Consider the following 113,084-nt stretch of genomic DNA (forward strand, 5'->3'; position numbering starts at 1 on the left):
GAGGTGGACGCCGCGGGGCGGCTGAACGGGCTGATCGGCGGGCTCGTGGCGTGGACGCTGATGGCGGTCCTCGCCGGGCGGCGCGGGCATGTGCGCCGCCGGCGGGGGAAGACCGACTCCCTGTTGCTGTCCCTGTAGGGCCGGAGAGCCGGTCTTCGCGCGGGGCGGTGTCAGCGGGCGTCGTCGCGGCGCTTGCGGGCCGCGATCATCACGCCGCCGCCCAGGAGGACGACGGCCGCACCGCCGGCCGCGATGTACGGGGTGGCGTTGCTGCCGCCGGTCTCGGCGAGGTCGGTGCCACCGCCCTGTTCCTTGCCGTCGGAGCCGGTGTTCTCCGCGTTCCCGGTGCCGGTGTCGTCGCCCGTGTCGCTCTCGGTCTCCTCGTGGGGCTTGAAGTCCGCCGGCGGCTTGTCGCAGCCGATGCCGTCGCCGTCGCGGTCCAGGTGCTCGCCGTAGTGGTCGCTGGCCGCGGGGATGTTGGCGTGTCCGTTCGCGTACGCCTCGGAACAGTTCTCGAACGGGGTGTTGCCGCCGTGTGCCTCGGCGGTGGCCGGTACGGCGGCCAGGGCGAGCGCGGCGAGGACCGCGGCGGCGGAGGTGCGGAACGGGTGCATGGTGAAGAGTCCCCCAGATCGGACGATTGCGTGTGCTTGGTACGAGAGTGACGAAGCTACTGGGGGGCGCTTGCCGTATGAGGGATATGAGAAGCCTGTGATACGAACGTGACGTGACCGGAAGGTAGCTCTCCGCAACGTGCCCGCGTGGTCGGCCGGCACCGGCCTTCGTGATCTCAGATCTTGATGACGCGGACGCCGGGCTCGCACAGCATGACGAGGTCCTCGGGGTCCGAGGTCAGCAGGGTGACGGGTGCGGGAGAGGCCAGGGCGGTGGCGGCCACGATGGCGTCGAGGGCGTACTTGTGGCCGTGGAGTCCGGCCGCGGCGAGGAGTCTGCCGGCGTGGCGTGCGATGGCCTCGGTCGGCGGGACGATGTTCACCCGGGAGACGGCGTGGTCGAAGCGGGCCTGGTTCGTCCTGGGGTCGCGGGTTTCGACCGGATTCCTCGCACGTGGAGGTCGGTTCCCGGGGCGGGGGCCGTGGTCGCGGGGGACGCCGACGTGCGGGGCTTCCCCGAGGGACGGGTGGGGCCCGGAGCGCGGGCGGAATCGGTGTGACCGGCCGAGTCACCTCCCGTCCGGCGCGCCAGGGCCCCCACCGGCGCCCTACCGGATCACGCCGCCTTCACCTCGTACGCCGTCACCCGTACCGTCTCGTCGTCCAGGCACTGGCCCGACTCCAGGTCGAAGCGCTGCTTCAGGAGCGGGGAGGCGACGAAGGGGCGGCCCTGGTGGGTGCCGGTCAGGCCGCGGGAGAGGACGGCCGCGCCGGTGAAGGGGTCGCGGTTGTCGAGGGCGTAGAGGCGGCCGGTGCGGTCGGCGAAGACGGCGACCTGGTGACCGTCGGGGAGCAGGGCGGCCACTCCGCGGCCGGGGAGCAGCGCGCTCAGGTCGCAGACCGTGAACCAGTCGTCGGTGAGGCGGAGCTGGATCTTCAGATCGGTGGTCTCGAGTGCCAGGGTCATCGCGTGGCGCTTCCTTCCAGGATCTCGTCGGCGGGTCGCAGGCCGATGTTCAGCAGCGGGAGGTCGGGCTTCATCTGGTCGCGCTCGGGAACGAAGGCGACCACCGGGTCGGGGGTGTCGGGGGCGTTCACGAAGGACACGAACCGGGCCAGCTTCTCCGGGTCGTTGATGGTCTCGGCCCACTCGTCGCGGTAGTGCGAGACATGGGCGGCCATCAGGCCCTCCAGTTCGTCGCAGATGCCGAGCGAGTCGTGGACGACGACGTCCCGTACGTGGTCCAGGCCGCCGGGGACGCGGTCCAGCCAGACGCTGGTGCGCTCCAGGCGGTCGGCGGTGCGGATGTAGAACATCAGGAACCGGTCGATCAGGCGGATCAGTTCGGCGTCCGAGAGGTCCTGCGCGAGCAGGTCGGCGTGGCGCGGGGTGGCGCCGCCGTTGCCGCCGACGTAGAGGTTCCAGCCGCCCGCGGTGGCGATGACGCCGAAGTCCTTGGACTGGGCCTCCGCGCACTCGCGCTGGCAGCCGGAGACCGCGGACTTGAGCTTGTGGGGGGAGCGCAGCCCCCGGTAGCGCAGCTCCAGGTCGATCGCCATGCGTACGGAGTCCTGGACGCCGTAGCGGCACCAGGTCTGTCCGACGCAGGACTTCACCGTGCGCAGCGACTTGCCGTAGGCGTGGCCGGACTCGAAGCCGGCGTCGACCAGGCGGGCCCAGATGACGGGCAGTTGCTCCACCCGCGCGCCGAACATGTCGATCCGCTGGCCACCGGTGATCTTCGTGTAGAGGCCGAAGTCGCGGGCGATCTCACCGATCACGATCAGCTTCTCCGGGGCGATCTCACCGCCGGGGATGCGGGGCACGACCGAGTACGAGCCGTTCTTCTGCAGGTTGGCCAGGAAGTGGTCGTTGGTGTCCTGCAGCGCCGCCTGCTCGCCGTCGAGGACGTAGTTGCTGGCGCCGATCGTCGGGGCGAGGGAGGCGATGATCGAGCCGACCGTCGGCTTGCAGACCTCGCAGCCGTCGCCGCCCCGGGCGTCCTGGCGGCCGTGCCGGTCGAGCAGCTCCCGGTAGGAGGTGATGCGCAGGGCGAGGACGATCTCGTACAGCTCCTCGCGGGTCTGGGAGAAGCAGGCGCACAGGCCCTTGTCGACCTCGACGCCGCTCGCCTCCAGCTCGGCGTTGATCAGCTGGCCGAGGACCTTGACGCAACTGCCGCACGTCGTACCGGCCTTGGTGCACTTCTTCACCTCGGGCACGGTGGTGCAGTTGTGCTCGGTGACCGCCTCGCGGATCGTGCCCTTGCGGACGTTGTTGCAGGAGCAGATGATCGCGTCGTCCGGCAGCGCGGACGGGCCGAGCTGGACGGGCGCCCCGGCGCCGGCCGGCAGCACCAGCGACTCGGGCGAGACCGGCGGGACGGAGCCGGTGAAGGCCTTCAGCGTGCCGTACGCGTCCGCGTCGCCGATCAGGATGCCGCCGAGCAGCGTGCCGTCCCGGCCGATGACCAGCTTCTTGTACAGGCCGGCGCGGGAGTCGGAGTAGACGACGTCCAGGCAGTCGTCGGCGGTGCCGTGCGCGTCGCCGAAGGACGCCACGTCCACGCCGAGCAGCTTGAGCTTGGTGGACAGGTCGGCGCCGGTGAACTCCGCCTCGTCCTCGGCGATCGTCGCCGCGACCGTCTCGGCCTGCTCGTAACCCGGTGCCACCAGGCCGTACACCCGGCCGTCGGCGGCCAGCGCGCACTCGCCGATCGCGAACACGTGCGGGTCGGTGACCGTACGGCACTGCTCGTCGACCGCGATGCCGCCGCGCTCGCCGACGGTGAGGCCCGCGTCGCGGGCCAGCTGGTCGCGGGGGCGGACGCCGGCCGAGAACACCACCAGGTCGGTGGCGAGTTCGGATCCGTCCGACAGCTTCATGCCGGTGACCGCGCCGTCCTCGCCGACCACGATCTCCTGCGTGCCGACGCCGGTGTGGACGGACAGGCCCATGTCCTCGATGGTGCGCAGCAGCGCCGCGCCGCCGCCCTCGTCGACCTGGACGGGCATCAGCCGGGGCGCGAACTCCACGATGTGGGAGGTGAGTCCGAGGCCCTTGAGCGCGCCCGCCGCCTCCAGGCCGAGCAGACCGCCGCCGACCACGGCACCGGTCGTCGACTTCTTCGCGTACTCCTCGATCGCGAGCAGGTCCTCGATCGTGCGGTAGACGAAACAGCCCTCGGCGTCCTTGTTCGGCACCGGCGGCACGAACGGGTAGGAGCCGGTGGCCAGGACCAGGACGTCGTAGTCGACGACCAGCCCGGAGCGGGCCGTCACCGTGCGCGCCGCACGGTCGACCGTCTCCGCCGGGTCACCGGTGTGCAGCTCGATGCCGTGCTCCTCGAGGAACGCCGGGTCCGTCATGGACAGGTCCTCGGGCGTCTTCCCGGAGAAGTACGAGGTGAGCTGGACCCGGTCGTACGCCGGGCGCGGCTCCTCGCACAGCACGACCACGCGGTGCGTGGCGGTCAGGCCGCGCCCGGCGAGCGCCTCGAGGAAGCGCTGGCCGACCATGCCGTGGCCGACGAGCACGATGGTCGGTGTGTCCGTGGACATCAGGAGCCTCCGTCATTGGTGAGCAGGTGGAGCAGGGGCCCGCCGGCGGAGGGGAGCGGCTCTGCTCCCTCCCAGGCGCGCGCCAGGGCGCCGACGGTGCCGAGTTCGCCGACGAGGACCCCGCCGACCAGGCGGTCGTCGCGGACGACGACCTTGCGGTAGGTGCCCCGGGTGGCATCGGTGAGCTGGACGACGTCGTCGCCCGGCAGCGCCTCGGTCTCGCCGAAGGCGGCCAGGTCGAAGGGGCTGTCCTGCCCGGTGAGGGTGAGCCGGGTCAGGGAGCGGGTGCCGGTGTAGCGGGAGCCGGTGTCCCCGGCGAGCAGCGCGGCGAGCGCGTCGGCCTGTTCCAGCGCCGGGGCGGCGAGCCCGTACACCGTGCCGGCGTGCTGGACGCAGTCGCCGACGGCGTGGACGTACGGGTCGGAGGTGCGCAGCTCGTCGTCGACGACGACGCCCTTGCGGACCTCGAGACCCGCCGCCTGCGCGAGCCCGACCCGCGGGTGCACCCCGCAGGCCAGGACCACGAGGTCGGCGTCGAGGGCGTAGCCGTCGGCCATCTCCACCGAGCGGACCGCGCCGCCGACGCAGCGCACGTCCCGCACCCGGCACTCGGTGTGCACCTCCACGCCGAGGTCGGTCAGATGCCGCTCGACGAGCTTCGAGGCGGCCGGGTCCAGCTGGCGTTCCATGAGCCGCTCGGACTGCTGGGCGAGGACGACCTGAGCGCCGCGCACGGCGAGCGCGCGGGCCGCGGACACCCCGAGCAGCCCGCCGCCGATCACCACCGCCCGCACCCCTGGCCGTACCGCCTTGGCCAGGCCCAGGCAGTCGTCCAGGGTGCGGAACGCGTGCACGCCCTCGGGCAGCTCGTGGTCCGCGGTGCCCGAGGTGAACAGGCCGCGCAGCGGCGGCAGTACGGGGTTGGAGCCGGTGGCAAGGACGAGCCTGTCGTAGGCGATCACCGAGCCGTCCGCGCAGGCGACGGTCCGCCCGGCGCGGTCGATGCCGGTGACCCGGGCGCGGGTCAGCTCCGCGGGCGCCGGCAGGGCGATCACCTCGGGGCTGTAGCGTCCGGCCAGCACCTCGGCGAGCAGCACCCTGTTGTACGGGCGGTGCTCCTCCTCGCCGATCAGCGTCACGGGCGTGCCGAGCTCGCCGAGCCGCCGGGCGAGTCGTACGCCCGCGAGGCCGGAGCCGATCACCACCACACGATCGTTCGAGGTCATGTCCTTGAGCGTGCGGTGCGGGTGTTACCCGGTGGCATCACCTCTGTTTCCCGCGCGGAACGCTGCCCTCAGCAAGGGAGCGGCGCGGGTGTGAGGTGGCCGGCCCCGGCGGCAACCTCAACAAACGCTCATCTTGATGGACGCACCATCTATCTCCTCCTTAGGCTCACGGCCATGCCCGACATCTCCCTGACCACGGTCGTCCTGCTCTGTCTGGCCGCCCTCGCCGCCGGCTGGATCGACGCCGTGGTGGGCGGCGGCGGGCTGCTGCTCCTGCCCGCCCTGCTGCTCGGCCTGCCCTCCGGCACCCCCGCCGCGCACGCGCTCGGCACCAACAAGGCGGTCGCGATCGTGGGCACCACGGGCGCGGCGATCACCTACGCCCGCAAAGCACCGGTCGACGTGGGGACCGCCGTACGCATCGGCCTCGCGGCCCTCGCCGGATCGTCGGCCGGGGCCTTCTTCGCGGCCGGGATGAGCACCGAGGTCCTCAAGCCGGTGATCATGGTGGTGCTGCTCGCCGTGGCCGCCTTCGTGATCCTGCGTCCCGCCTTCGGCACGGCCCCCGCCACCGGCCCGGCCACCCGCCGCCAGATCCTCGCCGCGATCGGCCTGGCCGGCCTCGGCATCGGCTTCTACGACGGTCTCATCGGCCCCGGCACCGGCACGTTCCTCGTCCTGGCGCTCACCGCCCTGCTCCACCTCGACCTGGTCACCGCCTCCGCCACCGCGAAGATCGTCAACTGCTGCACCAACGCCGGCGCGCTCGCGATGTTCGCCTGGCAGGGCGCGGTGCTGTGGCAACTGGCGGCGCTGATGGCGGTGTTCAACCTGGCGGGCGGGACGCTCGGCGCGCACACCGCCCTGAAGAAGGGCAGCGGCTTCGTCCGCGTCGTCCTGCTGACGGTCGTCTTCGCCCTGGTGGCGAACCTGGCGTACGAGCAGTGGCTGGCCTGAGCGACACGCCGGGTGATCAAGGCGACCGACGCACATCCGTACGGGTTAGGCTCCAGCGCCGCTCCATGACGCGGGCGGCCGGTGCTGGGGAGCGCCGCAGAACAGAACAAGGGTGGGGAAGAAGATGGTCGAGGACGGCAGACCGTCCGGGACGCGGCCGCTGGGGAAGGCCGCGCTGGTGGTCGGAGCGGGCGCGCTGATCGGGCTCGCGGTGGAGTTCCACTGGCTGGGCTGGTCGTCCATTCCCGGCAACAGTTGTGGCGGCGGGCACCGGCCCTGCCCCGAGGGCACGACGCCGACCCTCATCCTGGCGTTCCTGTTCACCTTCGCGGGCGCCGTCGGGCTCATCGCCGCCCTCGCCGCGTTCACACAGGCCCGCCCGGGGAAGGCCGTACCCGGCGCGCTCGCCGCGGCGGGCGTGCTGATCGCGCTGTGGCCCGGCTGGCAGGCCTACCTCTGGATGCGCGGGCCGGTGCTCGACCACGTCTGGCAGGCCGGCCCGGACCGGCCCGCCAGCGTGCGCGGCGTCGGGGCCTGGACGGTGGGCGAGGACGGCGGCACCGTCGTACGCGCCCGGACCGACGCGCTGGTCGCGTACGACTCCGGCAGCGGGGACCGCGGATGGGTGCTGCGGGCGCCCGTGCGGGAGTCGGTGTGCGCGATGAGCGAGCGGATCGTCGACGGCGTGGGCCTGGTCGCCTTCGCACGGGACGAGAAGCCCTGCGACACCGTGTGGGGCGTCGACGTACGCAGCGGACGCAAGGTGTGGGAGCGGAACATCAGCGGCAGGACCGTGCTGTACGGCCGGGGCGGCGGCGGGCTGCTCACCGCCGACGCGGGCGTGGCCGTGGCGTCGGCCGAGCACTCGGTCCACGGGTACGGGCTCGCCGACGGCGCGGTGCGCTGGACCGCGAAACTCGTTCCCGCCGCCGGGACCGGGAGCGAGGACCACGTCGAGTGCGAGCCGGTGACGGCGTCCGCGGCCGGCGCCACCACCACGGTCGCCGTGACCTGCGGCAGTTACAAAGGCTTCCACTCGGCGTATCTCCTCACCCTCGACACCGCCACGGGCAAGGAACTGAGCCGGCGGGAACTCCCGGTCGAGAGCTACCTGAGTTCGGCCGCGGTGCTCTCCGCCGAGCCGTTCACCCTGCTGGTGCGGGAGGAGGACGAGCGCGGACTCGCCGCCGTGCTGTCCTACGGCGACCCGGGCGACCCGAAGCGGGAGCCGGTGACGATCCCGCTCACCGCCGACGAGGAGGACCTGGCCGTCACCGCGTCCGACCCCGTCTTCGCCGCCCGGCCGGTGTTCCGGGCCATGGTCGCCGACGGCACCCTGATCGTGGCAGCCGCGAAGCCGGAGGGCGACTACCCCGAGCAGGTCTCGGCCTACTCGCTGGACGACGGCCGGCGCCGCTGGCACACGGACCTGGGCACCACGGTCGTCGCCCTCGCCCCGGCGGGCCGGGACAGGGTGGCCGTACTCGGCGAGTCCCAGCGCCTGTGGACGCTCACCACCGATGACGGCACCCGGGTGGGCGAGGAGGACGGCACCACGGTGCGCGACATCTCGTTCAAGCTCGACAGCGGCCCGCAGCTGGTCCGGGCGGGCGACGGCTGGGTGATCGTCAACGCCGACGGCGACAACCGTCCCCCGGTGCTCGCGGTCGGTCCCTAGGGGGGTGTCGTTCGGATCAGGCCGGCTTCGGGCGACGGCGCCTCACAGCCGAGCCGGGCGGGGTCCGGTGCGTGCGGCCGCAAGGCGCAGGAGGGAGTCGACGCGGAGCGTCGAGGACCGACGGCAACGCCGCGATGTGCGTGCCGGACCCCGCGACCCCGGCAAGATCCAAACGACATCTCCTAGCCCCGCGGGCCGGGTCGGCGGCTGTCCGTCAGATGGGCGTACACCACGACGTTCCCCCGGTACCCGGTCGTCCGTGAGTAGCCGCCGCCGCAGGTGATGACCCGTAGCTCGGGGCGGGGCGCCGGGCCGTAGACCTTCCCGTCGGGGAAGTCCCGCGCGTCGTACACCTCGACGGCGTCCACCGTGAACACGGCGACGGTGCCGTCGCGGCGGTCCACCTCGACGGTGCCGCCCTTGCGCAGGGCGCCGAGGGAGTAGAAGACGGCGGGGCCGTCGGTGTTGTCGACATGGCCCGCGACGATCGCGGTGCCCCTCTCGCCGGGGGTGGTGCCGGCCTCGTACCAGCCGGCCAGGTTCTTCCGGTCGGCCGGGGGGACGTCGAGGCTGCCGGTGCTCGTCAGGCCGAGGCCGGTCAGGGGCGCGTCCACGTCGATCGCGGGGATGCGGATGCGGTCGGGAGGGGAGGGCGGCAGGGCAGGGGCCGAGGTCCGGCCCGCGCTGCGGTCGTCGTCCCTCGTGTGCGCCTGGGCGGCGGACGGCTGTGGCGGCGCCTGCGTCCCGGTCCCGTCGTGCAGCAGCCACATCCCCGAACAGAGGGCGGACACCGTGACGGCGGCTATCGCTGCGTTGCCCGGACCCCCGGTCCGGCGGAACCTGCGGCGCATGACGGACTGACCTCATCTCGAGTCGGCCCCCGTGCCCCCTCCGGGCCGCGAGGGGCGTCGGACCCGGAGGGGGAGGGGACATGCGGTACCGGCGGGACGGGCAGCGGAGGGTGCCCGTCAGATCCCGTCGCCTCTCGCCCGGCGATGCAGGAGCCAGGTACCGCCCGCGGCGGCGACGGCGAGAGCCGTCACACCGGCCGCGGTCTGCACGGGGTCGGGGCCCAGCGCGCCCCCGACCCCCGTCTTCACACTTCCCCGGGGAACCACCTGCTGAGCGTCGGGCGTCAGCGTGACCACCAGGTCACCGGCCGCCCGCCGGCCGCTCCCGTCACACGTCGCGACGATCTCGTACGTCCCCGGCTGCGCGCTCGGCGGCACCCTGAACTGTCCGATCACGTCCCGTTCGTGCGCGCTCGGCGCCAGCGTGAACCGGCCGGCGCCCACGGCGGTGGCGTCGCCCGCCGCCGTCCCGCCGTCGCCGCACGCCGCCGTGTTCACCGTGACGTGCGATCCCGGCGCGACCGAGGACGGGTACACCTCCAGGCTCCCCGTCGACGTGCCGGCGGCCTCCCCGGCGTACGCGGGCGCGCCGAGCAGCCCCGCGGTGGCCACGGCGAGCGCGGTACCGGTCACGCCGGTCAGCAGCCGGGCGGTACGTCGCATCGATGCTCCCTCGAGTGGGCCGCGGCCCGCGGCACCCCCATGTGCCGCCGTCGGACGCGTCCCTGCCCCTCCGAGGTAAGTGCCACCGGGGCCGTACCGCTTCCTGAGGAAGCGTCAGGACGCGGGCCGAACGGGTGTCGGACCGCACCCGGACGGCCGTTCCCTGCGTCGCGTTTCAGCAGGTCACCGCCGCCGCGCCGATCCGGTCGCGGTGAAGCACCCGAAGGTGCGGCGCACGGGGGTGAACGGGTGACCGGCGCGTTCGCGGGCATCGCCCGCAGGGGGCCGCGTCCAGGACACGCCCCCGCCGCTCCCCGCCCTCGACCGGCTTCCCCCGCGCCCGCAGCCGTGCGGCGACGGCGGGTGCGGCGACGTACACCCACGTCCGGACCGCCGTGCCGTCGCCGGCCCGGACGACGTCCCGCGCCACCCGCTCGTGGAGATGGCGCGGATCGCCCGGCACGTACTCCTCCAGCCGGTCCAGCTCGGCGAGCAGCCCCGTGTACGCCTCCGGCGGCGCGGTCACCGGCTCCCCGCTCACCGCGCCGCCCGACTCCTCGACGGCGTACGGATGTCCGGGCCCCTCGTACAGCACCGCGCCCCGGAGCCGGCCGGGTTCCTCGCGCAGGGTGCGGCCGCGCGGGAAGAGGTCGTGGTCGCGCTCGCCGGGGCGGAGGGCGCCGTGGACGAAGAAGGGGAGGATCACTCGTTCACCTGCGCGGACGGTCGGCGGAGCCCCTCTGCACGGAAGTGCCACCGGAGCCCTGCGGGAACGGTTCCCACCCCTCACACACCCTCACATTCGCGCTATGGACATGACAGACCTGGCGCCACTTGAATCGCGGTCGACACCAGCGCCGCCCCACCCCCCCCACCTGTGCCGGGGCGCCCGTTCCAGGAGACCGCTTGAGCCCGATACGGCAAGCCCGAGGTTCCCGACTCGTCACCGCCTGCGTGACCGTCACCAGCGCCGCACTGCTGGCCGCCGCACTCTCCCCCACCACCGCCGGTGCGGCCGGCCGCCCGGCCCGCACCACCGCCGCCGACCATGCCGCGGCCGTCCTCGCGGACCACGCCGCCGCCCTGGGGATCACCGCGGCCCAGCAGACGAAGGTCAAGGACGTCGTCGTCGACGAGGACGGCACCCGGCACGTCCGCTACGACCGCACCTACCACCGACTCCCGGTGCTGGGCGGCGACTTCGTACTGCACCTCGCCCCTGACGGCAGCTACCGCGGCGCCACCCGCGCCACCCGTGCCGCCGTCGACCTCCCCACCGTCACCCCGAAGCTCGCCGCACCCGGGGCCGCCGACCTCGCGGCGAACGCCCTGCGCGCCGCCCACCTCGGCGAGACCCTCAAGAGCCTCACCGCGAAACCCGAGTTGGTGGTCGACGCCCTGCACGGCACCCCCAGGCTGGCCTGGCGCACCGACGCGGTCGCCCAGGACTCCCTCGGCAACCCGGTCGCCCGCACCGTGCTGACCGACGCGCACACCGGCACCCGCATCGACGCCTGGGACAGCCTCGAGAACGCCTCCGGCGACGGCGAGTCCCTGTACGGCGGCACGGTCCCGCTGAAGACGACACCCACGGCGTCCGGATACGAGCTGAAGGACCCCACCCGCGGCGGAACCCACACCGGTGACGCGGGCAACAGGACCGACCTGTGCGTCCTCGTCGTCTGCCTCGACCGCGCCGCCGCCCCCGTCCTCACCGACGCCGACAACCACTGGGGCACGGGCGCCGCGTCCGACCGCGCCACGGTCGCGGTGGACGCGCAGTACGGCACCGATGTCACCTGGGACTACTACGAGGACGTCCACGGCCGCCGGGGCATCGCGGGCGACGGCAAGGGCTCGTACAACCGGGTGCACTACGGCAACGGCTACAACAACGCCTTCTGGGACGACCGTTGCTTCTGCATGACGTACGGCGACGGTGACGGCACGCAGATGGGCCCGCTGGTGTCGCTGGACGTGGCCGGGCACGAGATGACCCACGGGGTGACCTCGAAGACGGCCGGCCTGACCTACTCGGGCGAGTCCGGCGGCCTGAACGAGGCGACCTCCGACATCTTCGGCACGCTGGTGGAGTTCCACGCGGCGAACGCCGAGGACGCCGGTGACTGGCTGATCGGTGAGGAGATCGTCCGGGACGGCTTCGGCCGGGACGCCCTGCGGTACATGGACGAGCCGTCGAAGGACGGCCGGTCGGCGGACTGCTGGGACACCTCCGTCAAGGACCTCGACGTCCACTACTCGTCCGGAGTCGCCAACCACTTCGCCTATCTGCTCGCCGAGGGCAGCGGCACGAAGACCGTGGGCGGTGTCGCCCACAACTCGCCCACCTGCGACGGCTCCACGGTCACCGGCATCGGCCGCGCCAAGCTCGGCGAGATCTGGTATCGCGCCCTGACCGTCCACATGACCTCGTCGACCGACTACGCGGCCGCCCGCACGGCGACCCTGAACGCGGCCGAGGACCTCTACGGCGAGGGCGGCGCGGAGTACGCGGCGGTCGCGGCGGCGTGGAGCGCGGTCGGCGTGGGCTGACCGGCGCTCACGGCCTCCAGCCGTACCGCGCAGACCTTGAACTCCGGCATCCGGGAGGTCGGGTCGAGGGCCGGGTTGGTGAGGGTGTTGGCGCGGCCCTCACCGGCCCAGTGGAACGGCATGAAGACCGTGTCCGGGCGGATCGCGGTCGTGATCCTGGCCGGCGCCACCGCCCGTCCCCGCCGGGACACCACCGCCACCGGATCGCCCTCGGCCGCGCCGAGCCGCTCCGCCAGCCGGGGGTGCAGCTCCACGAACGGGCCGGGCGCGGCGGCGTTCAGCTCGTCCACGCGCCGGGTCTGGGCACCGGACTGGTACTGCGCCACGACCCGCCCGGTGGTCAGCAGCACGGGGTACTCGTCGTCGGGCTCCTCGGCGCTCGCCCGGTGCGACACCGGCGCGAACCGCGCCCGCCCGTCCTCGGTGGCGAACCGGTCGAGGAAGAGGCGGGGGGTGCCGGGGTGGACACCGGCCGCCGAGCCCTCGTCCGCCGGGCACGGCCAGAACACGCCGCTCTCGTCCGCCAGCCTGCGATAGGTGATCCCGGAGTAGTCCGCGGGCCCGCCCGCGCTGGCCCGGCGCAGCTCCTCGAAGACCTCCTCGGGGTCGGTCGGGAACCGCTTCTCCGGGTTCCCCTCCCCGCCCAGCCGCGCGGCCAGCTCGTGCATGACCTCCAGGTCGCTGCGGACGCCCTCCGGCGGCGTGATCGCACGCCGCCGCAGCAGCACCCTGCCCTCCAGGTTCGTCGTCGTCCCCGTCTCCTCCGCCCACTGCGTCACCGGCAGGACGACATCGGCGAGCGCGGCCGTCTCCGACAGCACGACGTCGCACACCGCCAGGAAGTCCAGCGAGCGGATCCGCCCCTCGATGTGCGCGGCGCGCGGCGCCGACACCACCGGGTTGGACCCCATCAGCAGCAGTGAGCGGATGTCCGTACCGAGCGCGTCGAGCAGTTCGTACGCGCTGCGCCCCGGCCCCGGCAGCGAGTCGGGGTCCACGCCCCACACCTCCGCCACATGGGCCCGCGCCGCCGGGTCGGTCAGCTTGCGGTAGCCGGGCAACTGGTCGGCCTTCTGGCCGTGTTCGCGCCCGCCCTGCCCGTTGCCCTGCCCGGTCAGACACCCGTACCCGGACAGCGGGCGGCCCGCCCGCCCCGTCGCCAGGCACAGGTCGATCCACGCGCCCACCGTGTCCGTGCCCTTGGACTGCTGCTCGGGCCCGCGCGCGGTGAGCACCATCGCGGCCTCGGGCCCGCAGAACAGCCGCACCGCCTCCCGCAGCCGGGGAACGGGCACACCGGTGATGCGCTCCACGTACTCCGGCCAGTGCGCCATCGCGGCGGCCCGGGTCTCCTCCCAGCCGCCGGTGCGCTCCTGGATGTACGCCTCGTCGGTGCGCCCCTCGGCGACGATCAGGTGCAGCAGACCCAGCGCCAGCGCGAGATCGGTGCCGGGACGCGGCGCCAGGTGCAGATCGGCCTGCTCGGCGGTCTTCGTGCGGCGCGGATCGACGACGATCAGCGTGCCGCCGTTCTCCCTCAGCTCGGTGAAGTACCGCATCGACGGCGGCATGGTCTCCGCCGGGTTCGACCCGACGAGAATCACGCACCCGGTCCGCGGAATGTCCTCCAGCGGGAACGGCAGCCCACGGTCGAGCCCGAACGCCTTGCCGCCCGCGGCCGCCGCCGACGACATGCAGAACCGCCCGTTGTAGTCGATCTGGGAGGTCCCCAGCACCACCCGCGCGAACTTCCCGAGCGAGTAGGCCTTCTCATTGGTCAGCCCGCCCCCGCCGAACACCCCGACCGCGTCCGCCCCGTACTCCGCACGCGTCCGCCCGAGCCCCTCGGCGACCCGCTCCAGCGCCTCCTCCCAGGAGGCCGGCACCAGCGCGCCCCCCTCGGACCGCACCAGCGGCGAGGTCAGCCGCACGCTCGACGACAGCACGGCGGGCGCCGTACGCCCCTTCCCGCACAGCGCCCCCCGGTTCACCGGGAAGTCCGCACGCTCACTCACCTCGACGGTCGTCCCGTCCGGGGTCGGCGTCAGGTTCATCCCGCACTGCAGGGCGCAGTAGGGGCAGTGCGTGGGCGTCACGGTGTCTCGCATACGGCCCAGGTTGCGCCGCCGGTGTTACGCACCGCGCCGGCCGCTGTTACACCCCGGGTACGGCGACCTCCCCGGCGTCCCCGGCCCGCCGTGAGGCGTCGGCGGGCTCCCCGCTCAGACGCCGACGAGCCGGATACGGTCACCGCACAGCCGGGACATGCCATCGATGTCGGACGTCAGTATGACCACCGGGCCGGGCTGGCGCAGTGCCATCTCGGCCACCGTCGCGTCGATCGCGTACTTGTGCCCGTGCAGGCCGGCGGCCTTGAGCAGCTCCGCCGCCGCTTTCGCCGCCTGCTCGGTCACCGGCTCGACCTTGACGCGGGACAGTGCCCACCGCAGCCGGGCCGTGTTCACCCGCGCGTGACTCACTTCCACGATGGTGTTGGCTCCGACAACGAAATCGGCACCCATCGCGTGGAACACCTGGAACATCGCGGCGATCTTGTGATCCTGGGCGATCCAGGCGGAGAGGCCCTCGGAGTCCAGGACGACGGTCTCGACATGCCCGCTCATGCCGCGCTCGCCGCCCCATCGGCATCGGTGTTCCCGAAGATCCGGGAGCGGGCCTCCGCCAGTTCCTCCTCGGTGAACGCTCCGTACTCCTCCCGATGGTGCAACAGGTCGGCCCCGAGCAGTTGGTGCCGCAGCTGACGCGCCACCGCTTCGGCGACGTAGCCGGAGACGTTGTCGGTGAGCTTCTTCAGTTCGGCGACCTGCTCCGTCGGGAGCGTCACCGTGATCCGCGTCGTGTCCGCCACGGACGTGAGCATACTGGAGTATGCGCGGTTCGTCAGTCCGACGTCCCCGGACGGTGGACGTCAGCCAGCGCCCGCTCCACCCCCGGCTCCCTCGGCCCGAGGAAGCGCGGGTCCGGGCGGAAGACGGCGTCCAGTGCCGCCTTCCCCGCCGCGAAGATCTCCCTGACGCCCCCGTAGTACCAAGTCACGTCGTGACGGTCGTCGACGCCGATGCCGTGCGAGGTGACTCCGGCCGCCTCGCACAGGGCCACCGCGCGGCGGATGTGGAAGCCCTGGCTGATCAGCACCGCACGGTCCACGCCGAAGATCCTCTTCGCGCGGACGCAGGAGTCCCAGGTGTCGAAGCCCGCATGGTCGCTGACGATCCGCGTGTCGGGGACACCGTGCTGGGTGAGGTAGGCACGCATCGCGTCCGGCTCGTCGTACTCCTCGCGGCTGTTGTCGCCGGTGACCAGGACCACCTCGATCCGCCCCGCGCGGTACAGCTCCGCCGCCGCGTCCAGCCGGTGCGCGAGATACGGCGACGGCTCCCCGTCCCACAGACCCGCGCCGAAGACCACGGCGACGTCGGTGCGCGGCACGTCGGTGGTGGTGCGCAGCCGGTCGTCCGTCGTCACGCGCAGCCAGGTCGCCGGCAGCAGCGCCAGCACGCACACCGCCACCGCCGCCCGCACCAGTCGCCGCTGCCCCGTACGGGTACGCGGCAGGCGCGGACGGTGAACACTGAAACGGAGCATCGGACGGGCCCTCCCCGGTCGGTCCTCGACCGTGAGAGACGCCCCGCCGAGCCCTCCGGTTCGCATCACGCACTGTGAGCAGCTTCACGGATCGGGGTGAAACGGCAGGTCACGCCGGCTCACATCCGCCGCTGTCCACATGGTGAACCGCTGGAAAACACTCGTCACGCCTGCGCAACGGGAAGGCAACGTCCCGCATCCACGATCGGTGCATGACGGCGTACCCCATGAACGACCGCGACACCCGGCCCGCCCTCGTCGTCGTGGCCCACGGCAGCCGCGACCCGCGCGCGCTGAGCACCGTACGGCAGCTCCTGGACCGCGTCCGCGCACTACGGCCGGGCCTGCCCGTGCACCTCGGCCACATCGAGCTGAACGCGCCCCTGCTCCCCGACACCCTCGCCGGGCTGGACGCGCGCGGCACCGGGGCCGCCGTCCTCGTACCGCTGCTGCTGAGCCGGGGCTACCACGTCAAGCGGGACATCCCCGAGATGGCCGCCGAGGCACGGCTGCACACGCGCGTGGCCGCCCCGCTCGGCCCGCACCCCCTGCTCGTGGACGCCCTGCACGCCCGCCTCACCGAGGCCGGCTGGCGCACCCCGGCGGACGCGGCGACCCGCCGCGCGAGCGGAGTCGTACTCGCCGCCGCGGGCTCCCGCGACCCCGGGGCGAGGATGGACACGGACCGCACCGCGCGGCTGCTCGCCGAACGGCTCGGCGTTCCCGTCGTCCCCGCCTACGCCTCCGCGGCGGCCCCCACCGTCCCCGACGCCGTACGGGCCCTGGCCGCCCGGGGCCGCCACCGCGTGGCCGTGGCCTCCTACTTCACGGCCCCCGGCCGCTTCGCCACGGAATGCGCGGCAGCGGCACCGTGGATCGCCTCCGCCCCCCTGGGCACCCACCCGGCGATGGCCCACCTGGTTCTCCACCGCTACGACCGGACCGTGAGGACTCCGTCCGCCACACCGTTGGAACTGGCGTCAGCCGTCTGAAGGGGCGCGGGATCGTGCCGGCATGCGGCTCCGCCGCGTGGGCGCGAAAAGAAGGGGGGCTGGGGGCGCAGCCCCGGGAACGGGAAGGGAAGGGGCGGCGGGGGCGAGGAAAACCGGATGCGTAAGGCCCCCGCTGTCACACCTCCCCCTTACTGTTCAGAACATGGAAGGCACCACACCCCCCACCGCATACGACCCGACGTCAGTCGCCCGCTGGGCCCTCGAACCCGACAAACGCCCCGGCCGCACCGCCTTCCAGCGCGACCGCGCCCGCGTCCTGCACTCCGCCTCCCTCCGCCGCCTCGCAGGAAAAACGCAGGTCGTCACCCCGGGAGAGCAGAGCCAGGTCTGGGACGCCAGTCCCCGCACCCGCCTCACCCACTCCCTCGAATGCGCCCAGGTCGGCCGCGAACTCGGCGCCGCCCTCGGCTGCGACCCCGACCTCGTGGAGGCCGCCTGCCTCTCCCACGACCTGGGGCACCCGCCTTTCGGCCACAACGGCGAACAGGCGCTGAACGAGTTCGCCGAGGACTGCGGCGGCTTCGAGGGCAACGCCCAGTCCCTCCGCCTCCTCACCCGCATCGAACCCAAACGCTTCACCCCCGAGGGCTCCGTCGGCCTCAACCTCACCCGCGCCGCCCTCGACGCCGCCACCAAGTACCCCTGGCCCCGCGGTGCCTACCCCACCGACCCGGCCTCCCCGAAATTCGGGGTCTACGACGACGACCGCCCCGTCTTCGACTGGCTCCGCGAGGGCGCCCCCGGCACCCGTACCTGCTTCGAGGCCCAGGTCATGGACTGGTCCGACGACGTGGCCTACTCGGTGCACGACGTGGAGGACGGCCTGCACGCCGGTCACATCGACCCGAACTGCCTGCACGCCGAGCCCGAACGCCGGGCGGTCCTCGCCGTCGCCGTCGGACGGTACGTCCCCGCCGACACCGACCCGGAAGAACTGGCGGAGGCCCTCGACCGCCTCCTCGACCAGGAGTGGTGGCCGCACGGCTACGACGGCACCGCCGTCGCCCAGGCCCGCCTCAAGGACGCCACCAGCCAGCTCATCGGCCGCTTCTGCCTCGCCGCCGAGGGCGCCACCCGCCAGGCCCACGGGGACGGGCGCCTCACCCGGTACGACGCCGAGCTGGTCGTACCGAGAAGCACCCGCATGGAGTGCGCGGTCCTCAAGGCGGTCGCAGACCGGTACGTCATGCAGCGTGCCGAACAGGAGCTGCTCCGCGCCGACCAGCGGATCGTCGTCCTCGAACTGGCCGAGGCGCTCACCTGCCGCGCCCCCGACGGCCTGGACCCCCAGTTCCGCGCCCTGTTCGACCGGGCCCCGGACGACCGCGCCCGCAAGCGCGTGATCGTCGACCAGATCGCGTCGCTCACCGACGCCTCGGCCCGCTCGCTTCACGCCCGTCTCCTGGGGCAGGCATGAGCTGTATGGCCTGATCGGGTCACTCCCCTTTCCGGCAACACCCTGCGTGCGGGACGCTCGCAGGTGGCGACACCCTTACGAGGAGGCATCGACGTGGTCGACGCGGATCAGACATTCGTCATCGTCGGAGGCGGACTGGCCGGCGCGAAAGCGGCCGAGACGCTGAGAGCGGAGGGCTTCACCGGCCGCGTGATACTGATCTGCGACGAACGCGACCACCCCTACGAGCGTCCGCCCCTGTCCAAGGGCTACCTCCTCGGCAAGGACGAACGCGACAGCGTCTTCGTCCACGAGCCCGCCTGGTACGCGCGCCACGACATCGAACTGCACCTCGGCCAGACCGTCGACGCCGTCGACCGCGGCGCGAAGACCGTCCGCTTCGGCGAGGACGGCACCGTCGTCCGCTACGACAAACTGCTGCTCGCCACCGGCGCCGAACCCCGCCGCCTCGACATCCCGGGCACGGACCTCGTGGGCGTCCACCACCTGCGCCGCCTCGCCCACGCCGAACGCCTCAAGGGCGTCCTGACCTCCCTCGGCCGGGACAACGGCCACCTGGTGATCGCCGGCGCCGGCTGGATCGGCCTGGAGATCGCGGCGGCGGCCCGCCGGTACGGCGCGGAGGTCACCGTCGTCCACCGGGGGCAGACCCCGCTGCACTCGGTCCTCGGCCCCGAGCTCGGCCAGCTCTTCGCCGACCTGCACCGCGAGCACGGGGTGCGCTTCCACTTCGGTGCCACGCTCACCGAGATCACCGGCCAGGACGGCATGGTCCTCGCCGCCCGCACCGACGACGGCGAGGAACACCCCGCGCACGCCGTCCTCGCGGCGATCGGCGCGGCCCCGCGGGTCTCCCTCGCGGAGGCGGCGGGTCTGGAGCTCGCCGACCGCGCGGCCGGCGGGGGCGTCCTCGTCGACGAACGGCTGCGTACCTCCGACCCGGACATCTACGCGGCCGGCGACGTCGCCTCCTTCCCGCACGCCCTCTTCGACACGCGGCTGCGGGTGGAGCACTGGGCCAACGCGCTGAACGGCGGCCCGGCGGCGGCCCGCTCCATGCTGGGCCGGGAGGAGATCTACGATCGCGTTCCCTACTTCTTCACCGACCAGTACGACCTGGGGATGGAGTACTCCGGGTGGGCGCCGCCGGGATCGTACGACCAGGTGGTCATCCGGGGCGATGCGGGGAAGCGGGAGTTCATCGCGTTCTGGGTGCGGGAGGGGCGCGTGCTCGCGGGGATGAATGTGAATGTGTGGGATGTCACGGAGCCGATCCAGGGGTTGATCCGGTCCCAGGACCCGGTGGACACGGAGGCTCTGGCGGACCCGCGCGTGCCGTTGGAGGGTCTTGTCGCCTAGGGGGTGTCGTTTGGATCAGGCCGGCTTCAGGCGACGGCGCCTCACAGCCGAGCCGGACCCCGCGACCCCGGCAAGATCCAAACGGCATCTCCTGGACGCCTGCCGGGTTCCGTCCTGTCGCGGGTGCGGGCGGTCCGTGGCCGGCCGCGCCCACGCGGCGGAGCCGCGTATGTCACAGCCCCGCGCCCCTTGCGGGGCGCCGCACGTCCCGGAGATGTCACAGCGTCCCCGTAGAATTCACGCGTGGCTGGGCGGATCAATGATGAGGACGTGAAGGCGGTTCGGGACGCGGTTCCGATCGACGCCGTGGTGTCCGAGTACCTCCAGTTGCGGAACGCGGGCGGCGGGAACCTCAAGGGGCTCTGCCCCTTCCACGACGAGAAGTCGCCGTCCTTCCAGGTCAGCCCGAGCAAGGGACTCTTCCACTGCTTCGGCTGCCAGGAGGGCGGCGACACCATCACGTTCGTGATGAAGATCGACCACCTCTCCTTCTCGGAGGTGGTCGAGCGCCTCGCCGGACAGGCCGGCATCACCCTGCGCTACGAGGAGGGCGGGTACAACCCCAGCCACCAGCGCGGCGAGCGCATCCGCCTGGTCGAGGCCCACAAGATCGCCGCCGAGTGGTACGCGGAACAGCTCGCGAGCTCCGCCGAGGCGGAGACCGGCCGGGCCTTCCTCGCCGACCGCGGCTTCGACCAGGCCGCCGCCCTGCACTTCGGCGTCGGCTACAGCCCGCAGGGCTGGGACCACCTCACCCGCTTCCTGCGCGGCAAGGGCTTCAGCGACAAGGAGCTGATCCTCTCCGGCCTCTCCCAGGAGGGCCGCCGCGGCCCCATCGACCGCTTCCGCGGCCGGCTGATGTGGCCCATCCGCGACATCGGCGGGGAGGTCGTCGGCTTCGGCGCCCGCAAGCTCCACGAGGCGGACACCGGCCCCAAGTACCTCAACACCCCCGAGACCGCGATCTACAAGAAGTCCCAGGTCCTCTACGGCATCGACCTGGCGAAGAAGGACATCGCGAAGGCCTCCCGCGCGGTCGTCGTCGAGGGCTACACCGATGTCATGGCCTGCCACCTCGCCGGGGTGACGACCGCCATCGCCACCTGCGGCACCGCCTTCGGCGGCGACCACATCAAGATCCTGCGCCGGCTGCTCATGGACAACGGCAGCGCGCGCGTGATCTTCACCTTCGACGGTGACGCGGCCGGCCAGAAGGCGGCCCTGCGCGCCTTCGAGGACGACCAGAAGTTCGCCGCCGAGACCTACATCGCCATCGCCCCCGACGGCATGGACCCCTGCGACCTGCGCCTGGCCAAGGGCGACGAGGCCGTCGCCGACCTGACCGAACCCCGCACCCCGCTCTTCGAGTTCGCCCTCCGCCAGATCGTCAGCCGCTACGACCTCGACACCCCGGCCGGCCGTGCCGCCGCCCTCGACGAGGCCGCCCCGATCGTCGCCCGTATCAAGAACAGCGGTGCCCAGCACGAGGTCGCGGTGCAGCTCGCCGGCATGCTCGGCATCCTCGACACCCAGTTCGTCGTCAAGCGGGTCGCCCAGCTCGCCCGCTGGGCCCGCGACCGCGGCGGCAAGGGCCCGGCGCCGGACCGCCGGCAGCGCGGCGGCGACCCCCAGCAGTACGCCCCCGACCGGGCCGCCCCGCGCGGCCCCGCCCTCAACCTCCGCAACCCGGTCTTCGCCACCGAACGCGAACTGCTCAAGCTCGCCCTCCAACGCCCGGAGCTGGTCTCCCCGGCCTTCGACGCGTACGGCGTCGACGAGTTCACCGCCCCGCCCTACGCGGCCGTACGCCAGGCCGTCCTCGACGCGGGCGGCGCGGAGTACGGCACCCAGGACCCGCAGGAGTACCTCATCCGGGTCCGCGAGGCCGCCCCCGACGACGCCGTCCGCGCCATGGTCACCGAACTCGCCGTCGAGGCGATCATGCTGCACCGGGGTGTCAAGGGGGTCGACGAGACCTACGCGGGCGCCCAGCTGGTCACCGTCCGGCGTCGCGCGGTCGAGCGCCGCATCCGTGACGTCGCCAGCCGCCTCACCCGCCTCAGCGCCCACGGCGACCCGAGCGAACTGGCCGCCGTGCAGAACGAGTTGTGGGTGCTCCAGCAGTACGACCAGGCCCTGCGGGAGCACGGCGCGGCCGCGCTGTGAGGGCGGCCGGGGGTGGGCCCGGGTAATCGTCCGGTCACCGACCGGACGCAAAAAGTCATCGCACGCCCCTCGTGGGGACGATGTGTCGTACCCCACACTGGACCCGGTGCCTGAGTCCTCGGAGCGCGGCCGATCCGTCACCGACGGGTCCCGGACATCCGCGGCTGCGCTCATCGCGTACGGGACGGACAGCGGCGAGGCCGCCGACTCCGTCCCCGAAGTACCGCTGCCCCACCCCCCGGCAGCGATCATCCTGGAGGTCGCCCCCGTGCAGACCCGGACCCAGATCCAGACCCTCACCCAGCCCGACGCCGACGTTCTCGTCGCCGTGCCCGCGCAGAGCCGCGTCGCGCACCACCCCGAGACACCGCCCGAGCCGGCCGAACCCGTCGAGCCGGCCGCGCCCGTCCGCGCCGAGACCGGGGGTCCCTCCTCGGATCTGTTCCGGCAGTACCTGCGCGAGATCGGGCGCATCCCGTTGCTGACCGCCGCCGAGGAGGTCGAACTCGCCCGCCGTGTCGAGGCGGGGCTGTTCGCCGAGGAGAGACTGCGGCTGGCTCCCGACCTGGACAGCCGGCTCGCCGTCGATCTGGACCGGCTCGTGGTCATGGGCCGGCTGGCCAAGCGGCGGCTGATCGAGGCGAATCTGCGGCTCGTCGTGTCCGTCGCCAAGCGGTACGTGGGCCGGGGGCTGACCATGCTGGACCTGGTCCAGGAGGGGAACCTCGGGCTGATCCGGGCGGTGGAGAAGTTCGACTACGCGCGGGGGTACAAGTTCTCCACGTACGCCACGTGGTGGATCCGCCAGGCCATGTCGCGTGCGCTGGCCGACCAGGCCCGTACCATTCGCGTGCCCGTGCACGTGGTGGAGCTCATCAACCGGGTGGTGCGGGTGCAGCGGCGGATGCTGCAGGAGCGTGGGTACGAGCCGACGCCGGACGAGGTCGCCGCGCACCTCGACCTGCCGGCCGAACGGGTGGGGGAGGTGTTGCGGCTCGCGCAGGAGCCGGTCTCCCTCCACGCGCCGGTGGGCGAGGAGGAGGACGTGGCGCTCGGTGACCTCATCGAGGACGGCGACGCGGCGAGTCCGGTGGAGTCGGCGGCGTTCCTGCTGTTGCGGGAGCATCTGGAGGCGGTGCTGTCGACGCTGGGGGAGCGGGAGCGGAAGGTCGTCCAGCTCCGCTATGGGCTGGCCGACGGCCGCCCTCGCACCCTGGAGGAGATAGGCCGTATCTTCGGCGTCACCCGCGAACGGATACGCCAGATCGAGTCCAAGACGCTGAACAAGCTTCGCGACCACGCTTTCGCCGACCAGCTGCGCGGCTACCTGGACTGATACCCGGACTGACGGCACCCCGCGCCGCGCGGCCGCCGCGACGGAACGGCTCAGCTCTTCAACGGACCGCATGCGTAGGGGTTCTACGTATTTTCACTGACGTCGCACCCGTTGTGTTCTGCCACTGTCTTTCCAGATGTGGCCTCGGTACCGATGTGCCGGGCACAGGTGTCTGAGGAGTGAGCATGCGAGTGGACGGACTGCGGCGGGTTCCGGCGGCCGTGGCGATGCTGGCGGCAGCGGCCCTGCTGGCCGGCTGCGGAGGCGGCGACGAAGGGTCCGCGGACGGCGGCAGTGGTGCCGCGGCCGAGGGCTCGTCGAAGGAGACACCGGCCGGGCAGGCGGGCGGCGGTCCGCTGGACGCGGCCGGTCTGGAGAGCGCGGCGGTCACCGAGGCGGACCTGCCCGACTACACCTTCACCGTCTTCAAGCAGGGCACCGTCATCGGCGCCAAGGGTAAACCGGCCGACCCGGCGGCCTGCCAGCCCATCGAGGACATCCGCCTGCGCTCCCCCGAACCGGCACCGGCCGCGGCGGCGGCCCGCTCCGTCCACCCGAACACGGACATCCAGGCCACCGAGATCACGCTGTACTCGTACGACAAGGCGGCCGACGCCGAGGAACTCCTCACCCGCGTCCGCGAGGCGGCGAAGAACTGCCCCGCCGGCTACGAGGACGACACCGGCCTGAACCCGACCGTCACCGCCCTCGCCGACCCCGACCCCGGCCCGGGCGACGAGGCGCTCGCCTACCAGCGCGAGCTGTCCGGCACGGCGCACTGGTACCGGGTGGTGCGCAGCGGCCCCCACGTCGCCGTCTTCGGCTGGAAGAGCCCGGTCGCGAACAAGAAGGCGGGCGAGGCCCCGGACGAGGTGATCACCGCCCAGCTGAAGAAGCTGACGGAGACGGCGGGCACGGGCTGATCCGGGGACGCGCGCGTCCCCGGACCGGCCCGGGACGCGCGCGTCAGTCGACCTCCGCCACCGCCTGGGCGAACTGCGCCTTGTACAGGCGGGCGTACGCCCCGTCCGCCGCCAGCAGCTTCTCGTGCGCGCCCTGTTCGACGATCGAGCCGTTCTCCATGACCAGGATCGTGTCCGCGTCCCGGATCGTCGACAACCGGTGCGCGATCACGAACGACGTCCGCCCGTGAGCCAGTCGCGCCATCGCCTTCTGGATCAACACCTCCGTGCGCGTGTCCACGGAACTCGTGGCCTCGTCCAGCACCAGGATCACCGGGTCCGACAAGAACGCCCGAGCGATCGTGATCAGCTGCTTCTCACCCGCGCTGACCCCCGACCCCTCGTCGTCGATCACCGTGTCGTACCCGTCGGGCAGCGTCCGGACGAACCGATCGGCGTGCGCCGCCCGCGCGGCCTCCTCGATCTCCTCCCGGGTGACCTCACGGGACGTCCCGTACGCGATGTTCTCCGCGATCGTGCCGCCGAACAGCCAGGTGTCCTGCAGCACCATGCCGATGCCGGACCGCAGCTCGTCCCGGGACATCCGGGCGATGTCCACCCCGTCGAGCGTGATCCGCCCGCCGGACACCTCGTAGAACCGCATCAGCAGGTTCACCAGAGTCGTCTTGCCGGCGCCCGTCGGGCCGACGATGGCCACGGTGTGGCCCGGCTCGACCTTCAGCGACAGGTCCTCGATCAGCGGCCTCTCGGGGTCGTACCGGAACGACACGTGCTCCAGCGCCACCCGCCCGCGCAGCCGCTCCGGCCTCTCGGCCGGTGAGACGTCGGCCTTCTGCTCCTCGGCGTCGAGGAGTTCGAAGACCCGCTCCGCCGAGGCGACACCCGACTGCACCAGGTTCGCCATCGAGGCGACCTGCGTCAGCGGCATCGAGAACTGCCGCGAGTACTGGATGAACGCCTGCACGTCACCGATGGACAGCGTGCCCGACGCGACCCGCAGACCGCCGACGACCGCCACCAGCACATAGTTGATGTTCGACACGAAGAACATCAGCGGCTGCATGATGCCGCTGTTGAACTGCGCCTTGAACCCGGCCTCGTACAGCGCCTCGTTCTCCTCGGCGAACTGCTTCGCCGACTCCTCCTGCCGCCCGAACACCTTCACCAGGGTGTGCCCGGTGTACATCTCCTCGATGTGCGCGTTGAGGGTGCCGGTGCTGCGCCACTGCTGCACGAAGTGCGGCTGCGACCGCTTGCCGACGCGCGTGGCGACGACGAACGACAGCGGCACCGTCACCAGCGCGACCAGCGCGAGGATCCAGGAGACGTAGAACATCATCGCGAGCACACCGATGATGGTGAGCAGCGAGTTGATCAGCTGGCCCATCGACTGCTGGAGCGTCTGTCCGATGTTGTCGATGTCGTTGGTGGCGCGGCTCAGCACCTCACCGCGCTGCCGCTTGTCGAAGTACGACAGCGGCAGCCGCGACAGCTTCGTCTGCACGTCCTCGCGCATCCGGAACATGGTGTGGTTGACCGCCCGGTTCACCAGCCGGGTCGCGACCGCCATCAGCAGACCGGCGACCAGGAACACCACCAGCGCGAACAGCAGGATGTTCCCCACCGCCGTGAAGTCGATGCCCTCGCCGGGGGTGAAGTCGGTGCTGCGGAGCATGTCGGCGACATCGCCCTCGCCCCGCTCCCGCATCGAGTCGAGCACCTGTTCCTTGGTGGCGCCCTCCGGCATCTCGCGTCCGACGATGCCCGCGAAGACCAGGTCGGTCGCCTCGCCGAGGATCTTCGGTCCGATCACGCTGAGGCCCACGCTGAGCACGACACAGGCCAGCAGCCCGTAGATCGTCAGGCGCTCCGGCCTGAACCGGGTGATCAGCCGTTTGCTCGACCCCTTGAAGTCGATCGTCCGCTGGTCGGGGCCGCCCCCGGCCATCATCCGTCCTCCGGGCCCCGCCATCAGGCAGCCTCCGCTTCCGTCAGCTGGGAGAGCACGATCTCCCGGTAGGTCTCGTTGTCCGCCATCAGTTCGTGGTGCCGGCCGGTGCCGACGACCCGGCCCTCGTCCAGGACCACGATCCGGTCGGCGTCACGGATGGTCGCCACCCGCTGGGCGACGATCACCACGGTCGCCTCGGCCGTCTCCCGTCCGAGCGCCGCCCGCAGGGCCGCGTCGGTGGCGTAGTCGAGCGCGGAGAAGGAGTCGTCGAAGAGGTAGATCTCCGGGCGCTGCACCAGCGTCCGGGCGATCGCGAGCCGCTGGCGCTGACCGCCGGAGACGTTCGTCCCGCCCTGCGCGATCGGCGCGTCGAGGCCGCCCTCGAGCCGCTTCACGAAGTCCTTGCCCTGTGCCACCTCCAGCGCGTGCCACAGCTCCTCGTCCGTGGCGTCCGGATTGCCGTAGCGCAGGTTCGTCGCCACCGTGCCCGCGAAGAGATACGGCTTCTGCGGTACGAGTCCGACCGTCCTCGCCAGCAGCGCCGGCTCGACGTCCGCCACGGGCACGCCGTCCACCAGCACCTCCCCGTCGGTCGCGTCGAACAGCCGGGGGACGAGACCGAGCAGCGTGGACTTGCCGCTGCCGGTGGAACCGATCACGGCGGTGACCTCACCGGGCCGCGCCACCAGGTCGACGGCCTTCAGCACCGGCTCCTCGGCGCCCGGGTAGCGGAAGCCCGCGCCCCGGACCTCCAGATGCCCGTGCCGGCGCAGCTCGGTGACGGGCACGACGGGCGGCACCACGCTCGAGGAGGTGTCCAGCACCTCCTGGATGCGCTCGGCGCACACCTCGGCGCGCGGCACCATCATGAACATGAAGGTGGCCATCATCACGGACATGACGATCTGCATCAGATAGGCGAGGAACGCGGTCAGGTCACCGATCTGCATCCCGCCGCTGTCGATGCGGTGCGCGCCGAACCACACCACCGCGATCGACGACAGGTTCACCACCGTCATGACCACCGGGAACATCAGCGCGAGCAGATTGCCCGTGCGCAGCGACATGTCGGTCAGTTCGGTGTTGGACTTCCTGAACCGCCCCTGCTCGTACTCGTCCCGCACGAAGGCGCGGATCACCCGGTTGCCGGTGATCTGCTCGCGCAGCACCCGGTTCACCGTGTCGAGCCGCTCCTGCATGGTCCGGAACAGCGGACGCAGCCGCCGTACGATCAGCGTCACGCAGATGCCCAGCACCGGCACCACGGCGACCAGCACCCCGGACAGCGGAACGTCCAGGCCGAGCGCCATCACGATGCCGCCCACGCACATGATGGGCGCCGACACCATGAGGGTGAACGTCATCAGGGCCAGCATCTGTACCTGCTGGACGTCGTTCGTCGTACGGGTGATCAGCGAGGGCGCGCCGAAGTGGCCCACCTCACGCGCCGAGAACGACTGCACCCGGTCGAACACGGCGGCGCGTACGTCCCGTCCCAGTGCCGACGCGGTCCGGGCGCCGTAGTACACGGCACCGATGTTGCACACGACCTGAGCCAGCGAGATGCCGATCATCAGGACGCCGTAGCCCAGGATGTGACCGCTGTCGCCCTCGACGACACCCTGGTCGATGATGTCCGCGTTGAGCGTGGGCAGGTAGAGCGAGGCGCAGGTCTGCAGGAACTGCAGCAGCACCAGCAGGGCGATGGGTCTCTTGTAGGGCTCGAGGTGGGTCCGCAGGAGTCGTATGAGCACGCTGAGTCTCTCGGAGTGGTCGGCGAGGGCGTTGGTTGCCCCTGGCCCCTATCGTCGAACACTCCACCTGTGTTACCTCAACCGAATTAATCCACCGGCTCGTGCTACAGGTGGAACGCCCCCGGATGCGTCTGCTCGCGCACCGACACGTACTGCTGACGCACCGCCTGCCCCACCGCCAGGTCCTCCCCGGGATCCAGCACCTGCGCCACCGCGCCCTGCCAGACCGGCGGAGTGCGCGGATCGAGTGCGCCCTGTGACACGCCGAGCGCCCAGGCCGCCTGCCGGGCCGCGCCGATCGCCGCGTAGTCCGCGGGCTGTGGCACCACCACCTGCGCCCCGAACAGCGCGGGTGCCGCCGACTGCACGGCCGGCAGTTCCGCGGCGGGACCCAGCAGGAAGACCCGCCGCACCTCCACGCCCCGTCCGCGCAGCACGTCCAGCGCGTCGGCGAGCCCGCACAGCATCCCCTCGAACGCGGCCCGCGCCAGATGCTCCGGCTTCATCGACTCGCGACGCAGCCCGGCCAGCGTCCCGGCGGTGTGCGGCAGGTTCGGGGTGCGCTCGCCCTCCAGGTACGGCAGCAGCACCAGCCCGTGCGACCCCGGCGTCGACTTCATCGCCAGGTCGGACAGGCTCTCCAGATCGGGCAGCCCGAGCAGCTCGGCGGTCCCGCGCAGGGCGCGTACGGCGTTCAGGGTGGTGACGACGGGCAGGTGCATGCCGGTCGCGTCCGCCAGAGAGGTGATCATCCCGTGCTGGTCGACGAGCGCCTCGGGGTGCACGGCCATCACGGAACCGGACGCGCCCAGCGACACCACCGCGTCGCCCAGTCCGATGCCGAGCCCGAACGCCGCCGCCATCGTCTCGCCCGTACCGGCGGAGATCAGCAGCCCCTCCGGCGTCGTGCCGGCCGCGTCCGACGGGCCGATCACCTCGGGCAGCATCGCCTGGTGCCCCAGCGCCAGCTCGACCAGATCGGGCCGGTAGCCGCCGGTGGCCGCCGCCCAGTACCCGGTGCCGGAAGCCCCGCCCCGGTCGGTGGTGCGCCGCACCGGCCGGCCGAGGAGCTGCCACACCAGCCAGTCGTGCGCCTGCAGCAGCACGGCGGTGCGCGCCGCGTTCTCCGGCTCGCTGCGGGCCATCCAGCGCAGTTTGGTCACCGGCTGCGCGGCCCCCGGCACACAGCCCACGGCCTGCGCCCAGGCCTCGCGCCCGCCGAACGCGTCGAGCAGATCGGCCGCCGCGACCTGCGCCCGTTTGTCACCGCCGGTCATCGCCGGCCGCACGGTGTTGCCCTGCGCGTCCAACGGCACCAGCGCGTTCTGCTGCGCGGAGACGCCGATGGCCTGCACGCCCTCCAGCAGGCCGCCGCCCGCGGCCTCGCCCAAGGACAGCAGCCAGGCCTGCGGGTCGACGTCGGAGGCGCGAGGGCCACCGTCGGTGCTCTGTACCGGATGCTGGGCATACCCCTGCCTGAGCACGGCTCCGGTGTCCGTGTCACAGACGACGATGCGAGTGAAATCCGGCGCGCTGTCCAGTCCGGCGACTATCCCCATACGGCGATTTTGCCGCATGGGGAGGGGTGAGTGGGGCGGGGGTGAGTGCGGGAGGCGTTCTTACGTGTTGCTGGTGCCCCAGCCGTCCTCCGACGGGCCGTGGGCCGTGCGCTCGCGGAGGGCGTGAACCCGCTGGGCGACCGAGTCGGGCATGCGGTCGCCGACCTTGTCGCTGACCGCGTGGTACGCCTTGTCCGCGAACTCGCGGCCCTGCTGCGCGGCACTCTCCGCGGTGTTGCGGACGGCGGGGTTCTTCGTGAACTGCTGCGCGGACCTCTTCATCTGCTCGTAGCGCTCGCGTCCGGCTTTCGTGCCCAGCACGTAACCCAGGACGACTCCGGCGACGAACGTGAGCCGGTAACGCATGGCGGCCACCCTTCCCGTTGTTCCAGTCTGCGTAGGTATCCGGTGCGGCGACAGCGCCGAGGAGTACCGATTGGCGGAGCACCCCCCTGCTTGCGCTAATGTATGTGTCGCAGCGAGCGCGCGCCCTCTGGCGGATACCCAGGTGGATGCGTTCGATGCAACGAGACATTCCTCGGTAGCTCAATTGGCAGAGCAGCCGGCTGTTAACCGGCAGGTTACTGGTTCGAGTCCAGTCCGAGGAGCTCGGTCCCCTGTAGCTCAATTGGCAGAGCAGCCGGCTGTTAACCGGCAGGTTACTGGTTCGAGTCCAGTCGGGGGAGCATGTTGAACGAGGACCCCGTAGGGGTCCTTTTTCATGTCCGGGGGAACCGTGCGAGGCTCGGCGCAGTCTCCATGGTCACCAAGACCGTACGCAGCCGACCAGCCGAAGCAGGAGATCGTATGAGCGGCTATGCTGCGGCAGACGGCGCGCACACATGTACGCGACACGCCGTTATGGGGCGGTAGCTCAGCCGGTTAGAGCAGCGGACTCATAATCCGTCGGCCGTGGGTTCGAGTCCCACCCGCCCCACCCCGCGCCCCTCGCGGCACCCCCCGGACGACACGGCGAAGCCGCTGTCCGGCGGTCCCGTCGCCGGAGACGGGGGCGTCCGAAGGGTCGCGTTCGCCCTCCGCCCGGGACGGGGTCGAGTGCGGTATCTCGGGGTGCTCCACTCGTCGTCGTCCCGGTGGAAGTGCGCTTCAGGCGGGTCTGCCCTGGCCTCTTGTGGCGATCCACCCGAGAGGGCGTCGTGGAAGGCTCCCACGACCGCTGAGGCAGCGGTCCTGCCTCACCGCATCGAGGCGCCGGGTCGACACCGCGCAGTACAAGCTCACCCAGCGAGGGCGGCACCGTGCCGCCGGAGCCATCGACCTCCTGGTGTGCGCGACGGCGGTCCATCACGGTCACACGGTGCTTCACGGGGACACCGACTTCGCCACGGTGGGGGCGGTCCTGAAGGAAGTGCAGCAACGGGACGTACGACCGCACTGACCGAGGCGGACCGTTGTGCTGCTCGTCCGGGGCCCGGCGCAGATGGGATGAACGGCTGCCTCGCGAGAGGTTCACCTGTGGTCCCTGTCCCACCGGAACGCCCCGGCTCGATCACCTACGGAGGACGATCGGTCAGCCGAGGAAGTCCAGCACGCGGCGCCAGGTCAGCTCGGCAGCAGCCGGGTCATGGCCGGGATGCCCAAGGTCGGTGTAGAAGTGACTGGCGCCCGCATAACGGAAGATCTCCAGATGGATGCGCTTCTCCGTTGCCGCTCGACGGAGTGCGGCAACGTCCTCGGGCGGTGCGAAATCGTCCGGTTCAGCCGCATGCAACTGCATCCTGAGACCTGGGCGCACGGATGCGGGCAGGGCGGTAGTGGCGTGCAGGAGCAGGACGCCGAGGGTGTCCGGGCGCTCGGGCCACAGCTCGGCAACGACGCCTGCGCCCATTGACACGCCGGCGAGGACGGCCCCGCCCGGCATGTCCCCGAGGGCTTGTCGGGCGCGGTCGACCACTGTTCGCCAGCCGATCCGTTCGACCAGCTGGTATCCCTCGTCGATAGTGGCCGCGGTCTCGTGGCCGAAAAGGTCGGGGGCGGAAACCTCATGCCCGGCGCGTCGCAGTCGCTCGGCTGCGAGGAGCTCGACCGGGCGCAGACCGAGGACCGAGTGGAACAACGCGATGTGCATGATGGCTTCCCGCGGGGGCATCGAGACGGAGGGCGACCCTAGGCAGTACGCGTGGTGAGATCCTCGTCCGTGACGGGGCGGACCACACGGCAGGGCGTCCCGAGCGCGACGCTCATCGGGGGAATGCTGCGGCTGACGACGCTGCCGGCGCCGATGACCGACCCGTAGCCGATCCGGACGCCGGGCAGGACCACGACGTTGCTGCCGATCCACACCTTGTCCTCGATCACGATCGGCTCGGAGAACCGCCCGAAGTCGGCTCGGCGCGCGGGATGCACCGGGTGTCCCGTCGTGGTCAGCGTCACACTGGGCGCGATCATGACTCCGTCGCCTATACGAATGTCCACGTCATCGACGAACGTCAGGTTCACGTTCCCGAAGAAGTCGTCGCCGATGTGGACGTTGCTGCCGAACCCGGCGTGGAACGGTGGCAGCAGCACCGTGCGTTCGCCGACGGAGCCGAAGATCGCAACGAGCAGCGACCGACGCCTCCCACATTCGCTCGGGGGCGTTCGGTTGTACTCGAAAATCTGGTCCGCGCGACGGCGGGGCGCCTGGAAGGCCGCTTCGGACTCCGTGTAGACGAGCCCCTTGGCGATCCGGTCGAGGACTTCTTCGTGGTGAGTATCGGCCACAGCGGGACGCTCCCTTCATCTGATTCTCCGGATCGGCCCGGAAGGTGCCGGCCACCGATTGCGGCTGCTGGTGTCGCTACGCTGTCTCGCGAGACCCGAGTGTCTCCGTCAGGTCCCGCGCTGTCACTCCCTTCCTGGTTGACGAACCCGCTCGCGTGTCTGTCTCCACCCCTGGTCCCAACTCGGCCAGACGCTTGGCGAATTCCTGGACGATCGTGTCGTTCGGGGCGGCGCTCTTCGCCGCCCGGTACGCCTCCGCTGCCTCGCGGATCCGACCGAGGCGGCCCAGCGCGTCCGCGCGGACGGCGGGCAGGGCGTGGTGGCCGGTCAGTTCCTTGGGCGTTCCCAGGGCATCGACGGCGTCCAACTGCGCCTGTGGACCGTCGCGCATCCCGAGGGCGACCGCGCGGTTGAGAGCCACGACCGGGTTCACGCGCAGGGTGAGGAGACGGTCGTACAACGCCACGACGGCCGCCCAGTCGGTCGCGGCGGCGACCGGGGCGAGGGCGTGTTGCGCGGCGATCGCCGCCTGGAGCGCGTAGGGGCCACCCGACGCGACCGTCTCGCGGGCGAGGCGCACGCCCTCGGATATGAGCGAGCGGTCCCAGCACCTGCGGTTCTGGTGCTCCAGCGTGATCAGGCTGCCGTCCACGTCGAGCCGGGCGGCGCGCCTCGAGTGCTGGAGCAGCAGCAGCGCGAGCAACCCCCGTGCCTCCGGCTCGTGCGGTGCCTCGGCGGCGACGAGCCGGGCGAGCCGGATGGCCTCCTCAGCGAGCGGGTCGCGGACGGTGCTCCCGTCGCTGGGCGCGTATCCCTCGGTGAACACGAGGTATATGACGGCGAGAACTCCGTCCAGCCGCTCGGCGCGTGCCCCGGGCAGCGGCACCCGGTAGGGGATTCCGGCGGCCGCGATCTTGCGCTTGGCGCGCAGGATCCGCTGCGACACGGTGTCCTCACTGACCAGGAAGGCACGGGCGATCTCGCGCGTGGTGAGGCCGCCGACCGCCCGGAGGGTCAGCGCCACCCGGGATTCGAGGGGGAGCGCCGGGTGGCAGCAGGTGAACACCAGTCGCAGCCTCTCGTCTCCGGGCGGCGGCGGTTCGCGGACCGCCTCGATCGCGGCGACCTCGACAAGCTTGCCGCGCTCGGTCGTCCGGCGGCGCAGCACGTCCAGGGCACGGTGCCGGGCGGCGGTCACCAGCCACGCTCCGGGTCTGCGCGGCACCCCGTCACGCTTCCAGGCCGGCAGGGCGCGGGCGAACGCCTCCTGCGCACAGTCCTCGGCCAACTCCCAGTCGCCGGTGAGGCGCACGATCGTGCCGAAGACAACGCCCCACTCGCCGCGGTACGCCTCGGCGAGCGCCGCCCGCACCTCCGCCGGCCCGGTTCTCACGAGAAGTCCGTCCAGAACTCACGCAGCTCGGCGATCCCGGACCGCGCCATGGGACAGCGGGAGAGGTAGTCGATCGCTTCCTCCCACTCACCGTCGATGAACACGATTCCGGTCACCCACTCCGCCATGTCCGTGTACGCGCCGTCGGTGATCAGCAGTTCCCCTCCGCGGCGGCGCACGAGAGTGGCGTCCTGGACAGGACGCAGGTGCTCGCCGCCGAGGTAACGGCCGGAGGCGAGACCCTCACGGACCCACTCGGCCACCGAGGCGGGATCAGGTTCGAAGGCCGGCGCGCTCGGGTCCGTCCTGAGGATCCCGAGGAAGCGGGAGGCGGGCGCGTCGCCCTCGTGCGGGACGTTCCCGGTACCCGGACCGAGATCGAGCGGTTCGACCGGCCGGATCTCGATGCGTCCGCCGGTCGCCATCGGGTGCGAGGCGGCGACCTCGATCGCCTCGTCGAGGTCGGCGGCCTCGACGAGGTCGTACCCGGCGATCCACTCGGTCGTCTCGGCGAACGGGCCGTCGGTGACCAGCACCCGGTCTTCGCGGACGCGGACCGTCCTGGTCTCGGCGACCGGCTTGAGCGGCATCCCCTCCACACGGACGCCGCGCTCACTCCACTTCTCGACCCATGCCTCCGGGTTCTCGTCGGCCGACTCTCCGGCGGGGTCGGTGGCGACGAACAACACGTACTTCATGACCGTTCTCCTTCCGAACGTTTCACGAGGACGACGAAGGGCCTTTGCCCAATCCGACAGAACGGCGAGGATTCCGTCGACGACAACTGCCTCTCGGCTCCGGCCGAGGAGTTGAGCTGCCTGGGGCGTGCCGCGCCCGCGCCCGTGCTCGCCGCTGGGCGACCGTGCCGGAAAGCATATGTCCGGTGCGTGAAGCGGATTTCGCGAGCTGGACGGCGCTGTTCGAGGAGCCGGAAGCCGTGGAACCCGACGGGCGCGAGGCCGGTGACCCGCCTGCCGGACGGCCGGGCCGGCAGAGTGGACCAGGAGTGGAAAACCGTTCGACAGGCCGGGACCCGGCCGTCATGATGCGCACGGTGACGACTCCTGAGCGGTTCCTGACGATGGCCGCCGCCCGCAACAACGCCGAGTGGTGTGCAGCGATGAGCCGATCGCACGGCCTGGAGTCCGAGTTCGGATCGCAGGCCTGGGCCGCTCCGGTGCGGACCCCTCTCTTCTACCCCGACGCGGTGACCCTGGCGCCCGGCGCGGACGGGACCGCACTGGTGGCCCGGATCGACACCGCGGCAGCCGGCGCCTCGGTCAAGGACAGTTTTGCCGACCTCGACCTGACCGGGGCCGGCTTCGAGGTGCTCTTCGAGGCGCGGTGGATCCACCGCCCGGCAGGGACGCCCGCCCCCGCCCCCGCCCCCGAGCTCCGCTGGGACGTGGTGGGGGACCGGGAAAGGCTCAGGGCCTGGGCACTCGCCTGGGACGACGGGGACGGCAACGCGCATCTCTTCCGTCCCGGACTGCTCGACGACCCCGAGACGTTCGTGCTCGCCGGACGGTCCGCCGACGGCCGCGTGGTCGCCGGCGCGGTGGCGAGCCGCAGCGAGCAGGTGGTCGGCCTCTCCAACGTCTTCGCACGGGAGGGGGGCGGCCCCGACAGCGCATGGCCGGTCGTGCTGCAGGCGGTGAGCCGGCTGTTCCCCGACCTTCCCGTGGTCGGGTACGAACAGGGCGATGAACTCGCGGCGGCCGTCCGGGCCGGGTTCAAATCGGTCGGCCCGCTGCGGATCTGGATCCACCACGGTGAGTGACCGGACCTCACCCGTGGCAGTCGCTCCCCGGAGTCGGACCCGCCTGCCACGACGCCCGGGGATGTCCGGGAAGCCCCGTCTCCGGGGCGCTGCCCTTCCGGTGTGATGCAGCAGAAGCATGATCGTGGTCGGATGGATCGCGTTTCCCGGCTCGTGGCGAGGTACTTCCGGTCCTGGACCGCAGGTGGCGGCCCAGTCGGGCGAAGCCCCCTCACCTGGCGACGCGGGAGCCCCGCGGACATGGGGACATCGCGTGGCGGCGCGTCAACGTCGGTCTTGGCCCAGGAGCTGCGGTTGCCGCCGTCCTTGTATGGAAACGGGTGGCTGTGCCCGTTGTTCCGGCATCGTCGCAGGTGAGAGGCGTCACTCTTATGGGTTCGTGTCCCACCCGCCCCACCCCGCGCCCCTCGCGGCACCCCCGGACGACACGGCGAAGCCGCTATCCGGCGGTCCCGTCGCCGGAGGCGGGGGCGTCCGAAGGGTCGCGTTCGCCCTCCGCCTGGGACGGGGTCGAGTGCGGTATCTCGGGGGTGGTCCACTCGTCGTCGTCCCGGTCGCCCTCGGCCTGGGACGGAGTGTGTTCGCTCAGCTCGCTCATGGTGCTGCCTCCCGATCGCGGGGCCGGTGGTCGTCCGTCGCCGGGTACCCCGCGTGGGCCGGTGTCACCGTGCCGAGCGGCGGGCCAGGGCCCGCGACAGGGCGGTACGGACCTCCTCGGGCGGAGGAGCGCCCTCCGCCTCCGCGCCTGCGGTGAGCGCCTCCGCGACCGCGCGGAGCTTGGTGTTGGACAGCTGGGACGCCTCCCGCAGAATGTGCCAGGCCTCGTCCGAGGTGCATCCGTACGTGGCCATCAGGATGCCGCGGGCCTGGTCGATCACCGGGCGGGAGGCGATCGCCTGCCGCAGCTGCTCGACCTCCTCCTGGAGCAGGTGCAGCCGCTCCTCCCGCTCCAGCGCCACCGCCGACACGCTCCGCGGCGGCACACCCTCCGGCACCGGGGAGCGCAGCGGGTCCGTGGTGTCGAGGCCGGCGAGTTCCAGGATGCGGCGCGGCTGGCCGTTCCAGCGGGTGGCCGTGACCGGCATCGACCGCCGCCGGCCGTGGTCGCGCAGCACCTCCAGGAACTCCAGTCCCGCCGTGTCCATGAAGTACACGCCGCTCATGTCCACGTCGACCCGGGCCGTGCCGGCGGGCAGCCGCGCCAGCTTCTCGGCCAGGGCCCGGGCGCACCCGCGGACCAGTTCGCCGCGCGGGGTGAGCAGCGCCCGGTCCGCGTCCATGCGACCGCCGATGACCAAGGTGTTCAGCCCCCCCGGGGGAGGGGGTGATGCCGCAGAGGTCATGTCACCGCCTTGTCGGTGCTCGTGGGTGGTCGGGGCGTTCGGGGCGGGTTCGGCCGCCGCCGGCACCGGAGCGGTAGGCTGCGCACGGTCCCGGCTGCGCTGTGGGTGCGCCTGCCCGTCCTGCGGCGTGCTACACACCGGGCCGGGGAATGGCCGGGAACCGACAGGGCACGTAGAGACCCGGGAGTGTGGGGAGACGGGTGTTGGGCAATCGTCACCGGACGCCGTACGGGCCCGGGACTCCGGCGCCGTGTCTGACGGTGCGCCCGCTGGAGGGCGGCCGCGGTGTCCGCGCGGCCGGGGAGATCGCCCTGGCCACGCGTACGATCTGGGAGCGCGCGCTGGAGCAGGCGGTGCGTGAGGGTGAGGCCGTGTACTACCTGGAACTGTCCGAGGTGACGTTCGTCGACGTCGCGGGTGCCGGAGCGCTCGCGGCGGCGGCCGGGCGTCTCGGGGACGGCCGCCGGTTCGTGGTGCACCGCCCGCCGCCCGCCCTGCGCCGGGTGCTGGACGTGTTCTGGCCCGACCTGTCGACGATCGAGGTGTCGGTGTCATGAGTGCCGCGGCCGAACCCCTGGAAGCCCCCTCCGGTCCCTTCGTCCACCCCGCCCTCTTCTACCGGGACGACGAGGAGTACCTGGAGGGCACCGTCTCCTTCGTGCGCGAGGGACTCGCGGCCGGCGAGCCCGTGGCGGTCGCCGTGCCCGGTGACCGGCTGCGGCTGATCCGGGACGCGCTCGGCGACGACGCGGACACCGTCCGCCTCCTCGACATGCGCGAGGCCGGACGCAACCCCGGCCGGATCATCCCCGGCGTGCTGCGCGCCTTCGCCGACAGCCGGCCGGACGGGAAGCGGGTGCGGATCATCGGCGAGCCCATCTGGGCCGGCCGCTCCGCGAGCGAGTACCCCGCCTGCGTCCAGCACGAGGCCCTGATCAACGCCGCCTTCCGGGGCCGCGCGGCGACGATCCTGTGCCCCTACGACGCCGTACGCCTGCCCGCGCACGTCCTCGCCGACGCCCACGCCACCCACCCCACCGTCATTCCGGCCGGCGCCCGCCCGGTGCGGGACAGCGAGGCGTACGCCCCCGACGCGGTCGTCGCCCGCTACAACGAGCCGCTGCCGCTCGCGACGGACGCGATGACCTTCCCGTTCGCCGCCGAGTCGCTGAACTCGGCCCGGCACGCCGCGTCCGACGAGGGACGGCGGCTCGGCCTCACCGGCGTCACCCTGGGCGACCTGGCCATCGCCACGGCCGAGCTGACCACCAACAGCGTGGTGCACGGCGGCGGTTCGGGGGAGCTGCGGATCTGGGCCGAGAACGGCCACGTGCTGTGCGAGGTGCGCGACAAGGGCCGGATGACCGACCCCCTCGCGGGGCGCCGCCCCGCCTCCCGCGATCAGCGCGGCGGGCGCGGCCTGCTGATGGTCAATCTGATCGCCGACCTGGTGCGCGTGCACACCGGGGACGAGGGCACGACGATCAGATGCTGGTTCCCCCGCTGACGGCTCTCTCGGCCGTCCGTGCCCGCGGGGGTGTACGGGGTGGGGGTATGCCGACCGGCCTGCCGGCGGCCCTCCTGATCGCCCGTGCCCGCGGGTGCGCGCCGGGACGGGGGTGTGCCGGTTCGTCCGCCGGCGCCCGCCCGGTTCAGGCCCGCAGCGGGTCCAGCACGATCGGTGCGATCCTGCCCTCCAGCATCTCGCCCAGCCCCTGTACGGCGCAGAGCTCCGGCCGCTCGGCGATGTGCACCGGCATGCCCGTCGCCTGACGCAGCATCTGGTCCAGGCCCGGCAGCAGGGCGCTCCCGCCGACCATCATGATCCCCCGGTCGACCAGGTCGGCGACCAGGTCCGGCGGGCACTCCCGCAGCACCTTGCCGATGCCGTCGAGGACGGCGGTGAGCGGCGTCTGGATGGCCCGCCGCACGGCGGCCGTGTCGACCCGCACGGAACGCGCCAGACCGGTGGCCACGTCCCGCCCGTGGATCTCCGTCGACTCCGGGCCCTGCGGGGTGAGTCCGTTGCCGTGCAGGGCGAGCTGCAGGGGCCGTACGGACTGGCTCGGCAGCATCAGCTCGTGCTGGTGGCGCAGGTGCTGCACGATCGCGTTGTCCACGGCCTCACCGCCGACGGGTACGCGCTCCGCCGTCACGATCGCCCCGAGGGAGAGCACGGCCACCTGCGTGGCCGCCGCACCGCACACCATGATCATGGTGGCCTCGGGCCGTTCCACCGGCAGACCGCAGCCGACGGCGGCGGCGATGAGCGTGTCGACCAGCTCCACCCGGCGGGCGCCGAGACCGACCAGGGTCTCGATCGTGGCGCGCTGGGCGAGCGGATCGGCGTCGTGCGGGACACAGGCCGCGGCCCGCAGCCGGGGCCTGCGGCGCAGCGTGCGGCGCGTCTTGTCGCCGATCAGCTGCCGCAGCATGCGCTGGGCCATCTCGATGTCGACGACCGTGCCGCCGGAGACGGGACGTACGACGCGGATGTAGTCCGGCGTACGGCCCGTCATCTTCTCCGCGAACTCACCGACCGCCATCAGCGCTCCGGTACGGGTGTTCACGGCGGCGGTGGACGGCTGGTCGACGACGAGCCCGGCGCCCTTGACGTACACCCGGGTGCGGGCCGCCCCCAGATCGACGGCGAAGTGGCAGCGGCGCAACTGCTCCAGACTGGCGGTCACGGCGGATCCTCCCGAGTGCGCACCCAGCGGCCCGCCGGGTGGCGGACCTCTCAGGCATCGTGCGCGGCGGGCGGGGGCGGGCGCCTTTCCTGGGGGGCCGGGTGGGGGGCCGCCGAACGGGGGGTGGGGTCAGGAGTCACCGAGCGACGGCAGGGAGCGGACCGCTTCGAGCAGCGGGCGCAGGCCCGGCACGGTGAGACTCGCCGGACCGGACCGGCGGGGGACGCCGTCGGTGTGCCGGCAGCCGATGAAGGGCACACCCGCGGCTCCGGCGGCGGCGCTCTCGACGGCGGTCGACCCGATCATCACGCAGCGGGCCGGTGCGGTGCCGAGCCGGTCGAGGGCGCGGTGCAGGACGTCCGGGTGCGGCATCAGCCGGGCGAGGTCGGCGGACCGGCCGTGCACTCCGCCCGCCAGGTGCGGCGTGAGGCCCGACCGGTCCGCGAAGGTCTCGGCCGCACCGGCCGCGTGATCGGTGACCACGGCCAGGCGCAGCCCCCGGGAGGACAACGCGCGGACCAGCTCCATGGACAGCGGTGCGGGCCGGGCGGTGCGGGCGGCTCGTGTCTCGTGGCGGTTCAGTTCCACGCGCAGCTCCTCCACCGAAGGGTTGGCCGCGAGCGCGCGCAGCAGTTCGAGGGGGGTGACGTCGTTCCCCGCGAGTGCCACCGGGCGGCCCTGCGGTACCAGTGGCCGCCCGCCGGACAGGGCGTCCTTCGGATCCCGCCCCTCGACGGCGATGCGGGCGAGGTCCCGTACGATCTCGGCCGCCCGTTCGTCGTCGAACAGCCTGGTGAGCGTGGTGTCGAAACCGAGGATCACGGCGTCGGCGGAGAGGAGCACCTCGGTGGGGCCGATCGCCGTGTGCCGGGCGGGGGGCGACGCGGGGCCGGCGCCGACCAGGAGATCCCAGCGCACGGTGCAGCCGGGTACGTCGTGCGGTCCGAGCCGGTCCAGGAGCGCCTGCTGCAGCCGCCGCGGACCGGCGAAGGGAAGGCGGTCGAACGCCGCACGCAGGAGCGTCACGACGTGACGACGGATGCGGCCTTCCACGTCGTGCGGGCCTTCCGCCACCAGAGCGACCGGGTCGGACACCTGCCACGTCGCCTCGCCCCCGACCACGGCGACGGACCCGTTCGGCAGCTCCGGGCCCCTCTCCTCCAGCGCCGTGCGGTGCTTGGTCAGGTCGACTTCGTAGTAGTGGTCGGCACCGGGGACGCGGCTGGTGCTCAGCCGGCCGCCGGGCAAGGTGTAGACGACCGTCCTCGTCAGGCCCTGCGACGGCGGGAGGTGTGCGGCGGGCAGGGGATAGGGACCCAGCACGGGGCGCGGAGGGCCGGTGTCGCGGGGGACGGGACGGTGCCAGCCCTCCGTCGGGTCGCCGCCCAGGGGCTGGAGCGGCCCGGTGACGTCGGGGTCCGCCGTCAGTTCGTCCCGCAGGGAGGACGCGAGGGCGACAACGCCGTGCGCCTCGGACGATTCCAGCGCTTCTCGGACTGCCGCCTCGTCGGGCGCCTCGGCTCGTCCTTCGTCCCCCATGCGCCGGACGGTCACGATCAGCCGGGGTCGGCCCACCCCCCTGAGCAGATCCGGGAACCCCTCCATGAGGGCGAGCAGCAGTGGCCCCGGCCCCACGCCGGCCGGGGCGAGGAGCGTGTAGCCCTGGGCGAGTGCGGACAACCGGCACTCCTGGGCCGGCACCCCGCTGTCCATCAGCAGCCGGGTGACCGCCCGTCCCAGGGCCGCCACGGTGTCGGGGTGCTCGGGGCCGTCCGCCCAGGTGAAGAAGAAGCCGGTGCGGGCCTCGGACGGGTCCGCGGGACCTGGGCCGGTGGGTGCCTCGGCGCCCTCCTCCTCCGAGGCGGACGGGCGCGCTTCGGGCGGGATTGCGATCGGCCGGGAGGCGTACGCGGGCGGGTCGCTCAGCGGGTCCGGGGACGCAGCCGATGTCGGGTCCCAGGCGGGGTACGTGCCCTCCGGCAGCTCGTCCGGTGCGGCGAGCGGGTCGTACCCCGGGTCGTCGGACGGGGTTTCGGACGCCGGGTCCGGCGCGTCGTCGCCGAGCTCCGCGCGCAGTTCGTGTCCCAGGGCCAGCAGCTCCGGGTGACGGCCGCCGGCCAGTTCGTACTCCTCGTACGCCGCCAGGGCTTCCTCGGCCCGGCCCTGGCGTTGCAGGGCGATGAGGTGGAGGCGGCGGAAGTCCTCACGGGAGGGGTGGGCGCGGACCAGGGCCTCGAGGTCCGTCGACGCGCGCGCCGGCTCCCCCAGGTCCAGGGCGAGTTCTGCGCGTTGGCGGTGGAGGTTCAGGCGGAGCTGGGCCAGGCGGGTGCGGGCGGTCCGGGCGGCGGGGCCGGGGACGTCCGCGAGGGGATCGCCGCTGTGCCAGAGCCCCAGCGCCTCGGTGATCAGCGCGTGCGCCTCGGCGAGGGCGTTCCGCCGGCGTGCTTCGTCGGCCCGGCGGACCAGATCCTCGCAGTGCACCAGGTCCACGTAGTCGGCACTGGTGTGCAGCGCGAAGCCGTGGGAGAGCGTCGCCAGCACGCCCCGTCCCAGGGCACCGCGCAGCCGGGACGCCGTCGCGCCCAGCACCGCCATGGCGTCGTCCGGTTCGTCGCGCGTGCTCCACAGCCCCCGCCTGAGCTCGTCGTGCGTCACGGTACGGCCGTGCTTGAGCAGCAGCATGGCCAGCACGGCACGCTCGTGCGGTCCCAGATCGGCGGAGTGGCCGGCGAGTTCGACGCCGAACGGGCCGAGGGCGTGGTAGTAACGCCGTTCGTACGTCGCTTCGGCCCGGCGCGGCAGTTCCGGATCGAGGAGCAGGTCTCTGCCCTGGGCCTGCACCCCGAGGGAAGGAGACATCAGTAGTTCGAACGTGTGCGCGTACTTCTCCCTCAGGTCCTGCGGGAGATGGCCGAGGTTGCGCGGGTCGATGGGAACCGTCAGCCGTGAGGTGCCCCACGCCAGCATCAGCAGCACCTCGCACAGCGCCCGCAGATCCTCCGACCGCCCTTTGCGGCTCGAGGCCCGGCCGGGTTCGAAGAGGCTGAGTTTCACCGTTCCGTCGGGCATGAGCACCACCCGGGACAGACCGAGCCCGCCGTGGGCCAGGCCCGCCGAGTGCACCGCGGTGAGCGCCCGCGCGAGCTGGGCTCCGACCGACACCAGCAGGGGCGTGGGCAGATGGTAACCGTTCGGTGCGGTAAGGGAGTTCAGGGCCACGCCGTTCAGATGCTCCATGACGACATACGGAACGTCGCCGTTGATACCGACGTCGTGGATCCGGACCACGTTCGGGTGATCGAGCTCTCCGAGCAGCCGCGCGTCGCGCAGGAACGCCGCGTGCCGGGCCGGGTCGGCGAGCGTCTCGTGCAGCCGGAGGACGACCGTACGGTTCGCCTCCGTGTCCTCGGCCTGCCACGTCGTCCCGCTCGGTCCGAGCCGTCGCACCAGCCGGTAACGGCCGCCCACCGTACGCGGGACCGGGGGCCGGTCGAGGCCGGGCGGTGTCACGTCCGCACCGGTGAGCCGCCGTGCGCTCTCGATGCTGACCGCCGCGATCGCCTCGCCGTCCACGGCGGTCGCGGTGCCGGACCGGGCGGGCACCGACGCCCGGAAGTCTCCCGGTGCCCGGCCCGCCCGGTCGTCGATCAGGGCGCCGACACGATGCAGCAGGGCGGTGGTGTCGTGCCGGGCCGAGCGGGGCAGGCCGCGCAGCAGCAAGTCCCGTACACCGGGACGGAAGGCGTAGGAACCAGGTGGCCCGGGAGCGGCGGTGAGCATGCCGCTGAGGATCACCTCGGCGAGGTGCTGGGGGCGCGGGTCCGGGTCGATGGCGGCCTGCACCAGACGCATGACCGGCAGATCGGGACGGCCCAGGGCCAGACGGCCGGCCAGGCGGAAGGCCTCCGGGGAAGCGGTGCCGCGGAAGCGGAGGACCAGGTCTTCGGGGGCGAGACGGCCGAGGTCCGTATGACCGTCGACGTCCGCCGGGAAGGGCCGGCGCAGGTCGGCCACCGCAGCAGGGAACCCCGTGCCGCCCGGGGACGCGATCAGCTGCGCCCAGTTCGCCAGCCAGTCCGGAGCCGGTTCCAGCACGGGAAGCGGCAGAATCCCGTCCGATGCGTGCCGCACCGTCGTGCCGGGGGTGTCGTAGGGCGTGAACGTGAGCGCGGTGGCGGGCGCGGCGGGGCGCGGGGCCGAGAGCCGGCCCGGGGTGCTGGGCAGGGCCGTGTCCCGCCACAGGTGTTCCGGGAGCGGCTGGACCACGGCCAGGGGCATGCGGTGGGCCCAGCGGCGGAGGATGCCGTACCACAGGACGCCGGCGCGTCCCCGGCGCCACTGCGGACCCATGCAGTCGCTGATCACCAGAGTGACACCGCGGCCGTCGGCCGGGGCGTGCGCGCCGGGACCGCGCACCGCACCGTCGGGGCCGACGGACAGCAGGGTCACCGTGCGGAAGACGCCGGACTGGGCGAGTGCCGTGTGCAGTTCGCGGATCAGGGGGCGCCACACGGGCATCGTGGGGCCGGTGTCGTGCACCAGGTTCAGCCGCAGCCAGCGTTCCCGGGCGGGCCGCATGACGGGCAGCCACCCGTCGGGAGCGGCGTCGAGACGGGCGATGCGGTCGGCGGTCGCCCGCTCGTCCAGTTCCCTGCCCACGGGAGCGTCAACCCGGCGTTTGAGCGGGCGCAGGGACCGCTGCAGTGCCAGAGACCGGCGCAGCATCGGGGGCGCCGGGGCCAGGAGGGCGGCGTGGGGTTCGCCCGGCAGGCCGTGGGAGGAGCCCGGGGAGGGCAGATGGAGGGGAGCGCGCGCGGGATCGGAGGGAGGGGCGTGCGGAGCGGGTGGGGGCGGGTGCGGTGCGGACGGTGGAGTCCCGGTGGGCTGCTCGGGGGTGGTGGGCCCGGGCGGCGGCGGGTGAGGCGGGTGCGGGCCGGTGCCGGGTTCCTGGTCCATGGTCCGCGCCAGCCAGAGCAGTTCGGCCAGTTCGAGTGGAGCCGGGCGCACGCCCCCGGCCGTCTCGGCCAGTACGTCGGCCAGGCGGGCCAGGGCCTCCGGAGAGCCGGCAGCCTCCAAAGGCCGCTCAGAAGGCATCGGTCTGCGGGGTCTGCCCCAGGTACGGCATCAGCTGCTCCGCCAGGTCGTCGAGGGACTCCGCGTCGAGTCCGGAGGCGTCGGCCAGATAGATCGCGTTGAGGAGCTGGTCGGTGGCCAGGTCCCCGGCGCCCGCTCGGGTCAGGAAGCGCTCGATCAGGCCCTGCGCGTACGCGTCGGGTTCTCCGAGGTGTGCGCGGACGATGCCGGCGAGTTGCCGGTCGTCCGGCTGCCGCAGGCGCAGCGTGACACAGCGGCGCAGGAAGGCGGGCGGGAACTCGCGTTCGCCGTTGCTGGTGAGGACGACGAAGGGGAAGGAACGGCAACGGACGCGGCCGTGCTCGACCGGCACTCGTTCTCCGGTGCCGTCGACCATGACCTCGGCCCTTCCCCGGGGGCGGTGCCGGGCTGTGCGCAGCAGTTCGGGAATCTCGTACTGGCCCTCCTCCAGCACGTTCAGCAGGTCGTTGGGCAGGTCGAGGTCGCTCTTGTCGATCTCGTCGATGAGCAGGGCGCGGGGGCGGGTGTAGGGGAGGAGCGCGGTGCCGAGAGGACCGAGGCGCAGGTGGTCCTCGACGCCCGATCCGTCAGCGGACGGGTCACCGGTGACGCCGGCGGACGAGTCGCCCGGTGGCTTGCCGTACCGCTCGACGGGGAGTCCGGCCGTCCGTCGTGCCGCGTACAGACGGGAGAGCGGGTCGTAGTGATAGAGGCCGTCGTTCAGCGTGCTGCGGCTGGTGATGTTCCACCGCAGCACCGGGCCGAGGCGCAGCTCGCGGGCGACCGCGTAGGCGAGCGAGGACTTGCCGGTGCCGGGCGGGCCGGTGACCAGCAGTGGGCGGCGCAGGTACAGGGCCGCGTTGACGAGCTGGACCGTTCGCGGTGTCGCCCGGTAGGTCGTGGCGCGGTGGCTGCGGTCGGGGGAGACGGCGGAGGCGTCGGCACCCGCGTCGGGCGGGTCGAGTGCGGGGCCGCCGTCGAAGGCCCGCCAGGGCGGGGGCGGCGGCAACTGCGCGATGCCGTCGTGCGGCTCCTCGGTGCCGGTGTAGACGGGCCACAGGGGCATGGGCTCTTCTCCGTGAGGGCTCGGCGGGCGGTTCAGGCGACGGGGGAGTGGAGGGGCGCGGCGGACTCGGGGAAGCAGCGCGGGTCGTCCCACAGCAGCTGCACGTCCCTCGCCCAGTGCCGGTCCGCCTCGTCGGCGGCGTCCGCGGTCAGGCGCAACGACAGGACGTGGCGCGGAAGGTCGGCGGGCGGGACACCGGTGACGGACTCGGTGAGCTCGTCGAGGAAGGCACCGCCTGAGCAGGGACCCTCGTGGCCGGCCTCCGGGCAGCCCGTGCGGGACCACAGCAGCACGGGAACGGGGACGGTCAGGCCGACCTCGAAGTGCTGCCGCGCGGCCGCGGGGGACGAGGCGAAGCCGATCAGGTCCGCGCCGTCGTCCCACAGCCGCTTGCGGAGACTTTGCGGCCGCTCCGGCGTGCCGCACTCGATGCGGTGCACGGCCGCCGCCGGCCCTCCGTCCAGCTTCTGCCACTTCTTGTGGAGCTGGTGGCGCAGCCGGCCACTGCGATGGCGGGTGCGGTCCGCCACCACCAGCGGATAGGCGCAGCCGAGCGGAGTGGAGTCGTCCGCGCCGCATTCCCAGCGCGCCACCGGTTCGTTCAGCCGGCCGCGCGGCAGCACGAAGGCGAGCAGCTCGTCGGCCCCCGGGGCCAGCTGGGTGACGGCCTCGTCGATGTGCTCCTGCACGTAGGCTCGTACCCCGGACCACGGCAGCCTGCGGGCGCCCACCGAGCGGCGCTGTCCGTCGCGGTACGCGGACACCTCGACGGTGACCTGGTCGGGCCCGGCCCCGCTGTGATCGATGTCCACGACGATGGGCGACCAGGTGGCGGCCGGTCCGGGCGATCCGTTCGGGACCGCGTCCCCCGGCTCTCCCCGGCCGTCCAGCAGCTCACGCACCCGGGCGGCGAACCGGGACACCGCTTCCGGCGCGGACACCTCCCACTGCACGTACGCCGCCGCCGACGCCAGGGAGCCGAATCCGCCCTTCGGCAGGGCGGGGCCGAAGGCACCCACGGCGTCGACGTACAGACGGTCGTGATCGAACGTTCGCCCGTCCCGCTCGGCCCGCCGCACGAGGGCGTACAGCTCTCTCAGCTCGTCCGGGGTGTGGCCCGGAGTCGGCACCAGTTCGCCCAGACCGCTCCAGTAGCGGGCCATGACCTCGGTGGGCAGCATGCGGCCCGCGCGCACGTCCCGGCCACCCGCGACGGCCGTGACCATGCCGACCACCGAACCGTCGGCCAGCGTCACCGCTGCCCCGCTGAATCCGTCGGCCAGCGGCTGTCCGTGTCCGGAGGCGGCCTCCAACTGCACCCACTCGCCGGCGATCAGGGGACCGGGCACCGCCCGGTACAGCGCGAGGGCACCCTCGTCGTAGCCCCGGGGGAAGCCGTACGCGATCAGGTCGGGCGAGGGGATGTCGCGTTCCGCGCCGGGTGACGCGAAGACGGCCGGGTCGAGCGGAACCTCTTGCTCCAGCTCCAGTACGGCCACGTCGCCGGGGTCGGTGTCACCGCCGCGCCAGCCGCCGTCGACCACCACCACCGCGGCGACCGCACCCAGTTCGGCGCGGTTGGGGAAGCTCACGGACACCGTCGACGTGCCGCTCGCCGCTATGACATGGGCGCAGGTGAGCACCTGACGCGCCGAGACGAGAAAGCCCGCGCCGACCGCTTTCCCGCACTCGATCCGGGCGTGCCAGGCAGCGCTGTTCATCGGCGGTCGGCGACCTCGCGGTCCGGCCCGGGCACCGGCTCGGGTGCCCAGCTGAGCTTGACGACCAGATGCCCCTCCGCTGAACCCTTGGCGATGACGGCACCGGCTTCCGCGGTCAGTTTCACCCCGAACTCCAGCTCCACCGCGTCCGGTTTGAGGGAGCCGTCGCGGAACACCCGCAGCGCGGACTCGGCCGCCGCCCGTACGCCCTCCAGGGAGCCCTCGAAGGTGCGCGCCGCCTGGGCAGGGCCGTTGCCGCGCGAAACCAGCCGGGCCCCGGACTCGTCCTCCACGCCCTCCACCACGACCATCGCGCCGCTCTCGGTCGTGAACTGCGTCAACCCGTCCATGGCGCGACGTGCCCCCCGTGGTGTGTGCCTGCGGTGAACTCCTATGTTACGCGCGGTGTTTGCCGTGTCACGGGGTCATCCGGCCGGGCGCTCCTCCGCGCGGCCCTCCACTCCCACCACCCCCCGGACCACCCCCAGCTCCACCAGGTCCTGCGGGCGGACGCGGAGCCGGTCCGCCGTGCTCTCCACCTCCTCCGGGGGCCGTTTGAGGATGGCCGCCGCGAGCTCGGGGGCGATCACCGAGAAGTAGCTGTCCGGGGTGACCCAGGTGTTGCCGGGGGCGGCCAGGGCCAGCGCGCCGCCGGAGCCGCCCTCGCCGACGACCAGCGTGGTGACCGGCGTACGGGCGGCGGCCACGGCGCCGAACAGATCGGCGATGGCGGCCCCCGCGCCCTGCCGCTCCGCCTCCGCGTCGTTCGCCGCGCCCGGCGTGTCCACCAGCGTCAGCACCGGGATGCCGAGCCGGTCCGCGAGCCGGACCAGCCGGGCGGCGGTGCGGTACCCGGCGGGACGGGTGGCCGCCCCGGTCTGCGCCGCGTAGGCGACGGTACGGCCCTCCTGCTCACCGAAGCCGCACAGCATGCCGTCCGGGTCCGTGCCGCCGCAGCGGTCGCCGCTGATGCCGACGCGGGAGGTGAGGCAGGCGTCCAGGTAGGCGGTGGCGCGCGGACGTTCGGGGGAGCGGGCGCGGCGGACGGCGTCCCAGCCGGTGGCCGGAAGGTCCCCCGCGCCCAGCGGGAGCGGCGGCGGGACCGGCGCGGTGGAGGGACGGGTCAGCAGCCGCAGCCAGCGGCCCAGCGTCCCCCGCAGCTCCTCGGGCCGTACCAGTGCGTCCGCCGCGCCCGCCGCCACCTGCGCCTCGGCCGTGTACGCCGCCGGGTCCGCGTCCGCGGGCCGCACCCGCGAGCCGGCGAAGCCGACCTGCGCGCCGGGCAGGGCGAGGACGACATCGGCGCCCGCGCCCAGGGTGGCCCACCCGCCGCCGGTCGTCGGGTCCCGCACCACCGCGATCTGCGGCAGCCCGGCCGCACGGGTGAGCGCCGACTCGCGGGCCACCCGCTGGAGCTGGGTGAGGGCGAGCATGCCCTCCTGCATCCTGCTGCCCCCGGTGGCGACCAGCGGCACCACCGGCAGCCGGTGCGTGCGCGCATGGGTGTACGCCGCCACCAGCCGGTCACCGGTGCGCTCGCCGAGCGAGCCGCCGAGGAAGCCGAACTCGAACGCGACGACGACCGCCCGGGTGCCCCCGACGCTCGCGGTGCCGCAGACCACGGACTCCTGCTCGCCGGTGCGCTCGGCGGCACGGGCGCGGGCGGCGCCGTAACCGGGCCAGCCGAGCGGTCCGTCGGGGGACGACTCCCCCGACGGAGAGGGGATTTCCGCGAAGGTGCCGGAGTCCGCGAGGAGGGCGACGGCCTCCCGCGCGGACAGCCGGTCAGCCATGCCGCAGCGCCCGCTTCATGATCTTCCCCATGTCGTTGCGGGGAAGGGCGTCGAGATGGTGGACCACGCGCGGGCGCTTGTGCGGGGCGAGGCGCCCGGCGACATGACCGGCCAGCTCGTCGAGCGCGGGCGGGGACTGCGGATCCACCGGCACCACCCACGCCACGATCCGCTCGCCCAGATCGGCGTCCGGCTCCCCGGTGACCGCGGCCTCCCGCACCCCCGGATGCTCCAGCAGCGCGTTCTCGATCTCACCCGCGCCGATCTTGTACCCCCCGCTCTTGATCAGGTCCGTGGCCTTGCGGCCGACGATCCGGACGCAGCCGTCGGCGTCGCGCACCGCCACGTCCCCGGTGCGGAACCAGCCGTCGGCCGTGAACGCGGCGGCCGTCGCGTCGGGCCGGTTCAGGTACTCCGTGAACAGGTTCGGCCCGCGCACCTGGATCTCCCCGACCGTCTCACCGTCGTAGGACGTCACCGGCGACCCGTCCTCCTCCACCAGCCGCAGCTCCACGCCCGGCAGCGGCACGCCCACCGTGCCGGGGCGGGCCTCGCCGTCCGCGCGGACGGCGGGCCGGGGGTCCGGGGGTGTCCACCGGGACGAGCACAGCATCAGCGTCTCCGTCATGCCGTACCGCTCGACGACCCGGCGTCCGGTCGCCGCCGCGATCCGCTCGTGGTCGTGCACGGGCAGCGCGGCGGACCCCGACACCAGCAACCGCGCCCCGGCCAGCGCCTTCACCAGCTCCGGCTCGGCGGGCAGCGCCTCCGCGAGGCGGTGGTACATCGTCGGCACGCCGAACAGCATCGTCGCGCCGTCGTTCAGCTCGCGCGCCACGCCCTCGGTGGTGAACCTGCCGAGATGGCGCACGGAGCCGCCGCGGCGCAGCGGGCCGAGGGTGCCGAGGACGAGGCCGTGCACATGGAACAGCGGCAGCCCGTGCACCAGCACGTCGTCGCCGGTCCACCGCCAGGCGTCGGCGAGGGCGTCCAGGGTGGTGGCGATCGCGCGGCGGGGGATGACGGCGCCCTTGGGCGGTCCTGTGGTGCCGGAGGTGTAGACGACGAGGGCGGGGTCCTCCGCGTTCCGCGCGCGGTCGTCGGGGAGGGCGCCCGGGGCTCGGAGGGACGGGTCGACGTCGAGTCGGGGCAGGTCGTCCAGGGGGGCGGGGAGCTTTTCGCCGGGCGCGGTGAGCACCAGGTCCGGGGCGCTGTCGGTCAGGATGTGGCCGAGTTCCTTATCGCCCGACTTCGGGTTGAGCGGCACCACGGTCACCCCGGCGACCAGCGCCGCGGTGACCGCGACCGCGGTCGCCGGCGTCGGCGTGGCCCATACGGCGACCCGGCGCGCCTCCGTCAGGTCCCCGGCCACCGCTCCGGCCGCCGAGGCGAGTTCCCCGTACGTCAGTGAGCGCTCGCCGAAGCGCAGGGCGGGCCGGTCGGCCGGGCCGTCGGTCAGGGCCGGGAAGAGAGAGGACACGTGTCGTACTCCTTGACTAGCTGTTGTTCGAAGGCTGCCAGGTGCTCGTGCCGCCCGGGACCTACCCCCAGCCGGGCACGACCATCACCAGCCACACCACCGCCGGGACCGCCGCGACCACGATCCCGCCGTACGCCATCAACTGCCGGAAGAAACGCTCGCGGTCGACGTCCGGCGCGGCGGCCAGGACCAGCGCGCCGTTGGTGGAGAACGGGCTCACGTCCACGACCGTCGCCGACACGGCGAGCGCGGCCACCATGCCGACGGCCCCGATCTCGCCCTGCGCGAGGAACGGCACGGCCAGCGGGATCAGCGCGCCCATGATGCCGACGGAGGAGGCGAACGCCGACACGATCGCGCCGATGTAGCAGAGCAGCACCGCGGCGAGCAGCGGGACGCCGATGCCGCCGACGCCCTCACCGGCCCAGGTGATGGTGCCCATCTCGTCCAGGACACCGACGTAGGTGAGCACACCGCAGATCAGCAGGACCGTGGGCCAGGCGATCTCGGAGACCGCCTTGCGGCTGTCGTCCGGCCAGGCGGTGCTCAGCACGACGGCGAGGGTGATCGCGGTCAGTCCGGCGTCCAGGTCGAAGCCGAGGACGGCGACGACGAGGGCGGCCAGCGAGACGAGGGTGGCGATGACGGGGGCGGTGAGCGGGACGGCGGGGGCGTCGGGGCGGGTGGCCACGGCGGTGGGGGCGGGGGCGGTACGGGTTCCGCCGTTCCCCTTGCCTGCGGCACCGGAGCCGCCGCCGCTGCCCGCGTGGCCCGCGTCGGCCCCGGTGTCGGGCATGGTGTCGGACACGGCCCCCTGGCTCCACAGCCTCAGCCCGCCGCAGACGACGAACACCACCGCGGCGATGACGAGGTTCACCAGCAGTGAGGCCAGGAACAGGGTGATCTCGCTGCCGGGGAGCTTCTCGCGCTCGACGATGCCGTTGACGATCGAGCCGTAGATGCTGATCGGGGAGAAACCGCCGGCCTGCGCGCCGTGCACCACCATCGCGCCCATCAGCAGGGGGCTGATCCGGTACCGGGCGGCGAAGCTCAGCGCGATCGGCGCGACGATCGCGACCGCGGCCGGGCTGACCGCGCCGATCGCGGTGAGCGCGCCGGTGAGGGCGAACATCACCCAGGGGATCAGCGCCACCCGTCCCCGCACCAGCCGGACGGCGGCCTGCACCAGCCAGTCGGTGGTGCCGTTGGCACGGGCGATGGCGAAGAGATACGTGACGCCGACCAGGACGACGAACAGATCGCCGGGGAAGCCGGCGAAGACGCCGTCCGCGTCGAGGTCGGCGACGAGCGTGCCGACCCCGAAGGCGGCGGCGAAGGCCAGCGCGCCCATGTTGACGGAGCGGGTGGTGGCGATGACGAACACCACCGCCAGGACGAGGATCGAGATGAGTTCGGGGGACATGCGAGGGCTCCCGAGTGGCTGAGTGGCTGAACCACTTGTCCGCTGGAGTGGTGTGGTCCGTTTGGCTGGACAGCGTGGGCCCCGGCGGGAGGGCCGTCAAGGGGGCGCGCATGAATTGGCTCAGCCACTCGTCCACTGTGAGGGCCCCGGTGCTAATCTCGCGACGAGAGGGGGGACCCGTGACCGACGCCCTGCGCCCCATGACGAAACAGCGCCTGTACGAGCAGGTGCTGGACCGGTTGCGCCAGTACGTCACGGAGGGCGGCCTGCGGGCCGGCGACCGCCTCCCGCCCGAACGGGACCTGGCCCAGCGGCTCGGTGTCAGCCGCGCCTCGGTGAAGCAGGCGATCGTGGTCCTGGAGGTCCAGGGCCTGGTGGAGGCCCGGCACGGCGGCGGCACCTATCTCGTACGGGACAGCCTGGACGTCGAGCCGGTCGAACGGATGGTGGAACGCCGCCGGCGCCTGCCCGACGTACTGGAGGCCAGGGAGGCGCTGGAGACGAAGCTCGCCGAACTGGCCGCCGAGCGCCGCACGGACGACGACCTGGCCGCGATGCGGTCCGCGCTCGCGCACATGGCCGGGGAGATCGAGGCGGGCGGCGGCGGAGTGGAGGGCGACCGCCTGTTCCACGCGGCGGTGACGGCGGCCGCCCACAGCGGCCTGCTCGCGGAGTTCATGCGCTCCATCGCCGAGCAGATCGCCGAGAGCCGCACGGAGTCCCTCCGCCAGCCCGGCCGCCCGAACCGCTCCCTGGCCCAGCACCGGGCCATCCTCGACGCCATCGCCGAGGGCCGCCCCCGCCAGGCGGCCACCGCCATGCGCCGCCACGTCCGCACGGTCGCCAAGGTCCGCCTCCTGGACTGGGACCCGGAGGAGGACCGCTGACCGCCTCCTGACCGTCGAGCGGCCTGCCACGGTTGTTAGCCTGCTCGTCGATCAGCTGTTCGTACGAGGAGGGAATCGCCGTGCCCCGTATCGCGCTCGTGACCTGCCGGCCCGGCCCCGACGTCGCCGAGGACCGGGATCTTCCGGTACTGGTGCGGGCGCTGGAGGAGGCCGGGGCCGAGGCGTCCGCCGAGGTGTGGGACGACGGCGAGGTGGACTGGGCCCGCTTCGATCTCGCCGTGATCCGCTCCACCTGGGACTACAGCTGGCGGTCGGCGGAGTTCACCGCGTGGGCCGAGCGGTGCGGCAGGCTCACGCGGCTGGCCAATCCGGCGGACGTGGTGCGCTGGAACACCGACAAGCGGTACCTCGGGGAGCTCGCCGGGGCCGGGGTGCCGGTGGTGGACACCCGGTACATCTCGGCGGGCGACCCGCTCGACCTCCCGGACGACCACGAGTACGTCGTCAAGCCCACCTCCGGCGCGGGCGCCCGGTTCGCCGCCCGCTACACGCCCGGCGAGCACGCCGCGGCCGTACGGCACCTCCGGCGCATGCACGCCGAGGGGTTCACCGCGATGGTGCAGCCCTATGTGCGCGGCATCGACACCACCGGTGAGCGGGCGCTGCAGTTCTTCGGGGGGAGCCTGCTGCACGTGAGCCGCAAGGGGCCCGTCCTCGCCCCCGGTACGCCCTACGACCGGCGCAAGGTGGCCCACCCCGGGCTGACCGACTGGACCCCGACCCTCGAAGAAGCCGCCGTCGCCAGGAAGGCGCTGGCCTCCGTGCCGGGCAGGCCCGAGCTGCTGTACGCACGGGTCGACCTCGTGGACGGGGAGGACGGCCGGCCCCGCGTGATGGAGCTGGAGCTGGTCGAACCGAACCTGTTCCTGTGGCTGCACCCGGAGTCGGTACCGCGCGTCGTGGAGGAACTCCTCAAGGCGGCGGCACGCTGACGGCCACGACCGTGCGGCGGAGGACTCACGCGGCGTGGAAACCGTCCCCGTACCCCGATACGCAGACCGGGCGGAAGCCCAGCGCGGTCAGTTCGTCGAAGGTCTGCTGGTAGGCGGCCGCGTCCAGGCCGTGCCGCGCGTGCCAGTGCCCTCCCTCGGCCCGGTGCCAGAGGGCCGCGTAGCGGGCGATGCCGGTGTCGCTGTATCCGCCGACCCAGGCGAGCCGGTGCCCGGCGTCCACCAGTTGGTCGAAGGTCTTCTGGTACTCGCTGCCGGTGAGCCCGTGCCGCGCCTCGAAGGCGACGCCGTCCCGCTTCTCCCAGATGGCGGCGAACCGCACCTCCACGTTGACCCGGTAGCCGCTGACCTGACGCAGGACGAATCCCTGTGCGGTGAGTTCGTCGAACGTCTGCTGGTACTGCACCCGGGACAGACCGTGCCGGGCCTGCCACTCGGGGCCCTCGCGCTGTTCCCAGATCGCCGCGTACCGGGCCTGGCCGTCGATCGCGTAGCCGCTCACGGTCCGCAGCCGGAAGCCGCGCGCCGTGAGGTCGTCGAACGTGGCCTGGTACTGGTCGGAGGTCAGGCCGTGCCGGGCCTCCCAGGCCGGGCCGTCGGTCTGCTCCCAGACCGCGTTGTACCGGGCGTCGCGGCCCTCGCTGTACCCGTTGAGCGAGGTGAGGCGGAAGCCCTGGGCGGTGAGCTCGTCGAAGGTGCGCTGGTACGTCTCGCCGTCGATCCCGTGCCGGGCCTGCCAGGAGCCCTGGCCGTCGTTGTGCTCGAACAGTGCGGCGAACCGGGTCCGGAAGCGCGACATGGTGACCGGAGTACCGCCTGCGAGCGACCCGGTGGCGTTGTAGATGTCGGAGAAGTCGAGGTGGACGTCGATCTGGGTGCCGCTGGTGGTGCCGGGCGGGATCGGCGCCGTCCCCTGTGCCACGAAGAGGCGCAGGTGGCCGCCGCCGTCGAGGAACATGCCGTTCACGTCATGGCGCCCGTCGGACAGATAGGCCGAGCCGAGGCGGGTCGGAGCCCCCGGCGAGAGGAAGTCCTCGCTGCGGCGCAGCAGTATCCGGAAGGTGTTGCCCTGGACGTCCATCCACCAGTTCCCCAGCCAGCACGCCTCGTTCTGTACGAACGTCGGGTCGACGACGTCCGTCATGTACCAGGCGGAGTCGATCCTCCAGTCGGGGTCGTTCTCGTACCTGATCTCGATGAAGCGGTTCTCGCCCCAGTGATTCTTGGCGGAGAACACCCGGCGGGTGCGGTCGTAGCCGATCAGCAGCAGGACGTGGCCGCCCTGTGGCGGCGTGAGGTGGGCGACGTCGCACACGACTTCGTGGCCGGCCGCGAGCGTGTTCTCCAGAGCCTCGATGGTGGTATTGGTGTTGAACCAACCGGCGGCCCGGTACCTGGCGTTCACCCGGGCGAGCAGCGGAATGTGCTGTTCGCAGAACTCCACCGCGTCGAAGTCCTCCTGGCTGACCAGCGCCTGTGCGTTGGGGAGGCCGAGCACGGGGAGGATGTCGAGCAGCGCCTGCTGGCTGGGCAGGTACGGCGCGGCACCTTCCGGCGGAGCGGCGTTCTCCGACAGCTTCTTGACGATGTCGCCGCTTCCCTGGAACCCGTTCAGCGAGGAGTTGTTCTCCACGGGCTGGAAAACGTTCCCCTGGGCGTCGCGGTTGAGCGCGAACGCCTTGCCCATGTGGAAGACGTACTCCTCGGACACGTCGACGAGGGTGTTGAACTTCCGCCGGTAGGCGGCCTCGAGGGCGGCGGCTCCCGCGAAGGCCCAACAGGTACCGCGGTCGTTCTGCTGTTTGAACGGGGACTGGAACTGTGCCAGGGAGAAGACGTCCGGGGTGGGGGCGGGCGGGGCGGGACCAAGGGGCTTGACCCTGTTGAGACTCACCGCCATGTCCCGGGTCCTCGTCACCAGGGCGGCGTGGGCGTCGAGGGGGAGAACGGGTGACCTCAGCAGTGGCGACCGCGGCGGTGCGCCGGCCAGCGTGACTTCATCGATACGAGGCATGGGAACTCCTCGTCGGAATGAGGGAGGTGGCGAATGCCGGCGACGCGCATGGACCGCCGGACGAGTGCGCAGGCGACGCGCATGGTCCGCCGTCCGCGGAGGTGTGCGTGAAGGTATGCCTTCATCGTCGCACCGGGTGCGGTGCGCCGCCACTTGGCCCACCGGGCCGTCCCACCGCGGTCCGTTGCAACAGCCCCCAGGTGAACTCCGCGACCACCTCGCGCGGTGCGCCGCTCGCGTCCGGGGCCGTGAAGGCCAGCGCCCACCGGGTGGGGGCCGTGCCCTCCAGGGGGCGGGCCGGGGCGAAGGCACGGGCCGCCTCGTCCACCGTGCAGGACCAGGGGGTGAGGTCCTCCACCGTGTGGAGGGCGGGCGGTTCGGCGCCCGGCGCGCGGACCAGCCACTCGTTCCACACCGCGCCTCCGGCCGCCGGCGTCAGCACCTCGAAGCGCAGTCCGGGCCAGAGCGGGACCGGCCACCGCCATGCCTCGCAGTCCAGGTCGCCGATCCTGCGCGGGGTCCGGGACTCCGGCTCGCCGAGCACGGAGCGGTACCGCGACAGGGCCGGGCGGGAGCGGGGCGAGCGGACCATCGCCTGCCAGCGCTTGTTTGCCTCACGCATGTCGGCGAGGGAGGCGCCGAGTTCGCGCCGGGCGTCCTCCACCGGGCCGGGATTGTGGTCGGCCATGCGGCGCAGCAGCACGAGCTGGAAGTCGAGCGGGGTGAACGGGCCGGTGGGGCGTTGTCCGGTGGGCACGGGAACCATCGTCGCCCATCGGGGGCGCTCCGCGAGGCCGCGACCCGTGGGGCCCCGCGTACGACGATGATCGCGGCCGTCCCATTGCCCGAATACGCCCACATGGTTAGCCTGTGTGTTCGCCATTCCGATCGCCTGTTGAAATCTCGAACGACCGCAGGCGCCTGAGACACATAGGGAGGGGGCCGGTCGTGGGACGCCTCGTACCAGCCGTGACCCGGGCTCTCGACATCCTCGAGCTCTTCCTCGACGGGGACGGGACGCTCTCCGCCCCGGACATCGTGCGCAGGCTGCAACTGCCGCGCACCACCGTGCACGAGCTGGTGACCACGCTCGCCGCCCGGAAGTACATCGTCCCGGTGGCGGGCCAGCCCGGACGCTACCGGCTCGGCGTACGCCCGTACCAGCTCGGCGCCCGCTACGCCGAGCACCTGGACCTCGCCGCCGAGGGCCAGCAGGTCGCCCGCTCCGTCGCCGAGACCTGCGACGAGACGGTGCACGTGGCGATCCTGGAGGAGACCGACGTCATCTACATCGCCAAGGTGGACTCCACCCACGCGGTGCGGATGGTGTCGGCGGCCGGCCGCAGACTGCCCGCGCACTGCACCTCCGTCGGCAAGATGCTGCTGGCCTCCCTTCCCGAGCACGAACTCACCGCGCGCGTCCCCGACGACGCCGAGCTGTCCGCGATGACCCCCAACAGCATCACCGACGTGGCCGCCCTGCGGGAGACCCTTGCGGAGATCCGTGCCCGGGGCGTCGCCGTGGAGAGCCGCGAGTCCAACCCGGACGTCTCCTGCGTCGCCGCCCCGGTGCGCGACCGTACGGGGCAGGTGGTCGCCGCGCTGTCCATCTCCGTACCGATGATCCGCTGGAGCGACGAACGGCTCGGCGAGCTGGAGCAGCTCGCCGTGAAGGGCGCCGCCGAACTGTCCGAGCGCCTGGGCCACCGGAGCGCGGCATGACACACACCTACGACGTCGCCGTCCGCGCGGAGGCGGCCCTGGGCGAGGGCCCCACCTGGGACCCGGCCACCGGCCGCCTGCTGTGGATCGACATCCTCGGCTCCCGCGTCCACACCTACGACCCGGCCACCGGCCGGCGCACCCTGCGCCGCACCGACCAGCACGTGGGAGCCGTCAGGCCCCGCGCGGGCGGCGGACTCGTCCTCAACCTGCGGGACGGCATCGGCCTGCTCGACCCCGACGGCGCCTTCCGCTGGCTGCACCGCGAGGTCGTCCCCGGCCGCCGCGCCAACGACGCCGCCGTCGCCCCCGACGGCAGCCTCTTCGCGGGCACCATGCGCTACGACGAGGCGCCCTGCGGCGGCACGCTGTCCCGCGTCACCGGCGACGGCGCGGTCCAGGTCCTCCTCGACGACGTGGCGGTGAGCAACGGCACCGGCTGGAGCCCCGACGGCCGGCTGATGTACTACATCGACTCGCCGACCCGCCGTATCGACGTCTTCGACGTCGGAGAGGCGGACGGCAGGATCACGAACCGTCGCTCGTTCGCCGCGATCGAGGAGGGCGCCGGCTTCCCCGACGGGCTGTGCGTCGACGCCGACGGGTGTGTGTGGGTCGCCCTGTGGGACGGTGGCGCGGTGCGCCGCTACACCCCGTCCGGGGAGCTGGACCGGGTGATCCCGTTGCCCGTTCCCCTCGTCACGGCCTGTGCCTTCGGTGGCCCCGACCTGACGGACCTCTACATCACCACGGCCCGTGTGGGCCTCACGGCCCCGCACCCCCTCGCGGGCTCGCTGCTGGTGGTGCCGGGCGCGGGCAAGGGGGTGCCCCAGCCTCCGTTCGCGGGCTGACTCGCCCCCGCGGTCCCTCCCGTTCCCAGGAACTCACACGGTCGTGCAACGACGAAGCCCCACCGCAGTGAGCGGTGGGGCTATTCGTGTACCCGTGGAGCCGACCGCGGGTACGGTTCTGGTGTCGAAGCAGAACAGGAGCCAGTATGCATGCTCTGCCATAAGACCACACCGGTACCCGAATCGCCCGTCTGCGTCGCGAACGGCACCTGACGCAGAGGGCCTTCTTGGTGTTCTGCCGCATCTTGCCGGACACGAACGCACGTCGGCCGGGCCGGTCCGCCTTCGGTCGCCGGACGCGTACCTCGGTGCCGTCCAAGCGCAGTTCAACACCCTTGGCGGCGGCGTAGGCGAAGACATCGGCCAACGTACGCAGACGCAGTGCAGCCTCGCCGGGGACCGCGAATCCTCGTGCTGCCAGGAGCGGACGGACCTCGTGGACAGCCCGGGTGACCGTGGAGCGGTCCACACCGTAAAAGACGGCGAGAGCGGCGTGCGGAAGCTGGAACCGCAGAATCACCAGGGTGGCGATCACCCGGTCGGCGAAGACCAGTTGGTGGATGGGCCCGCCACCCTCAGCCCGCAGCCGCCCATGACCACGGCGCTTGTTCAGACGGGACTCTTCCCGTGCCATCCAGGGACCGGCCAGCTCAGCGACGAGCGCCCCGAGTCGGCGCCTCGGCAGGCCGGTGCAGACACGATGTGAGAGAGCCGCACGGGCCAAAGATCGCTTCACAACCATCACCACCCGTACGGCTCTTCTTACGTTCCCGAACTGGGCGATGACGAACCGAACACCAGCGGAGACGGGCGGATATTCTTGCTGCTCGTGGCCTCCAAACGACTCCCCATCCGTGAGCTACCCGCAGATCCCAGGCAGCTGTGTCTGGAACACCGGAAAGTCCAGCCCGCTCTGTCGAGCGAGGAGCACGACGCGATCGAGGAGTGGACGGTGACGGTCACCGTCCCACGGTTTCGCGACCGGACCGTGGGTGGCGAGATCGGCACGATCACGTTGTACCGGCTACGCCGGGACAACCCGTCGAACTGCGCCCCGCCCACCGCTGCAGAAGGCGACGACCACTGGCTGTCCGAGCTCTCCCGGTACTTGCTCGACTGGGACGGCAGCCCTCGGGAGAGGTTCGCGGGCATGGTCTCGTCAACCGATGGCGACGTGCTCGCGGTGCACAACGTCTGCCTGGGGGAGGAATGGCACGGAACCGGCGTCGAAGCCGCATTGCTGGCGGAAGCCATCTGGCCGCTGGCTGACGGCTGCTGCGCGGTGGTCACAAACTCCTACACCAACGAGTGCCCCGACCACACGCCCACGGCCGATGCCCGGTGGACACCCGTACCCTCCACGGTCCTTGACACGGTGTGGCAGAACATCGGCTTCCGCCAACTGCCCACCCTGTACCTCCTCGACACCGCTCACGAAGAGCCAAGACTCCGACGCAAGCGAGCCCGCGCCGACCTTGCTGCACTCAGCGACGCCTACCAGGAACCGGCTTCTCGAACGTGACAACCACAACGGACGCTCCGGTGCTGAACCGCCCCGGGTCAGGTAGAGACTCCGGACACATGAGCGGACAACCAGCGCACCCCGTCATCGACACGCACGTTCTCCTCCGCGACGGCGACAAGAACCTCTTCTCGCAGAGAGGAGGCCCATACGGACACGGGCGATGGCACCTCCCCTCCGGCAAGCTCGACGAAGGCGAACCCTTGACCGTAGGCGCAGCCCGCGAGCCGCAGGAGGAAACGGGCATCACCGTGGAACCTGCGCACCTGCGGCTGATGCAGGTCGTGCACCATCAGCAGGGCGGCGACGGCGAGCGGATCGGCTTCTTCTTCGAGGCCACGGAGTGGGAAGGCGAGCCCGTGAACAGGGAACCCGAGAAGTGCCTCCGGCTCGCGTGGTTCACCACACACGAGATGCCCGAGGAGATCATCGAGTACCCGGCGGCCGGTCTCCAGGGCTCTCTGACCAGCCCTGGCACCCTGGTCGAGCACAACTGGGAAGCAGAGTGTCCCAACAGCCCGTGAACGACGTGATGCTCCTCCTGGAGCACGACGGCGCCATGTGCCTTGCCGAGCGGCAGGACACCGGCGACGCCTACGGGGAGGACGGCTACCACGGCCGCGGCATCGCCCACCCCATCGTGTGGAACGTGCCTTTCGCCGCCCGGGTACAGGACTAGTCACTACGCTCGCTTCCCATGAGCGATTGTGACTGAGCACCACAATTGGCGGCTTTCGCCAACTGTGGTGCTCAGAATCCGCCGTCGACCATGAAGGACCTCGGACAGTTCTCCGACCGTGGGGGACGCACGTCTCTTTGGCGGTGGACCGAGGTAGCGTCAGCCGTTGAAGAAGCCGCCCAGGGAGGTGGAGAGCGGGCCGGGGGCTTCCTCGGCCACATGGTGGCCGGCGTCAATGCCGTGGCCCCGGACGTCGTCGGCCCAGTCGCGCCAGATGGTGCGCGGGTCGCCGTACAGATCCTCCAGATCGTCCCGCAGCGACCACAGGACCAGGACGGGGCAGTCGATCCGTGTGCCCCGGGCGCGGTCCGCCTCCTCGTGTCGGCAGTCCACGGTGAGCCCGGCGCGGTAGTCCTCCAGCATGGCGCGGACGACGTCTGGATTGCGGGTGGCGGTCCGCCACTCGTCGTGATTTTCCTGCCCCATGGCTTCGGGGTCGCCGCGGTACCAGGCGTCAGGATCGGCGTTGATGACGCGTTCGGGGATATCCGGCTGGGCGAAGAAGAACCAGTGCCACCACGCGGTGGCGAACCGGGCGTCCGCACGGGTCAGGTGCTCGCTCAGGGGCAGGCCGTCCAGGAACGCCACCCGGGTCACCGCGGTGGGGTGGTCCAGCACCAGGCGGAGTGCCACTGCGGCCCCACGGTCGTGGCCGACGAGCCCGAAGCGCTGATGTCCGAGCGCCTGCATGACCTCGACCATGTCCTTGGCCACGGCGCGCTTGGAGTGCGGGACATGATCAGGAGTGGGCGCCGGACCGCGGGAGCGGCCGTATCCGCGCAGGTCGGGGCAGACGACGCTGAAGCCGCGCCGCACCAGGATGGGCGCGACCCGGTACCAGGTCGCCGACGTCCGCGGGTGGCCGTGCAACAACAGGAGGGGCGGGCCCTCGCCGCCGTACCGAACGAAGACAGACGCCTCACTGGTGCGCACCGTCCTGGTGTCGAACTTTTCGAACACGAAACGCGCCCCTTCCGCTACGGGGTCCGGTCCGCGCCACCCCATGGACTCACCTGCCCTTGATGAGCCCCGGAATTCCGCCAATCTGTCGAGCTCAGTCGCCAACTAGCGTGCTCAGGCGCCAACTGTCGCTCTCAGTCACAGTGATGGACCCAAGCGCGACGCCTCCGTGGTCGTAGCGCGCGACGCAGACGACTTGGTTGGCCTGCTGAGCGCCTGCTTCCCCGCCCACGGAGGTGAGTACCTGTTCCTTCCCGGCGGCCGCCGCGAAGAGGGGAATCCCCGTTGGAGTGCGCTCGCTGTGAACTACGAGAGGAAGTCGGCGTCACCGCCCAGCAGCGGCGTCCCCTCGGCTCCCACGCGATCACGCCGGCCTCCACCGCACGTGTCCACCTCTTCGAGGCCCGCGACCTGACGCTCGGCCCGCAAGAGCTCATCGAGTCCGAGCAAGAGTTCAAGTTGATGTGGTGACCGATGAGCGATGCGCTCCGCGCCGTCCGCAAAGGGCGGTTCCTCCTCCCCGCCGGCCCGCTCGCCCTGCTCCTGGCGGACCGCTGCTCCGCAGACGCCTGACTCCGAGCACGTTCCCCGCCCCCGATCTGCAGCTCGTCGTTCGCCCCCCCCGGCTCACAACCCCGTACGGTCGAGCCCCCGCAGGACCTCGCGTTCACCCGGGGTCAGCGGAGGCTCGGCCGAAGGGGGCAGCGGGCTACCGGCGAGAGCCGCCAGCATCGCCGCGGGCCGGAACATACGGGTCGGCGGCGTACGCAGACTGCTGAGGTCCCACACCGCCGAGGCCGCCGCGTAGGACCCCGTCGCCGCCTTCACCATGCGCCGCGTGTACGCCGTCACCACGCGGTCGGCCACGTTCGGCCGACCGCCCCGCACCCCCGGATACAGCACGTCCTGACCGACCGCCATCGACCACGCCGCGTCCGCCGCCCGTGCCGCCCCCCGCACCACCCGCCGCCCCAGACCGGGCGCGCCGAGACCCCCGCCCCGCCCCGGTTCCCTCCCCAGCTCCCGGCCGAGCACCCGCGCGCCGAACGCCGCCACCGACATCCCGTGCCCGTACGCCGGATTGAACGTGGCCAGCGCGTCCCCGAGGACCACGAACCCCTCCGGCCACCGCGGCATCCGCTCCAGATACCGCCGCACATTGCTCGTCGACCGGCTCAGATGCACGTCCGTGAGCGGCTGCGCGCCGGAGATCAGCCGCCCCACGATCGGATCCGGCAGATCGAGCGTGTACCGCAGGAACCCCTCCGGGTCCGCCGGCGGCTCACCGCCCCGCGAGCCGCCGCAGCTCACCAGCCAGCGGCCCCCCTCGATCGGCATCACCATCGCGCTCCGCGCCGGCCGGGACACATACGGGTTGGCCTGCACGACCGTCAGCGGGAACCGTTCCGCCCCGTCCGGCACCCGGTACACGCGCGACGCGTTGACCAGCCCGCAGTCCACCGCCCGCTCCTCCACGCCGGTCAGACCGAGCCCGTTCAGCCAGCCGGTGACCCGGGTCCCGCGCCCGCTCGCGTCGACGACCAGGTCCGCCTCCAGGTCCGTGTCCCCGCCGGGCGCCGCGATCCGCACCCCGCGCACCCGCCCCGCGGAGCCCGTGAGACCCACCACCGCCGCCCTGCGGACCTCCACCGGCACCTGTTCCCGTACCGTCGTGCGCACCACCCAGTCCACCAGCGCCCGGCTGCACGTCACCATCGCCGGGCCCTCGCGCCGCCACCGCCGCAGCCAGCCCTCGGGGGTGAGCGCGAGCATGCCCGAGCTGAGCGGGATCTCGTGCGCCCCGGCGGCGAGCAGCCGCTCGCGCAACCCCGCGCCCGGCAGCAGCTCCTCCATGGCGTCCATGCCGCCCGCCATCAGCAGATGCGCGTGCCGCCCCTGCGGCAGCCCCTTGCGGTGCTCCGGGCCGTCCGGCAGTTCGTCGCGGTCCAGGACGATCACCTCGTCCGCCCCCGCACGGGACAGCACCGCCGCGGCCAGCATGCCGGCCAGACCGGCACCGATGACGACAGCTCTACGCGACATGGGGCTCCTCGGGTTCGGTCACGGTTCCGGTCGGGGAAGGCGGCACCGCCCCCTCGCGCGCGGCGGGCGGCTGGTGCAGCGCCTGCGCCAGCTCCACCAGCCCACCGGTGCCGGAGACCTCGGTCGCGTGCAGCCGGTACGTACCGGCGGTCTCGGGCGGTTCCTCGCGGGCGGCGGCCCGGCGCGTCGCGTCGGCGAGCATGGCCGCCTCCGCCGCCAGCCGCGCCTCGTGGGGGGAACGGCCCGCACGCAGGGCGGTGTCCCGGACCCGCTCACGGACCCGGTGGTCGAAGTACGGCGCCAGCGCGAGCAGCGCGTCGTGGATCGACACCTCACGCCACTGCAGCCGCGCCTGTGGCAGCTGCCACCAGGCGGCCTGCGGCTTGGGCGCGGTCGCCACCGACCTCACCAGCGCCCACAGCGGGCCCAGCCGCCGGTAGTCACCGAACCCCCGCCACTGCGCGAGGGCGGACGGCAGCAGCCTCGGCAGCACGAACCCCGCCGAACACAGCAGCGCGGCCAGCGAGGCCATCGGCGGGGCGACCGTGGTGGACAGGAAGTCCAGGTCATGACCCGACCAACGGGCCATCACCGCCGTGTACTTGGCCAGCTGGAACCCCACCACGTCCAGCAGCGCCCCCACGAGGATCAGCCGCAGTCCGGTCCGCAGCAGCCCGCCGACCTCGCGCCCCCACTTGACGCAGACGGCGCACATCACCAGCATCGCCGCGCTGTGCCCGACCAGGTACAGCAGGATCATCTCCCGCATGAACGGGGTGTTGGCGTAGTACGTGTCGAGGTCCGTCAGCCGCTCGGTGTCCGCCTCGGCGAGCGCGAACAGGACGACGAGGGCGGCCACCAGCAGACCGTAGGCGGCCACGCTGCGCAGCACCATGCGCCGGACCCGCTCCCGCGACCCGCCCCGCCAGTTGATCAGCAGCACCAGCACCGCGCAGCTGTACGCGGAGAGCATCCCGTAGGTCAGCGGGGCCCCGAAGTTGGGGACGCCGGTGAGGGAGTTGACGGTGGCCAGGGTGGCCGGGGCGGCGCACACGAAGACCAGGGCGCCCAGGATGATCGCGGCGCAGGTGGACAGGGTGAGCGGGTTGCGCAGGGCCGCCGTGCGCGGGCGGCGGAACAGCAGCACGGACGTCGTCCCGAACACGAAGGCCGCCAGGTAGACGACGAGACTCATACCGGCCGGCTCCTCTCGTCCGGGGCCCGGTTCACGCGGTCCCCGCCGTGGTCGTACCGCTCGGCACCGCGGCGGCCGCCGGCACCGGAGCCGCACCGGCCAGCGCGTCGGCGATCCGGACCAGGGCGGCCGGGTCCGGCACCCGGTCCAGGAGCCGGCCGCCGCCGTCGCGCGGCGGGACCCGGCGCCCCGGCTCCGCCTCGTCGCGTACCGCGGCGGTGATGACCGCCGCCCACGCGGCGGCCTCCGCGCGCTCCGTCTGTCCCGTCGCCGCCAGCACACGGGCGCGGGTCCGGTCGTACAGCTCCCGGTCGAAGTAGGTGTCCAGGTGGCTCAGCGCGTTGTGGACGCTGGTCTGCCGCCACATCAGTCGTGTCGTGGGGGAGGCGATCCTGGGCCGGGGCAGCCGCAGCGTCCGGCGGGTGAGGAGGTCGTCCAGCGCCCGCTCCAGCGGTTCCAGCCGGGTGTACGTCCGCCGCGCCCGCCGCCACTCGGCGGCCCGGGGCGCCGCCAGTGGCACCAGCACCCCGACGACCGTCAGCAGGGCGCCGAGCCCGGCGGCGGCCGGGGAGACGGTGGTGCCGAGCTCCGACCAGTCCCGCCCGGACCAGCGGGCGCCCACCGCGACCAGCTTGGCCACGCTGTACCCGGCCCCGCACAGCGAACCGGTCCCGAGCAGCGTCAGCCCCGCCCGCAGCCCGCCCCGCACCCGGCGCGCCCAGCGCAGCGCCGACACGGTGGTGACGGTCACCGCGGTGAGGTGCGCGACCAGGTACAGCACGATCATCTGGGCGATGAACGGCGTCGTCGCGTAGTAGGTGTCCAGGTCGGTACGGCGCTCCACGGGCGCCTCACCGAGCACGAACGTCACCGCGATACCGAGGACGACCACGGCGTAGGCGAGTATCCAGCGGCGGGCGGTGCGGTGCACCCGGGGCCCGCCGCGCCAGTGCACGACGAGGACCTGGGACGCGGCGCAGTACCCGGTGATCGCCACGTAGGTGACCGGTGCCGCGAGGTTCGGCACGTCGCTGATCCGGTTGACGGCGCCGACCGTCGGTGGCGCACCCAGGAAGAAGCACAGCCCCGCGAGGCCCAGCACCGCGCAGATCGCCCACAGATACGGATCGCGCCGGTGCCGCAGCAGATCGGGGGCCTTGACCAGCAGCCCGAGCCACAGCACCCCGCAGCTGACGTAGTTGATCAGGCCGCTCATCGCTTCGTCCCGCGGTAGTTGAGCGCGGCCCCGATGCGTCCGGCGAGGTCCTGCGGGTTCTCGGGGTCGCCGCCCTCCGCGGCGTACACCGAGTCGGTGGAGGCCTCCAGCCAGGTGCGCAGCCGACGGCCCATCAGCATGCCGAAGCGGTCCGCCTCCTGCTCCTCCGCCAGGCTGAAGTCGGTGCGCGCGGCGACCGGTCCGGGCCGCCCGCCGGCGTCCGCCGGCCGGCGGTTCATGTGCCACACCTCGTGGCAGAGGATCACGATCTGGTGCCACACGGCGGCCCGCTCGTCGACCACCACGTCGTCATGGCCCTCGCGCTCCAGCCACAGCCCGCTCGCCGTGTGCGGGGGGAACGCCGCCCGGTGGACGACCACGTCACGTCCCCGCCAGGCGCTGACGGAGGCGACCAGCGCCTCGAACAGGACCTCGGGATCCGCCGGGACCGCCACCCGGATGGGGCTGATGAGGGCGTCAGCGAGACGACGCATCTCCTTCCTGGTACGCACCGCTGTCTCCCTGTTTCCCCGGTTGCCGCTCGGTCACCTGTGCAATATGCCAAGTCGGGTGCCGTCCCGGCCAGTTCCGCGGGTGACGTGGTCACTCGGTGACCGCCACGGTGTCCCCGGGTGCCACGACCAGGGTAGGGCGCGCGGAAAGTCCGGCTGTGAGTTCTTGTCCGAACCATTGACGCGCCGATCCATCACATTTACGGTCCGTTCGAAGTTACGGGCGTCATTCGATATCTCGAACAATCCATGAACGGATGGGGCAGGGCATGGGACGACCTGGCCTGAATCGCAGGCAACTCCTCGCCGGAATAGGCGGGTTGACCGTCGCCGGAAGCTTCGGCTTCGCGGCGCTCGGAACCGGGGCCGACGCGCTCGCCTCCGGTGCGGACACCCGCGTGCGCTACTGGAACCTCTTCAGCGGCGGCGACGGATACAACATGATCGCGATGCTGGACTCCTTCCGTAAGGACAATCCCGGCATCGACGTGAAGGACTCCACCCTCCAGTGGGGCAGCCCCTTCTACACCAAGCTCGCCATGGCGGCCGCGGGCAACCGCGCACCCGACCTCGGCGTCATGCACCTGGGCCGGGTCACCGGCTTCTCACCCGGCCGCCTCCTGGACCCCTGGGACGTCGGCCTGCTCGCCAAGTACGGCGTCAAGGAAGCCGACTTCAACCCCGAACTGTGGAAACGCGCCGTCATCGACGGCAAGCTCTACGCCCTCCCGCTCGACATCCACGTCCAGCTCTGCTTCTACCGCAAGGACGTACTGAAGAAGGCGGGCCTGCTCGGCGCCGACGGCAGGATGATCCAGGTGACGTCGACCGACCAGTGGTTCGACGTACTGAAGGAGGCAAAGAAGGCCACCAGGAAGGGGCTGCAGACCATCGGCCTGTGGCTCAACGACCAGAACTTCCAGTGGTGGTTCTTCGTCGCCTTCTACACCCAGCTCGGCGGCACCTGGTTCAACGACGCCAACACCGAGGTCACCTTCGACACCGACAAGGCCACCCGGGTCCTGGAGTTCCTGCGCCGGCACATCACCGACGGATACGCCGACCCCGGTTTCGGTGGTGGCGCGGGCGCCGAACAGTTCGTCAACGGCGCCCCCTTCGTCTGGGAGGGCAACTGGTCGGTGCCGGTCTTCGAGGCCGCGAAGGTCGAGTACGGGGCGACCCCCCTGCCGCCCGTCTTCGGCACCCGGGCCACCCACGCCGAGTCGCACGCCTTCGTGCTCCCGCACCAGTCCGGCCGGGGCGGCGCCACCGACGAGGCCGCCCACCGGCTCGCCGCCTACATCGTCCAGCACGCCCAGCAGTGGGCCGCCGGCGGACACATCCCCGCCTACACACCCACCCTGTCCACGGACGCGTACCACAAGCTCGACCCGCAGAGCGAGTACGTCTCCGCGATGGACCACCAGGCCACCGAGCCCAAGGTGTGGTTCGCCGGCTCCACCGGCATCCTCGCCCAGCGCGTCGGCCCCATCGTCGTCTCCTCCACGATGGGCTCCGCCAAGCCCGACGCCGCCGCCGGCCGCATGAAGAGCATGCTCACCCAGCTCCTCGCCTCCAAGAACCCCATGGACGGCAAGACCGCCGCGCAGGGAGGTGCCGTCGCATGACGACGACCAGCGCCGAGACCGTCATCCGCCCGGCACGCGCCGGCACCGCCGCCGCCGGCGCCACCGTCCGCCGCAAGCAGGGCTTCCAGCACGGCGGCTGGTTCATCGCCCCGTTCCTCGCGCTGTTCGCGCTCTTCGTGATCTGGCCGCTGCTGCGCGGCCTCTACCTCAGCTTCACCGACGCCAACATCTCCGGCGACGACACCGGCTTCATCGGCCTCGACAACTACCGCGAGGCCCTCGACGACTCCCTGATGTGGGAATCCCTCGGCCACAGCGCCTGGTTCACGCTGCTCGTCGTGCCCTGCATCACCCTCATGGCCTTCCTGCTGGCGATGCTCGCCCACCACATCGAGCGCGGGAAGTGGCTGTGGCGGCTCTGCTTCTTCATGCCGTTCCTGCTGCCGTCCACCGTCGCCGCCAACCTCTGGCAGTGGCTGTTCAACCCCGGCACCGGCATGATCAACCACGTCTTCGGCCTGGAGACGCCCTGGCTGACCGACAAGTCGTACGCCATGCTCGCCGTCGTCGTCACCACCCTGTGGTGGACCGTCGGCTTCAGCTTCCTGCTCTACCTCGCCGCCCTCCAGGGCATCCCCGCGCACCTCTACGAGGCCGCCAGACTCGACGGCGCGAACGCCTGGCACCGCATGGTCCACATCACCCTGCCGATGCTGCGCAACATCACGGGTCTGGTCATCGCCCTGCAGATCCTCGCCTCGCTCCAGGTCTTCGACCAGGCCGTCGTGATCCAGGACTTCGGACCGGGCCCCGAGGGATCGACCCGCACCTTCGTGCAGTACACCCTCGAACAGGGCTTCACCAGCTACCGCGTGGGCTACGCCTCCGCCATCTCCATCATCTTCTTCGTGATCATCGCGGCCGTCGCCCTCGCCCGGATGTGGCTGCTGCGCAACCGTGAGGAGGGCGGCCGATGACCACCGCCGCACAGCAGACACGGGTCAGGCCCCGCCGGAGCTGGACACCCAGCCAGATCGTCCTCACCCTCCTCGGCACCGCCGTCTCCGTCGTGTTCCTCGCCCCGTTCACCTGGGCCCTGTTCACCTCCCTGAAGTCGGAGACCGAGGCCGTCGAGGTACCGCCGCACTGGCTGCCGGAGGAGTGGACCGGCCAGGCCTGGACGGCCATCTTCGAGACCGGCAACATCACCAACTGGTTCGTGAACTCCCTGGTGGTGTCCGTCTGCGTGACGGCGATCGTGCTGGTGGTCAGCGCGCTCGCCGGATACGGCTTCGCCCGCACCGAGTTCCGCGGCAAGAACGTCCTGATGGGCGTGGTCATGGCCGGCCTCATGGTCTCCCCGGCCGTGCTCGGCGTCCCCCTCTTCACCACCGTCCAGCAGATGGGCATGGTCGACACCTACTGGGGCATGATCCTGCCGCAGTGCGCGCCCGCCGCGATGGTCTACATCCTCTACAAGTTCTTCCAGGGCGTCCCGCGCGAACTGGAGGAGGCCGCCTTCATCGACGGCGCGGGCCGCTGGCGCGTCTTCTTCACGATCATCGTGCCGCTCTCCCGCCCCTCCCTCGCGGCGGTCGGCATCTTCACCTTCATCAGCTCGTGGAACAACTTCCTGTGGCCCTACATGGTCACCAACAACCCCGACCTGATGACCATGCCGAACGGCATCGCGACCGTCATGAACTCCTACGGCATCCAGTGGGCCCAGCTCATGGCCGGCGGCCTCATGGCGGGCCTGCCGCTGATCATCGTCTTCGTCTTCTTCCAGCGCCAGATCGTGGCGGGCGTCGCCCACACGGGCCTGGCCGGTCAGTGATCCCGCCGAAATCCTGCCGAGGGGAGCCCGATGTGAAACGCCTGAGACCCGTCACCCTCCTGACCACCGCGGTCGTGGCCCTGCTGCCGACCACGGCCCGGGCGGACGTGACGTACCCCGACCCGCAGCCGGTCACCGGCCTGCAGATCATCCACGACCCGACCGTGATGCGCCTGAAGTCCGGCGGCTACGTGGCCTATTCGACGGGCGGCGTCATCGGCGCCCGCACCTCGAAGGACCGCGTCCACTGGAAGGACGCGGGCAACGCCTTCGCCGAACCACCGGCCTGGTGGTACGAGTACAACGACACCGGTGACCCCTGGGCCCCCGACCTCAGCCACCGCGCCGGCCGCTACTGGCTCTACTACGCGGTCTCCTCGTGGGGCACCAACCACTCCGCGATCGGCGTGGCCACCTCCCGCACGGGCCTGCCCGGCACCTGGACCGACCACGGCAAGGTCTTCACCTCGGAGACCACCGACCACTGGAACGCCATCGACCCGGCGGTCGTCCAGGCCGACGGCCGCCTGTGGATGACGTTCGGCTCGTACTGGACCGGCATCCGCATGGTCGAACTGGACCCGGGAACGGGCAAGGCGGTCGAGGACGCCACGGTCCACCACCTGGCCACCCGCCCCGACGAGCCGTACGCGGTCGAGGGCCCGGAGATCGTCGGACACGGCCGCCACTACTACCTGTTCGCGTCGTACGACGCGTGCTGCGCGGGCGTGAACAGCACGTACAGGATCAAGGTCGGCAGATCGACGGAGATCACGGGCCCGTACACCGACAGCACGGGCAAGCCGATGCTGGAGGGCGGCGGCGACCTCCTGCTGGAGGGCCACGGCAGGTACGTGGGCACGGGCGGCCAGTCGGTCTTCAAGGACAAGGGCAGGGATGTCCTGGCGTACCACTATTACGACGCCGAGGACGAGGGCACGCCCAAGCTCGGGCTGAACACCCTGAACTGGAAGAAGGACGGCTGGCCGGTCATCCGTTAGGGGCGCGGGGCTGTGTCAATGCGCGGCTCCGCCGCGCGGACGCGACAGGCCCCACCGAGCCGCAGACGACAACGAAACCTTGAAAGGAACCAATGCGCACCGCCCGTTTCACCCTGGACCCCGCTTTCACCGTAGGTGAGGTGAACCCCCGCCTCTTCGGCTCGTTCGTAGAACACCTCGGCCGCTGCGTGTACACCGGCGTCTTCGAACCGGACCACCCCACCGCGGACGCGGAAGGCCTCCGCACGGACGTCCTCGACCTCGTCAGGGAACTCGGCGTCACCGCCATCCGCTACCCCGGCGGCAACTTCGTCTCGGGCTACAAGTGGGAGGACTCCGTGGGCCCGGTGGAGGACCGCCCCCGCCGCCTCGACCTCGCCTGGCGCTCCACCGAGACCAACCGCTTCGGCCTCTCCGAGTACATCGCCTTCCTCAAGAAGATCGGCCCCCAGGCCGAGCCCATGATGGCCGTCAACCTCGGCACCCGGGGCGTCGCCGAGGCCCTGGAGCTCCAGGAGTACTCCAACCACCCCTCCGGCACGACCCTGTCGGACCTGCGCGTCGAGCACGGCGACAAGGACCCGTTCGGCATCCGCATGTGGTGCCTCGGCAACGAGATGGACGGCCCCTGGCAGACCGGCCACAAGACCGCCGAGGAGTACGGCCGCATCGCCGCCGAGACCGCCCGCGCCATGCGCCAGATCGACCCCGGCGTCGAGCTCGTCGCCTGCGGCTCCTCCGGCCAGTCCATGGAGACCTTCGCCGAGTGGGAGGCGACGGTCCTCGAGGAGACGTACGACCTGGTCGACTACATCTCCCTGCACGCCTACTACGAGCCGCTCGACGGAGACGTCGACTCCTTCCTCGCCTCCGCCGTCGACATGGAGTCCTTCATCGAGAACGTGGTCGCCACCTGCGACCACGTCGGCGCCCGCCTCAAGTCCAAGAAGAAGATCGACCTCTCCTTCGACGAGTGGAACGTCTGGTACCTGTCCCGGACCGAGGCCCAGGTCAGCGCCCTGGACTGGCCCGAGGCGCCCCGCCTGCTCGAGGACAACTACAACGTCACCGACGCCGTCGTCTTCGGCTCGCTGCTCATCGCCCTGCTCCGGCACGCGGACCGCGTCACCGTCGCCTGTCTCGCCCAGCTCGTCAACGTGATCGCCCCGATCATGACCGAGCCCGGTGGCCCGGCCTGGCGGCAGACGACGTTCTTCCCGTTCGCCCAGGCCTCGCGGTACGGCCGTGGCGAGGTGCTCGACGTCCGCGTGGACTCACCGACGTACGAGACGAAGAAGTACGGCGAGGCCGACCTGCTGCACGCCACCGCCGTGCGCGCCGAGGACGGCACGGTCACCGTCTTCGCCGTCAACCGCAGCCGCACCGCGGCCCTGCCGCTGGACGTCGCGCTCAACGGCCTCGACCTCACCTCGGTCGTCGAGCACAGCGCCCTCGCGGACGCCGACCCCGAGGCCCGCAACACCCTCGCCGAGCCCGAGCGGGTCACCCCGCACCCGGTCGACGGCACGACCCTGGACGACGGCCGGCTCTCCGCCGTACTGGAGCCGCTGTCCTGGAACGTGATCCGGCTGGCGTGAGCCGCCGGGGCGGTGGGCTCACCTCCCCGGTGAGTCCACCGCCTCCACCGGCACCCCGCCCCGCGCCGCGCCCAGCAGCGTCAGCCGTACATCACGCGGGCCCGAGGGTGTGGTCCCGTCGGACAGCACCGCCAGGGCCAATGTGTTGGTCCCACGTGTGCGCAGAATCCCGTTCGGCAGGACGAAGGTGTGCTGCGGGCCCACATCGTTGATGTACTGGCCCATGTTCCAGCCGTTGAGGAAGATCTGGACCCGGTAGGCGCGCTCCGGATCGTCGTCGATCGTGAGCCCGATCGAGGCGTCCACGTCCGCGTCGACGTCGAGCCGGAAGCCCGTCCGGTACCAGGCCACCCCCTGCCGCCGCTCCTGGTGCGGGAACTCCACGGCCGGCCACTCCCGGTCGTCGAACCCCGGCAGGTGCCAGCCCTCCCGCTCCCCGTACAGCCCGCCGTTGTTCAGCGGCCCGCGCACCCGGTCCGGCGCCGTGGCGCCCTGGACGCGCCACTCCACCTCCCGGGACGCGTCCCCGAACCCGGCCGACACGAGCCCGCGCGCGGCCTTGTGCGTGTCCTTCGCCTGCTCGTCCCCGTCGTGCTGCATCGGCCGTACGAGCACGGACAGCACGTGCGGGCCCCGCTTGCGGTGCTTCTTCGGCACGTCGAAGGAGGCCGTCGCCGTCCACGTGCCCCGCTGAGCCGTGTCCTCGTCCGGCACCGGCATGCGGTGCGTGCCCAGCGGGCGGCCGTCCAGCCAGGCCATCAGCAGCCCCTGCGTACCGGTGCTGTAGGACAGCGACACGGACTCGACGCCGCGCGTGTTCTCGAACCGCCCCCGGTACCAGACGTCGCCGTAGTGGAAGCCGTAGTCGTCCGCGAAGAGGACGGGACCGCCCCCCGGCACGGGCGTGGTGCTGTGCGACGAGGTGAGAGCGGCGGCCGTCCATGCCGAGTCGTCGAAACCGGCCCCGGACTCCGGGTTCTCAGCCCGCCTGCGCCAGCCCTCCAGCGCGGGCAGCCGCACCTCGGGCGCGCCCGGCATCAGCCCTTCCATCAGCAGGCTCCCGGCCCGGCTGACCTGGGTGCGCACCGGCCGCCCGTTCCAGGTCACGGCGGTGATCCCGCGCGGCACCCACACCTCCAGGCCGGTCTCGCCGACGAGGTCGCCGACGAGGTGGGCGGTGGAGCCGCGCAGGGTGACCGAGCGGAGCAGCGCCGGTCCGTAGACCAGCAGCGAGCCGGACGGGGTCTCGTACGGCCACAGGCGCAGCGCCGTCGCGTCGTCGGCGAACAGCAGCACCATGGGCGTCTCGGAGTCCCCGCCCTCGATCAGCACCCGGCTCAGCCCGCCCACCCCGAGCGGCACCACGATGTTCAGCCTGCCCCGGTCGTAGGACCACCCGGGCTCGTCGTCCAGCCGGTAGGTGAGCGGCTCGGTGCCGCATTCCAGGGCGACCTGCGCCGTCTCACCGCTGCGGCCCGTGAACAGGGCGATGTCCTGCCGTCCGACGGTCGTGTTCAGCATGGGCTGCGCGGTGGTGTACGCCAGTTTCCGCCGGCCCAGTTCCAGCCCGGTGGCGAGCAGCTTGGCGTCCCGCGCGCCGACGGTGACCGGTACGTCGATGCCGGAGTCCGGCAGCATCGAGCCGACCGGCTCCCCGGAGTCGTTGTGCAGGACGTACACCTGGGCGCCGGTGTCGGGATTGGCCAGGTGGCGCACCTTCAGCCGGTCGTCCTCGGCCCGTACCTCCTCCGCCGGGTCCAGCCGGGCGAGGTCGGGCACGGTCCGCAGCAGCTGGCCGAGCTGCTGGAGAGCGGCCAGCTTCGGCGTCGGCCGGCGGCCCTCGTCGATCGCCGCCCCGTGGTCGTACGAGGTGTAGACGCCCGGCGCGGGCAGCCAGCCCCACGAGGTCCCGCCGAACGCCATGCGGACGTTGTGCACCGTGACGCCGTCGGCGAGGCTCGTGAGGTGGTCGCGCCGCTCGTGGGCCGCGTCGTGCGTGCGCCGCACCTCCGCGTACCCCTTGCCGTCGGAGGTGGCCCCGCCCCACGGATCGGCCGCCCCGCCGGCCGCCCCGGCCAGGACCCCGGGCGCCCGCCGGCCGGGCTCGCGGTCGCCGAAGCGCCCGTCCGCGTGGAACAGCGGTACGTCGATGCGGTCGGCGCGCGCCTTGTCGTACAGGTGGGTCAGGTAGGCCTGTCCGGCCGGATCGTCGGCGGAGACCTCGAACCCGTCCTCGAACTGGTACAGCAGCACGGTGCCGCCGCCCGCGGTGAACAGATGCCGGACGGCGATGCGGTGGACGGCGCTCAGCCACTCGTCGACATGCCGCAGGTACTCCGGGTCGGCGGTGCGGGCGCGGCCCTCGACGGCCGTCAGCCACCCGGGGAAGCCGCCGGCGTCGAGATCGGCGGATCCGAGGTACGGGCCGGGACGCAGGACGACGTACAGCCGCTCCTCGGCGGCCGTGCTCAGGAAGAGGTCCAGATCCCGCACCCCGGTGAAGTCGTACTTTCCGGGTGCGGGCGAGTGGTGGTTCCACGGCACGGGGACGCTGACCGCGTTGCACCCATGGGCGCGCAGCTTCTGCAGCACGTCCCGCCACAGGGACGGGCTGGGCAGCCGGAAGGGGTGCATCTCGCCGGACCACAGCACCAGGCGCCGGCCGTCGACCAGCAGCGAGTACCGGTCGTAGCCGATCCGGTGCCGCTTGCCGTCCGCGCGCGGAGGCGGCGGCGGCGGGCCCGTCGGCACGCTGCGCGGCCCGTGCGCGCCGGTCGCCGCCCCGCCGCTGCCGGCCAGCGCGAGACCGAGCGCCGCCGTACCGGCCAGGGCGGTGAAGGTACGCCTGCTGAGCTCCAAGGGAGCGCCTCCTGTAGTGCTGCCACACGGGGTGCCGGTGGGCCATTGTCCACGAACCGGCACTCCCGCGTTCACGCGAGGGTTCCGCTACGTCTGTTTCCTCCCGTTTCGGTGGGGCGGAAGTGAATGGCCGGAGTTCCCCCTGTCTGCCGGGCGCGGGGCTCCATACGATGCGAGCGCTCCCGGTCTTCACCGCACCTTCATGTCTCCTCCACAGGACCGGGAGCGCATGTGCGTGCATTGTTGGCATGTACATGACGTTTCAACCGACACCCCCCACCGAAGGATGGAGAACCATGGCTGGTGGACTGCTCCTGAGCGCGGCGGCGGCCGCGCTCCTCACCGCCGCGTTGCCCGCGTACAACCCGGCGACCGGTTTCGAGGACCCGCCGCCGGACAAGATCGTCATCAAGGTCGCCACAGTGAACGGTTCCGGTTGCCCCCAGGGCACCGCCGCGGTCGCCGTCTCCGCGGACAACACCGCGTTCACCGTGACGTACAGCGACTACCTCGCCCAGGCCGGCGGGGACTCCGCCCCCACGGCCTTCCGCAAGAACTGCCAGCTCAGCCTGCTGGTGCACGTCCCCCAGGGCTTCACCTACGCCATCGCCAGCGCGGACTACCGGGGCTTCGCCTCGCTCCGGCCCGGAGCGAAGGGCACGCAGAGGGCGTCGTACTACTTCCAGGGCTCGCCGAACACGGAGTACCGCAGCCACCCCTTCGCGGGCCCCTACGACGACAACTGGCAGGCCACGGACGAAACCGACTGGGCCCAGCTGGTCTACGCGCCCTGCGGGGTCCAGCGCAACTTCAACATCAACACGGAGCTGCGGGTGAGCGCGGGCACCACGACGCCCGACGACGTCAGCTTCATGACGATGGACTCCACGGACGGGGACATCAGCACCGTGTACCACCTCGCGTGGAAGGAGTGCCCGCAGGAGTGACCGGCCGCTGAGGTGCGGGCGGGCCCGGATGCACGGACCCGCCCGCTCCGCCTGCGGCGGGAGTCACTCCCCGCCGTCGTGACCGCGCAGGTGGAGCGAGCGCAGGGCCACCTCGAGGGCGAAGCGGTGGTCGGGGTCGGTGAGCCGGTCACCCAGGTGGGCGTCCAGGTTCCGCAGGCGGTAGCGGACGGTCTGGGCGTGTACGCCCAGCATCTCGCCGACCTGCTCGGCGGGTGCCCGGGTGGAGACGTGGACCCGGAGCGTCTCGACGAGCCGGTGGCGCCGGCTGGCGGGCAGCCCGTCGAGCGGGGCCAGTTCGCGGGCCGCGAGGTGGTCGACGAGGGCGGGGTCGGACAGCAGCCACAGCGTGATCAGGTGGTCCTCGCAGCGGACCAGCGGGGCGTCGGGCACCACACCGTCGTCGACGAACTGGAGCACGCGGCGCGCCCAGCGGACGGAGTCGGCGGCCCGCGCGAGCGGTACGGTCAGACCCACCGCGGCGCGGGTGCCGGACAGGGCCGTGCCGAGCATCGCGAGGCGTTGCGGGGTGAGGTCACCGGGGACGAGCAGGTGCGGCTGCGGGATGTCGAGGTCGGCGAGGACGTCGCCGTCGAGAGCCGCCTGGATGTGGTCCGGCGCCGGGGTACGGAGGGCGACGAGGGTGCACGTCCGGGGGAGTTCCCAGGCGGCGGCCTCGCACAGTTCGGAGACGGTCGTCTGGGGCAGCGGCGACGAGGCCAGGATCAGGTGCAGTAACTGTCTTCGTAACGCGAAGACTTCGGACGCGGCCCGCTCCCGCACCTCCGCGTACCCCTCGCGGGTGACCGCCTCCAGTTCCTCGACGTACGCGAAAAGGGCGTCCGCGAAGGCGAGGATGAGGGCGGGGGAGAGGTTGTACTGCCGCCCCACCGTTCTGGCCCGGCGCAGCGCGATGCGGGCGCCGAGCCGGTAGGCGCCCTGCAGGGTCTCCAGGTCGCGGCCCTCGTAGGCCTCCACCCGGCCGAACCTGCGCAGCAGTTCGTCCCGCAGTTCCGAGCCCCTGTCGGGGTCGGCCACCCGGTCCACGAAGGCGACCAGGGCCTGTTCCACGCCCTGGCGGATCGCGTCCCCGTCGGGGCCGTTGAGCAGCCGGCCGTACACCGGGTAGGCGCGGGTGACCTCGGCCCGTATTTCGTTCAGCAGCCCCGGCAGTTCCGGCCGTATGAAGGCCGCGAACTTCCTGGGCAGGGGCTCGAGCGGTTCACCGACCTCCGGGGGCCGTGTGATCGAGGGCATGAGTCACCCCTTGCTCTGCGACGTGTCCGGCGGGGTGGCCGGGCGGGCGTCGTCCGGCCGGGTGGCGGACGGCGCCCGGACCGGTCCACCAGGTCGTGCCGGTCTGAAAAGCTGAAGCTAAATCAACTTCTTTTCCTTGTACACGGGTTGAACAGAATTGCCTCACCGTCGCAGGGGCCGGCCGCCGTAACGGCCGGGAACCGCTGCTGCGTGGCCGTTACCCGACGGCGGAGTGCCAGTTCTCCGCGAGCACCTTGCCGGCGTCGGGGGCGGCGGTGCCGGGCGCGTTGAGGCCGGTGAGGTGGGTCTGCGTGTTGTTGAGGGTGAGGCTGTTGTTCCCGGCGGCGGAGGGCAGCCCGGACTTCGCGTTGACCGCGGCGTTGATCAGGCCGATGTTCAGGCCGCAGCCGGTGGCGGCGGGGACCGCGAAGGTGCTGTCGTTCTGGGTGGCGCCGGTGAGGTTGATCCGGCTCATCTCGCCGGATTCGTCGAGGGTGCCGTCGCCCTGGAAGAAGCTCATCCCGAACTCGGGGTAGTTACGGTTCTCCGGGCGCAGGAGGACGGGGTTGGAGGCCGTTCCGATGTAGCACCTGCTGCCCAGGAGCGGGTTCTCCAGGTGGATGCGGACCGGCAGGGCGACGATGGGCAGGTCCGTGAGGACGCCCGCGGTCTGGTCGAAGGCGTAGGGCGCGCCGACGGACTCCATGGTGGCGGTGATCCTGTTGAGGGAGGAACTGTCGAGCGTCTCGCAGATGGCCGTGATCACCGGCAGGTTGCTCGGACACATCAGGCCGAGCAGGCCACCGGGCACGGTGGCGGAGTCGGCGACGAGCGCGCCGGAGGGCGGGGCGACGACGCTGCTGGTGCCGTCCGCGTTCTGGACGACGCCGAGCTGGAGGTTGGTCTTCCCCGTGACCACGGTGGTCTTGCCCAGCTTGATGGAGCCACTGGCGGAGGTGGAGACCACGCACTGCGGTGTCCTGTCGAAGCCGTCGGCGGCCAGCATCGCCGGGGCGTCCACGGGGCAGCGGGTGAAGGGGGCCCACTCGCCGTTCAGAACCGGTTCGGCGGCGGTCGCGGTGCCGAGGGAGGCGAAGGCGCCGAGCGCGGTCAGGGCGGAGACGGTGGCGATCCTGGCGCGGGTGGTGAGCAGGGGCATGGGTGGTGGCCTTCCGTGGAGGAGGGAGGGGGAGCGGCTCAGCGCTCGGGGACGGGGATCACGTACGGCTGCAGGTCGCGGGTGCACTGGGGTGCGTTGAACTCGTCTCCGAACACCGGATTGGCGATGCTGCAGGTCTGTCCCTGGACCTGCTTGATGAGGTTGCCGGGACCGGATACGGAAGCCGTGAGGAGGCGGTCGAGGTTCTCGCCGCCGGCGTCGCAGCCGGTGAAGGCCGGGACGGTCGCCTCACCCGACAGGGAACCGCCGGAGAGGAGCAGGTAGCCGGTGGCCGGCAGGCCGAGGTCCTGTTCGCCCCTGCCGTACAGCACCAGGTGGTCACCGGGATGGTTCGCGGGATCCGGGTCGACGGAGGTGAGGGACTTCTCGGTCCGGCAGCCGGGGCCGATGTCCAGAGGGGTTCCATTGACCTCGAGGGCGGTCACCCGGAGGGTCAGGGGGGCCCGGACGTAGGTGTCCGTGATCGTTCTGAAGTCCGACCAGCGCATCTTGATGCGCGAGTCGATGGTGACGGGGCCCGTCTGCTCCAGCACCATGGTGGCCGTCACGGGAGTGAAGCCGAACGTCAGGAAGGTGCTCTCGAAGGGAGGCGTCTGCTTGCGTCCCTCGTAATGGAAGTCGCCCGTCGACGCGGTGTCGAAGATGAGGTAGTCCGGGTCGGGAGGGCCGTCCACGGGGATCCCCTGCTCGATCAGCATGCAGGACGGCGGCAGGAGCGAGGCGCCCTTCAGCTTCTTCACGTTGGTGTAGCCCGTGACGTAGGCGTTCAGTGACGCCGGAGTGGGCGGGTGCTCGTCGTCGTAGAGGCACGGCGGTGCGTCGCGGTCCGCGGCGGCACCGGGTGAGTTCTCCGCCACCTCCGGCGCGCGGTCCCCCTGCCGGTCCTCCGGTCCGTCCGGTGTCCCGGAGGAGGGGGCGGGTGTTCCGGGGGAGCCGGACGAGGACGGTGAGCCGCTCGGACCGGCCGTGTCCGTACCGACCTGAACGGCGGCCAGCAGCCCTTTCCCCGGCGCGTCTTCGGCGGGGGAGCAGTCGAGGGTCAGTGCGCCGGGGTCGGTGGCGGTCCCGTCCGCGGTGCCGAGCGCCAGGTCGACGGCGAGATTCCCGGCGGAGAACGTCAGGTCACCGTCGCTCCGCCCGGTCACCGACGGGACGTCACCCGTCGCGGTCAGCGTCAGCGGTCCGGATCCGGGAAGGACGACCGGCTCCGCGGTGCCGCGCCAGGTCGCCTCGGCGGCTGCCTCGTTCTGGGCGACGCCGACGGTGAGGCGGGTGGCGGCCTGCGCGGTGGTGGCCTTGAGCGCGGTGAGGTCCGCGACCGCCTCCGCCGGCAGTTCCACCGTGGTGGTGACATCGGCGGGTGAGATCGCCTCGCCCGTCTCCACCCGGTCCGGGAAGGTTGCCGAGACCCGTACCTCGGCGGGCTGCCGTCCGGACGGGAGTGCGCAGACGTAGGGGAGTTCGGCGTCCACCTCCTGGGTGCCCGCGGCGGACGCCGCGGCCGGGACCGTGGCGGCGAGCACGACGAACGCACCGATCGCCGCGCTCCTGGCACGGACACGGGACGGCCGCGGCACGGCGGCTCGTTGGCCTTTCATACAGCTCCACTCGAGTAGGGGAGGACCGGTGTCCGCGGGACGTGGCGCAGAGTCCGTGAACGCCCGACCGGGGACGCCGGCCGGGCGGACGTGGGCAGGTGGCGTCCTACGGGTTGGAGCCGACGATGGTCGGGATGGTGCTGGTGCCCTTGACCTTGACGGCGTAGTTGCCCTTGAAGGTGGGCTTGGTGTTGACCGTGACCACCGCACCGCAGTTGACGGGGGCGGGGTTGGAACTGACGGTCAGGTCACCGGCGACACTGCTGACCGCCAGGACGCCGGTGGAGTTGGTGTAGGTGCTCGTGGCCTTGCCGAGCACCGTGAACTTGCAGGCGCCGGCGGTCACGTTGGCCTTGACGTTGCCGATGTAGCCCTTGGTGACGCCGGTCGAGGCGGTGTAGTCCTGCGCGACGACGGTCCAGGGGGTGACCGCCACGGTGGTGACGTTGCCCAGGACGCTGGTGCACGGCGAGCCGGAGGTGCCGAAGTTGATGGCGTTGATGTTGGCGACCGTCGCCGGGTTGCCGGTGTTGCTCTGCAGGGTGCCCGACGCACCCGAGGTGGTGCACGTCATCGGGATGGTGGCGGTCAGCACGATGTTGCCGACGTTCGTGGCGGTGAACTCGGCCGGCGACGGGGTGACGGTCCACACCGTGGACGGCACCGCCGAGGCGGGGGAGAGGGTGAGGCCGAAGGCGGCCGTGGCCGCACCCGCCACGACAGCGGTCCTTCTGAGGGTTTTCTTCATGGCTCGGGGAGTCTCCTTGTGGATTGACCGGCAGAGATGGGCCGTGGCCGATCGGATCGAGGGGCGGCCGTGCGGCCCGCGGCTCGGTGTTCCCTGTCCGCGAACCATGACGTTACTCGCGGGAAACTTAGCCGAACAATGCCGCCGTTCATGATTCTTTGAAAAGCGCAACCAACTGTTTCCGGAGTGAGCGGTTCGCGGATCGCCTTACTCACCTTCCGTCAATGCCGATTTTTTCGGCCGACGCCCGCAAGCCTCCGGCGGAGCGCCCGCCGTCGGGCTGTTCTACTCACTCGGTGACAGTTTCGAGGGCGTGTTTTGTTTGCGCCTTGACAGGTTTCCCGTGGCCGGAGTCGGACCCCCGGAAAACTCGGATTCCGCTATTGCCCGCCGAGGTTACTCGGCCGTAACGTGCCGGTGTGGTGCTCGGTTCCAGGTCGGTGGCCCCCGTCGGCCGGAGCCATGACGGGTGCTTTCCGGCCACGCCCTTCCACCGGGGGTCGGACATCCGTCGGCAGGGTCTCGCGGATCCACACCCCCCGGAGCCGCGAGACCCTGCCTGTCTCCCCGGAGACAAGTACGGGTGCGTCGTGTTGTCTGCGCGGTGACAAAGTCCGGAAGGGCGGTGGGAAACCGGCGCCGCACCCGTTGTCAGTAGGTTCCGTGCCGACTTAACGTGCGCCGGCGGCGCACGTCCGACACACGTCCGCTGGAGGTGATATGGGAATCGAAGTCGTGGTCGAGGGCCTGACCAAGTCCTTCGGCAAGCAGAGCGTCTGGCGGGACGTGACACTCACCCTTCCTGCCGGAGAGGTGAGCGTGATGCTGGGTCCTTCCGGCACCGGGAAGACCGTTTTCCTGAAGTCGCTCATAGGGTTGCTCAAACCCGAGAAGGGCCGTGTCCTCATCAACGGGGTGGACATGGTGAACAGTCCCGAAAGGGACATATACGAGACCCGGAAATTGTTCGGTCTCATGTTCCAGGACGGAGCCCTCTTCGGGTCCATGTCCCTCTTCGACAACATCGCCTTCCCGCTGCGCGAGCACACCCGCAAGAAGGAGTCCGAGATCCGCCGCACCGTCATGGAGCGGATCGAGGTCGTCGGGCTGCTGGGCGCGGAGGGCAAGCTCCCGGGGGAGATCAGTGGCGGCATGCGCAAGCGGGCCGGCCTGGCCCGCGCGCTCGTGCTGGACCCTCAGATCATCCTCTGTGACGAGCCGGACTCCGGGCTCGACCCGGTCCGTACCGCCTACCTCTCCCAACTGCTGATCGACCTGAACGCGCAGATCGACGCGACGATGCTGATCGTCACCCACAACCTCGACATCGCCGCCACCGTGCCGGACAACATGGGGATGCTCTTCCGGCGCGAGCTCGTCACCTTCGGCCCGCGCGAGGTGCTGCTCACCAGCGAGGAGCCGGTCGTGGCCCAGTTCCTCGACGGCCGGCGCGAGGGCCCCATCGGGATGTCCGAGGAGAAGGACGCGGCCACCCTCGCCGCCGAGGCGGACGCCGCCGTCGGCACCGAGGCCCCGCCCCGGACCATCGTCCCGCAGCTGGAGCCGTCCCCCGGCCTCCCGCCGCGCCGGGCGGTCGCCCGGCGGCGTGAGCGTGTCATGGGCATGATCGACCGGTTGCCGCCCGCCGCGCGCTCCGCCATCCGCAGGACCTACGCGGAGAGCGCCGGGGCGCCCACCCTGCCGATGCCTGCCGCCGGGAGCGGCGCATGATCACCGGTGCGCTGCGGGGGACCGGCCGGCTGTTCGCGCTCGCCGCCGAAGTGGGCCGCGCCGTCTTCCGAAGGCCCTTCCAGTTCCGCGAGTTCGTCGAGCAGTTCTGGTTCATCGCCGGTGTCACCATCCTGCCCGCCGCCCTCGTCTCGATCCCCTTCGGCGCCGTCATCGCGCTCCAGGTCGGCTCCCTGACCCAGCAACTGGGAGCCCAGTCCTTCACCGGGGGCGCCAGCGTCCTCGCCGTCGTCCAGCAGGCGAGCCCGCTCATCGTGGCCCTGCTGATCGCCGGCGCCGGCGGCTCCGCCATCTGCGCCGACCTCGGCTCCCGCAAGATCCGCGAGGAGCTCGACGCCATGGAGGTCATGGGCGTCTCGCCCGTGCAACGCCTCGTCGTGCCCCGGGTCCTGGCCACCATGAGCGTGGCGGTCCTGCTCAACGGCCTGGTCTCCGTCGTCGGCACACTCGGCGGCTACTTCTTCAACGTCATCCTGCAGGACGGCACCCCCGGCGCCTACCTGTCCAGCTTCTCCGCCCTCGCCCAGCCGGCCGACCTGTACATCAGCGAACTCAAGGCACTGGTCTTCGGATTCATCGCGGGCATCGTCGCCGCCTACCGGGGCCTCAACCCGCGCGGCGGCCCCAAGGGCGTCGGCGACGCCGTCAACCAGTCCGTCGTCATCACCTTCCTCCTGCTCTTCTTCGTGAACATGGTGATGACGGGCGTCTACCTCCAGATCGTCCCGCCGAAGGGAGGCTGAGGCCCGATGGCCTCCCCGCTCGCCCTGCTCGACCGCTCCGGCGACCACCTGCTCTTCTACGCCCGGGCGCTGTTGTGGATCCCGCGGACCCTGCACCGCTACCTCAAGGAGGTGCAGCGCCTCCTCGCCGAGGTCGCCTTCGGCTCCGGAGGTCTCGGCGTCATCGGCGGCACCATCGGCGTGATGATCGCGATGACGCTCTTCACCGGAACCGTCGTCGGACTCCAGGGCTACGCGGCCCTCGACCAGATCGGCACGGCCGCGTTCACCGGATTCGTCTCCGCCTACTTCAACACCCGGGAGATCGCCCCCCTCGTCGCCGGCCTCGCCCTCTCCGCGACCGTCGGCGCCGGCTTCACCGCCCAGCTCGGCGCCATGCGCATCAACGAGGAGGTCGACGCCCTCGAGGGGATGGGGATCCGCTCCATGCCCTACCTGGTCACCACGCGCATCATCGCCGGGGTCGTCGCCATCGTCCCGCTCTACGCGATCGGGCTGCTCTCCTCCTACCTGGCGTCCCGCTACGTGACCGTCCTGTTCAACGGCCAGTCCCGGGGCACCTACGACCACTACTTCAACCTCTTCCTCTCCCCGACGGACGTCCTGCTCTCGGTGCTGAAAGTGCTGGTCTTCAGCGTGATGGTGATCCTCGCCCACTGCTACTACGGCTACCGCGCCACGGGCGGCCCCGCCGGTGTCGGCGTCGCGGTCGGCCGGTCCGTGCGCAACGCCATCGTGCTGATCAGCGTCACCGACTTCTTCCTGTCGCTCGCCCTGTGGGGCGCGACCACGACCGTGAAGGTGGCGGGGTGAGATGAGCGGAACACGAGGCGAGACGCTGCGCCACCGGTCCGCCGGGGTGGTGTTCCTGCTGGTGCCCGCCCTGCTGGTCTGGCTGGCCGTCGCCGTCTACGACAAGAGGTTCACCGACTCCGCCCCGGTGGTCGTCGAGACCGGCAGCGTCGGCAACGAGATGCACCTGGGCGCCGAGGTCAAACTGCGCGGCGTCGTCGTCGGCGAGGTCCGCGCCATCGACGCCACCGACGACGGGGCCCGGCTCACCCTCGCCATGAAGCCCGGGGCCCTCGACGACGTACCGTCCGACGTCCGCGCGCAGATGCTGCCGACCACCCTGTTCGGCGAGCGGTTCGTGGCCCTCGTGCCGCCCGAGGCCCCCTCGGACCGACCGCTGGCCGCCGGAGCCGTCATCCCCCAGGACCGCTCCGAGAACGCCGTCGAACTCCAGCAGGTCCTCGACGACGTCCTGCCGATGCTCACCGCCGTCCAGCCGCAGAAGCTGTCCGCGACCCTGTCGGCCGTCTCGCGGGCCCTGGAGGGACGCGGTGACCGGCTCGGCGACACGCTCGTCCGACTGGACGCGCACCTCGAGGAGTTCAACCCCCACCTGCCCACCCTCAACCGGGACCTCAAGCACCTCGTGAAGGTCGGCCATGTCTACGCGGACGCCGCGCCCGACATCATCACGGCGCTCACCGACTTCACCACCACCAGCGGCACCCTCGCCGAGCAGGAGGCCGCATACGCCGGCACCCTCGGAGCCACCACCCGGACGGCCGAGGACATGACGGCCTTCCTGCGGAGGAACGAGGACAACATCATCCGGCTCGCCGCCGCCGGCAGGCCCACCCTGGAACTGCTCGCCGAGTACTCCCCCTCCTTCCCCTGCACCCTGCGGACCCTCGCCGAGTTCGTGCCCGCCATGGACAAGGCGCTCGGCAAGGGCACCGACCGGCCCGGCATCCACGTCGACGTCACCACCGTCCCCTCGCGCGGCGCCTACCTCCCCGGCCGCGACACCCCGGTGTACGACTCCGGCGGCGGCCCCCGCTGCCCCTCCGTGCCCTACCTCGGCCCACTCGCCCGGCCTGCCGCACAGGCATCCGCGGCGGTCGACCAGGACCTCGGGCCCGCCAACTCCCCGCAGGAGAACGAACTGGTCAACGAACTGCTCGCCCCCGCCGCCGGCCGGCACCCCGGTGATCTGCCCGACTGGAGCAGCCTGCTCGTCGGCCCGGCCTACCGCGGCACGGAGGTGACCCTCGGATGACCGCCCCGGACAACGCGCACACCCGGCGCCGCCCGCTGACCGGGCCGCTGCTCAAGTCCCTGGTCTTCGTGGTGGTCACGGGCATCGCCACGACCGTGCTCGGCCTCAGTGTCGCCAACACCGGTGTCAGTACCGGCACCAGCACCTACCGGGCCCTGTTCACCGACGTCACCGGACTCGTCGACGGCGACAGCGTACGGATCTCCGGGGTGGAGGTCGGCGAGGTGACCGACGTCCGCGTCGTGCAACGGCGCACCGCACAGGTCACCTTCACCGTCCGCGAGGACCGCCGGCTGCCCCGGTCGGCCACCGCCGCCGTGAAGTACCTCAACATGGTCGGCCAGCGCTACGTCGCCCTCGACCGCGGCAGCGGCGACCTCACCGGCACGCTCGAAGCGGGCGACACCATCCCGCTCGACCGCACCACGCCCGCCCTCGACCTGACCCTGCTCTTCAACGGGTTCAAGCCGCTGTTCGAAGGACTGTCCCCGAAGGACGTCAACGAACTCGCCGGATCGATCGTGCAGGTGCTCCAGGGCGAGGGCGCCACCGTCGACGGCCTGATCCGCCACATCGGCTCGCTCAGCACGACCGTCGCCGCCAAGGACGAGGTGATCGGCCAGGTCGTCGACAACCTCACCACCGTCCTGAAGACGCTCAACGACCGCGAGGACAGCTTCGACGACCTCGTCGTCACCCTGCGGGACCTCGTCACCGGCTTCAACGACGACCGCGAACCCCTCGGCGAGGCCGTCGAGGCCATGGGCGACCTGACCACCGTCACCGCCGATCTCCTCGAGGACGGACGCGCTCCCCTCAAGCAGGACATCCGCGAACTGGGCCGGCTCTCGACGGGCCTGGGCGAACACACGCCGCAGATCGAGGACTTCCTCGACCGGACCCCCGCCAAGATGACCGCCCTGGCACGGCTGTCCTCCTACGGATCGTGGTTCAACCTCTACCTCTGCGAGGCACGCGTGAGCGGAGTGACCACCTCCGACGGCTCCGAACCGCCGACCGGCATCGCGATCACCGAATCGAGGTGCCGCGGATGAGACCCTTCGCACGGCACGACCGGACCGACCGGCCGGGCGGGGCCCGGCGCCCGCGGCTCAAGCCGGTCAAGGAACGCGACCCCGTCGCCGTCGCCGTCGTCGGACTGCTCGCCCTCGCCCTGCTCGCCGTCCTCGTCTACCACGTGGACCGGTTGCCGTTCGGCGGCGGTACGCACTACAGCGCCGACTTCTCCGAGGCCGCCGGCCTCGACGCGGGCGACGAGGTGCGCATCGCCGGCGTCAAGGCGGGCGAGGTCACCGGCGTCGCTCTCGACGGCGCCAAGGTGAAGGTCACCTTCGAGGTCGAGGACGCCTGGATCGGCGACCGGACGACCGCCGCCATCGCCATCAAGACCCTCCTCGGCGACAAGTACCTGGCGCTCGACCCGCTCGGCTCCGGCCGGCAGGACCCCGGCAGCCGCATCCCGCTGTCCCGCACCACCTCCCCCTACGACGTGACACAGGCGTTCCAGGACCTCGGCTCCACCGTCGAGGACATCGACACGCGGCGGCTCGCGGAGAGCTTCGAGACCATCTCCGACACCTTCGAGAACTCCCCGCCCCATGTGCGCAACGCCGCCGACGGTCTGTCCGCGCTGTCGAAGTCCGTCTCCAAACGCGACGCGAAACTCTCCGAACTCCTCAAGGGCAGCGCCCGGTTCACCAAGACGCTGCAGAACAAGAAGTCCAGCTTCGAGACGCTCATCGAGGACGGCGGCTCCCTGCTCGGCGAACTCCGGGACCGCCGCAGCGCCATCCGGGCCCTGCTCAAGGGCAGCAGAGAACTCGGCAAGGAGATCAACGGCCTCGTCGACGACAACGAGAAGCAGCTCGGCCCCACCCTCAAGGCCCTCGGCCGGGTCACCGGCGTCCTGGAGAAGAACAACGCCCAGCTCGGCAAGACCCTCGCGCTGGTCGGCCCGTACTACCGCCTCGTCGGCAACACCCTGGGCAACGGCCGCTGGTTCGACAGCTACCTGTGCGGCGTCGTCCCCCGCGACTACCTGCCCGAGACGTCCCTGCCCGAGACCGGCTGCCTGCCGCCGAAACAGGCGGCGGCCCGGGGGAACGGTGAGCGATGAGCAGACGCAGAAAAGTTCTCACCGGCCTGCTCGCCCTCGCGGTGCTCGCCGCCACAGGTCTGACCGCGGTCCGGGTCCTCGACTCCGACGACACCCGCATCACCGCCTACTTCGACCGCGCCGTCGGCATCTACGCCGGGTCCGACCTGCGCATCCTCGGTGTGCGGGTCGGCGAGGTGGAGTCGGTGCGGCCGCAGGGCACCACGGTACGCGTCGGCCTCCTCCTGGACGAGGACGTGAAGGTGCCCAAGGGCGCGCGGGCCGTCGTCGTCGCGCCGAGCGTCGTCGCCGACCGCTATGTGCAGCTCACCCCCGCCTACAGCTCGGGCCCCGCCCTCGCCGAGGGCGCCGTCCTGCCCGCCGCGCGCAACCGCACCCCCGTCGAGATCGACCAGCTCTACGACTCGATCACCGAACTCGGCGAGGCACTCGGCCCGGACGGCGCCAACTCCAGTGGCGCCCTGTCCGAACTGCTGAGCACCGGCGCCGCCAACCTCGACGGCAACGGCGAGGCCATCGGCGAGAGCATCGAGGAGTTCGGCAAGGCGGCCAAGACCCTCGACGGCAGCAGCGGCGACCTGTTCGGCACGCTGCGCAGGCTCCAGACCTTCACCACCATGCTGAAGGAGAAGGACACCGACGTGCGCACCGCGCAGGAACGCCTGGACGAGGTCGTCGGCTTCTTCGCCGACAACAAGGACGACCTCGCCGGCGCACTCGAAGAGCTCGGCACCGCCCTCGGCCAGGTCAAGACCTTCATCGAGGACAACCGGGGCGAGCTGAAGGAGAACGTCGACCGGCTCGTCCCCCTCACCCGGACCCTCGTCGAGCAGCGGACCTCGCTCGCCGAGGCGCTGGACGTGGCGCCGCTGGCCGCGGGCAACGTCGTGGACGCCTACAACCCCGACACCCGCACCCTCGACGGCCGCGCCAACCTCAACGAGATCAGCATGGGAGGACCGCTGCTGCCGCTGCCCGCGGCGGGCGGCTCCTCCGCGAGCGGCGACGGGCCCGCCGCCGGGGAGGGAGCGCGATGAGGCGCGGCACACGGAACTCCGGCCCGAGGGCCGCGGCGGTGAAGCGCGGCGCGCTCACCACGGGCGGCACCGTCGGTCTCACCCTGGGCGGACTCCTCGCCCTCGGCCTCGGCTTCACCCTGGCCCTCGGCGCGGTCACCGTCGAGCTGCCGCGCTTCGACGGCATCGAGGACCTGCCGCTGCCCGGCGGCGCCGACCTCGGTGACCACCCCTACACCGTCACCGCGGAACTCCAGGACGTGCTCAGCCTGGTCCCGCAGTCCGCGGTGAAGGTCAACGACGTCGCCGTCGGCAGGGTCACCGCCGTCGAACTCGGTCGTGACGACTGGTCGGCCCGCGTCACCATGAAGATCAACGGCGATGTGCGGCTGCCCGCCGACGCAGCCGCCCGCCTCGAACAGTCCAGCCTGCTGGGCGAGAAGTACGTCCAGCTCGTCGCACCCGAGCGGGTGAGCGGAGCCGGGAGGCTGGAGGACGGGAGCGTCATCCCGGCCTCCCGCACCAGCCGCGACACCGAGGTCGAGGAGGTGTTCGGCGCACTGTCCCTGCTCCTCAACGGCGGCGGGGTCAACCAGCTCAAGACCATCAACCGGGAACTCAACGCGGCGCTCGGCGGACGCGAACCCGAGGTCCGCTCCGTGCTGAAACGGGTCAACACCCTGGTGACCGACCTCGACGACCACCGGGGCGACATCACCGACGCCCTCGACGCCGTCAACCGGCTCTCCACGACCCTCGCCACCCGCAAGGAAGACGTCGGCACCGTACTCACCGACCTCTCGCCCGGGCTGAAGACGCTCGAGAAGCAGCGCGGCTCACTGCTGACCATGCTGCGCTCCCTCGACACGCTCTCCGGCGTCGCCGTCTCCACCATCGACGCGAGCAAGGACGACATGATCGCCGACCTCAAGGCCGTCGCACCGACCCTGAAGGCGCTCGCGGACGCGGGCACGGACCTGCCCGACTCACTGGAGGTGCTCCTGACGTACCCGTTCACCGACGAGGTGCTGCGGGGGGTGAAGGGCGACTACCTCAACGTGTACCTGGACATGGTCGCCGTGCCCGGCACCCAGGTGATCCCGCCGCTGGTGCCGCAGGGCACGGCCTCTCCCTCCGCCCCGGCGGACAGCGGGCCGGGAGCGGCCGGGAAGGAGCGGTCCGAGGAACGGGCCGGCGGGGAGCGGGAGTCCGCCCCGCCGTCGGCGACCCCGTCCCAACGGCCCTCACCGACGCACTCCTCCCCCCTGCCCCTGCCCTCCGTCCCCGTCACCGGAACGGCGGCGGATCCGGCGGCCGCCCGGGGAGGTGAGCCGGGTTGATCACCCTCGCCGTACGGCTGAAGAACCTCGCCTTCCTCCTCGTCGCCGTCCTCGCCCTCTCCTTCCTCGGCATCCGCTACGCCGACCTCGGGCGGTACGTCGGGGTCGCCGACTACTACACCGTCGACGTGCGACTCCCGCGCACCGGCGGGCTGTTCACCCACTCCGACGTCACCTACCGGGGTGTCTCCGTGGGCCGTGTCGGACCGATCGGCCTGACCGCCGACGGTGTCGTCGCCGAACTCCGCATCAAGAAGTCCGCCCCGCGCATCCCCGCCGACACCCGCGCCGTGGTCGCCGGGCTCTCCGCGGTGGGCGAGCAGTACATCGACCTGCGGCCCGAGAGCGGCGGCGGCCCCTACCTCGCCGAGGGCACCCGCATCGAACAGACCGACACCCAGGTGCCCATACCCGTCACCGATGTGCTCAGCAGCGTCGACGACCTCGCCGGCTCCGTCCCGCTCGACGACCTGCGCACGGTCGTGGACGAGTTCGGCAAGGCCTTCGAGGGCCACGGCGACGACCTCCAGGTCCTGCTCGACAGCGGCAGCGCCTTCGTGGAGGCCGCCGACCGCGCCCTGCCGTCCACCACCAGGCTCATCACCGACGGCGAGACCGTGCTGCGCACCCAGGCCGAGGAGGGGAAGGCCATCCGCGACTTCGCCGTCGGGGCGGAGGAACTGGCCCGCACCCTCAAGGGATCCGACGCCGACCTGCGCCGCCTCCTCACCGTCACCCCCGAGGCCGCCACCCAGGTCAGCGGCCTCCTGCGGGACCTCGACCCGAGCCTCGGCGTCGTCCTCGCCAATCTGCTCACCACCTCCGAGATCGCCGTCACCCGGCAACGCGGCATGGAGGAACTCCTCGTGAAGTACCCGGCGGCCGTCGCCGCCGGCGCCACCGCCGTCGACGGAGGGAAGCTGAACCTCGGCATGGCCGTCACCTTCTTCAAGCCCCTGCCCTGCACCGCCGGATACGGCGCCACGCGCTACCGCAACGGGCTCGACCTCGGCACCACGCCCGCCCTCAACACCGGCGCGGCCTGCACCGCCCCCGCCGCGGACGGGTTCAACGTGCGCGGCTCGGCGAACGCTCCGAAGGGCGGCCCGGTGCCCGACCCGGCCAGGCCCGGATCCCTGCCCTCCGGCAGCGGCGGGGCACGGACGGGCGGACCGGCCGCACTGCCCGGCGCCCTCGCCCTGCCCGGTCAGGACGGCGAGGCACCGGGGGACATGGCGGGCCTCCTCACCCCGGCCGGCGGGAGCACGCGATGAACAGGGCCCGGACCCTCACCGGCCTGGGGCTGGCCCTGGCGCTCGGCTTCTGCGGCACCGGCGCGTGGACGTACGCGCAGGCACGCACCGACGACGCGCTCGCGTACGGCCGGGAGCGCGACCGGGCGCTCGCCGACGGACGGGCGGGCCTGGTCGTGCTCACCACGCTCGACGCCTCCACCCGGCAGCGGGCGGAGAAGGGCATCCGGGCCTGGCGCGACGCCTCCACCGGACCGCTGCGCGAGGAACTGGGCCGCACCGAGGCGAAGGCGGGCGCCTCGGCGCGCGGCACGGTCACCGAGGCGGCCGTCACCGCGCTCGACACGCGGGCCGGCACGGCCAAGCTGATCACCACCGTCCGCGTCGAGGTCACGTCCGCCGGGACGAAGAAGCCGGCCACCGACCGTAAACGCCTGGAGGCGGTCCTGGCCCGCACGGGTGAGGGGGAGTGGAAGGTGAAGGCGCTGAGCGCGGTGCCGCTCTCGGGGGAGCAGGAGGACGGGGACCGATGACACTGGCACGGCTGCTGCGCGGCGGCAGGGCGCAGGATCCCGCGCGGGACGCGGCCCCGGGCACGGACCCCGGTACGGACCCGGACCCGGGGACCGTGCCCGCGCGGGACGTGGCCCCGGCGCCCGATGACGCGACATCCGCGGGAGGGGGTTCCGGGAACGGATCCCTCGCGGGCGGGGCGTTCGAGGACGGTGTGGCCAAGGACGGGACACCCGAAAACGGATCCTCCGGAGACGGGACGTCCGACGACGGACCCCCCACCGCTGGGCCTTCCGAGGGCGCGCGCTCCGGCAAGAAGGGCCCTGGGGACGGGTCTTCCGGGGACGGGTCCTCTGGGGACGGGCTCTCCGGGGACGGGTCTTCCGGGGACGGGTCTTCCGGGGACGGGTCCTCTGGGGACGGGCTCTCCGGGGACGGGTCCTCCGGGGACGAGCCCTCCGGGAACGGGTCCTCCGGGGACGGGCTCTCCGGGGACGGGCTCTCCGGGGACGACGGGTCTTCCGGGGACGAACCCTCCGGGGACGGGTCCTCCAGGGACGAGCCCTCCGCCGACGGGCCCTCCGCCGACGGGCCCTCCGCCGACGGGCCCTCCGCGGACCGGGTGGACGGTGTCCGCGCACCCCGGCCGCCGGGCGGCCGTCTGCGACGGGCCGCCCTCGCCGGGGTCGCCGCGGCGCTCGTCCTCGGCGGCTGCGGCTTCCTCTACGGCGCCCACCAGCTCAAGTCGGCCGAGTCGGCCCGGAACCGCGCGCTCACCGACACCGAGGCCACCCACCGCGTCGCCGGCGAGGTCGCCAACGCCCTCGCCCGTGTCTTCTCCTACACACCGGACGGCACCGCGGCCGCCGAGCGTTCCGCGCGCTCCGTCCTCGACGGTCGAGCCGCCCGCCAGTACCAGGATCTCTTCGACCAGGTCCGTGAGGACCTCACCGAGCAGCGCGTCACCCTGAGCACCCGTGCCGTCCGCACCGGGGTGATCGAACTCGACGGCGAAAGGGCACGCCTGCTGGTCTTCCTCGACCAGACCTCCCGCCGTGACAAGGACGAGGCCACCACCGCGGCGGCCCAGCTCACCGTCACGGCCCGGCTGGAGAGGGACCGTTGGCGGATCGTCGACCTCAAGGCCCGCTGATATGCGCGCGGGAGACTGGAGCACCCCATGAAACGCGCGGTCCGCGCCCTCACCGCACACCGCCCCCGGCCGCTGCCGTCGCTGGTCGTCGCCCTCACGCTCACCGCGGGCGGCTTCGCGGCCTGGGCGGGGCAGGACTGGTACGGCGCGGCCCACGACGACCGGGCCGCGTACGCCGAGCAACGGGACGAGGCGCTCGCCGCCGGGGAGCAGGCCGTACAGAACCTCAACACGCTCGACCACCGGGACCTGAACCAGGGCCTCGACCTGTGGGAGTCGTCGACCACCGGTGAGCTGCACGATCAACTGGCTTCAGGGCGAGCGGAGTTCGCGAATCAGGTGAGAGCGGCGAAGACCGTCACCACGGCCCGGGTGCTGTCGGGCGCCGTCACCGAACTCGACGACCGCGCGGGCCGCGCCCGGGTGCTGATCGCCCTGCGCGTCACCGTCAGGGCGTCCGACGGCGCGAAGACGGACAAGGACAGCCGCATGCTCGGCGAACTCACCCGCGCCGGGGGCCGGTGGAAGCTGAGCGCCCTGGGACAGGCCCCCGTGGGCGGCGCACCGACCGGCTGACCCGGTTCCGTACCGCGCAAGCCGCCGCACCGAGAGGACAGCACGATGTCGACGACCCGCCACCACATCAACCGCCAGCGGCGCCGCCAGGCCCGCGGGACCCGGCCCACCACCTCCGCCGGGGTCCCGGAGAGCGCCGGAAGCCGGATCCGCGCGGGCGGCACGGCCGTCCTGCCTCCCGCCGGCCCCCCGTCCTCCACGCGGCCGGACGGGAAGGACGGGAAGGACGGGAAGGACGGGAAGGCACCCGGGGCCGGCGGCGGCGCGGCGGACCGGAAGCCGGCCGCGTCCCGGAACACGGCCGGCGAGCGGACGGCCCGCGCCCGGTCGCGCCGGCCGGTGGGAATCGTGCTGCTCTGCGTACTGACCGTGCTCCTCGGCGGCTTCGCCGGCTGGGCGCACGCGAAGGCCGAAGCGCTCCGGGACGACCCCGCGCGACGCAACACCGCCCTGACCGACCTCGCCCGCACCGGCGAGATCGAGGGACAGACGTCCAAGGCCGTCGACCGGCTCTTCTCCTACGACCACACCGACCCCGGCGCCCTCGAGGAAGCCGCGCGGGACCTGCTCACGGGAAAGGCCGTCGACCAGCACCGCACCCTGCTCGCCGACGTCCGCGAGCGGGCCGACGAGCAGAAAGCGGTGATCACCACGACGGTCACCGAGAGCGCCGTCGAACGGATCGACGGCCACCGGGCCCGGGTCCTCGTCTACGCCGACCAGAGCAGCGTCGCCACCGCCGGGGACAAGGCCGCCGGGGACAAGGCCGCCGGGGGCAAGGCGGACGCGAAGGACGAGGGCGTGTACGCGGGCGCCATGCTCGCCGTCGACGTCGTGCACCGCGACGGACGGTGGCTCGTCTCCGGCATCGACACCTTCGGCCGCTGAGGGCCGCGCGACCGACGGAACCCACGGGCGTGACCGCCCCCGCATCCGACAGGAGTGACAGCCATGCCCGTACGCCGCACACGACGTCCGCACACCGGCCGGACCCGCAGGGGACTGCGGACGACCGCCGTCACCGTGGCGGCCATGGCGGCCCTCACGGCCTCCCGGGCCCCCGGACTCGTCGGGGACGCGCAGGACGCCCACGCCGCCCCGCCCGCCGACGACGCACGCAGGACGGCGGCAGGCGGCCCGTACGCCGAGACCGCGCCGCCGGGCGACGGCTCCTACCACACCGAACTCCCGCCCCTGACGACCCCGGACGTCGTGTCGGCCGCCCCGGCGCTCGTGCGGGACCTCCGCTCCCAGTCCGGCATCCCGGCCACCGTGCTGCGCGCCTACCGCGCCGCCGAGACCTCCGTCGGCAGGACGGATCCCGGCTGCCGGTTGCCCTGGGAGTTGCTCGCGGCGATCGGCAAGGTCGAGTCCGGCCAGGCGCGCGGCGGCGCGGTCGACCGGAACGGCACCACACGGGGCCGGATCACCGGGCCGCCGCTCGACGGCCGGGGCTTCGCCCTGATCCGGGACACGGACGGGGGTGCCCACGACGGTGACACGGTCTACGACCGCGCGGTGGGACCGATGCAGTTCCTGCCGTCCACCTGGGCCCGCTGGGGCACGGACGGCAACGGTGACGGCCGCGCCGACCCGAACAATGTCTTCGACGCGGCCCTGGCGGCCGGCCACTACCTGTGCGCGGGCGACCGGGACCTGGACCGGGCCGCGGACCTGGACCGGGCGATCCTCAGCTACAACCACTCGCGCCCCTACCTGAGGCTGGTCAGGTACTGGCTGGACTTCTACAGCCGGGGGGTCCACACAGTCCCCGACGGCGAGGGCGTCATCCCGAGGAGTCCCGGCGCGGGCGGCCACACCCCGGCGACCGGGCCCGTCGACGGCGGGAACGGCGGCAAGGGGGACGGGAAGGGGGGTGGGGGCATAGTCATCGGTCCCGACCCGAGTACGCCGGGCAGCCCCGAGCCGTCCCCGTCCTCCTCCGTTCCGACGCCCACTCCGACGCCCACCTCCCCGTCCCCGGAGCCCTCCCCGACGGTGTCTCCGACGAGCCAGGAGCCCTCGCAGCCGCCCGGCGAGTCCCCCACGGGGACCCCGTCGCCGTCGCCGGACCCGACGGACGCGAGCCCCTCGCCCACCGCCCCGGACGACTGCCTCACGGAGTCCGCGTCCCCGTCCCCCGATCCCGGCGCCTCCCCGACCGCCTCGCCCTGCCCGACGGTCACTCCGTGAGACACGTGAGGAAATCGGCCCAGGCGATGGGGGAGAGGGCGAGCCGGGCACCCTGTCTGTCCGTGGAGTGACAGCCGCGCGCCGGGCCGGGACTTCGAGCTGCGGCTCACCCGGCTCGCCGCCGTCCGCTCGGGGGCCGACATCGATTGAGGCTGCGCGGGTCATTGACGCGCAAGTGGTTCGATTCTACGGTCCGTTCGAACTTGCGATCGTCGTTCGGAATCCCGAACGCAAGCTGACCCCCACCGCAAGGAGAACCCCGTATGAGCCGCACCCTCCGCAAACGCACCACGCTCCTCGCGCTCCCCACCGCCGCACTCCTGGCGCTGATGCCGACCACCGCCTCGGCGTACCCCAACCCCGGCCGCGTCACCGGGTCCGTCATCACGCACGACCCGTCGATGATCCGGACCTCCTCCGGCCAGTACCTCCTCTACGCCACCGGCGGCGGCATCGCCAACAAGATCTCCACCGACCGCACCGCCTTCTCCGCCGGCGCCGACGCGTTCTCCTCCCGCCCGAGCTGGTGGCGGAACTACTCCTCCGTGCCGGAGGCCTGGGCGCCGGACATCTCGTACCACGGCGGCAAGTACCTGATGTACTACTCCGTCTCGAAGTTCGGGTCGAACACCTCCGCCATCGGGCTCGCCGGATCCACCACCGGACAGCCGGGCAGCTGGAGCGACTACGGCACCGTCTACACCTCGAACTCCTCCAGCGACTTCAACGCCATCGACCCCAACCTCTTCGTCGACGACGACGGCAAGTGGTGGCTGTCCTTCGGCAGCTGGTGGACCGGGATCAAGATGATCCAGATCGACCCCTCCACCGGGAAGCGGCTCTCCTCCAACACCACCCGCTACTCCCTCGCCTCCCGCCCCTCCGGGACGAAGGCCGTCGAGGCGCCGTTCGTCGTCAAGCGGGGCGGCTACTACTACCTCTTCGCCTCGTACGACACCTGCTGCGCCGGCACCGGCTCCACCTACAAGGTCAAGGTCGGCCGCGCCACCAGCGTCACCGGGCCCTACCGGGACAGGAACGGCGTCTCGATGATGAGCAACGGCGGCACGCCCGTCCTCGAGTCGCACGGCAGCGTCATCGGACCCGGCGGCCAGTCGATCATGAACGACGCCGACGGGGACCTGATCGTCTACCACTACTACGACGGCAACGACAACGGCACCCCCAAGCTCGGCATCAACCTCCTGAACTGGAGCAGCGGATGGCCCGTCGCCTACTGACCCTGCTGGCCGCGCTGCTGCTCGCCCTCTCGCTCGGGCAGTCGTCCGCGCAGGCGGCCTCCTTCGGCAACCCCGTCAAGGCCCAGAAGGGCGCCGACCCGTGGATCGTCCACCACGACGGCAACTACTACCTGGTCAGCACGTCCTGGACCGACGTCATCACCCTCCGCAAGTCGCCCACCCTCGGCGGCCTCGCCACCGCCCCCAGCGTGCAGGTGTGGCAGGGCGACGCGGCCTCCCGCTGCTGCAACATCTGGGCGCCCGAGCTGCACCACCTCAACGGGCGCTGGTACCTGTACTACGTCGCCGGGCAGAACATCGCCGACTACAACCCCACCCAGCGCAGCCACGTACTGGAGAGCGCCGGTTCCGACCCCATGGGGCCGTACAGCTACAAGGGACAGCTGAATTCCAGCTGGATGCTGGATCCCACCGTCGCCACCATCAACGGGCAGCTGTACCTCTTCGGCAGCACGCACAAGGGGACGCAGAACATCGTCGCCGCGCGCATGTCGAACCCCTACACGGTGAGTTCTTCCTTCTCCACCGTCTCCACGCCCGCCTACGACTGGGAGCGGCAGGGCGGCACCGTCAACGAGGGGCCGGAGATCCTGCAGCGCAACGGCCGCACCTTCCTCGTCTACTCCGCGAGCGGCTGCTGGACCCCCGACTACAAGCTCGGGCAGCTCGCCCTCACCGGGTCGAACCCGGTCTCCGCCTCCTCCTGGACCAAGAAGTCCACGCCCGTCTTCCAGCGCAGTGACGGCAACGGCGTCTACGGGCCCGGCCACAACGGGTTCTTCACCTCGCCGGACGGAACGGAGAGCTGGATCGTCTACCACGCCAACGACTCCGCGTCCGAGGGGTGCGACAACGGGCGTACGGCACGGGCGCAGAAGTTCACCTGGAACTCCGACGGGTCACCGAACCTCGGTACGCCCGTGCGGCTCGGGGCGGGCCTCGCCGGGCCCTCCGGTGAGCCGTCGACCGTCTCCACCGCCTACACCCTCACCAACCGCAACAGCGGCAAGTGCCTTGAAGTAACTGGGAGTTCGTCCGCCGACGGCGCCAATGTGCAGCAGTACGCCTGCAACGGCGGGGGCAATCAGCGGTGGCGTTTGGAGGATCTCGGGGACGACACCCACCGGCTGGTGAACGTCGCCACCGGAAAGGTGCTGGACACCGAGAACTGCTCGTCCGCCGACGGCGCCGACCTGCGGCAGTGGTCGTGGCTGGACAACACCTGCCAGCGGTTCCGGTTCGTGGCCACCGACAGCGGTCACGTACGGATCGTCAACCAGGCCACCGGCAAGGTCGCCGACGTCGCCGACTGCTCCACCGCGGACGGCGCCGACGTACGGCAGTGGACCTGGCTGGACAACGGCTGCCAGCAGTGGCGGCTCGATCCCGCGTAGGACCGCGGTGGTTCAGCCCGTCCGGCCCATCCCCGCCGCGTTGGGCCAGGCGGCCTGCGGTCCCGGCCAGCCCGTCGCCGGGGCCGTGGAGAGGCCGTCGGTGCCCCTGACCTGGGCGGCCGTCAGGCCGCCCCGGGCGGGGACACCGGGCGGGGTGAGGCCGGTGGGCGGCGGCGCCTGCGCCGGGTACGCCGCCGCGGCGGGAATCGGTGTCTGAGCCACGGGCGCGAGCGGCTGCGCGGGCTGCGGGACCGGCGCCGGAACCTGCTGCGGCACGGGCGGGGGCACGGGTTGCGGCACGGGCTGCGGGATCTCCTGCGGCACGAGCTGGGGCGCGGGCTGCGGCACGAACTGCGGCGCGGGCTGAGCAACCGGCTGCGGCACCCCCGGCACCCCCGCCACCACCGAAGCCGCAGCCGGCACCGGCATCCCGCCGCCCGCGCCCACCGCCGGGGCGGACGCGGCGGCGGGGAGCGGCATGCCGGTGCCGACGGACGGAGCGGCGGCGAGCCCCGGAGCGCCGGCACCGGTGGCTTGAGCGGCGAGCCCCCGCATGCCCGCCCCGTTGGTCTGGCTCACCAGGCGGTCCACGGCCGCCGTGCCCGAGCTGTAGCCGGTCCCTGTAGCCTGCTCGGGCACGGCGGTTCCCCTCCTGGACGCCCCGTAGAGCACCTGTTCCAGGCCGGACACCAGGCGACGTACATCCACTTGGGGACGTACCACGAGACGCAGGAAGCGGCTGGACGAGCCGATCTTGTTGCCGCACTCACGGACCAGGATCCGGTGCTCGGTGAGCATCCGGTCCCGGACCACGGTGCCTTCGGCGCCCACGGGGAGGCGCACGAAGAGGAAGTTGCCCTGGGACGGGTAGACCGTCAGTCCGGGCAGTGAGGAGAGCTGGCCGGACATGTCCATCCGGTCGCGGCGCACCTGGTGCAGGCTCTGGGCGTACTCGGCACCGTGCTCCTTCAGCATGAACACCACGTGCTCGGCGAAGGAGTTGAGGTTCCACTTGGGGAGCATCGAGCGGATCCGTCCCGCCAGGGCCGGGTTGGCGACCAGGTAGCCGAAGCGGATGCCGTGCAGACCGAAGTTCTTGCCGAGGCTGCGCAGCACGATGACGTTGGGGCGCAGCATCGCCTCCTGCACCACGCTCGGTTCGTTCTCCGCGTCGGCGAACTCCAGGAACGACTCGTCGATCACCACCAGGTCCAGGTCGGCCATGGCGTCCATGAACTGCACGATCGCGTGCTTGTGCAGAAAGCCGCCGTCGGGGTTGTTGGGGTTGCAGATGACCGCCACCCGGGTACCGCGTGCGCGGATGAACTCGGAGTACTGGGCGAGGTCGAGGGCGAAGCCGCCGGCCTCCTGGAGCGGGAACATGTCGACCCGTTTGCCGGTCTCCATGGGCTGGTCGGTCCAGCGGCCGAAGGTGGGGACGGGGACGGCGAGGGACTCACGGACCAGGAGGTGGTCGATCCAGGTGATCAGCTCGGTGGAGCCGTTGCCCATCGCCACGCACTGCGGCGGCAGTCGGAGCAGGCTGCACAGCTCGGCCGTGATGGTGTCGGCGCTGCTCGGGTAGTACGTGATGATGTCGCGCAACCGGCCCGCCATGTCCTCGAACATGGCGGGGGTGGGGAAGTACGGGTTGCAGGGGATGCAGAAGTCCACCGGGCCGGCCCCGTCGCTCTCCCGTGTCAGCGCCGCCATCGACGGACTGTGCGCCACGGTGCTGCGGAACAACGAGGCGACGTTGTCGGCCATGGAACCTCCGTGTACGGCGGGCCCGTCGGGGAGGTGACGGGCCCGTCATGCCTGGGTGGCCCGCGCGGGGGAGCACGGGCCACCCAGGAGTACGGAGCGGAGCGCGCCGCCGTTCAGCTCATGTGAGGAAAATGTGACGGCGGCGATCCGCCGGGGCTCATGCCCCGAACGAATGGACCGTGGTCGTCCGGTACGTCTGCCCCGGTCGCAGCACGGTCGACGGGAACGACGGCTGGTTCGGCGAGTCCGGGAAGTGCTGGGTCTCCAGGCACAGCCCGTCGCCCTGCCGGTAGACCCGGCCACCGGTGCCCACGAGGGTGCCGTCGAGGAAGTTGCCGGAGTAGAACTGCAGGCCCGGCTCGTTCGTCGCGATCCTCAGCGTGCGGCCGGAGGACGGATCACGCAGCAGGGCGACCTGCTCGGGACGGCTGGTGATGCCCTTGTCGAGCGCCCAGTTGTGGTCGAAGCCCTGTCCGTACAGCACCTGCTGGTGTGCGGTGCGGATGTCCCGGCCGATCGGCTTGGCCCGGCGGAAGTCGAAGGGGGTGGCCGCGACCCGTGCCAGTTCGCCCGTGGGGATCAGCCCCGAGTCGACCGGCGTGTAGCGGGAGGCGGCGATGGACAGTTCGTGGTCGTACACGGAGCCGCTGCCCTCGCCGGCGAGGTTCCAGTAGACGTGGCTGGTGAGGTTGACGACGGTGGCCTTGTCGGTGGTGGCCTCGTAGTCGACCCGCCAGTCGCCCTTGCGGGTGAGGGTGTACGTGACCTTCGCGCGCAGCGTGCCCGGGTAGCCCATCTCGCCGTCGACGCTCGTGTAGTACAGGTACAGGCCGACGTCGGAGCCCCGGGTGAACGGCTCGACGTCCCAGACCCGCTTGTCGAAGCCCTGGGCACCGCCGTGCAGGCTGTTCTCGCCGTCGTTGACGGAGAGCTGGTACGGAGTGCCGTCGAGGGTGAAGCGGCCCTTGTCGATGCGGTTGCCGTAGCGGCCGATCAGGGCACCGAAGTAGGGGCTGGAGGCGACGTACTCCTCGATGGTGTCGAAGCCGAGGGAGACGTTGGTGTACCGGCCGCGGCGGTCGGGGATCTCCAGTGACCGGACGATGCCGCCGTAGGAGAGGACCTTCATCCGGGTGCCGCCGTTCTCCAGCGACCAGCTGTGGACCTTGGTGCCGTCCGCGAGCCTGCCGAAGAGCGACTTCACCGGCTTCCCCCTGCCTGACGAGGCGTGTGCCGTCCCGCCGAGGGCGGTGGTGGCGGCGACGCCGGCCGCCGCGGCTCCTGCGATGACCGTGCGTCTGTTCAGTTCCATCCGTGCGGCTCCCGAAAAGGAAGGGGCCCCGCCTTCCGGCGGGGCCCGAGCTGACTTACGAACCGGACTTGCGCTTGTTCCACACGTCGAAGCCGACCGCGGCCAGCAGGACCAGGCCCTTGATGACCTGCTGCCAGTCGGTGCCGATGCCGACGAGGTTCATACCGTTGTTCAGCACGCCCAGGACCAGACCGCCGATGATCGCGCCGAGGACCGTGCCGACGCCGCCGCTCATCGACGCGCCGCCGATGAACGAGGCGGCGATGGCCTCCAGCTCGAAGTTGAGGCCGGCCTTGGGAGAGGCCGCGTTGAAGCGGGCGGCGAACACCAGACCCGCCAGGGCCGCGAGCATGCCCATGTTCAGGAAGACCAGGAAGGTGACCTTCTTGTCCCGCACACCCGACAGCTTGGCCGCGGGCAGGTTGCCGCCGATGGCGTAGATGTGGCGGCCGATGACGGCGTTGCGCATCACATAGCCGAAGCCGACGAGCAGCGCGCCGAGGATCAGCAGCACGATCGGGGCACCCTTGTAGCTGGCCAGCAGCATCGTCACGACGAGGATGGCGGCACCCAGCGCGACGAGCTTCAGCAGGAACAGCTTGGCGGGGAGGACCTCGAGGTCGAACTCCTTCTGGCGGCGGCGGTCGCGGACCTCCTGGAGGACCACGAGCGCGATCAGTCCGATGCCGAGGAGCAGGGTGAGGTTGTGGTAGTTGGTCTCCGGGCCGACCTCGGGCATGAAACCGTTGGCGACCGTCTGCAGGCCCTTGGGGAACGGGCCGAGGGTCTGGCCCTCCAGGAAGATCTCGGTGAGACCGCGGAAGGTCAGCATGCCCGCGAGGGTCACGATGAACGACGGTATGCCGCCGTAGGCGATGAACCAGCCCTGTATCGCGCCGGCCAGGGCGCCCACGGCCAGACAGAGGATCACCGCGACCGGCCAGGGCAGATCGTTCCTGACCATGAAGACGGCGGCCATCGAGCCGACGAACGCCGTCAGTGACCCGACCGACAGGTCGATGTGGCCCGCGATGATGACCAGCATCATGCCGATCGCGAGGATCAGGATGTAGCTGTTCTGCAGCACCAGGTTCGACACGTTGCGCGGCAGCAGCAGGTCGCCGTCGGTCCACACCGCGAAGAGCGCCACGATGAGACCCAGGGCGATCAGCATGCCGTACTGGCGCATGTTGCGGCGCATGCCGTCCAGCATCAGCTGGAGCAGGCCGTCACCGCTGCCCGCCCCGTTCCTGCCCGGCGGCGCGGCCGCCGGCGTCTTGTCGGTGACTTCGGTGCTGCTCATCGGGATACCTCTTTGTCCTTCGTCATCTGACGCATCAGCGATTCCTGGGAGGCCTCGGCCCGCGAGAACTCACCGGTCAGCCGCCCCGCGGCCATCGTGTAGATGCGGTCGCACATGCCGAGCAGTTCGGGCAGCTCGGAGGAGATGAAGACGACCGCCTTGCCCTCGGCGGCCAGCTTGTCGATGACCGTGTAGATCTCGTACTTGGCGCCAACGTCGATGCCGCGCGTCGGCTCGTCGAGGATCAGCACATCGGGACCCGCGAAGATCCACTTGCTGAGGACGACCTTCTGCTGGTTGCCGCCGGACAGCTTGCCCACCGGCTCGAACACCGTCGGGGCCTTGATGTTCATCGACTTCCGGAAGCGCTCGGAGACCTGCCGCTCCTCGTGCTCGTCCACCACACCGTGCCTGGCGACCTTGCTGAGGGCGCTGAGCGAGATGTTGCGGTTGATGGTGTCGATGAGGTTCAGCCCGAAGTGCTTGCGGTCCTCGGTGACGTACGCGATGCCGTGTCCGACCGCCTCGGGGACGGTCTTCGTACGGATCTCCGTGCCGTCCTTGAGGACGGTGCCGGCGGTGTGCCGGCCGTAGGTGCGGCCGAAGACGCTCATCGCGAGTTCGGTACGGCCCGCGCCCATCAGGCCGGCGATGCCGACGATCTCACCGCGCCGCACCTCGAGGGACACGTCGTCGACGACCTTGCGCTGCTGGTCGATCGGGTGGTGCACGGTCCAGTTGCGGATCTCCAGGGCCGGGGCGGCGCCCTCCTCCGGCTGGTGCGGGGTGCGCTCCGGGAAGCGGTGCTCCAGGTCGCGGCCGACCATGCCGGAGATGATCCGGTCCTCGCTGGTCTCCTCGGCCTTCACGTCGAGCGTCTCGATGGTCCGCCCGTCCCGCAGGATCGTCACCGAGTCGGCGACCTTGCGGATCTCGTTCAGCTTGTGGGAGATGATGATCGAGGTGATGCCCTGTTCCTTCAACTCCAGGATCAGGTCGAGGAGTTTGTCGCTGTCCTCGTCGTTCAGGGCCGCGGTCGGCTCATCCAGGATGAGCAGCTTCACCTTCTTCGAGAGCGCCTTCGCGATCTCCACCAGCTGCTGCTTGCCCACGCCGATGTCGGCGACGCGGGTGTCCGGGTGGTCGGAGAGCCCGACCCGGCGCAGCAGCTCGGTGGCGTGCTTGAGGGTGGCGTTCCAGTTGATGAACCCGCGCGTGGCGTGCTCATTGCCGAGGAAGATGTTCTCCGCGAGGGAGAGGAACGGCGACAGCGCCAGTTCCTGGTGGATGATGACGATGCCGCGCTGCTCGCTGGCCCGGATGTCCTTGAACTCGCAGGGCTCTCCCTCGAAGAGGATGTCCCCCTCGTAGCTGCCGTGCGGGTGGACGCCGGAGAGGACCTTCATGAGGGTCGACTTGCCGGCGCCGTTCTCACCGCAGATGGCGTGGACCTCGCCCTCCCGGACGGTCAGGGTGACGTCCGACAGCGCCTTGACGCCGGGAAAGGTCTTGACGATCGAGCGCATTTCCAGGACGGGTCCCGCCATGGTCGTGCCTTCCAATCCTTGAAGGGGCCCGGTTACTTGAGCTGGTCCTCGGTGTAGTAGCCGCCGTCGACCAGGACCTGCTTGTAGTTGGACTTGTCGACGCTGACCGGCTGCAGCAGGTAGGCGGGGACGACCTTGGAGCCGTTGTCGTACGACTTGGTGTCGTTGACCTCGGGCTTCTTGTCGTTCAGGACCGAGTCGACCATGTTCGCGGCGACCTTGGCGAGCTCGCGCAGGTCCTTGAAGACGGTCTGGGTCTGCTGGCCCGAGATGATCGACTTCAGCGAGGCGACCTCGGCGTCCTGGCCGGTGACGACGGGCATGGCCTTGCTGCCGGAGCCGTAGCCGTCCGACTTCAGGGCGGACAGGATGCCGATGGAGATGCCGTCGTAGGGCGAGAGCACCGCGTCGACCCGGGTGCTGCGGTAGCTGGAGGTGAGCAGGTCGTCCATGCGCTTCTGCGCGGTGCCGCCGTCCCAGCGCAGCGTGGTGACCTGGTTGAGGTCGGTCTGCTTGGAGCGGACGACCAGCTGGCCCTTGTCCATGTACGGCTTCAGGACGTTCATCGCGCCCTGGAAGAAGTACCGGGTGTTGTTGTCGTCGTTGGAGCCGGCGAACAGCTCGATGTTGAAGGGGCCCTTCTTGCCGGCCTTCAGCCCCAGCTTCTCGACGATGTAGCCGCCCTGCAGCTCGCCGACCTTCTCGTTGTCGAACGAGGCGTAGTAGTCGACGTTCTCGGTACCGAGGATCAGCCGGTCGTAGGAGACGACCGGGATGTCGGCGTCCTTGGCCTGCTGCAGGACGTTGCCCAGGGACTTGTTGTCGATCGCCGCCACGATCAGGGCGTCCACACCCTGCGTGATCATGTTCTCGATCTGCGAGACCTGCTGGTCCGGGTCGTCCTCGCCGAAGACCAGCTTGGTCTTGAAGCCCTTGGCCTTCAGCTCCTTCTCGACGTTGGCGCCGTCGGCGATCCAGCGCTCGGAGGACTTGGTCGGCATCGCGATGCCGATGGTGGCTCCGTCGCTGCCGCCCTTGTCCTCCTCGCTGCCGCCCTCGCCGCTCTGGCCGCAGGCGGACAGGGTCAGGGCGAGGGAGGCGGCGGTGGCCACGGCGGCGAGTGCGGCTCTGCGGTTACGCATGATCATCATCCTTGATGTGTGTGCGGGGTCGGTCCGGACGAGCGGGGCGCTTCCGGGGTGGAACCAGGAGAGGCCGAGAGAGGTGTGTGCGATTGTGCGCGGCTGTGTCTGCTTCTGTGAAGCTGAGTTTCCGGAACGTTATGACGGAATTTCGAACCGGCTCAGATCGCCCGGGAGCCGTGAACCGAGCGGCGCCATGTCGCCGTCCGCGCCGTGCCGTGCCAGCAGGTCCAGGGCCAGCCGGCCGCGCCGCACCCGCTCCTTCGCGGTCGCCAGGGTCAGCTCCCGCATGTGGTGCCCGTACGGGTAGATCCCGGGTGCCTTGGACAGGCCGAACTTCAGGTACAACGGGGCGCCGCGCCGGATGAGTTCGGCGACCTCGTACATCCGCACATAGCCGCCGAGGTCGTCGGGGGCCTCGATGTACATGTCCATCGGTGTGGCCGAAACCCGCCGTATCTCGGTGAGGTGATCGAGCGTCAGATCGCTGGGGACGTTGATCGAATCGGCGCCGAGTTGCTCGTAGACCGCGAACGAGGCCGGGTTGACCGGCCCGACGAGCGCCGAGAGCTTCAGCGTGGTGTCGGCGGGGAGCAGCCCGGCCGCGCGCGCCCGGTGCAGCGTCCACAGCACGCCCTCGTCGGCGACGAGCAGGCACTTGACGCCCAACTCCGTTGCGCGCACCGCGTCTTCGACACAACCGGCGACCGCGTCATGGCCCCGGGCGCGCAGTCCGGCGCCGCCCGAGTCGGTACGGGTGGAGCCGCCGATGTCCCAGGTGCCGCGCGGGCCGGTGAACAGGCAGAGCTCGATGTCGCGCTCCGCGGTGGCCTCGGCCATCTCGGTGATCTCGGCGTCGGTCAGCATCCAGATGCCGCTGCCCTGGCTGATCCGGTGGATCGGCACATCGAGGCGCGAGGCCTCCTTCAGTACCACGGCCAGCGCCTCGGGGCCCTCGCACGAGGGGATCTCGGTGCGCCAGCGGCCACCGCCGGGGAAGGTGTGCGGCGAGGCGTCGGCGGGGTCGAGGGCGGGTGCGCTCATGCCGAGCGCGGTGAGGGTCTGTTCACCGGGCCTGCGGGGAGCCGTGGCGGAAGCGTCGGTCACTGGATGTCCTTTTGTTCGGTATTTCGGACGAAGTTCGCGGCTCGGGGTACGAGTCGGGCGGGGAGGGGCGGGGCTGGGTGTACGCCGGTACGAGGGCCGTCAGGTCGCCCTCGTACCGGCGTACGGACTAGGGACGCAGCAGGACCTTGCCCACCTTCGGATCGCCGGACCCCACCAGCTCGATGGCCTCCGGGAACTCGGCGAGCGGCAGCTCATGGCTCACCAGCGGCAGCGGATCGAGCAGCCCGGCCGCGAACACCCGCACGGTATGCGCCCAGGCGTCCGGCGGAGCGCCGAAGACGGTGTGCACCTCCAGCTGCCGTACGACGAGATCCGTCGGGTCGAGCCCGTCGGCGCCCGGCGCCGGGATGCCGGTGAGCACCAGCCGCCCGCCGCGCCGCAGCAGCGAGGCCGCCGTACGGGCCGCGTCCGCGGACCCGGCGGTCTCGATCACGACGTCGAAGTCGTCCGGGAGCGCCTGGTCCTTGGTACGGAAGTCGGTGGCCCCGTACTGCCGGGACAGCGCCTCACGGTCGCCCCGGGTGCCCACCACCAGCAGCTCGGAAGGGGAGTTGGCGCGCAGGAACTGCACGGCGAACATCCCGAGCGTGCCGGTGCCGACCACCGCGACCCGCTCACCGGGCACGGCGCGCGCCTTCAGCGCGGCGGCGGCGACACAGGCGGCCGGCTCGAGCAGCGCGGCGGCGCTCAGGTCGGCGTCGTCGGGGAGGACGTGCAGCAGCCGGGCCGGGAGGGTCAGCGTGGCGGCCATGGCGCCCGGCTGGGTGAAGCCGGTCTCCTCGTAGCCCGCCGAGCACAGCGTCGTCTCACCGGCGTGGCAGCGGTCGCACACCTGGCAGTTCCGGAAGCCCTCGCCGACGACCTTGCGGCCGACCAGCGAGGCGGGCACACCCGCACCCGCCCTCTCCACGGTCCCGGACCACTCGTGGCCCGGGGTGAGCGGGTAACGCACGTACCCCTCGGGCCGGTTGCCCTGGTACACCTCGCGGTCGCTGCCGCAGATGCCCGAGGCGTGCACCCGGACCAGGGCCTCGCCGGGACCGGGCTCGCGCGGCTCGTGCGGGACCAGGCGGTGCTCGCCGGGTCCCTCGATGACGACCTGGGTGCCCGACCCGTCCCCCCGGCCGGCGGCGGTCACTTCGTGCCCTTGGGCTTGCGCGTCTCCCAGCCCTCGGCCCACAGGTCGAACCGGGCCTGCTGCTGCGGGAACTCGGCCGCCGCGTCGACGTCCAGCTCCACACCGAGGCCGGGGGCGTCGGAGAGGTGGAAACAGCCGTCCTCCGGGTTCACCTGGGGCGCGCCCTTGACGACCTTCTTGATGTCCGCGTCCGCGAAGTCGTTGAAGTGCTCCAGGATCTTGAAGTTCGGGGAGGTGAAGCCGACCTGGAGGGACGCGGCGGTCAGCACGGGGCCGCCGACGTTGTGCGGGGCGACCAGCATGTAGTGGGTCTCGGCGGTCGCGGCGAGCTTGCGGGTCTCCCAGATGCCGCCGATGTGGCCGACGTCCGGCTGGATGATGTCGACCGCCTGGCTCTCGAACAGCTCGCGGAACTCGATGCGGTCGTGGATGCGCTCACCGGTGGCGAGGGGCATGTCGACCTTCGCGGCGACCTTCTCCAGCGCCTTCAGGTTCTCCGGCGGGACCGGCTCCTCCAGCCAGGCCGGCTTGAACGGCGCGAGCTCCTTGGCCAGCCGGACGGCGGTGGCGGGGGAGAAGCGGCCGTGCATCTCCAGCATCAGCTCGGCGTCGGGACCGATGGCGTCACGGACCGCCTCGATCAGCGAGACCGCGTACAGGCTCTGCTCGTGGTCGAGCTCGAAGTGGCCGGTGCCGAACGGGTCGATCTTCAGCGCCCGGTAACCGCGCTCCATCACGGCCCGCGCGGCCTTGTGGTACGCCTCCGGGGTGCGCTCGGTGGTGTACCAGCCGTTGGCGTACGCCTTGACCTTGTCGGTGACCTTGCCGCCCAGCAGCTGCCAGACGGGCACGCCGAGGGCCTTGCCCTTGATGTCCCAGCAGGCCATCTCGACGACGGCGATACCGGACATCACGATCTCGCCGGCGCGGCCGTAGTCGCCGTACTTCATCCGGCGGACCAGGTCCTCGACAGCGAACGGGTCGGAGCCGAGAATGTGGTTGACCTCGGCTTCCTTCAGGTATCCGAGGAGGGCGTCGGTGTGGCCCAGCATCCGGGTCTCGCCGACTCCGGTGATTCCCTCGTCGGTGTGCACCTGGACGTACGTCAGGTTGCGCCACGGCGTCCCGACCACGTGTGTGCTGATTCCGGTGATGCGCACGGCAGTTAGCCCCTCGCTGTGGTGGTGGACCTTGTCATCGGTGTCCGCAGTTCGACGTGTTCGATATTTCGGCACACGTTCGAAATGCTGGCGTGACAGTAAGGACGGGGTGGCGGGGGTGTCAATGGGTCACGCGCATAACGGTTTCGGCAGTTTCGAAACCATTGAGCATTGGTCCGCACCAAACCTTCACAGCAAGGCCTATGAAGCGGACCCGAACGGAACCTAACCTTCCCGCGTCATGGACTTTTGCCACCCGTGCCGACGGCACCTCAATGGCGCCCTCGCCTGTCCCGGCTGCGGCACGCCCGTCGAGACGCTCCGCGCCCAGCAGCAGGATCCCGCCGCGCCCGCGGGGCCCGCGGGCGCGGCGTACGGGGCCGGAGAGGCCGCCGGGGCCGTCCGGGCCGAGGAGGATGCCGCGGAGTACGACGACGAACCGCGCGGGCGTCGGGCGGCCCGGCGCCGAGGCGGGGAGCCGGGACCGGAAGCGGAAGCGGAAGCGGAGCCGGACGAGGACCGTTCGGCGGGCCGGAGCCGCCGGGACCGCAAGGCCGCGGCGCACCGCCGCCGGCGCAACCGCACCCTGCTGATCGCGGCGGGCTTCGTCCTCGCGGCGGGCGGACTGAGCCTCGCGGAGCTCGGCCTGGACGCGCCCGGCCCGGCTCCGAAGCCGGCGGCGGCCGGGGAGGAGACCGCGGACGGCGGCGCGGCGGAGGTGGAGCCGGCGGAGTCGGCGAGCGACGGTGTCGCGGGCGCGCCGGCACCCGGCGGGTCGCCCGGCGCGAGCGCTTCCGGCTCGCCGACGGCTTCCGGGTCCCCGGAGGACGAGGAGTCCCAGGAGGCGGAGGACGAGACCGAGGAGGACGCGTCGTCCGCGCCCGCGACCCCGCCCACGACCGACCCGACGACGCCTCCACCGCCGGAGCCCTCGACGGAACCGGAGACCCCGGAGCCGGACCCGACCACGGAGGAACCCGAACCGGAACCCGAGCCCACGGAGACCTGCGACCGGTTCCTGTGGTGGTGCACCTGACCTGACCAGGCGCCTGCGCTCCTCGGCCTGCGCCTCTCAGCCTGCGCTCCTCGGCCTGCGCTCCTCGGCCCGCGCCTCTCAGTCCGCGTCCAGCATCCTCCGCAGCGCGTCCCGCAGTGCCACCCGCTCCGCCTCCGAGAGGCCCGCCAGCGGCTCGCGCGCGAAGCGCAGCGACTCCCGCAGGCTCCGCGCCACCCTCCGCCCCTCGGCCGTGGCGGCCGCCAGCTTCACACGCCGGTCCGCCGGATCCGGCCGGCGCTCCACCAGGCCCCGCGACTCCAGCCGGTCGACGATGCCCGTGACGTTCGACGGCTCGCACTTCAGCCGCCGCGCCAGCTTCCGCATCGGCAGCGGTTCCAGGGACAGCAGACTCAACAGCTTCGCCTGGGCACCCGTGAGGGCATGACCGGCGGCGGCTTCCTCGTACTCCTCGTGGTAGCGGGCCACCACCGAGCCGATGAGCTCGACGACCTCCAGGGTGAGGGCATCGGGGCGGCGCGAGACGGTGTGGGGTGTGGCCATGTCCTCCAGGGTACCCGGTTGCTTGACATCATGAAATATTCAGCTGCATGGTTGTTTCAGGTAATGAACTACCCGAGGAAAGGTGCCAGGCCATGACCGCCCCCACACTCCCCACCACCGGCCGCGAGTGGCATCTGCTGAGCCGGCCCGTCGGCTGGCCGAAGCCCGAGGACTTCGCCCTCGTCGAGACGGAGGTCCCCGCCCCGGGTGAGGGACAGGTGCTCGTACGGAACAAGTACCTCTCCGTCGACCCGTACATGCGCGGCCGGATGAGTGCCGCGAAGTCCTACGTCGCCCCGTTCGAGCTGGGCAAGGTCATGCAGGGCGGCGCCGTCGGCGAGGTCGTCGCGTCGGACGCCGAGGGGATCGCCGTCGGCGACCACGTGCTGCACTTCTTCGGCTGGCGCGAGTACGCCGTCGTGGACGCGAAGAACGCCGTCAAGGTGGACCCGGAGGCGGCGCCCCTCTCGGCGTACCTGGGCGTGCTGGGCATGACCGGCCTCACCGCCTACGCCGGCCTGCTGCGCACCGCCGCCTTCAAGGAGGGCGACTCCGTCTTCGTGTCCGGCGCCGCGGGTGCCGTCGGCAGCCAGGTCGGGCAGCTCGCGAAGCTCAAGGGGGCCTCACGGGTGATCGGTTCGGCCGGCTCCGACGAGAAGGTGAAACTGCTCGTCGAGGAGTACGGCTTCGACGCCGCCTTCAACTACAAGACCGGCCCCGTGAGCGAGCAGCTGCGCGCCGCCGCCCCGGACGGCGTCGACGTCTACTTCGACAACGTCGGCGGCGACCACCTGGAGGCGGCCATCGGCAGGCTCAACCGGGACGGCCGTATCGCCGTCTGCGGGATGATCTCGGTCTACAACAACACCGAGCCCGCCCCCGGCCCCCGCAACCTCGCCCGGCTGATCCAGACCCGCGGCCGCATCGAGGGCTTCCTCGTCGGCGACCACTACGACCTCCAGCCGCAGTTCGTGCAGGAGGTCGGCCCCTGGGTCCGCTCGGGCGAGCTGAAGTACCGCGAGACGGTCGTCGAGGGCATCGAGAACAACCTCGAGGCGTTCCTCGGCGTCCTGCGCGGCGACAACACCGGAAAGATGATCGTCAAGCTCTGACACGGCCGTGACGCAGCACCGGCCACGGTCGTTGCGTACGACGAGGGCCGCACCCTTGGACGTGGGGTGCGGCCCTCACCGGTCTCACCGGCCCTCACCGGTCCCACCCGCGCTCCCCCGCCGAACCCCGTCAGAAGTCCAGCAGGTCCGCCAGATCCGTCGGGTCCAGCCGGCTCAGGAACCGCCCCGGCCAGGAGTACACCGCGCCGCCGAAGGACAGATTGCGGGTGTAGACGCTCTCCAGCAGGATCGCGAGCCCGAGGTCCAGACCGTCCGGGTCACCCTCCGCGACACCGGAGATCGTCCGCGGCCGCCGCCACTCGGAGCGGGTCATGGTGACGACGACGCCCTTGCGCGTCAGTTCGTGCCGGCGCTTGTCGTCCAGCACCTGATACCGGTACGAGCGTCCCCTGAGCTCGATCCGCAGGGCGCGGTCCGCCCGCCGGACGGCCAGATGACGGCGTTTCGGCGTGCAGTTGTCCACGCCGGCGCTGATCTGCATGTGCGCCATGCGCGGCAGCCCGCGGAACCGGACGCCCCGGAAGGCCAGCGTGGGAACCCCCTCGCCCGTCACCCGTGCGGTCTGCTTCTCCCCGGAGTGCCAGGACTCCCTGGGGCACGTCAGCCGGACCTCCCCGACACCGGGCAGTGTCCCGCTCCAGACGTACGTGGCCCGCCGCAGCAGCCGTCCGCGCTCGAATTCCGCACGCCTGAGCTCGAACCGCATCGTGTCCATGTGCCCCGTCTCCCCCTTGGCCGACGCCGGGGTGAGGCTCCCCGGCAGCTCCCCGATAGGGTTTTACCATGCGCGATCTTGGGGCGGGTTTCCGGTATCTCCTGAAGGGCCAGCGGTGGGTGGCCCGGCACGGCAAGCAGTTCGGGTTCGGGCTGCTGCCGGGGTTGATCACCCTGGTGCTGTACGCGGCGGCGCTCGTCGCTCTGGCGCTGTGGGGAGAGGACTTCGTCACGTGGGCGACCCCGTTCGCCGACGACTGGTCCAGCCCCTGGGCCGGACTCTTCCGCGGCTTCCTCACCGCCGTGCTGTTCGCGCTCGGCCTGCTGCTGTCCGTGCTCACCTTCACCGCGGTGACCCTGCTCATCGGGCAGCCGTTCTACGAGAAGCTCTCCGAGGAGGTGGACCGGGACGTCTCGCCCGACGGCACCGCCCCCGAGTCGGGGCTGCCGCTCTGGCGGGAGCTGTGGATCTCGGCCCGCGACAGCCTCCGTATCGTCGTACGGGCCCTGGTGTGGGGCGTGTTGCTGTTCGCGCTCGGATTCGTTCCGGTGGTCGGGCAGACCGTCGTACCGGTGATCGGGTTCTTCGTCACCGGCTTCTTCCTCACCGAGGAGCTCACCGCCGTCGCGCTCCAGCGACGCGGGGTCGAAGTGCGCGAGCGGCTCGGGCTGTTGCGGGGGCGCAAGACCCTGGTGTGGGGCTTCGGCACACCCCTGGCGGTGGCCTTCCTGGTCCCGTTCGTCGCCGTGTTCCTGATGCCCGGCGCGGTCGCCGGCGCCACGCTGATGGCGCGCGACCTGCTCGGTGAGGAGACCGCCGGGGACGG

General features: G+C 71.8%; 96 protein-coding genes, 3 tRNA genes and 4 pseudogenes (2 of these 103 running past the window's edge). 50 read left to right on the forward strand and 53 right to left on the reverse strand.

Annotated elements, in window-relative coordinates; all coding sequences use genetic code 11:
• Window positions 1-138: the 3' portion of a hypothetical protein gene (locus ACH4VX_RS00845; RefSeq protein ID WP_398364745.1), read on the forward strand. The gene continues 531 nt to the left of window position 1, outside the view; the window shows 138 of its 669 coding nt (coding positions 532-669); the start codon falls outside the window, past its left edge; the stop codon is at window positions 136-138.
• Window positions 139-170: 32 nt separating this feature from the next.
• Here ACH4VX_RS00845 and ACH4VX_RS00850 read toward each other — a convergent pair whose 3' ends face one another.
• The 5 genes and pseudogenes from ACH4VX_RS00850 to ACH4VX_RS00870 form a co-directional block, all read right to left on the reverse strand.
• The gene (locus ACH4VX_RS00850) at window positions 171-614 is read right to left on the reverse strand and encodes an LAETG motif-containing sortase-dependent surface protein (RefSeq protein WP_398364747.1); all 444 of its coding nucleotides are present in this window, start codon (window positions 612-614) and stop codon (window positions 171-173) included.
• 176 nt (window positions 615-790) lie between these two features.
• Window positions 791-1,054, reverse strand: a pseudogene (locus ACH4VX_RS00855) (type II toxin-antitoxin system VapC family toxin); the annotation flags it as partial.
• A gap of 176 nt (window positions 1,055-1,230) precedes the next feature.
• Window positions 1,231-1,581, reverse strand: a complete 351-nt coding sequence (nirD, locus tag ACH4VX_RS00860; RefSeq protein WP_398364748.1) for a nitrite reductase small subunit NirD — start codon at window positions 1,579-1,581, stop codon at window positions 1,231-1,233.
• Window positions 1,578-4,175: a nitrite reductase large subunit NirB gene (gene nirB / locus ACH4VX_RS00865; protein WP_398364750.1), complete on the reverse strand. Its 2,598-nt coding sequence runs from the start codon at window positions 4,173-4,175 to the stop codon at window positions 1,578-1,580. The genes nirD and nirB overlap by 4 nt, the downstream gene beginning before the upstream one ends.
• Window positions 4,175-5,401, reverse strand: coding sequence for an NAD(P)/FAD-dependent oxidoreductase (locus ACH4VX_RS00870; protein WP_398364752.1), 1,227 nt, complete (start codon window positions 5,399-5,401; stop codon window positions 4,175-4,177). The genes nirB and ACH4VX_RS00870 overlap by 1 nt, the downstream gene beginning before the upstream one ends.
• Before the next feature lie 174 nt (window positions 5,402-5,575).
• Between ACH4VX_RS00870 and ACH4VX_RS00875 the strand changes: the two genes are divergently transcribed.
• Complete coding sequence (locus tag ACH4VX_RS00875; RefSeq protein WP_398364754.1) at window positions 5,576-6,358, forward strand: sulfite exporter TauE/SafE family protein; 783 nt, start codon at window positions 5,576-5,578, stop codon at window positions 6,356-6,358.
• 112 nt (window positions 6,359-6,470) lie between these two features.
• Entirely contained in the window at window positions 6,471-8,036 is a 1,566-nt protein-coding gene (locus tag ACH4VX_RS00880) for a PQQ-binding-like beta-propeller repeat protein (RefSeq protein WP_398364756.1), read from the forward strand.
• A 182-nt stretch (window positions 8,037-8,218) separates the two neighbouring features.
• Here ACH4VX_RS00880 and ACH4VX_RS00885 read toward each other — a convergent pair whose 3' ends face one another.
• The 3 genes from ACH4VX_RS00885 to ACH4VX_RS00895 form a co-directional block, all read right to left on the reverse strand.
• Window positions 8,219-8,887 carry a class F sortase gene (locus ACH4VX_RS00885; RefSeq protein ID WP_398364758.1) on the reverse strand — a complete coding sequence of 223 codons (669 nt, stop codon included), beginning with the start codon at window positions 8,885-8,887 and terminating at the stop codon, window positions 8,219-8,221.
• 117 nt (window positions 8,888-9,004) lie between these two features.
• Entirely contained in the window at window positions 9,005-9,550 is a 546-nt protein-coding gene (locus ACH4VX_RS00890) for a hypothetical protein (RefSeq protein ID WP_398364760.1), read from the reverse strand.
• A gap of 175 nt (window positions 9,551-9,725) precedes the next feature.
• Window positions 9,726-10,256 (reverse strand): gamma-glutamylcyclotransferase family protein, encoded by a 531-nt coding sequence (locus tag ACH4VX_RS00895; protein ID WP_398364762.1) that lies wholly within the window; start codon window positions 10,254-10,256, stop codon window positions 9,726-9,728.
• 200 nt (window positions 10,257-10,456) lie between these two features.
• Here ACH4VX_RS00895 and ACH4VX_RS00900 point away from each other — a divergent pair, with 200 nt between their 5' ends.
• Window positions 10,457-12,103: a M4 family metallopeptidase gene (locus ACH4VX_RS00900; RefSeq protein ID WP_398364764.1), complete on the forward strand. Its 1,647-nt coding sequence runs from the start codon at window positions 10,457-10,459 to the stop codon at window positions 12,101-12,103.
• Here ACH4VX_RS00900 and ACH4VX_RS00905 read toward each other — a convergent pair.
• The 4 genes from ACH4VX_RS00905 to ACH4VX_RS00920 all read right to left on the reverse strand — a co-directional run bounded on the left by ACH4VX_RS00905 (window position 12,037) and on the right by ACH4VX_RS00920 (window position 15,709).
• Entirely contained in the window at window positions 12,037-14,211 is a 2,175-nt protein-coding gene (locus ACH4VX_RS00905) for a molybdopterin oxidoreductase family protein (protein WP_398364766.1), read from the reverse strand. The two genes, ACH4VX_RS00900 and ACH4VX_RS00905, sit on opposite strands and share 67 nt — an antisense overlap.
• Before the next feature lie 114 nt (window positions 14,212-14,325).
• Window positions 14,326-14,727: a DNA-binding protein gene (locus ACH4VX_RS00910; RefSeq protein ID WP_398364768.1), complete on the reverse strand. Its 402-nt coding sequence runs from the start codon at window positions 14,725-14,727 to the stop codon at window positions 14,326-14,328.
• Window positions 14,724-14,972, reverse strand: coding sequence for a hypothetical protein (locus ACH4VX_RS00915; protein WP_398364769.1), 249 nt, complete (start codon window positions 14,970-14,972; stop codon window positions 14,724-14,726). The genes ACH4VX_RS00910 and ACH4VX_RS00915 overlap by 4 nt, the downstream gene beginning before the upstream one ends.
• 32 nt (window positions 14,973-15,004) lie before the next feature.
• Entirely contained in the window at window positions 15,005-15,709 is a 705-nt protein-coding gene (locus ACH4VX_RS00920) for a vancomycin high temperature exclusion protein (RefSeq protein WP_398364771.1), read from the reverse strand.
• Window positions 15,710-15,921: 212 nt separating this feature from the next.
• On the opposite strand from ACH4VX_RS00920, the gene ACH4VX_RS00925 reads away from it, so the two are divergent.
• From ACH4VX_RS00925 to ACH4VX_RS00950, 6 genes are all read left to right on the forward strand, one after another.
• Complete coding sequence (locus ACH4VX_RS00925) at window positions 15,922-16,701, forward strand: sirohydrochlorin chelatase (RefSeq protein ID WP_398364773.1); 780 nt, start codon at window positions 15,922-15,924, stop codon at window positions 16,699-16,701.
• 163 nt (window positions 16,702-16,864) lie between these two features.
• Window positions 16,865-18,139: a deoxyguanosinetriphosphate triphosphohydrolase gene (locus ACH4VX_RS00930; protein ID WP_398364776.1), complete on the forward strand. Its 1,275-nt coding sequence runs from the start codon at window positions 16,865-16,867 to the stop codon at window positions 18,137-18,139.
• A 93-nt stretch (window positions 18,140-18,232) separates the two neighbouring features.
• Window positions 18,233-19,498, forward strand: a complete 1,266-nt coding sequence (locus tag ACH4VX_RS00935; protein ID WP_398364779.1) for an NAD(P)/FAD-dependent oxidoreductase — start codon at window positions 18,233-18,235, stop codon at window positions 19,496-19,498.
• A 243-nt stretch (window positions 19,499-19,741) separates the two neighbouring features.
• Window positions 19,742-21,664, forward strand: coding sequence for a DNA primase (dnaG, locus tag ACH4VX_RS00940; RefSeq protein WP_398364781.1), 1,923 nt, complete (start codon window positions 19,742-19,744; stop codon window positions 21,662-21,664).
• 106 nt (window positions 21,665-21,770) lie between these two features.
• A complete protein-coding gene (locus ACH4VX_RS00945) occupies window positions 21,771-23,000 on the forward strand; it encodes an RNA polymerase sigma factor (RefSeq protein ID WP_398364783.1) in 1,230 nt (409 codons plus the stop codon).
• 185 nt (window positions 23,001-23,185) lie between these two features.
• Window positions 23,186-23,923: a hypothetical protein gene (locus ACH4VX_RS00950; protein ID WP_398364785.1), complete on the forward strand. Its 738-nt coding sequence runs from the start codon at window positions 23,186-23,188 to the stop codon at window positions 23,921-23,923.
• 43 nt (window positions 23,924-23,966) lie between these two features.
• Here the strand turns inward: ACH4VX_RS00950 and ACH4VX_RS00955 are convergent, their stop codons facing one another.
• The 4 genes from ACH4VX_RS00955 to ACH4VX_RS00970 all read right to left on the reverse strand — a co-directional run bounded on the left by ACH4VX_RS00955 (window position 23,967) and on the right by ACH4VX_RS00970 (window position 29,553).
• Entirely contained in the window at window positions 23,967-25,895 is a 1,929-nt protein-coding gene (locus ACH4VX_RS00955) for an ABC transporter ATP-binding protein (RefSeq protein WP_398364787.1), read from the reverse strand.
• Entirely contained in the window at window positions 25,895-27,628 is a 1,734-nt protein-coding gene (locus ACH4VX_RS00960; RefSeq protein ID WP_398364789.1) for an ABC transporter ATP-binding protein, read from the reverse strand. Before ACH4VX_RS00960 ends, ACH4VX_RS00955 begins: the two co-directional genes overlap by 1 nt.
• Before the next feature lie 104 nt (window positions 27,629-27,732).
• Window positions 27,733-29,187, reverse strand: coding sequence for an FGGY family carbohydrate kinase (locus ACH4VX_RS00965; protein ID WP_398364791.1), 1,455 nt, complete (start codon window positions 29,185-29,187; stop codon window positions 27,733-27,735).
• A gap of 60 nt (window positions 29,188-29,247) precedes the next feature.
• Window positions 29,248-29,553, reverse strand: coding sequence for a YtxH domain-containing protein (locus ACH4VX_RS00970; RefSeq protein ID WP_398364793.1), 306 nt, complete (start codon window positions 29,551-29,553; stop codon window positions 29,248-29,250).
• Between the two features lie 169 nt (window positions 29,554-29,722).
• On the opposite strand from ACH4VX_RS00970, the gene ACH4VX_RS00975 reads away from it, so the two are divergent.
• The 4 genes and pseudogenes from ACH4VX_RS00975 to ACH4VX_RS00990 form a co-directional block, all read left to right on the forward strand.
• Window positions 29,723-29,795, forward strand: a tRNA-Asn gene (locus ACH4VX_RS00975).
• Between the two features lie 5 nt (window positions 29,796-29,800).
• Window positions 29,801-29,873, forward strand: a tRNA-Asn gene (locus ACH4VX_RS00980).
• Window positions 29,874-30,050: 177 nt separating this feature from the next.
• Window positions 30,051-30,124 (forward strand) — tRNA-Ile (locus tag ACH4VX_RS00985).
• A gap of 273 nt (window positions 30,125-30,397) precedes the next feature.
• Window positions 30,398-30,586, forward strand: a pseudogene (locus ACH4VX_RS00990) (VapC toxin family PIN domain ribonuclease); the annotation flags it as partial.
• Window positions 30,587-30,718: 132 nt separating this feature from the next.
• Here ACH4VX_RS00990 and ACH4VX_RS00995 read toward each other — a convergent pair.
• The 4 genes from ACH4VX_RS00995 to ACH4VX_RS01010 all read right to left on the reverse strand — a co-directional run bounded on the left by ACH4VX_RS00995 (window position 30,719) and on the right by ACH4VX_RS01010 (window position 34,002).
• On the reverse strand, window positions 30,719-31,276 hold the full coding sequence (locus ACH4VX_RS00995; RefSeq protein ID WP_398364795.1) for a dienelactone hydrolase family protein: 558 nt from the start codon (window positions 31,274-31,276) through the stop codon (window positions 30,719-30,721).
• 38 nt (window positions 31,277-31,314) lie between these two features.
• A complete protein-coding gene (locus tag ACH4VX_RS01000; RefSeq protein WP_398364797.1) occupies window positions 31,315-31,911 on the reverse strand; it encodes a sugar O-acetyltransferase in 597 nt (198 codons plus the stop codon).
• Window positions 31,912-31,987: 76 nt separating this feature from the next.
• Complete coding sequence (locus ACH4VX_RS01005; protein WP_398364799.1) at window positions 31,988-33,304, reverse strand: RNA polymerase sigma factor; 1,317 nt, start codon at window positions 33,302-33,304, stop codon at window positions 31,988-31,990.
• Window positions 33,301-34,002, reverse strand: a complete 702-nt coding sequence (locus ACH4VX_RS01010) for a YciI family protein (protein WP_398364801.1) — start codon at window positions 34,000-34,002, stop codon at window positions 33,301-33,303. Before ACH4VX_RS01010 ends, ACH4VX_RS01005 begins: the two co-directional genes overlap by 4 nt.
• Before the next feature lie 347 nt (window positions 34,003-34,349).
• On the opposite strand from ACH4VX_RS01010, the gene ACH4VX_RS01015 reads away from it, so the two are divergent.
• Window positions 34,350-35,084, forward strand: coding sequence for a hypothetical protein (locus ACH4VX_RS01015; protein ID WP_398365386.1), 735 nt, complete (start codon window positions 34,350-34,352; stop codon window positions 35,082-35,084).
• Window positions 35,085-35,523: 439 nt separating this feature from the next.
• On the opposite strand, the gene ACH4VX_RS01020 is transcribed toward ACH4VX_RS01015, so the two are convergent.
• Window positions 35,524-35,682, reverse strand: coding sequence for a hypothetical protein (locus ACH4VX_RS01020; RefSeq protein ID WP_398364802.1), 159 nt, complete (start codon window positions 35,680-35,682; stop codon window positions 35,524-35,526).
• 64 nt (window positions 35,683-35,746) lie between these two features.
• Window positions 35,747-36,427: an ANTAR domain-containing response regulator gene (locus tag ACH4VX_RS01025; RefSeq protein ID WP_398364804.1), complete on the reverse strand. Its 681-nt coding sequence runs from the start codon at window positions 36,425-36,427 to the stop codon at window positions 35,747-35,749.
• A 203-nt stretch (window positions 36,428-36,630) separates the two neighbouring features.
• Here ACH4VX_RS01025 and ACH4VX_RS01030 point away from each other — a divergent pair, with 203 nt between their 5' ends.
• Together ACH4VX_RS01030 and ACH4VX_RS01035 are read left to right on the forward strand one after the other, a co-directional pair.
• Window positions 36,631-36,984: an STAS domain-containing protein gene (locus ACH4VX_RS01030; RefSeq protein ID WP_398364806.1), complete on the forward strand. Its 354-nt coding sequence runs from the start codon at window positions 36,631-36,633 to the stop codon at window positions 36,982-36,984.
• Window positions 36,981-37,934 (forward strand): anti-sigma factor RsbA family regulatory protein, encoded by a 954-nt coding sequence (locus ACH4VX_RS01035; protein ID WP_398364808.1) that lies wholly within the window; start codon window positions 36,981-36,983, stop codon window positions 37,932-37,934. The genes ACH4VX_RS01030 and ACH4VX_RS01035 overlap by 4 nt, the downstream gene beginning before the upstream one ends.
• A 145-nt stretch (window positions 37,935-38,079) precedes the next feature.
• On the opposite strand, the gene ACH4VX_RS01040 is transcribed toward ACH4VX_RS01035, so the two are convergent.
• The 8 genes from ACH4VX_RS01040 to ACH4VX_RS01075 all read right to left on the reverse strand — a co-directional run bounded on the left by ACH4VX_RS01040 (window position 38,080) and on the right by ACH4VX_RS01075 (window position 51,694).
• Window positions 38,080-39,117 (reverse strand): rod shape-determining protein, encoded by a 1,038-nt coding sequence (locus ACH4VX_RS01040; RefSeq protein ID WP_398364810.1) that lies wholly within the window; start codon window positions 39,115-39,117, stop codon window positions 38,080-38,082.
• A 129-nt stretch (window positions 39,118-39,246) separates the two neighbouring features.
• Entirely contained in the window at window positions 39,247-44,211 is a 4,965-nt protein-coding gene (locus tag ACH4VX_RS01045; protein ID WP_398364811.1) for an SAV_2336 N-terminal domain-related protein, read from the reverse strand.
• The gene (locus ACH4VX_RS01050; RefSeq protein ID WP_398364813.1) at window positions 44,201-45,277 is read right to left on the reverse strand and encodes an AAA family ATPase; all 1,077 of its coding nucleotides are present in this window, start codon (window positions 45,275-45,277) and stop codon (window positions 44,201-44,203) included. Before ACH4VX_RS01050 ends, ACH4VX_RS01045 begins: the two co-directional genes overlap by 11 nt.
• A 32-nt stretch (window positions 45,278-45,309) precedes the next feature.
• Window positions 45,310-46,998: a trypsin-like peptidase domain-containing protein gene (locus ACH4VX_RS01055; RefSeq protein ID WP_398364815.1), complete on the reverse strand. Its 1,689-nt coding sequence runs from the start codon at window positions 46,996-46,998 to the stop codon at window positions 45,310-45,312.
• A complete protein-coding gene (locus ACH4VX_RS01060) occupies window positions 46,995-47,348 on the reverse strand; it encodes a CU044_2847 family protein (protein ID WP_398364817.1) in 354 nt (117 codons plus the stop codon). Before ACH4VX_RS01060 ends, ACH4VX_RS01055 begins: the two co-directional genes overlap by 4 nt.
• Window positions 47,349-47,423: 75 nt before the next feature.
• Window positions 47,424-48,791 carry a carboxyl transferase domain-containing protein gene (locus ACH4VX_RS01065; protein ID WP_398364819.1) on the reverse strand — a complete coding sequence of 456 codons (1,368 nt, stop codon included), beginning with the start codon at window positions 48,789-48,791 and terminating at the stop codon, window positions 47,424-47,426.
• Entirely contained in the window at window positions 48,784-50,271 is a 1,488-nt protein-coding gene (locus tag ACH4VX_RS01070) for an acyl-CoA synthetase (RefSeq protein ID WP_398364821.1), read from the reverse strand. The genes ACH4VX_RS01065 and ACH4VX_RS01070 overlap by 8 nt, the downstream gene beginning before the upstream one ends.
• Before the next feature lie 61 nt (window positions 50,272-50,332).
• Entirely contained in the window at window positions 50,333-51,694 is a 1,362-nt protein-coding gene (locus ACH4VX_RS01075) for an SLC13 family permease (protein ID WP_398364823.1), read from the reverse strand.
• 179 nt (window positions 51,695-51,873) lie between these two features.
• Here ACH4VX_RS01075 and ACH4VX_RS01080 point away from each other — a divergent pair, with 179 nt between their 5' ends.
• Both ACH4VX_RS01080 and ACH4VX_RS01085 read left to right on the forward strand, forming a co-directional pair.
• Window positions 51,874-52,581 carry a FadR/GntR family transcriptional regulator gene (locus ACH4VX_RS01080; RefSeq protein ID WP_398364825.1) on the forward strand — a complete coding sequence of 236 codons (708 nt, stop codon included), beginning with the start codon at window positions 51,874-51,876 and terminating at the stop codon, window positions 52,579-52,581.
• A gap of 80 nt (window positions 52,582-52,661) precedes the next feature.
• Entirely contained in the window at window positions 52,662-53,534 is an 873-nt protein-coding gene (locus tag ACH4VX_RS01085) for a RimK family alpha-L-glutamate ligase (protein ID WP_398364827.1), read from the forward strand.
• A gap of 25 nt (window positions 53,535-53,559) precedes the next feature.
• Here the strand turns inward: ACH4VX_RS01085 and ACH4VX_RS01090 are convergent, their stop codons facing one another.
• Window positions 53,560-55,566: a hypothetical protein gene (locus ACH4VX_RS01090; RefSeq protein ID WP_398364829.1), complete on the reverse strand. Its 2,007-nt coding sequence runs from the start codon at window positions 55,564-55,566 to the stop codon at window positions 53,560-53,562.
• Between the two features lie 121 nt (window positions 55,567-55,687).
• Window positions 55,688-56,332 carry a hypothetical protein gene (locus ACH4VX_RS01095; RefSeq protein ID WP_398364831.1) on the reverse strand — a complete coding sequence of 215 codons (645 nt, stop codon included), beginning with the start codon at window positions 56,330-56,332 and terminating at the stop codon, window positions 55,688-55,690.
• A gap of 182 nt (window positions 56,333-56,514) precedes the next feature.
• On the opposite strand from ACH4VX_RS01095, the gene ACH4VX_RS01100 reads away from it, so the two are divergent.
• Together ACH4VX_RS01100 and ACH4VX_RS01105 are read left to right on the forward strand one after the other, a co-directional pair.
• Window positions 56,515-57,288 (forward strand): IclR family transcriptional regulator, encoded by a 774-nt coding sequence (locus ACH4VX_RS01100; RefSeq protein WP_398364833.1) that lies wholly within the window; start codon window positions 56,515-56,517, stop codon window positions 57,286-57,288.
• Complete coding sequence (locus tag ACH4VX_RS01105; protein ID WP_398364834.1) at window positions 57,285-58,139, forward strand: SMP-30/gluconolactonase/LRE family protein; 855 nt, start codon at window positions 57,285-57,287, stop codon at window positions 58,137-58,139. The genes ACH4VX_RS01100 and ACH4VX_RS01105 overlap by 4 nt, the downstream gene beginning before the upstream one ends.
• A 211-nt stretch (window positions 58,140-58,350) precedes the next feature.
• Here ACH4VX_RS01105 and ACH4VX_RS01110 read toward each other — a convergent pair.
• Window positions 58,351-58,881: pseudogene (locus ACH4VX_RS01110) on the reverse strand (transposase family protein); the annotation flags it as partial.
• A gap of 87 nt (window positions 58,882-58,968) precedes the next feature.
• Between ACH4VX_RS01110 and ACH4VX_RS01115 the strand changes: the two are divergent.
• The 3 genes from ACH4VX_RS01115 to ACH4VX_RS01125 are packed head-to-tail and all read left to right on the forward strand — an operon-like array spanning window position 58,969 to window position 60,340.
• Window positions 58,969-59,661: a hypothetical protein gene (locus ACH4VX_RS01115; protein ID WP_398364835.1), complete on the forward strand. Its 693-nt coding sequence runs from the start codon at window positions 58,969-58,971 to the stop codon at window positions 59,659-59,661.
• Between the two features lie 59 nt (window positions 59,662-59,720).
• A complete protein-coding gene (locus ACH4VX_RS01120; RefSeq protein ID WP_398364836.1) occupies window positions 59,721-60,185 on the forward strand; it encodes an NUDIX domain-containing protein in 465 nt (154 codons plus the stop codon).
• On the forward strand, window positions 60,182-60,340 hold the full coding sequence (locus tag ACH4VX_RS01125) for a hypothetical protein (RefSeq protein ID WP_398364838.1): 159 nt from the start codon (window positions 60,182-60,184) through the stop codon (window positions 60,338-60,340). The genes ACH4VX_RS01120 and ACH4VX_RS01125 overlap by 4 nt, the downstream gene beginning before the upstream one ends.
• Window positions 60,341-60,499: 159 nt before the next feature.
• On the opposite strand, the gene ACH4VX_RS01130 is transcribed toward ACH4VX_RS01125, so the two are convergent.
• Window positions 60,500-61,360, reverse strand: a complete 861-nt coding sequence (locus ACH4VX_RS01130; RefSeq protein ID WP_398364840.1) for an alpha/beta fold hydrolase — start codon at window positions 61,358-61,360, stop codon at window positions 60,500-60,502.
• Window positions 61,361-61,645: 285 nt separating this feature from the next.
• Here ACH4VX_RS01130 and ACH4VX_RS01135 point away from each other — a divergent pair, with 285 nt between their 5' ends.
• A complete protein-coding gene (locus ACH4VX_RS01135) occupies window positions 61,646-61,831 on the forward strand; it encodes a hypothetical protein (protein ID WP_398364842.1) in 186 nt (61 codons plus the stop codon).
• A gap of 156 nt (window positions 61,832-61,987) precedes the next feature.
• Here the strand turns inward: ACH4VX_RS01135 and ACH4VX_RS01140 are convergent, their stop codons facing one another.
• The 4 genes from ACH4VX_RS01140 to ACH4VX_RS01155 are packed head-to-tail and all read right to left on the reverse strand — an operon-like array spanning window position 61,988 to window position 66,308.
• Window positions 61,988-63,403, reverse strand: a complete 1,416-nt coding sequence (locus tag ACH4VX_RS01140) for an NAD(P)/FAD-dependent oxidoreductase (RefSeq protein WP_398364844.1) — start codon at window positions 63,401-63,403, stop codon at window positions 61,988-61,990.
• The gene (locus ACH4VX_RS01145) at window positions 63,393-64,598 is read right to left on the reverse strand and encodes an MAB_1171c family putative transporter (RefSeq protein WP_398364846.1); all 1,206 of its coding nucleotides are present in this window, start codon (window positions 64,596-64,598) and stop codon (window positions 63,393-63,395) included. Before ACH4VX_RS01145 ends, ACH4VX_RS01140 begins: the two co-directional genes overlap by 11 nt.
• 31 nt (window positions 64,599-64,629) lie before the next feature.
• Entirely contained in the window at window positions 64,630-65,814 is a 1,185-nt protein-coding gene (locus ACH4VX_RS01150; protein ID WP_398364847.1) for an MAB_1171c family putative transporter, read from the reverse strand.
• A complete protein-coding gene (locus ACH4VX_RS01155) occupies window positions 65,811-66,308 on the reverse strand; it encodes a toxin (RefSeq protein ID WP_398364849.1) in 498 nt (165 codons plus the stop codon). Before ACH4VX_RS01155 ends, ACH4VX_RS01150 begins: the two co-directional genes overlap by 4 nt.
• Window positions 66,309-66,595: 287 nt before the next feature.
• Here ACH4VX_RS01155 and ACH4VX_RS01160 point away from each other — a divergent pair, with 287 nt between their 5' ends.
• The 5 genes from ACH4VX_RS01160 (at window position 66,596) to ACH4VX_RS01180 (ending at window position 72,351) form a co-directional block, all read left to right on the forward strand.
• Entirely contained in the window at window positions 66,596-67,954 is a 1,359-nt protein-coding gene (locus tag ACH4VX_RS01160) for an extracellular solute-binding protein (protein ID WP_398364851.1), read from the forward strand.
• Window positions 67,951-68,892, forward strand: a complete 942-nt coding sequence (locus ACH4VX_RS01165) for a carbohydrate ABC transporter permease (RefSeq protein ID WP_398364853.1) — start codon at window positions 67,951-67,953, stop codon at window positions 68,890-68,892. The genes ACH4VX_RS01160 and ACH4VX_RS01165 overlap by 4 nt, the downstream gene beginning before the upstream one ends.
• On the forward strand, window positions 68,889-69,752 hold the full coding sequence (locus tag ACH4VX_RS01170; protein WP_398364855.1) for a carbohydrate ABC transporter permease: 864 nt from the start codon (window positions 68,889-68,891) through the stop codon (window positions 69,750-69,752). The genes ACH4VX_RS01165 and ACH4VX_RS01170 overlap by 4 nt, the downstream gene beginning before the upstream one ends.
• Before the next feature lie 32 nt (window positions 69,753-69,784).
• Window positions 69,785-70,753, forward strand: coding sequence for an arabinan endo-1,5-alpha-L-arabinosidase (locus tag ACH4VX_RS01175; RefSeq protein ID WP_398364857.1), 969 nt, complete (start codon window positions 69,785-69,787; stop codon window positions 70,751-70,753).
• 92 nt (window positions 70,754-70,845) lie between these two features.
• Window positions 70,846-72,351, forward strand: a complete 1,506-nt coding sequence (locus tag ACH4VX_RS01180; protein WP_398364859.1) for an alpha-N-arabinofuranosidase — start codon at window positions 70,846-70,848, stop codon at window positions 72,349-72,351.
• Between the two features lie 18 nt (window positions 72,352-72,369).
• On the opposite strand, the gene ACH4VX_RS01185 is transcribed toward ACH4VX_RS01180, so the two are convergent.
• Window positions 72,370-75,210 (reverse strand): beta-galactosidase, encoded by a 2,841-nt coding sequence (locus tag ACH4VX_RS01185; protein ID WP_398364860.1) that lies wholly within the window; start codon window positions 75,208-75,210, stop codon window positions 72,370-72,372.
• 296 nt (window positions 75,211-75,506) lie between these two features.
• Here ACH4VX_RS01185 and ACH4VX_RS01190 point away from each other — a divergent pair, with 296 nt between their 5' ends.
• Window positions 75,507-76,157 (forward strand): DUF4360 domain-containing protein, encoded by a 651-nt coding sequence (locus ACH4VX_RS01190; RefSeq protein WP_398364861.1) that lies wholly within the window; start codon window positions 75,507-75,509, stop codon window positions 76,155-76,157.
• Window positions 76,158-76,220: 63 nt separating this feature from the next.
• Here ACH4VX_RS01190 and ACH4VX_RS01195 read toward each other — a convergent pair whose 3' ends face one another.
• The 4 genes from ACH4VX_RS01195 to ACH4VX_RS01210 all read right to left on the reverse strand — a co-directional run bounded on the left by ACH4VX_RS01195 (window position 76,221) and on the right by ACH4VX_RS01210 (window position 80,958).
• Window positions 76,221-77,432, reverse strand: coding sequence for a helix-turn-helix domain-containing protein (locus ACH4VX_RS01195; RefSeq protein WP_398364863.1), 1,212 nt, complete (start codon window positions 77,430-77,432; stop codon window positions 76,221-76,223).
• A gap of 217 nt (window positions 77,433-77,649) precedes the next feature.
• On the reverse strand, window positions 77,650-78,591 hold the full coding sequence (locus ACH4VX_RS01200) for a hypothetical protein (protein WP_398364865.1): 942 nt from the start codon (window positions 78,589-78,591) through the stop codon (window positions 77,650-77,652).
• A gap of 38 nt (window positions 78,592-78,629) precedes the next feature.
• Entirely contained in the window at window positions 78,630-80,210 is a 1,581-nt protein-coding gene (locus ACH4VX_RS01205; protein ID WP_398364866.1) for a DUF6801 domain-containing protein, read from the reverse strand.
• 106 nt (window positions 80,211-80,316) lie between these two features.
• Window positions 80,317-80,958 (reverse strand): hypothetical protein, encoded by a 642-nt coding sequence (locus ACH4VX_RS01210; RefSeq protein WP_398364868.1) that lies wholly within the window; start codon window positions 80,956-80,958, stop codon window positions 80,317-80,319.
• A 720-nt stretch (window positions 80,959-81,678) separates the two neighbouring features.
• On the opposite strand from ACH4VX_RS01210, the gene ACH4VX_RS01215 reads away from it, so the two are divergent.
• The 16 genes and pseudogenes from ACH4VX_RS01215 to ACH4VX_RS01290 all read left to right on the forward strand — a co-directional run bounded on the left by ACH4VX_RS01215 (window position 81,679) and on the right by ACH4VX_RS01290 (window position 98,355).
• Complete coding sequence (locus ACH4VX_RS01215) at window positions 81,679-82,689, forward strand: ABC transporter ATP-binding protein (RefSeq protein WP_398364870.1); 1,011 nt, start codon at window positions 81,679-81,681, stop codon at window positions 82,687-82,689.
• On the forward strand, window positions 82,686-83,450 hold the full coding sequence (locus tag ACH4VX_RS01220) for an MlaE family ABC transporter permease (RefSeq protein ID WP_398364872.1): 765 nt from the start codon (window positions 82,686-82,688) through the stop codon (window positions 83,448-83,450). Before ACH4VX_RS01215 ends, ACH4VX_RS01220 begins: the two co-directional genes overlap by 4 nt.
• Before the next feature lie 6 nt (window positions 83,451-83,456).
• Window positions 83,457-84,263 carry an MlaE family ABC transporter permease gene (locus ACH4VX_RS01225; RefSeq protein ID WP_398364874.1) on the forward strand — a complete coding sequence of 269 codons (807 nt, stop codon included), beginning with the start codon at window positions 83,457-83,459 and terminating at the stop codon, window positions 84,261-84,263.
• A gap of 1 nt (window position 84,264) precedes the next feature.
• Window positions 84,265-85,518 carry an MCE family protein gene (locus tag ACH4VX_RS01230; RefSeq protein ID WP_398364875.1) on the forward strand — a complete coding sequence of 418 codons (1,254 nt, stop codon included), beginning with the start codon at window positions 84,265-84,267 and terminating at the stop codon, window positions 85,516-85,518.
• Window positions 85,515-86,573, forward strand: a complete 1,059-nt coding sequence (locus ACH4VX_RS01235) for an MCE family protein (protein WP_398364877.1) — start codon at window positions 85,515-85,517, stop codon at window positions 86,571-86,573. The genes ACH4VX_RS01230 and ACH4VX_RS01235 overlap by 4 nt, the downstream gene beginning before the upstream one ends.
• Window positions 86,570-87,655, forward strand: a complete 1,086-nt coding sequence (locus ACH4VX_RS01240; protein WP_398364879.1) for an MCE family protein — start codon at window positions 86,570-86,572, stop codon at window positions 87,653-87,655. Before ACH4VX_RS01235 ends, ACH4VX_RS01240 begins: the two co-directional genes overlap by 4 nt.
• Window positions 87,652-88,692, forward strand: coding sequence for an MCE family protein (locus ACH4VX_RS01245; protein WP_398364881.1), 1,041 nt, complete (start codon window positions 87,652-87,654; stop codon window positions 88,690-88,692). The genes ACH4VX_RS01240 and ACH4VX_RS01245 overlap by 4 nt, the downstream gene beginning before the upstream one ends.
• Entirely contained in the window at window positions 88,689-90,011 is a 1,323-nt protein-coding gene (locus ACH4VX_RS01250; protein WP_398364882.1) for an MCE family protein, read from the forward strand. The genes ACH4VX_RS01245 and ACH4VX_RS01250 overlap by 4 nt, the downstream gene beginning before the upstream one ends.
• Window positions 90,008-91,285, forward strand: a complete 1,278-nt coding sequence (locus ACH4VX_RS01255; RefSeq protein WP_398364884.1) for an MCE family protein — start codon at window positions 90,008-90,010, stop codon at window positions 91,283-91,285. Before ACH4VX_RS01250 ends, ACH4VX_RS01255 begins: the two co-directional genes overlap by 4 nt.
• Window positions 91,282-91,797: a hypothetical protein gene (locus ACH4VX_RS01260; protein WP_398364885.1), complete on the forward strand. Its 516-nt coding sequence runs from the start codon at window positions 91,282-91,284 to the stop codon at window positions 91,795-91,797. Before ACH4VX_RS01255 ends, ACH4VX_RS01260 begins: the two co-directional genes overlap by 4 nt.
• Window positions 91,798-92,285: 488 nt before the next feature.
• Window positions 92,286-92,930 (forward strand): annotated as a pseudogene (locus ACH4VX_RS01265) (hypothetical protein); the annotation flags it as partial.
• 27 nt (window positions 92,931-92,957) lie between these two features.
• Window positions 92,958-93,506, forward strand: a complete 549-nt coding sequence (locus ACH4VX_RS01270) for a hypothetical protein (RefSeq protein ID WP_398364887.1) — start codon at window positions 92,958-92,960, stop codon at window positions 93,504-93,506.
• Between the two features lie 45 nt (window positions 93,507-93,551).
• A complete protein-coding gene (locus ACH4VX_RS01275; RefSeq protein ID WP_398364888.1) occupies window positions 93,552-94,394 on the forward strand; it encodes a hypothetical protein in 843 nt (280 codons plus the stop codon).
• A 63-nt stretch (window positions 94,395-94,457) separates the two neighbouring features.
• Window positions 94,458-95,699 carry a lytic murein transglycosylase gene (locus tag ACH4VX_RS01280; protein ID WP_398364890.1) on the forward strand — a complete coding sequence of 414 codons (1,242 nt, stop codon included), beginning with the start codon at window positions 94,458-94,460 and terminating at the stop codon, window positions 95,697-95,699.
• Between the two features lie 263 nt (window positions 95,700-95,962).
• The gene (locus tag ACH4VX_RS01285; protein WP_398364892.1) at window positions 95,963-96,940 is read left to right on the forward strand and encodes an arabinan endo-1,5-alpha-L-arabinosidase; all 978 of its coding nucleotides are present in this window, start codon (window positions 95,963-95,965) and stop codon (window positions 96,938-96,940) included.
• The gene (locus ACH4VX_RS01290) at window positions 96,922-98,355 is read left to right on the forward strand and encodes a family 43 glycosylhydrolase (RefSeq protein WP_398364894.1); all 1,434 of its coding nucleotides are present in this window, start codon (window positions 96,922-96,924) and stop codon (window positions 98,353-98,355) included. The genes ACH4VX_RS01285 and ACH4VX_RS01290 overlap by 19 nt, the downstream gene beginning before the upstream one ends.
• A 12-nt stretch (window positions 98,356-98,367) precedes the next feature.
• On the opposite strand, the gene ACH4VX_RS01295 is transcribed toward ACH4VX_RS01290, so the two are convergent.
• The 8 genes from ACH4VX_RS01295 to ACH4VX_RS01330 form a co-directional block, all read right to left on the reverse strand.
• Window positions 98,368-100,122 carry a pyridoxal phosphate-dependent aminotransferase gene (locus tag ACH4VX_RS01295; RefSeq protein WP_398364896.1) on the reverse strand — a complete coding sequence of 585 codons (1,755 nt, stop codon included), beginning with the start codon at window positions 100,120-100,122 and terminating at the stop codon, window positions 98,368-98,370.
• A 157-nt stretch (window positions 100,123-100,279) separates the two neighbouring features.
• Complete coding sequence (locus tag ACH4VX_RS01300) at window positions 100,280-101,434, reverse strand: aldose epimerase family protein (protein WP_398364898.1); 1,155 nt, start codon at window positions 101,432-101,434, stop codon at window positions 100,280-100,282.
• 55 nt (window positions 101,435-101,489) lie between these two features.
• Window positions 101,490-102,737, reverse strand: coding sequence for a multiple monosaccharide ABC transporter permease (mmsB, locus tag ACH4VX_RS01305; protein ID WP_311641387.1), 1,248 nt, complete (start codon window positions 102,735-102,737; stop codon window positions 101,490-101,492).
• The gene (gene mmsA / locus ACH4VX_RS01310; protein ID WP_398364900.1) at window positions 102,734-104,284 is read right to left on the reverse strand and encodes a multiple monosaccharide ABC transporter ATP-binding protein; all 1,551 of its coding nucleotides are present in this window, start codon (window positions 104,282-104,284) and stop codon (window positions 102,734-102,736) included. The genes mmsB and mmsA overlap by 4 nt, the downstream gene beginning before the upstream one ends.
• 32 nt (window positions 104,285-104,316) lie before the next feature.
• Window positions 104,317-105,426, reverse strand: a complete 1,110-nt coding sequence (gene chvE, locus ACH4VX_RS01315) for a multiple monosaccharide ABC transporter substrate-binding protein (RefSeq protein ID WP_311641391.1) — start codon at window positions 105,424-105,426, stop codon at window positions 104,317-104,319.
• Window positions 105,427-105,564: 138 nt separating this feature from the next.
• Window positions 105,565-106,533, reverse strand: coding sequence for a hypothetical protein (locus ACH4VX_RS01320; RefSeq protein ID WP_398364901.1), 969 nt, complete (start codon window positions 106,531-106,533; stop codon window positions 105,565-105,567).
• 127 nt (window positions 106,534-106,660) lie between these two features.
• Window positions 106,661-107,692, reverse strand: coding sequence for a zinc-binding dehydrogenase (locus ACH4VX_RS01325; protein ID WP_398364904.1), 1,032 nt, complete (start codon window positions 107,690-107,692; stop codon window positions 106,661-106,663).
• The gene (locus ACH4VX_RS01330; RefSeq protein ID WP_398364905.1) at window positions 107,689-108,852 is read right to left on the reverse strand and encodes a mandelate racemase/muconate lactonizing enzyme family protein; all 1,164 of its coding nucleotides are present in this window, start codon (window positions 108,850-108,852) and stop codon (window positions 107,689-107,691) included. The genes ACH4VX_RS01325 and ACH4VX_RS01330 overlap by 4 nt, the downstream gene beginning before the upstream one ends.
• 241 nt (window positions 108,853-109,093) lie before the next feature.
• On the opposite strand from ACH4VX_RS01330, the gene ACH4VX_RS01335 reads away from it, so the two are divergent.
• Window positions 109,094-109,888, forward strand: a complete 795-nt coding sequence (locus ACH4VX_RS01335) for a hypothetical protein (RefSeq protein ID WP_398364907.1) — start codon at window positions 109,094-109,096, stop codon at window positions 109,886-109,888.
• A 78-nt stretch (window positions 109,889-109,966) separates the two neighbouring features.
• Here ACH4VX_RS01335 and ACH4VX_RS01340 read toward each other — a convergent pair whose 3' ends face one another.
• On the reverse strand, window positions 109,967-110,410 hold the full coding sequence (locus ACH4VX_RS01340) for a MarR family winged helix-turn-helix transcriptional regulator (RefSeq protein ID WP_398364909.1): 444 nt from the start codon (window positions 110,408-110,410) through the stop codon (window positions 109,967-109,969).
• Window positions 110,411-110,502: 92 nt separating this feature from the next.
• Here ACH4VX_RS01340 and ACH4VX_RS01345 point away from each other — a divergent pair, with 92 nt between their 5' ends.
• The gene (locus ACH4VX_RS01345) at window positions 110,503-111,522 is read left to right on the forward strand and encodes an NADP-dependent oxidoreductase (RefSeq protein ID WP_398364911.1); all 1,020 of its coding nucleotides are present in this window, start codon (window positions 110,503-110,505) and stop codon (window positions 111,520-111,522) included.
• 130 nt (window positions 111,523-111,652) lie between these two features.
• Here the strand turns inward: ACH4VX_RS01345 and ACH4VX_RS01350 are convergent, their stop codons facing one another.
• Window positions 111,653-112,258: a hypothetical protein gene (locus ACH4VX_RS01350; RefSeq protein ID WP_398364912.1), complete on the reverse strand. Its 606-nt coding sequence runs from the start codon at window positions 112,256-112,258 to the stop codon at window positions 111,653-111,655.
• A gap of 68 nt (window positions 112,259-112,326) precedes the next feature.
• Here ACH4VX_RS01350 and ACH4VX_RS01355 point away from each other — a divergent pair, with 68 nt between their 5' ends.
• Window positions 112,327-113,084: the 5' portion of an EI24 domain-containing protein gene (locus ACH4VX_RS01355; protein WP_398364914.1), read on the forward strand. 37 nt of this gene lie beyond the right edge of the window; the window shows 758 of its 795 coding nt (coding positions 1-758); it begins with the start codon at window positions 112,327-112,329; its stop codon lies beyond the right edge, outside the window.

The organism is Streptomyces sp. NPDC020731 (assembly GCF_044334705.1).
GTDB lineage: Bacteria > Actinomycetota > Actinomycetes > Streptomycetales > Streptomycetaceae > Streptomyces.

Excerpts from the sequence above, each read along its gene's own strand:
- ACH4VX_RS01165 (WP_398364853.1), top strand. The coding sequence starts at position 67,951 with ATGACGACGACCAGCGCCGAGACCGTCATCCGCCCGGCACGCGCCGGC.
- ACH4VX_RS01190 (WP_398364861.1), top strand. The coding sequence starts at position 75,507 with ATGGCTGGTGGACTGCTCCTGAGCGCGGCGGCGGCCGCGCTCCTCACC.
- ACH4VX_RS01075 (WP_398364823.1), bottom strand. The coding sequence starts at position 51,694 with ATGTCCCCCGAACTCATCTCGATCCTCGTCCTGGCGGTGGTGTTCGTC.
- mmsB (WP_311641387.1), bottom strand. The coding sequence starts at position 102,737 with ATGAGCAGCACCGAAGTCACCGACAAGACGCCGGCGGCCGCGCCGCCG.
- nirD (WP_398364748.1), bottom strand. The coding sequence starts at position 1,581 with ATGACCCTGGCACTCGAGACCACCGATCTGAAGATCCAGCTCCGCCTC.
- ACH4VX_RS00850 (WP_398364747.1), bottom strand. The coding sequence starts at position 614 with ATGCACCCGTTCCGCACCTCCGCCGCCGCGGTCCTCGCCGCGCTCGCC.
- ACH4VX_RS01220 (WP_398364872.1), top strand. The coding sequence starts at position 82,686 with ATGATCACCGGTGCGCTGCGGGGGACCGGCCGGCTGTTCGCGCTCGCC.
- ACH4VX_RS00950 (WP_398364785.1), top strand. The coding sequence starts at position 23,186 with ATGCGAGTGGACGGACTGCGGCGGGTTCCGGCGGCCGTGGCGATGCTG.
- ACH4VX_RS00875 (WP_398364754.1), top strand. The coding sequence starts at position 5,576 with ATGCCCGACATCTCCCTGACCACGGTCGTCCTGCTCTGTCTGGCCGCC.
- ACH4VX_RS01120 (WP_398364836.1), top strand. The coding sequence starts at position 59,721 with ATGAGCGGACAACCAGCGCACCCCGTCATCGACACGCACGTTCTCCTC.
- ACH4VX_RS01155 (WP_398364849.1), bottom strand. The coding sequence starts at position 66,308 with ATGCGTCGTCTCGCTGACGCCCTCATCAGCCCCATCCGGGTGGCGGTC.
- ACH4VX_RS01345 (WP_398364911.1), top strand. The coding sequence starts at position 110,503 with ATGACCGCCCCCACACTCCCCACCACCGGCCGCGAGTGGCATCTGCTG.
- ACH4VX_RS01205 (WP_398364866.1), bottom strand. The coding sequence starts at position 80,210 with ATGAAAGGCCAACGAGCCGCCGTGCCGCGGCCGTCCCGTGTCCGTGCC.
- ACH4VX_RS01170 (WP_398364855.1), top strand. The coding sequence starts at position 68,889 with ATGACCACCGCCGCACAGCAGACACGGGTCAGGCCCCGCCGGAGCTGG.
- ACH4VX_RS01270 (WP_398364887.1), top strand. The coding sequence starts at position 92,958 with ATGAAACGCGCGGTCCGCGCCCTCACCGCACACCGCCCCCGGCCGCTG.
- ACH4VX_RS00905 (WP_398364766.1), bottom strand. The coding sequence starts at position 14,211 with ATGCGAGACACCGTGACGCCCACGCACTGCCCCTACTGCGCCCTGCAG.
- chvE (WP_311641391.1), bottom strand. The coding sequence starts at position 105,426 with ATGCGTAACCGCAGAGCCGCACTCGCCGCCGTGGCCACCGCCGCCTCC.
- ACH4VX_RS01045 (WP_398364811.1), bottom strand. The coding sequence starts at position 44,211 with ATGCCTTCTGAGCGGCCTTTGGAGGCTGCCGGCTCTCCGGAGGCCCTG.
- ACH4VX_RS00910 (WP_398364768.1), bottom strand. The coding sequence starts at position 14,727 with ATGAGCGGGCATGTCGAGACCGTCGTCCTGGACTCCGAGGGCCTCTCC.
- ACH4VX_RS01280 (WP_398364890.1), top strand. The coding sequence starts at position 94,458 with ATGCCCGTACGCCGCACACGACGTCCGCACACCGGCCGGACCCGCAGG.
- ACH4VX_RS01015 (WP_398365386.1), top strand. The coding sequence starts at position 34,350 with ATGCGCACGGTGACGACTCCTGAGCGGTTCCTGACGATGGCCGCCGCC.
- ACH4VX_RS01335 (WP_398364907.1), top strand. The coding sequence starts at position 109,094 with ATGGACTTTTGCCACCCGTGCCGACGGCACCTCAATGGCGCCCTCGCC.
- ACH4VX_RS01150 (WP_398364847.1), bottom strand. The coding sequence starts at position 65,814 with ATGAGCGGCCTGATCAACTACGTCAGCTGCGGGGTGCTGTGGCTCGGG.
- ACH4VX_RS01285 (WP_398364892.1), top strand. The coding sequence starts at position 95,963 with ATGAGCCGCACCCTCCGCAAACGCACCACGCTCCTCGCGCTCCCCACC.
- ACH4VX_RS01060 (WP_398364817.1), bottom strand. The coding sequence starts at position 47,348 with ATGGACGGGTTGACGCAGTTCACGACCGAGAGCGGCGCGATGGTCGTG.
- ACH4VX_RS01300 (WP_398364898.1), bottom strand. The coding sequence starts at position 101,434 with ATGGAACTGAACAGACGCACGGTCATCGCAGGAGCCGCGGCGGCCGGC.
- ACH4VX_RS01140 (WP_398364844.1), bottom strand. The coding sequence starts at position 63,403 with ATGTCGCGTAGAGCTGTCGTCATCGGTGCCGGTCTGGCCGGCATGCTG.
- ACH4VX_RS00970 (WP_398364793.1), bottom strand. The coding sequence starts at position 29,553 with ATGCGTTACCGGCTCACGTTCGTCGCCGGAGTCGTCCTGGGTTACGTG.
- ACH4VX_RS01290 (WP_398364894.1), top strand. The coding sequence starts at position 96,922 with ATGGCCCGTCGCCTACTGACCCTGCTGGCCGCGCTGCTGCTCGCCCTC.
- ACH4VX_RS01050 (WP_398364813.1), bottom strand. The coding sequence starts at position 45,277 with ATGCCCCTGTGGCCCGTCTACACCGGCACCGAGGAGCCGCACGACGGC.
- ACH4VX_RS01340 (WP_398364909.1), bottom strand. The coding sequence starts at position 110,410 with ATGGCCACACCCCACACCGTCTCGCGCCGCCCCGATGCCCTCACCCTG.
- ACH4VX_RS01020 (WP_398364802.1), bottom strand. The coding sequence starts at position 35,682 with ATGAGCGAGCTGAGCGAACACACTCCGTCCCAGGCCGAGGGCGACCGG.
- ACH4VX_RS00995 (WP_398364795.1), bottom strand. The coding sequence starts at position 31,276 with ATGCACATCGCGTTGTTCCACTCGGTCCTCGGTCTGCGCCCGGTCGAG.
- ACH4VX_RS01010 (WP_398364801.1), bottom strand. The coding sequence starts at position 34,002 with ATGAAGTACGTGTTGTTCGTCGCCACCGACCCCGCCGGAGAGTCGGCC.
- nirB (WP_398364750.1), bottom strand. The coding sequence starts at position 4,175 with ATGTCCACGGACACACCGACCATCGTGCTCGTCGGCCACGGCATGGTC.
- ACH4VX_RS00965 (WP_398364791.1), bottom strand. The coding sequence starts at position 29,187 with ATGGGGATAGTCGCCGGACTGGACAGCGCGCCGGATTTCACTCGCATC.
- ACH4VX_RS01275 (WP_398364888.1), top strand. The coding sequence starts at position 93,552 with ATGTCGACGACCCGCCACCACATCAACCGCCAGCGGCGCCGCCAGGCC.
- ACH4VX_RS01145 (WP_398364846.1), bottom strand. The coding sequence starts at position 64,598 with ATGAGTCTCGTCGTCTACCTGGCGGCCTTCGTGTTCGGGACGACGTCC.
- ACH4VX_RS01025 (WP_398364804.1), bottom strand. The coding sequence starts at position 36,427 with ATGACCTCTGCGGCATCACCCCCTCCCCCGGGGGGGCTGAACACCTTG.
- ACH4VX_RS01055 (WP_398364815.1), bottom strand. The coding sequence starts at position 46,998 with ATGAACAGCGCTGCCTGGCACGCCCGGATCGAGTGCGGGAAAGCGGTC.
- ACH4VX_RS01230 (WP_398364875.1), top strand. The coding sequence starts at position 84,265 with ATGAGCGGAACACGAGGCGAGACGCTGCGCCACCGGTCCGCCGGGGTG.
- ACH4VX_RS01295 (WP_398364896.1), bottom strand. The coding sequence starts at position 100,122 with ATGGCCGACAACGTCGCCTCGTTGTTCCGCAGCACCGTGGCGCACAGT.
- ACH4VX_RS01105 (WP_398364834.1), top strand. The coding sequence starts at position 57,285 with ATGACACACACCTACGACGTCGCCGTCCGCGCGGAGGCGGCCCTGGGC.
- ACH4VX_RS01225 (WP_398364874.1), top strand. The coding sequence starts at position 83,457 with ATGGCCTCCCCGCTCGCCCTGCTCGACCGCTCCGGCGACCACCTGCTC.
- ACH4VX_RS01235 (WP_398364877.1), top strand. The coding sequence starts at position 85,515 with ATGACCGCCCCGGACAACGCGCACACCCGGCGCCGCCCGCTGACCGGG.
- ACH4VX_RS01210 (WP_398364868.1), bottom strand. The coding sequence starts at position 80,958 with ATGAAGAAAACCCTCAGAAGGACCGCTGTCGTGGCGGGTGCGGCCACG.
- ACH4VX_RS00920 (WP_398364771.1), bottom strand. The coding sequence starts at position 15,709 with ATGCTCCGTTTCAGTGTTCACCGTCCGCGCCTGCCGCGTACCCGTACG.
- ACH4VX_RS01260 (WP_398364885.1), top strand. The coding sequence starts at position 91,282 with ATGAACAGGGCCCGGACCCTCACCGGCCTGGGGCTGGCCCTGGCGCTC.
- ACH4VX_RS01215 (WP_398364870.1), top strand. The coding sequence starts at position 81,679 with ATGGGAATCGAAGTCGTGGTCGAGGGCCTGACCAAGTCCTTCGGCAAG.
- ACH4VX_RS01250 (WP_398364882.1), top strand. The coding sequence starts at position 88,689 with ATGAGGCGCGGCACACGGAACTCCGGCCCGAGGGCCGCGGCGGTGAAG.
- ACH4VX_RS01180 (WP_398364859.1), top strand. The coding sequence starts at position 70,846 with ATGCGCACCGCCCGTTTCACCCTGGACCCCGCTTTCACCGTAGGTGAG.
- ACH4VX_RS01350 (WP_398364912.1), bottom strand. The coding sequence starts at position 112,258 with ATGGACACGATGCGGTTCGAGCTCAGGCGTGCGGAATTCGAGCGCGGA.
- ACH4VX_RS01035 (WP_398364808.1), top strand. The coding sequence starts at position 36,981 with ATGAGTGCCGCGGCCGAACCCCTGGAAGCCCCCTCCGGTCCCTTCGTC.
- ACH4VX_RS01160 (WP_398364851.1), top strand. The coding sequence starts at position 66,596 with ATGGGACGACCTGGCCTGAATCGCAGGCAACTCCTCGCCGGAATAGGC.
- ACH4VX_RS01095 (WP_398364831.1), bottom strand. The coding sequence starts at position 56,332 with ATGGTTCCCGTGCCCACCGGACAACGCCCCACCGGCCCGTTCACCCCG.
- ACH4VX_RS01090 (WP_398364829.1), bottom strand. The coding sequence starts at position 55,566 with ATGCCTCGTATCGATGAAGTCACGCTGGCCGGCGCACCGCCGCGGTCG.
- ACH4VX_RS01065 (WP_398364819.1), bottom strand. The coding sequence starts at position 48,791 with ATGGCTGACCGGCTGTCCGCGCGGGAGGCCGTCGCCCTCCTCGCGGAC.
- ACH4VX_RS01245 (WP_398364881.1), top strand. The coding sequence starts at position 87,652 with ATGAGCAGACGCAGAAAAGTTCTCACCGGCCTGCTCGCCCTCGCGGTG.
- ACH4VX_RS01200 (WP_398364865.1), bottom strand. The coding sequence starts at position 78,591 with ATGCCCCTGCTCACCACCCGCGCCAGGATCGCCACCGTCTCCGCCCTG.
- ACH4VX_RS00930 (WP_398364776.1), top strand. The coding sequence starts at position 16,865 with ATGGAAGGCACCACACCCCCCACCGCATACGACCCGACGTCAGTCGCC.
- ACH4VX_RS00955 (WP_398364787.1), bottom strand. The coding sequence starts at position 25,895 with ATGGCGGGGCCCGGAGGACGGATGATGGCCGGGGGCGGCCCCGACCAG.
- ACH4VX_RS01240 (WP_398364879.1), top strand. The coding sequence starts at position 86,570 with ATGAGACCCTTCGCACGGCACGACCGGACCGACCGGCCGGGCGGGGCC.
- ACH4VX_RS00890 (WP_398364760.1), bottom strand. The coding sequence starts at position 9,550 with ATGCGACGTACCGCCCGGCTGCTGACCGGCGTGACCGGTACCGCGCTC.
- ACH4VX_RS00885 (WP_398364758.1), bottom strand. The coding sequence starts at position 8,887 with ATGCGCCGCAGGTTCCGCCGGACCGGGGGTCCGGGCAACGCAGCGATA.
- ACH4VX_RS00870 (WP_398364752.1), bottom strand. The coding sequence starts at position 5,401 with ATGACCTCGAACGATCGTGTGGTGGTGATCGGCTCCGGCCTCGCGGGC.
- mmsA (WP_398364900.1), bottom strand. The coding sequence starts at position 104,284 with ATGGCGGGACCCGTCCTGGAAATGCGCTCGATCGTCAAGACCTTTCCC.
- ACH4VX_RS00925 (WP_398364773.1), top strand. The coding sequence starts at position 15,922 with ATGACGGCGTACCCCATGAACGACCGCGACACCCGGCCCGCCCTCGTC.
- ACH4VX_RS01195 (WP_398364863.1), bottom strand. The coding sequence starts at position 77,432 with ATGCCCTCGATCACACGGCCCCCGGAGGTCGGTGAACCGCTCGAGCCC.